Source organism: Chitinophaga pinensis DSM 2588, assembly GCF_000024005.1.
In the GTDB taxonomy this organism is placed as follows: Bacteria; Bacteroidota; Bacteroidia; order Chitinophagales; family Chitinophagaceae; genus Chitinophaga; species Chitinophaga pinensis.
This window is the reverse complement of the sequence record NC_013132.1, coordinates 4,900,994-5,016,336: the sequence shown is the minus strand read 5'-3', so window position 1 is coordinate 5,016,336 and position 115,343 is coordinate 4,900,994. Positions and strand designations below refer to the sequence as shown.

Annotated in this window: 88 protein-coding genes and 2 riboswitches (2 of these 90 running past the window's edge); of the genes, 37 read left to right on the top strand and 51 right to left on the bottom strand. The window is 46.5% G+C overall.

The window, feature by feature from the left end; genetic code table 11:
* Positions 1–1,210 carry the 3' portion of an ornithine--oxo-acid transaminase gene (gene rocD / locus CPIN_RS20020; RefSeq protein WP_012791664.1) on the top strand. It extends 23 nt beyond the left edge of the window, so 1,210 of the gene's 1,233 nt are visible here — the last part of the coding sequence; its start codon lies off the left edge, out of view; the stop codon is at positions 1,208–1,210.
* 6 nt (positions 1,211–1,216) lie between these two features.
* Positions 1,217–1,861 (top strand): VIT1/CCC1 transporter family protein, encoded by a 645-nt coding sequence (locus CPIN_RS20015; RefSeq protein ID WP_012791663.1) that lies wholly within the window; start codon positions 1,217–1,219, stop codon positions 1,859–1,861.
* Between the two features lie 243 nt (positions 1,862–2,104).
* Here the strand turns inward: CPIN_RS20015 and CPIN_RS20010 are convergent, their stop codons facing one another.
* The gene (locus CPIN_RS20010; protein WP_012791662.1) at positions 2,105–2,485 is read right to left on the bottom strand and encodes a hypothetical protein; all 381 of its coding nucleotides are present in this window, start codon (positions 2,483–2,485) and stop codon (positions 2,105–2,107) included.
* Between the two features lie 9 nt (positions 2,486–2,494).
* Positions 2,495–4,693: a S9 family peptidase gene (locus CPIN_RS20005; RefSeq protein WP_012791661.1), complete on the bottom strand. Its 2,199-nt coding sequence runs from the start codon at positions 4,691–4,693 to the stop codon at positions 2,495–2,497.
* A 248-nt stretch (positions 4,694–4,941) separates the two neighbouring features.
* Between CPIN_RS20005 and CPIN_RS20000 the strand changes: the two genes are divergently transcribed.
* Positions 4,942–5,184 carry a hypothetical protein gene (locus CPIN_RS20000; protein ID WP_012791660.1) on the top strand — a complete coding sequence of 81 codons (243 nt, stop codon included), beginning with the start codon at positions 4,942–4,944 and terminating at the stop codon, positions 5,182–5,184.
* Here the strand turns inward: CPIN_RS20000 and CPIN_RS19995 are convergent, their stop codons facing one another.
* From CPIN_RS19995 to CPIN_RS19985, 3 genes are all read right to left on the bottom strand, one after another.
* Complete coding sequence (locus tag CPIN_RS19995) at positions 5,185–6,093, bottom strand: YihY/virulence factor BrkB family protein (protein ID WP_012791659.1); 909 nt, start codon at positions 6,091–6,093, stop codon at positions 5,185–5,187. It lies immediately after the preceding gene.
* 70 nt (positions 6,094–6,163) lie between these two features.
* Positions 6,164–6,589 (bottom strand): hypothetical protein, encoded by a 426-nt coding sequence (locus CPIN_RS19990; RefSeq protein ID WP_012791658.1) that lies wholly within the window; start codon positions 6,587–6,589, stop codon positions 6,164–6,166.
* Between the two features lie 57 nt (positions 6,590–6,646).
* Positions 6,647–9,097, bottom strand: coding sequence for an AsmA family protein (locus tag CPIN_RS19985; protein ID WP_012791657.1), 2,451 nt, complete (start codon positions 9,095–9,097; stop codon positions 6,647–6,649).
* Between the two features lie 66 nt (positions 9,098–9,163).
* On the opposite strand from CPIN_RS19985, the gene CPIN_RS19980 reads away from it, so the two are divergent.
* On the top strand, positions 9,164–10,978 hold the full coding sequence (locus CPIN_RS19980; RefSeq protein WP_336469976.1) for a glycoside hydrolase family 15 protein: 1,815 nt from the start codon (positions 9,164–9,166) through the stop codon (positions 10,976–10,978).
* A 153-nt stretch (positions 10,979–11,131) separates the two neighbouring features.
* On the opposite strand, the gene CPIN_RS19975 is transcribed toward CPIN_RS19980, so the two are convergent.
* Positions 11,132–13,306, bottom strand: coding sequence for a bifunctional alpha,alpha-trehalose-phosphate synthase (UDP-forming)/trehalose-phosphatase (locus CPIN_RS19975; RefSeq protein ID WP_012791655.1), 2,175 nt, complete (start codon positions 13,304–13,306; stop codon positions 11,132–11,134).
* A gap of 597 nt (positions 13,307–13,903) precedes the next feature.
* Between CPIN_RS19975 and CPIN_RS19970 the strand changes: the two genes are divergently transcribed.
* On the top strand, positions 13,904–14,848 hold the full coding sequence (locus tag CPIN_RS19970; protein ID WP_012791654.1) for an aldo/keto reductase: 945 nt from the start codon (positions 13,904–13,906) through the stop codon (positions 14,846–14,848).
* Positions 14,849–15,513: 665 nt separating this feature from the next.
* Here CPIN_RS19970 and CPIN_RS19965 read toward each other — a convergent pair.
* On the bottom strand, positions 15,514–16,467 hold the full coding sequence (locus CPIN_RS19965; protein WP_012791652.1) for an NADP-dependent oxidoreductase: 954 nt from the start codon (positions 16,465–16,467) through the stop codon (positions 15,514–15,516).
* A gap of 22 nt (positions 16,468–16,489) precedes the next feature.
* The gene (locus CPIN_RS19960) at positions 16,490–17,776 is read right to left on the bottom strand and encodes a chloride channel protein (protein WP_044219237.1); all 1,287 of its coding nucleotides are present in this window, start codon (positions 17,774–17,776) and stop codon (positions 16,490–16,492) included.
* A 58-nt stretch (positions 17,777–17,834) separates the two neighbouring features.
* Positions 17,835–17,919: riboswitch (Fluoride riboswitch) on the bottom strand.
* Positions 17,920–18,078: 159 nt separating this feature from the next.
* Here CPIN_RS19960 and CPIN_RS19955 point away from each other — a divergent pair.
* Positions 18,079–18,951, top strand: a complete 873-nt coding sequence (locus tag CPIN_RS19955; RefSeq protein ID WP_012791650.1) for a phosphatase PAP2 family protein — start codon at positions 18,079–18,081, stop codon at positions 18,949–18,951.
* 571 nt (positions 18,952–19,522) lie between these two features.
* On the top strand, positions 19,523–19,711 hold the full coding sequence (locus CPIN_RS19950) for a hypothetical protein (RefSeq protein ID WP_044219233.1): 189 nt from the start codon (positions 19,523–19,525) through the stop codon (positions 19,709–19,711).
* On the opposite strand, the gene CPIN_RS19945 is transcribed toward CPIN_RS19950, so the two are convergent.
* The 5 genes from CPIN_RS19945 to CPIN_RS19925 form a co-directional block, all read right to left on the bottom strand.
* On the bottom strand, positions 19,708–19,902 hold the full coding sequence (locus CPIN_RS19945; protein ID WP_012791649.1) for a hypothetical protein: 195 nt from the start codon (positions 19,900–19,902) through the stop codon (positions 19,708–19,710). The genes CPIN_RS19950 and CPIN_RS19945 overlap by 4 nt on opposite strands.
* Positions 19,903–20,029: 127 nt before the next feature.
* Positions 20,030–21,118, bottom strand: a complete 1,089-nt coding sequence (locus tag CPIN_RS19940; RefSeq protein WP_012791648.1) for an efflux RND transporter periplasmic adaptor subunit — start codon at positions 21,116–21,118, stop codon at positions 20,030–20,032.
* Entirely contained in the window at positions 21,111–24,269 is a 3,159-nt protein-coding gene (locus CPIN_RS19935) for an efflux RND transporter permease subunit (RefSeq protein WP_012791647.1), read from the bottom strand. Before CPIN_RS19935 ends, CPIN_RS19940 begins: the two co-directional genes overlap by 8 nt.
* Before the next feature lie 18 nt (positions 24,270–24,287).
* Positions 24,288–25,709 carry a TolC family protein gene (locus CPIN_RS19930; RefSeq protein ID WP_187294666.1) on the bottom strand — a complete coding sequence of 474 codons (1,422 nt, stop codon included), beginning with the start codon at positions 25,707–25,709 and terminating at the stop codon, positions 24,288–24,290.
* 80 nt (positions 25,710–25,789) lie between these two features.
* Positions 25,790–26,155 carry a hypothetical protein gene (locus CPIN_RS19925; protein WP_012791645.1) on the bottom strand — a complete coding sequence of 122 codons (366 nt, stop codon included), beginning with the start codon at positions 26,153–26,155 and terminating at the stop codon, positions 25,790–25,792.
* 127 nt (positions 26,156–26,282) lie between these two features.
* Here CPIN_RS19925 and CPIN_RS19920 point away from each other — a divergent pair, with 127 nt between their 5' ends.
* Positions 26,283–26,978, top strand: coding sequence for a LytR/AlgR family response regulator transcription factor (locus CPIN_RS19920; protein ID WP_012791644.1), 696 nt, complete (start codon positions 26,283–26,285; stop codon positions 26,976–26,978).
* A 262-nt stretch (positions 26,979–27,240) separates the two neighbouring features.
* Here the strand turns inward: CPIN_RS19920 and CPIN_RS19915 are convergent, their stop codons facing one another.
* A complete protein-coding gene (locus tag CPIN_RS19915) occupies positions 27,241–29,472 on the bottom strand; it encodes a transferrin receptor-like dimerization domain-containing protein (RefSeq protein WP_012791643.1) in 2,232 nt (743 codons plus the stop codon).
* Positions 29,473–29,771: 299 nt separating this feature from the next.
* Between CPIN_RS19915 and CPIN_RS19910 the strand changes: the two genes are divergently transcribed.
* The 3 genes from CPIN_RS19910 to CPIN_RS19900 all read left to right on the top strand — a co-directional run bounded on the left by CPIN_RS19910 (position 29,772) and on the right by CPIN_RS19900 (position 32,746).
* Positions 29,772–30,008, top strand: coding sequence for a hypothetical protein (locus tag CPIN_RS19910; protein ID WP_012791641.1), 237 nt, complete (start codon positions 29,772–29,774; stop codon positions 30,006–30,008).
* Between the two features lie 202 nt (positions 30,009–30,210).
* Positions 30,211–32,421 carry a hybrid sensor histidine kinase/response regulator gene (locus tag CPIN_RS19905; RefSeq protein ID WP_012791640.1) on the top strand — a complete coding sequence of 737 codons (2,211 nt, stop codon included), beginning with the start codon at positions 30,211–30,213 and terminating at the stop codon, positions 32,419–32,421.
* A 142-nt stretch (positions 32,422–32,563) separates the two neighbouring features.
* Positions 32,564–32,746, top strand: coding sequence for a hypothetical protein (locus CPIN_RS19900; protein WP_012791639.1), 183 nt, complete (start codon positions 32,564–32,566; stop codon positions 32,744–32,746).
* A gap of 393 nt (positions 32,747–33,139) precedes the next feature.
* On the opposite strand, the gene CPIN_RS19895 is transcribed toward CPIN_RS19900, so the two are convergent.
* The 6 genes from CPIN_RS19895 to CPIN_RS19870 form a co-directional block, all read right to left on the bottom strand.
* Positions 33,140–33,619 carry a nucleoside deaminase gene (locus CPIN_RS19895; protein WP_012791638.1) on the bottom strand — a complete coding sequence of 160 codons (480 nt, stop codon included), beginning with the start codon at positions 33,617–33,619 and terminating at the stop codon, positions 33,140–33,142.
* Between the two features lie 200 nt (positions 33,620–33,819).
* Positions 33,820–34,149 (bottom strand): DMT family transporter, encoded by a 330-nt coding sequence (locus tag CPIN_RS19890; protein ID WP_012791637.1) that lies wholly within the window; start codon positions 34,147–34,149, stop codon positions 33,820–33,822.
* A 67-nt stretch (positions 34,150–34,216) separates the two neighbouring features.
* Positions 34,217–34,780, bottom strand: coding sequence for a Crp/Fnr family transcriptional regulator (locus tag CPIN_RS19885; protein WP_012791636.1), 564 nt, complete (start codon positions 34,778–34,780; stop codon positions 34,217–34,219).
* A 123-nt stretch (positions 34,781–34,903) separates the two neighbouring features.
* The gene (gene clpB, locus CPIN_RS19880; RefSeq protein WP_012791635.1) at positions 34,904–37,519 is read right to left on the bottom strand and encodes an ATP-dependent chaperone ClpB; all 2,616 of its coding nucleotides are present in this window, start codon (positions 37,517–37,519) and stop codon (positions 34,904–34,906) included.
* Between the two features lie 152 nt (positions 37,520–37,671).
* Complete coding sequence (locus CPIN_RS19875; RefSeq protein WP_012791634.1) at positions 37,672–39,600, bottom strand: DUF3857 domain-containing transglutaminase family protein; 1,929 nt, start codon at positions 39,598–39,600, stop codon at positions 37,672–37,674.
* A gap of 3 nt (positions 39,601–39,603) precedes the next feature.
* Positions 39,604–41,622: a DUF3858 domain-containing protein gene (locus CPIN_RS19870; RefSeq protein ID WP_012791633.1), complete on the bottom strand. Its 2,019-nt coding sequence runs from the start codon at positions 41,620–41,622 to the stop codon at positions 39,604–39,606.
* Positions 41,623–41,721: 99 nt separating this feature from the next.
* On the opposite strand from CPIN_RS19870, the gene queG reads away from it, so the two are divergent.
* Complete coding sequence (gene queG / locus CPIN_RS19865; RefSeq protein ID WP_012791632.1) at positions 41,722–42,648, top strand: tRNA epoxyqueuosine(34) reductase QueG; 927 nt, start codon at positions 41,722–41,724, stop codon at positions 42,646–42,648.
* 101 nt (positions 42,649–42,749) lie between these two features.
* Positions 42,750–43,292, top strand: coding sequence for an RBBP9/YdeN family alpha/beta hydrolase (locus CPIN_RS19860; RefSeq protein ID WP_012791631.1), 543 nt, complete (start codon positions 42,750–42,752; stop codon positions 43,290–43,292).
* A gap of 788 nt (positions 43,293–44,080) precedes the next feature.
* Here the strand turns inward: CPIN_RS19860 and araA are convergent.
* The 5 genes from araA to CPIN_RS19835 all read right to left on the bottom strand — a co-directional run bounded on the left by araA (position 44,081) and on the right by CPIN_RS19835 (position 49,805).
* Positions 44,081–45,586, bottom strand: a complete 1,506-nt coding sequence (araA, locus tag CPIN_RS19855; RefSeq protein ID WP_012791630.1) for an L-arabinose isomerase — start codon at positions 45,584–45,586, stop codon at positions 44,081–44,083.
* Positions 45,587–45,616: 30 nt separating this feature from the next.
* Positions 45,617–46,318 (bottom strand): L-ribulose-5-phosphate 4-epimerase, encoded by a 702-nt coding sequence (locus tag CPIN_RS19850; RefSeq protein WP_012791629.1) that lies wholly within the window; start codon positions 46,316–46,318, stop codon positions 45,617–45,619.
* Entirely contained in the window at positions 46,315–47,958 is a 1,644-nt protein-coding gene (locus CPIN_RS19845) for a ribulokinase (RefSeq protein WP_012791628.1), read from the bottom strand. Before CPIN_RS19845 ends, CPIN_RS19850 begins: the two co-directional genes overlap by 4 nt.
* 171 nt (positions 47,959–48,129) lie before the next feature.
* Entirely contained in the window at positions 48,130–48,834 is a 705-nt protein-coding gene (locus tag CPIN_RS19840; RefSeq protein WP_012791627.1) for an NUDIX hydrolase, read from the bottom strand.
* Positions 48,835–49,148: 314 nt separating this feature from the next.
* Positions 49,149–49,805 (bottom strand): HAD family hydrolase, encoded by a 657-nt coding sequence (locus CPIN_RS19835; protein WP_012791626.1) that lies wholly within the window; start codon positions 49,803–49,805, stop codon positions 49,149–49,151.
* 179 nt (positions 49,806–49,984) lie between these two features.
* On the opposite strand from CPIN_RS19835, the gene CPIN_RS19830 reads away from it, so the two are divergent.
* The gene (locus CPIN_RS19830; RefSeq protein ID WP_012791625.1) at positions 49,985–50,740 is read left to right on the top strand and encodes a hypothetical protein; all 756 of its coding nucleotides are present in this window, start codon (positions 49,985–49,987) and stop codon (positions 50,738–50,740) included.
* A gap of 223 nt (positions 50,741–50,963) precedes the next feature.
* On the opposite strand, the gene CPIN_RS39180 is transcribed toward CPIN_RS19830, so the two are convergent.
* The gene (locus tag CPIN_RS39180) at positions 50,964–51,455 is read right to left on the bottom strand and encodes a CPCC family cysteine-rich protein (RefSeq protein WP_012791624.1); all 492 of its coding nucleotides are present in this window, start codon (positions 51,453–51,455) and stop codon (positions 50,964–50,966) included.
* A 770-nt stretch (positions 51,456–52,225) separates the two neighbouring features.
* Between CPIN_RS39180 and CPIN_RS19820 the strand changes: the two genes are divergently transcribed.
* Positions 52,226–53,488: a dicarboxylate/amino acid:cation symporter gene (locus CPIN_RS19820; RefSeq protein WP_012791623.1), complete on the top strand. Its 1,263-nt coding sequence runs from the start codon at positions 52,226–52,228 to the stop codon at positions 53,486–53,488.
* Here the strand turns inward: CPIN_RS19820 and CPIN_RS36840 are convergent.
* The 4 genes from CPIN_RS36840 to CPIN_RS19800 all read right to left on the bottom strand — a co-directional run bounded on the left by CPIN_RS36840 (position 53,433) and on the right by CPIN_RS19800 (position 58,605).
* The gene (locus tag CPIN_RS36840; protein WP_012791622.1) at positions 53,433–54,734 is read right to left on the bottom strand and encodes a YdcF family protein; all 1,302 of its coding nucleotides are present in this window, start codon (positions 54,732–54,734) and stop codon (positions 53,433–53,435) included. The genes CPIN_RS19820 and CPIN_RS36840 overlap by 56 nt on opposite strands.
* 38 nt (positions 54,735–54,772) lie before the next feature.
* Entirely contained in the window at positions 54,773–56,092 is a 1,320-nt protein-coding gene (locus CPIN_RS19810; protein ID WP_044219221.1) for an amidohydrolase family protein, read from the bottom strand.
* A 47-nt stretch (positions 56,093–56,139) separates the two neighbouring features.
* Entirely contained in the window at positions 56,140–57,312 is a 1,173-nt protein-coding gene (locus tag CPIN_RS19805) for a trans-sulfuration enzyme family protein (protein WP_012791620.1), read from the bottom strand.
* 164 nt (positions 57,313–57,476) lie between these two features.
* A riboswitch (SAM riboswitch) is annotated at positions 57,477–57,587 on the bottom strand.
* A gap of 58 nt (positions 57,588–57,645) precedes the next feature.
* The gene (locus tag CPIN_RS19800) at positions 57,646–58,605 is read right to left on the bottom strand and encodes an NAD-dependent epimerase/dehydratase family protein (RefSeq protein ID WP_012791619.1); all 960 of its coding nucleotides are present in this window, start codon (positions 58,603–58,605) and stop codon (positions 57,646–57,648) included.
* Positions 58,606–58,703: 98 nt separating this feature from the next.
* Between CPIN_RS19800 and CPIN_RS19795 the strand changes: the two genes are divergently transcribed.
* The 4 genes from CPIN_RS19795 to CPIN_RS19780 all read left to right on the top strand — a co-directional run bounded on the left by CPIN_RS19795 (position 58,704) and on the right by CPIN_RS19780 (position 65,008).
* Positions 58,704–59,306: a TetR/AcrR family transcriptional regulator gene (locus tag CPIN_RS19795; protein ID WP_012791618.1), complete on the top strand. Its 603-nt coding sequence runs from the start codon at positions 58,704–58,706 to the stop codon at positions 59,304–59,306.
* A gap of 168 nt (positions 59,307–59,474) precedes the next feature.
* The gene (locus tag CPIN_RS19790; protein ID WP_044222029.1) at positions 59,475–60,827 is read left to right on the top strand and encodes a TolC family protein; all 1,353 of its coding nucleotides are present in this window, start codon (positions 59,475–59,477) and stop codon (positions 60,825–60,827) included.
* A 25-nt stretch (positions 60,828–60,852) separates the two neighbouring features.
* Complete coding sequence (locus CPIN_RS19785) at positions 60,853–61,923, top strand: efflux RND transporter periplasmic adaptor subunit (RefSeq protein WP_012791616.1); 1,071 nt, start codon at positions 60,853–60,855, stop codon at positions 61,921–61,923.
* A gap of 40 nt (positions 61,924–61,963) precedes the next feature.
* A complete protein-coding gene (locus CPIN_RS19780; RefSeq protein ID WP_012791615.1) occupies positions 61,964–65,008 on the top strand; it encodes an efflux RND transporter permease subunit in 3,045 nt (1,014 codons plus the stop codon).
* A gap of 318 nt (positions 65,009–65,326) precedes the next feature.
* Here CPIN_RS19780 and CPIN_RS19775 read toward each other — a convergent pair whose 3' ends face one another.
* The gene (locus tag CPIN_RS19775) at positions 65,327–66,115 is read right to left on the bottom strand and encodes an SGNH/GDSL hydrolase family protein (RefSeq protein WP_012791614.1); all 789 of its coding nucleotides are present in this window, start codon (positions 66,113–66,115) and stop codon (positions 65,327–65,329) included.
* Between the two features lie 836 nt (positions 66,116–66,951).
* Between CPIN_RS19775 and CPIN_RS19765 the strand changes: the two genes are divergently transcribed.
* Together CPIN_RS19765 and CPIN_RS19760 are read left to right on the top strand one after the other, a co-directional pair.
* On the top strand, positions 66,952–67,614 hold the full coding sequence (locus CPIN_RS19765; RefSeq protein ID WP_012791613.1) for a response regulator transcription factor: 663 nt from the start codon (positions 66,952–66,954) through the stop codon (positions 67,612–67,614).
* A 43-nt stretch (positions 67,615–67,657) separates the two neighbouring features.
* Positions 67,658–69,271 carry a Na+/H+ antiporter gene (locus CPIN_RS19760; protein WP_012791612.1) on the top strand — a complete coding sequence of 538 codons (1,614 nt, stop codon included), beginning with the start codon at positions 67,658–67,660 and terminating at the stop codon, positions 69,269–69,271.
* Positions 69,272–69,276: 5 nt separating this feature from the next.
* Here the strand turns inward: CPIN_RS19760 and CPIN_RS36835 are convergent, their stop codons facing one another.
* Positions 69,277–70,437, bottom strand: a complete 1,161-nt coding sequence (locus CPIN_RS36835) for a FecR family protein (RefSeq protein ID WP_012791611.1) — start codon at positions 70,435–70,437, stop codon at positions 69,277–69,279.
* Positions 70,438–70,830: 393 nt separating this feature from the next.
* The gene (locus CPIN_RS19750) at positions 70,831–73,116 is read right to left on the bottom strand and encodes a GH92 family glycosyl hydrolase (RefSeq protein ID WP_012791610.1); all 2,286 of its coding nucleotides are present in this window, start codon (positions 73,114–73,116) and stop codon (positions 70,831–70,833) included.
* 487 nt (positions 73,117–73,603) lie between these two features.
* On the opposite strand from CPIN_RS19750, the gene CPIN_RS36830 reads away from it, so the two are divergent.
* The 3 genes from CPIN_RS36830 to CPIN_RS19735 are packed head-to-tail and all read left to right on the top strand — an operon-like array spanning position 73,604 to position 77,727.
* Complete coding sequence (locus CPIN_RS36830; RefSeq protein WP_012791609.1) at positions 73,604–76,684, top strand: OmpA family protein; 3,081 nt, start codon at positions 73,604–73,606, stop codon at positions 76,682–76,684.
* A 2-nt stretch (positions 76,685–76,686) separates the two neighbouring features.
* A complete protein-coding gene (locus CPIN_RS19740) occupies positions 76,687–77,247 on the top strand; it encodes a T9SS type A sorting domain-containing protein (protein ID WP_012791608.1) in 561 nt (186 codons plus the stop codon).
* A 15-nt stretch (positions 77,248–77,262) separates the two neighbouring features.
* Positions 77,263–77,727 (top strand): VOC family protein, encoded by a 465-nt coding sequence (locus CPIN_RS19735; protein WP_071820379.1) that lies wholly within the window; start codon positions 77,263–77,265, stop codon positions 77,725–77,727.
* Here the strand turns inward: CPIN_RS19735 and CPIN_RS19730 are convergent.
* Positions 77,718–78,809 (bottom strand): mechanosensitive ion channel family protein, encoded by a 1,092-nt coding sequence (locus CPIN_RS19730; protein ID WP_012791606.1) that lies wholly within the window; start codon positions 78,807–78,809, stop codon positions 77,718–77,720. The genes CPIN_RS19735 and CPIN_RS19730 overlap by 10 nt on opposite strands.
* A gap of 112 nt (positions 78,810–78,921) precedes the next feature.
* Between CPIN_RS19730 and CPIN_RS19725 the strand changes: the two genes are divergently transcribed.
* The 5 genes from CPIN_RS19725 to CPIN_RS19705 all read left to right on the top strand — a co-directional run bounded on the left by CPIN_RS19725 (position 78,922) and on the right by CPIN_RS19705 (position 85,423).
* The gene (locus CPIN_RS19725) at positions 78,922–80,256 is read left to right on the top strand and encodes a DEAD/DEAH box helicase (protein WP_012791605.1); all 1,335 of its coding nucleotides are present in this window, start codon (positions 78,922–78,924) and stop codon (positions 80,254–80,256) included.
* Positions 80,257–80,471: 215 nt separating this feature from the next.
* Positions 80,472–80,960, top strand: a complete 489-nt coding sequence (locus CPIN_RS19720; RefSeq protein ID WP_012791604.1) for a response regulator — start codon at positions 80,472–80,474, stop codon at positions 80,958–80,960.
* Between the two features lie 112 nt (positions 80,961–81,072).
* Positions 81,073–82,245: a glycosyltransferase family 4 protein gene (locus CPIN_RS19715; protein WP_012791603.1), complete on the top strand. Its 1,173-nt coding sequence runs from the start codon at positions 81,073–81,075 to the stop codon at positions 82,243–82,245.
* Positions 82,246–83,684: 1,439 nt separating this feature from the next.
* Complete coding sequence (locus CPIN_RS19710; RefSeq protein WP_012791602.1) at positions 83,685–85,043, top strand: sigma-54-dependent transcriptional regulator; 1,359 nt, start codon at positions 83,685–83,687, stop codon at positions 85,041–85,043.
* A gap of 95 nt (positions 85,044–85,138) precedes the next feature.
* Positions 85,139–85,423, top strand: coding sequence for an Hpt domain-containing protein (locus tag CPIN_RS19705; protein ID WP_148230598.1), 285 nt, complete (start codon positions 85,139–85,141; stop codon positions 85,421–85,423).
* Between the two features lie 87 nt (positions 85,424–85,510).
* Here the strand turns inward: CPIN_RS19705 and CPIN_RS19700 are convergent, their stop codons facing one another.
* From CPIN_RS19700 to CPIN_RS19680, 5 genes are all read right to left on the bottom strand, one after another.
* Positions 85,511–85,966 (bottom strand): PA2169 family four-helix-bundle protein, encoded by a 456-nt coding sequence (locus tag CPIN_RS19700; protein WP_012791600.1) that lies wholly within the window; start codon positions 85,964–85,966, stop codon positions 85,511–85,513.
* A 159-nt stretch (positions 85,967–86,125) separates the two neighbouring features.
* A complete protein-coding gene (locus tag CPIN_RS19695) occupies positions 86,126–86,557 on the bottom strand; it encodes a nuclear transport factor 2 family protein (RefSeq protein WP_148230597.1) in 432 nt (143 codons plus the stop codon).
* A gap of 57 nt (positions 86,558–86,614) precedes the next feature.
* Positions 86,615–87,487, bottom strand: coding sequence for a class I SAM-dependent methyltransferase (locus CPIN_RS19690; RefSeq protein ID WP_012791598.1), 873 nt, complete (start codon positions 87,485–87,487; stop codon positions 86,615–86,617).
* 126 nt (positions 87,488–87,613) lie between these two features.
* Positions 87,614–87,880: a hypothetical protein gene (locus CPIN_RS19685; protein ID WP_012791597.1), complete on the bottom strand. Its 267-nt coding sequence runs from the start codon at positions 87,878–87,880 to the stop codon at positions 87,614–87,616.
* Positions 87,881–87,973: 93 nt separating this feature from the next.
* Positions 87,974–88,477, bottom strand: coding sequence for a DUF4251 domain-containing protein (locus CPIN_RS19680; protein WP_012791596.1), 504 nt, complete (start codon positions 88,475–88,477; stop codon positions 87,974–87,976).
* 152 nt (positions 88,478–88,629) lie between these two features.
* On the opposite strand from CPIN_RS19680, the gene CPIN_RS19675 reads away from it, so the two are divergent.
* Positions 88,630–89,976 carry a sensor histidine kinase gene (locus CPIN_RS19675; RefSeq protein WP_052306840.1) on the top strand — a complete coding sequence of 449 codons (1,347 nt, stop codon included), beginning with the start codon at positions 88,630–88,632 and terminating at the stop codon, positions 89,974–89,976.
* Positions 89,977–90,163: 187 nt separating this feature from the next.
* Here CPIN_RS19675 and CPIN_RS19670 read toward each other — a convergent pair whose 3' ends face one another.
* The 3 genes from CPIN_RS19670 to CPIN_RS36825 all read right to left on the bottom strand — a co-directional run bounded on the left by CPIN_RS19670 (position 90,164) and on the right by CPIN_RS36825 (position 96,584).
* Positions 90,164–91,588, bottom strand: coding sequence for a SusD/RagB family nutrient-binding outer membrane lipoprotein (locus CPIN_RS19670; RefSeq protein WP_012791594.1), 1,425 nt, complete (start codon positions 91,586–91,588; stop codon positions 90,164–90,166).
* An 11-nt stretch (positions 91,589–91,599) separates the two neighbouring features.
* Entirely contained in the window at positions 91,600–94,734 is a 3,135-nt protein-coding gene (locus CPIN_RS19665) for a SusC/RagA family TonB-linked outer membrane protein (protein ID WP_012791593.1), read from the bottom strand.
* Positions 94,735–95,084: 350 nt separating this feature from the next.
* Positions 95,085–96,584 carry an OmpA family protein gene (locus tag CPIN_RS36825; RefSeq protein ID WP_012791592.1) on the bottom strand — a complete coding sequence of 500 codons (1,500 nt, stop codon included), beginning with the start codon at positions 96,582–96,584 and terminating at the stop codon, positions 95,085–95,087.
* Between the two features lie 55 nt (positions 96,585–96,639).
* Here CPIN_RS36825 and CPIN_RS19655 point away from each other — a divergent pair, with 55 nt between their 5' ends.
* Positions 96,640–97,002, top strand: a complete 363-nt coding sequence (locus CPIN_RS19655) for a DUF1304 domain-containing protein (RefSeq protein ID WP_012791591.1) — start codon at positions 96,640–96,642, stop codon at positions 97,000–97,002.
* A 170-nt stretch (positions 97,003–97,172) separates the two neighbouring features.
* Here CPIN_RS19655 and CPIN_RS19650 read toward each other — a convergent pair whose 3' ends face one another.
* The 3 genes from CPIN_RS19650 to CPIN_RS19640 are packed head-to-tail and all read right to left on the bottom strand — an operon-like array spanning position 97,173 to position 99,808.
* The gene (locus CPIN_RS19650) at positions 97,173–98,414 is read right to left on the bottom strand and encodes a dicarboxylate/amino acid:cation symporter (RefSeq protein ID WP_012791590.1); all 1,242 of its coding nucleotides are present in this window, start codon (positions 98,412–98,414) and stop codon (positions 97,173–97,175) included.
* A 38-nt stretch (positions 98,415–98,452) separates the two neighbouring features.
* Positions 98,453–99,259 (bottom strand): SDR family oxidoreductase, encoded by an 807-nt coding sequence (locus CPIN_RS19645; RefSeq protein ID WP_012791589.1) that lies wholly within the window; start codon positions 99,257–99,259, stop codon positions 98,453–98,455.
* Between the two features lie 12 nt (positions 99,260–99,271).
* Positions 99,272–99,808, bottom strand: a complete 537-nt coding sequence (locus CPIN_RS19640; RefSeq protein WP_012791588.1) for a carboxymuconolactone decarboxylase family protein — start codon at positions 99,806–99,808, stop codon at positions 99,272–99,274.
* A 280-nt stretch (positions 99,809–100,088) separates the two neighbouring features.
* On the opposite strand from CPIN_RS19640, the gene CPIN_RS19635 reads away from it, so the two are divergent.
* Entirely contained in the window at positions 100,089–101,327 is a 1,239-nt protein-coding gene (locus tag CPIN_RS19635) for an IS4 family transposase (protein ID WP_012791321.1), read from the top strand.
* Positions 101,328–101,457: 130 nt separating this feature from the next.
* On the opposite strand, the gene CPIN_RS19630 is transcribed toward CPIN_RS19635, so the two are convergent.
* On the bottom strand, positions 101,458–103,110 hold the full coding sequence (locus tag CPIN_RS19630; protein ID WP_012791587.1) for a hypothetical protein: 1,653 nt from the start codon (positions 103,108–103,110) through the stop codon (positions 101,458–101,460).
* A 149-nt stretch (positions 103,111–103,259) separates the two neighbouring features.
* Here CPIN_RS19630 and CPIN_RS19625 point away from each other — a divergent pair, with 149 nt between their 5' ends.
* The 5 genes from CPIN_RS19625 (at position 103,260) to CPIN_RS19605 (ending at position 111,014) form a co-directional block, all read left to right on the top strand.
* Entirely contained in the window at positions 103,260–105,857 is a 2,598-nt protein-coding gene (locus CPIN_RS19625; protein WP_063715252.1) for a M1 family metallopeptidase, read from the top strand.
* 220 nt (positions 105,858–106,077) lie between these two features.
* Positions 106,078–107,838: an ATP-binding response regulator gene (locus CPIN_RS19620; protein WP_044219214.1), complete on the top strand. Its 1,761-nt coding sequence runs from the start codon at positions 106,078–106,080 to the stop codon at positions 107,836–107,838.
* Between the two features lie 179 nt (positions 107,839–108,017).
* On the top strand, positions 108,018–109,001 hold the full coding sequence (locus CPIN_RS19615) for a terpene synthase family protein (protein WP_012791584.1): 984 nt from the start codon (positions 108,018–108,020) through the stop codon (positions 108,999–109,001).
* A 509-nt stretch (positions 109,002–109,510) separates the two neighbouring features.
* Entirely contained in the window at positions 109,511–110,566 is a 1,056-nt protein-coding gene (locus CPIN_RS19610) for a ParM/StbA family protein (protein WP_012791583.1), read from the top strand.
* Between the two features lie 10 nt (positions 110,567–110,576).
* On the top strand, positions 110,577–111,014 hold the full coding sequence (locus tag CPIN_RS19605; RefSeq protein ID WP_052306838.1) for a bactofilin family protein: 438 nt from the start codon (positions 110,577–110,579) through the stop codon (positions 111,012–111,014).
* Positions 111,015–111,255: 241 nt separating this feature from the next.
* Here the strand turns inward: CPIN_RS19605 and CPIN_RS19600 are convergent, their stop codons facing one another.
* From CPIN_RS19600 to CPIN_RS19580, 5 genes are all read right to left on the bottom strand, one after another.
* Positions 111,256–112,341, bottom strand: a complete 1,086-nt coding sequence (locus CPIN_RS19600; RefSeq protein ID WP_012791581.1) for an NADH:flavin oxidoreductase/NADH oxidase — start codon at positions 112,339–112,341, stop codon at positions 111,256–111,258.
* Positions 112,342–112,517: 176 nt separating this feature from the next.
* Positions 112,518–112,721 carry a cold-shock protein gene (locus CPIN_RS19595; protein ID WP_012791580.1) on the bottom strand — a complete coding sequence of 68 codons (204 nt, stop codon included), beginning with the start codon at positions 112,719–112,721 and terminating at the stop codon, positions 112,518–112,520.
* Between the two features lie 138 nt (positions 112,722–112,859).
* The gene (locus tag CPIN_RS19590) at positions 112,860–114,011 is read right to left on the bottom strand and encodes a family 20 glycosylhydrolase (protein ID WP_083781210.1); all 1,152 of its coding nucleotides are present in this window, start codon (positions 114,009–114,011) and stop codon (positions 112,860–112,862) included.
* A gap of 108 nt (positions 114,012–114,119) precedes the next feature.
* Positions 114,120–115,028 carry a hypothetical protein gene (locus tag CPIN_RS19585; protein WP_012791578.1) on the bottom strand — a complete coding sequence of 303 codons (909 nt, stop codon included), beginning with the start codon at positions 115,026–115,028 and terminating at the stop codon, positions 114,120–114,122.
* Positions 115,029–115,042: 14 nt separating this feature from the next.
* A protein-coding gene (locus tag CPIN_RS19580; RefSeq protein WP_012791577.1) for a YncE family protein crosses the window boundary here: on the bottom strand, positions 115,043–115,343 show its 3' portion. It continues 851 nt past the right edge of the window; only the last 301 of its 1,152 coding nucleotides appear in the window; its start codon lies beyond the right edge, outside the window; its stop codon occupies positions 115,043–115,045.

The window sequence follows — 115,343 nt, the reverse complement described above, 5'->3', positions numbered from 1 at the left end:
TGAAAAGACCCAGCATTTTCTGGACCTGGAAGAACAATACGGGGCTCACAACTACCATCCATTGCCCGTAGTGCTGGATCGCGGGGAAGGTGTTTTTCTCTGGGACGTTGACGGTAAACGTTATTTCGATTTCCTGTCAGGTTATTCTGCGGTGAACCAGGGGCATTGTCACCCGACAATCATCCGCGCCTTAACCGAACAGGCACAGCGCCTGACATTGACCTCCCGTGCTTTTCACAATGACCTGCTCGGCGAATACGCTGCCTTTATCACCCGCTACTTCGGCTACGACAAAGTATTGCCGATGAACACCGGCGTAGAAGCTGTGGAAACAGCGCTTAAACTGGCCCGCCGCTGGGGCTATGTGGTAAAAGGTATTCCCGAAAACCAGGCTAAGATCATCGTATGCGCCAACAACTTCCATGGCCGTACCCTGAATGTTATTTCCTTTAGTACAGATCCTTCTTCCCGGACGAACTTCGGTCCGTTTATGCCGGGATATGAAGTGATTCCATATAATAACCTGGCGGCACTGGAAAGAGCCCTTCAGGACAACAACGTAGCCGGCTTCCTCGTAGAGCCGATACAGGGAGAAGCTGGTGTGATGGTACCCGATGACGGATACCTCTCCAAAGCCCGTCAGTACTGTGAAGACGCCAACGTATTGTTTATCGCCGACGAGATCCAGACCGGCCTTGCCCGTACGGGAAAGATGCTTTGCTGCGACCACGAAAACGTACGTCCGGACATCCTGATACTCGGAAAGGCACTCTCCGGAGGTATCTTACCGGTAGCCGCCGTACTGGCAGATGACGAGATCATGCTTACCATCAAACCGGGTGAACATGGCAGCACCTATGGTGGTAACCCGCTGGCCTGTAAAGTAGCCATCGTAGCACTGACTGTATTGAAAGAAGAGAAAATGACGGAAAATGCTGCCGCAATGGGCGAACTGCTCAGAAAGGAACTGGCCGCGCTCCAATCTCCTCATATCAGCACTATCCGTGGAAAGGGGCTGCTCAACGCCATCGTCATCAACCACGCTCATCCGGAAGCAGCCTGGGACCTTTGTCTGGCACTGAAAGAAAATGGTTTGCTGGCCAAACCCACCCATGGCGATAAAATCCGCTTCGCACCGCCATTGCTGATCACAGCAGCACAGGTGAAAGAAGCTGTCGCCATCATTGCTAAAAGTCTTGAAATATTATAGCCGCGCATGTCCAAAGAGCAGAAAGCCATCCGTAGCAGCGGTTGGAAAACAGACTTCCTGATAGGATTTCCTGAAGGATTGTTATTGCTGTTGTTTACCACCTTCCTCTCACAGGGATTACCAATAACAGTACAACTATTCTATACCATCAATACCTGCATATGGGTAGCGGGCAGCCTCCTGGTGATGATCACCGCCTTCCAGGCAAGCCGGGGCGATACGCAACATGACGAAAGCACACTCTCTCCGGAAGAAAGAGAAAAACTGGAAAAACTTAATATCAGTGAGCCTATCATCCGGAATATCGCAGATGAAATGCAAAAAGACGCCCAACAGTGGGAACAAACCCTGCGGGACGAACACGTCGAGGAACGTCATTTCAGTTTCGCGACAGCCCTTCGCAGCGGTCTCTTAACCGGCATCTTCTTCCTCATAGGCGGTCTGCTCCCCTTCATCTCCTATCTGCGGAACGAGAACTTCGCAATGGCAGCTTCCGGTAGTGTCATGATCACCTTCCTGGCCATGACAGTTTTCAGTTTTATCAAATCACGCCTGACCAGTCAGTCGCCCATCCCGATCATTCTGCGTAATCTGGCATATACAGGAGCGGTTTGGCTGGGGGCGTATGTGATGCTGACGATATTTAGATGAATTAGGAATTAGGAATTAAGAATTAAGAATTAGGAATTGTTGTCACTTGTGTTTCTGCGAATATAATTGACGGACGGTACTTAAAATCTTATAAATAAAGGCGTCCGTTACCAACGGACGCCTTTATTTATAAACGCTGAAATGTAACATTTCAATAGCGAAAACAATAAATACATATTATATCTCCTCTACGCTTCGCTGCATTCCAATTCTTAATTCTTAATTTTTAATTCTTAATTATTCTCACTTCTTCCCGTTACTAAATATCACACTCACAAACGCCACAATTGCTGCCAGTATAGAAAGATACAATCCTATCTCTCTTTCCGGACAAACTCCCATCTCACATCTGGAGAATAATATAAAGTTCCTGAACGTCCAGGCCACCAGGAATGCGGTAATGAAAAGATTGATACGGGCAAACCATTTACCACGTAATGCAAACAATACACCTGCCATCACGGCTACGGCTATATTCAATTTACCTGGTTCACCAAAACTTGAACCCACCGTATTCAGACCTGTGAAAGCCAGGTGTTTACTTTCAATCGTCAGCCATGGTAAAAATGCGCTGACGATGACTACGATGACTGAAACTAATCCTATTATATTTGCTCTGTTCATAATTCGTTATTATCTCGCTCCCGGAGGACAATGCTCTTTCAGGTAATTGGTATATAATGCAGAAAGGTGCTGGAAAGTACCTGCTCCTTCACTGATACTATGCGTACGGTTAGGATAAGACATAAACTGGAATTGCTTGCCATTACGGATCAGTTCATTCTGCAGCAACTCTGCATTCTGGAAATGTACGTTATCATCACCGGTACCGTGTATATAGAGCAAATTACCCACTAGTCCTTTGGTGTAGGTCACCGGAGAACCTTTTACATAGTCTTCGCGGTTTTCCTGTGGTAATCCCATATAACGCTCCTGGTAAATATTATCATAAGTAAACAAACTACCTACCGCTGCAACAGCAATACCTGTTTTGTAGATCTGCGGATAACGGAACAACAGGTTTAGCGTCATACCACCGCCACCACTCCAGCCCCATACCGCTACGCGGGAGGTGTCCAGGTAAGCGTGACGTTTAAAGAGCTCCGTTGCAGCCATCGCCTGATCCTGCATATTCACCTGCCCCACCTTACGGTAGATCGCTTTACGCCAGGCACGGCCTTTCGGTAAAGGTGTACCACGGTTATCCATAGAAATATAGATATAACCGTCCGCCGCCATATCGCCATTGTAGATGAAATTGCGTCCTGCGCCAAATTCGTCTTTAGCAGTAGCAGCTGCCGGTTCGCCGTATACATAGAATACCACCGGGTATTTCTTCGTAGAATCGAAATTAGCCGGACGGGCCATCCAGCCATCCATGGTCACACCATCAGCAGTAGTCACCTGGAAGAATTCCTGGCGGATTGCAAAACGGGAAGTCTGTAAGTCACGGATGATACGGCTGCTGGTCGCATCTTTATGCTCCGGCAGATATACCAGTTCTGAATGTGGCTGATAGTAGTGATTAGAGAAACTGTGCAGGGCATAGTCCGCAGTCGGAGAAATCTCATATTCATGCGTACCTGATTCGGCCAGCGGAGAAACTCTTTCCGGCTGACCTTTACCATCCAGGGACACTCTATACAGATACTGCTGGGTTGCATTGTCAGGAGACGCCAGCACATAAGCAAGGTTATGCGCTTCGTCGATACGCAGCAGGTTGATAATATCATATTGACCTGGTGTGATCAGGGTTTCTTTACCATTCATATCGATGCTGTAGAGGTGTCTCCAGCCATCTTTCTCACTGACCCATATGAAGGATTTACCGCCATTGGTCCAGTCCCATCCTGCCAGTTCATCATTCCAGCGGGAACGGATGTCTATCCAGGCAGAATCGCTTTCTTTATAGAGTTCTGTAGTTTTACCGGTAGTAGGATTCGCCGTATAAAGAATACTCTGGTTCTGTTTTCTGTTCAGCTGCTGCAATATCAGACCGGTACGGGCAGGATTCCACTCCATACGGGTAATATAATGCTGCTGCGCATCACCGGGAACCTGCAACCAGATCGTTTTGGCGGTTGTAATATCTACCACACCTACGCGGCAGGCAGACGGACTTTCACCTGCTTTAGGATATTCTACCGGAACGGTGTAGGAATACAGGGAATCGGTATTATCGATCATCAGGAAGTCCCTGATCTTACGGGCATCAATCTGCCAGTAAGCGATTGCACGGCTGTCCGGGCTCCAGCGGAAACCATCGCGACAGTCAAACTCCTCTTCATATGCCCAGTCAAAAGTACCGTTGATAAGACGACGGGTACCATCTTTTGTCAGTGCCTTGATTTTATGAGTAGCGAGTTCTTCTACATAGAGATTATGTTCGCTGACGTAAGCAACTTTCTGTCCATCGGGAGAAAATTTCGCAAACATTAGGGAAGAGGCGGGTAATCCTTTACCCAGTTGTACCAGTTTACCGCTGGCAATATCCAGCACCCAGTAGTCGCCACGGGTTTTATAGCGCCATACTTTCTGCGCTTTTGTATAAATCAGCCACTTTTTTTCATCCGGTGTATAGGAGAAATCTTCTATTTCAAGTACTGACTGCCCTTTGGGCGTCAGGAGGGCCGGAGCGATCTTCTGGGTAGACTGACCGTCTTTGGCGCTATACGCGGCAATACCGCCATTGTCTTCCGTCTGGTAAAAAGTCTTTCCGTCGCCGGACCATTTCACATGTTTCCATGGCTGTGCACTGGCACTACCTGCGACCATACAGACTAAAAAAGTGAGTACCCTGCTTCCAGGGCAGCTGAAATAACGTAAACGCATCTGGTAAATTTGAAACGGCAAGATAAATCATTGGCAGGAAAATGGCGCGTGCAGTTTGTGGAAAACTTATTGTGGAAAAGTTTTATACAAGTGAGATACAACAAGTTATTACTTAAATTAATATATTTATACCGTTAAATTGTGCATGAAAATTGCAGTATAAATTTCTGTGAATGTTCGCCGAATACGTATATTCTAATTTAATCAAACTTTATTTTCTTTAATATCCTCTGAAAAACAGCATCACCATGATCCAGGTAACGTATACCTACAAAAACCGTGAATTCCTTCAACTTGAAGACTCTTTTATGAATCAGCTGGTACAATTGGGCGTAAGACAAATGCACGCATTACTGGAACCTCTCTCCGACTCTCTTGTGAATGAAACTGGTAAGATCCGTATCAATCTTGATCAGCATCCGAAAATCGAACTGGAAGGTTTCAGCAATCCTGTGAAAGACCAGATAGAAATGGTTTTACGGGGAGAATAATCAGCGGGCTTCCACATCGGCCAGTTCATAGAACGTGGCATGACGCAGTGGCTGCATCGGACGATGTTTAAACTCGCTCCAGACTTTAGTAAATGCAGCGCCGTAATAGAAGATAATAGCACTATAGAAGATAAACAGCATCAACAGCACAGCGGAGGCTGAAGCCCCATACAGGATTCCGATATTACCCCCATACAGTAAACGGCGTAATACCAATTTACCGATACTAAAAAGTACTCCCGTGAGCAGCGCTCCCGAGAAAGCGACTTTCCATGTCGGCCGGGCATCCGGCAGATAACGGAACAGTACCGCAAACCAGCAGGTAACGATCAACAGGGAGACCAGCTGTGTAAATACCCCGCTGAATATAAAAGCAGCGCTGGGAAATAATTCATTGACATAATTACCCAGAAAGGCATGCGCACTTTCACCCAGGACGCTGGCCAGGAACAACAAACCGGCAGCACCGATAACGATCAGTGAGCGTAATCTTCCAAGCAGCGAATCCAGGAAACTTTCCCTGACAGCTATACGTATCATCCATACCTGGTTGAGGGAACTCCGGATCACTTTCAACAAAGTGGTTGCTACGAATAAGAGAAAGACGAATAATATAATGGCTATGGGCCAGGTTTGTGCCAGCCCGCGGAAACCTCTGAGCGTGATCACTACCTGTTGGGCGCTGTCCTTACCGACCAGTTCTCCCAAGCGCCCGATAAGCTGCCGGCCAATAGACCGGCGGTCGAAAAGCAAACCAAATACCTGCAATAAGATCAGCAGAATCGGTGGTAGCGCGAAACTGGCGAAAAAAGCAGTCGCTCCCGCCAGTCGCAACGGGTCATTATTTTGTAGTACCTGAAATGAAACACGCAGTGTGCGTATAATGCTCTTGAAATACTCTCTGGACATTAATTACGAAAACATGGTCCGCTCATTAAAGTATAAAAACCATGCCTTTTTAAAGTGAAAAGCTCTCAGACTAACGCCCGAGGATGAAAAAGTTTTGGGTCACCTTTACCCTGTCAGGGATGGTAACGCCATCAAAATGTATACTGTTAAACTGAAAACTGCTGTCCGTGAGATGGGTAATCTCACAAAGCGTCGTATCCAGTTTGAAAAAGGCGTGTGTCACCGCTTCATAAGGGCGGGTGCTGGAACTATTATCCCAAAGCATCACCGCATCTCCTTTCCCCTGCCCATTGATCTGAAAATCAATATAATCAGTACCAGGGCGATTTATGACGTCGAATCGCGTAAAAGCAGTATCCCCATTCTCAATGGTATATTCCTTATTAATAACCTGATGGATATACCACTTACCATCATAGCCAGGTTGGTTGACTGTTGTGTCGTCTTTCTTACAGGCGGCAATAAGCAACAATGCCGAAACCAGCAGTTTTTTCATAGAAGAATTGATTGTCAGGCGCTAAATTACTATAAAACGGCTGTTCAATTCAAAAAGTTACAATTCTGCCTCTTCCGGTTTGTCCTTTTTACTCCCTAATTTGATTTTTACCTTCCCATCTTCCCCGTCCATAGCATGTAAATGCAGGATAATCCCTTTTTTCCTCCGCAGCTTTTTTTCCTCCTTATCCAGGTCTTCATCCTTTTTCGGATTCCTCAAAGGTACCGTGATATACATGTCTGTTCCTTTGGTCATGGCATATACACCCGAAATGTCCATATAAAGGGCGCTGGAATTGATCTGCATGGGCGGCACAATGATCTTGTTTCCCTGGAGCGTCAGTGTATTTTTAACATTATCGAAAGTGATATTATCCAGGTTCCGGCGACGGAACACCAGGTTGCCGATATCTTCCAGCGGCTCAAAATGCACCAGTGCACCCTGTCGCAGGTCAAAGGACAATGTGCCGTACATAGATTGTGGCGACATTTTCCCGTTATCCAGGATATTACCGCTGATAGCAGCTGTAGCGGACAAAATCCCCCTGAGATTTTTCGAACTCAGCGACTGCATTCCAAAATTGTTAAAAGCATGAAACAGCTGATCCACATGTACGTTCCGGATGCCCGTATTGATCTTAAATCGGTTATTGATTCCGTCCTGCGTCATTACGCCGCTCATATTTATAGTGCCACCCGCATGGGTCAGGGAGACCTGTCGCAGATTCACATTACTCTCCTTCATGGAAAGATCAGCCTTTACCTGCTGGGCCATAAAATTCCCATAGCTGAGTTTATCCAGCTGCACGCTGATATTGATGATACAGGAGCTGAGCATTACATCCAGCTGACTGGCAATACGGCTGATCTTACGCCTGTTGGCCGCTACACTGGTACGTTTGCCCTGCCGGCGTTTGCCCAGGAAAGCCTTGAATTCATTCAGATCGATGCCTGTACTACGCACCTGCCAGTCCAGTTCCAGTTTCTCCGGCGCTGAAAAGTAAAGTATGGCGATATTCCGGACGCTTCCTTCCATCTGCAGACTACTCTTCTGCGTTTTGATGGTAATATTCTCCATAGAGAGGTCATTGCCATTAAAGAGCATCAGGGCATTACAGGCACTGAATTGCAGGTTCCTGGGTGTATATTCCATGGCCCCGTCTTTCAGCTGAACCTGTCCCTTCAGATAAGGAATAATGGTATCCCCGGCGGTGATTCCCCCCTTGTAATACAATCCTGCTTTAGCTGTACCACCTGTAAATTTAAATACCCCATCCTCTCCCTGGGCATCGTTCAGGTCCGTCAGCGGAAAATCCGCCTTAAAATAACCTGCCAGTGTAGGATGCCGCAGGTTTGTAATATCGATCGTATCAGCAGCTACCGGAATGCCATAGGTACGGGCTTTCAGTCCGTAGATACTGACCACAGAGTTCTCATCCGTATGTTCTCCCGGTTGCCATTCATTCGAAAAACGTCCTGTAAAGCTACATTCCTGTAATTCCATGCCCTTTGTCGTGACATGATTATTCTCGGTTTTCCAGGTCACATTCACCCCTGGCTGATCACCCGGTTGCATCCTGCCTTTTATCACACAGTCCGCATCCAGCGGATTGTCCAGGTTAATACTATCCAGTTTGGCGGTGATCTTTGGCGTCAGCATGGAGGTAGCCAGATGAAAAGGGATCTGTTCGGCAATAATGTGCACGGTAAAGGGACGCGGCTGATCGCCAAAGGAAAAAGAGGCGCCCGCGCTAATCTTCTGATCTGCTACATACAATACCTGTTGCGGGATTTCAAGCAGCTTCCGGCTCCTGTTATAGGTAATTTCCAGGTCTGTCTGTAAGGATTTATCTTTCAGAAAACTTCCCCTTTCGGTATTAAACGCCAGACTGGCCACCTGCAGGGCGGTGCGCATATTACACACCCAGCCGGAATCATGGTTACGGAGGTTCCCTCTGAGGTTCCGGATAGCAAAACTGAATAATTTATGTTTTTGTTGATTATCGATCACAAGGTTGACATTATTCAGCTGAAAACGGGTAATATCGGCAGCTATGCCTTTCCCACCTTCTGCCTTTACTTTTGTATTCTTTTTAAGCATACCGGTATTGCTGTAACCCGTGCTGTCAGTGAATAAATAGATGCTTCCTTCCTCCAGGGATATCTGTTTGATATCCAATTGTTTTTTAAGTAGCGAGAAAGTGTTTATTTTTACGAAGATACGTGCAACATCTACTAAGGGATGATGGTGTATATTCCACAGGCTATCCTTAACACTCACTCCTTCCAGCGCAACCGATACATTCGGAAAACTGCGTACCAGTGAAGGTTCCATGTCTTTTATCAACAGTTCTCCTCCATGTAGTCTGTCATTCAGCCGATCGCTGATCTGACGCAGAATCTGGGCTTTGTTATGCCGGATATGCCATGCTAGTCCGAGCCATAGCAATATGAGGAGGCCAATCAGGCTACCGGAAACAATCAGGGTTATACGAAGCCATTTCTGCATGTAGGGAATTTACGTGAAATCAAAAAAGAAGGTTTTTAGTTCTTAATTAACACAAAATGTGCCGTATTGGAATGGCTTTTGTGTCTTAATGAATCACTTATGGAAAGACATACGTATCAGACAGGCATTATTGGCAATTGTGCGTACCTCGCACATGTCAATCTAAACACGAACATAGACTGGCTTTGCTGGCCACGAATGGACAGCTCCTTTATCTTCGGCGGTATGCTGGATAAGAATAAGGGGGGAGAATTCTATATCCGCCCTTCGGGTGAGTATACGTCCAAGCAGTACTACCTGGAGAACACCAATGTACTGTGTACGGAAATCACCAGTGAGAGTGGAAAGTATCGTATTACGGACTTTGCTCCCCGTTTTCATCAGTATGAACGGTATTTCAAACCCCTCATGCTGATACGCAAGATAGAGCCACTGGAGGGCAATCCACGTGTGAAAGTGAAATGTAAACCCGTATGTGATTACGGCAGTGGTTTTCTGAAGGCCCAGCGGGGTAGCAATCACATTGAATTCCTGGGATGTGAGGAAACCTTACGCCTCACCACCAACATTCCCATCAGTTATCTTTTTGAAGAAGAATTTTTTGTCCTGAATGATGAAAAATACCTGCTGCTGACCTATGGCCATCCATTGGAGGCGCCATTGAATGCCACAGCAGAGCGGTTTCTCCGTGAAACTACCCTCTACTGGCGTACCTGGATCAAACATTCCAACATCGCCAATTTCTACCAGCCGGCCGTTATCCGTTCTGCCCTCACCCTGAAGATTCACCAGTATGAAGATACCGGCGCCATCATTGCCGCCAGTACGACCAGTTTGCCGGAATACCCGGGTAGCGGACGTACCTGGGATTATCGTTATTGCTGGTTGCGCGATACTTATTACGTTATTACCGCACTGAACCATATAGGGCATTTTGAGGAAATGGAGAAATATTTCAGTTATGTGGCTGATATCTCCTTCTCGGGTGACTACCGTTATCAGCCTTTATATGGCATTACAGGCAAAAAGAACCTTATAGAGCAGATATTGCCTCACCTGGATGGTTATGAGGGGAATCAGCCCGTACGCATCGGTAATCAGGCGTATGAGCATATACAGAACGACATCTACGGACAGGTACTGATTTCTATGCTGCCCCTGTATACGGACCATCGTTTCGTCTTTTCAGAAAGAAAAGATTCGGCGTGGTGGCTGGAATACCTGCTCAATAAGATCGAACACACAATTGATGAAAAAGATGCGGGCATATGGGAGTTCCGCAACTTCGCAAATATTCACTGTTACAGCAACCTGTTCCAGTGGGCCGGTTGTGCTGCAGCAGAGAAAATGGCGCGTACCATCGGGAATCAGCAACTGGTAGAAAAAGCCATTGCATTAAAAGACCGTGCGGCAGCACATATTGAAAGCTGTTACGACCCTGTCAGGAAAGTATATACCAATGCAGCCGGCAGTCAGCATCTCGATGCAAGTACTTTACAGCTGATCATGATGAACTATCTGGATCCGGCTTCAGAAAAAGCACGCGATCACCTGGCGGCACTGGAGAAAGAACTGAAAACGCCACAGGGATTATTCTATCGTTATCTGCACTCAGATGATTTCGGCAAACCGAAAGCTACCTTCCTCGTCTGCGCATTCTGGTATGTAGAGGCATTGGCCTGTGTAGGACGTATTGATGATGCAGTGCGTGAGTTTCAGAACCTGCTGCAATATTCCAATCACCTGCAGTTATTCAGTGAAGATGTGGTAGAAGAGAGTGGCAGCCAGTGGGGTAACTTCCCGCAGGCCTACAGTCATGTGGGACTGATGAATGCTGCGTACCGGATATCCATGAAACTGGATGTACCGATTTTTCTTTAACAGACCAGACATTTTTTGTTGAAGTAAGAGGGTGCTCATGATGAAGAAGGGCATCCTCCTTTTATACTAGCTAAATAGAACAATAAAAGTAAAAGGGCTCGCCTACGGCGAAGCCCTTTTTATGTTGCATTAGTAATCTGCGGAATGAATGGTTTATCCTGCCACCAGCGTTCTCAGAAACGCTCTTACTTCATGATGGTTTCTCAGATAATATCTTGCTGCCGACACCTGGCTTCCCACCTTTATTGTCACAGCATCACCGGATAGGGCTTTGAATATGTCTTCATCTGTATGATCGTCACCGATCGCCAGTGTGAATTCAAACTTTCTGTCCTGTAACCAGGTCAGCGTCGCTTTACCTTTATTGATCTCCACATTCTTTATTTCGATTACTTTATCACCCGGCAGTATCTGTAGTCCGATATCGTTGGTAAAATAGCGGAGGGTATTCATCAGTTCATTGGCACGTAATTCCCCCAGACCTGTTTCCACTTTGCGATAATGCCATACGAGCGAATAGCTTTTCTCTTCGATGAATGAACCTGGCGTGCGGTCCATATAAGTATCGAGAATAGGCATGATGTCCTGTTTCCAGTTAGCATTCAATCCGGGAATTTTCTGCCAGTCTTCGCCATATTTCTTGTGCCATGCACCATGTTCTGCAATCAGATCAAGCGGGAGTTGTCCCAGCCATTCTTCCAGCGTTTCATGTTTACGACCGCTGATCATTACAACATGATTGGCTTTATCGTGCGTAAGTGTTTTGAGCAGCTGATAAAGTTCCTGATCAGGAGAGGCCAGATCTATATTCGCCTGGAAGCCGACCAGCGTACCATCGTAGTCAAGGAAGATGACACGTTCCGGCGCTTTCTTATAGTGATTGCGTACCTGTGATTGCATATCCATACTCATACGGCGGGCCAGCATAGATTGCTGCAGTTGTTTTACTTCCTGCAAACGTGTCATAAACAGTTTTACCCAGTGAGAAATATTGAATTTCTGCACGACCTGCCGCATTGATTTCATACGACGTTCCTGTTCTTTCACCGGCATGTTAATCGCCTCATGTAAAGCCCTTGCAATAGCGCCGATATTATTCGGGTTTACAATCAATGCATCAATCAACTCTTTAGATGCACCCGCCATCTCACTCAGAATCAGCACACCATTATTATCTTTCCGGCTGGCTACATATTCTTTACTCACCAGGTTCATACCATCCCGCATCGGCGTTACGAGTCCGACGTCCGCGAAGTTATATAGCGCAGACAATACTTCTACCGGGAATGAGCGGTAGAAATAATTCACCGGGTGCCAGTTCATCGTACGGAAACGTGCATTGATACCACCGGCCAGCATGTCGATGGCCTCTTTTAATTCTTTGTATTGCGGAACAGTATCCCTGGAAGGAACAACGATCATATACAATACTACTTTCTCTGTGTATTCAGGATAGAGTTGGAGAAACAATTCGAATGCCTGTAAACGCTGGATGATACCTTTGCTATAATCGAGTCTGTCGATGGACAGCACCAGGTGTGTATTATGGAATGTTTCTTTCAGGTTTTCCAGTTGTCGCAATACTTCGGGATCAAAAGAAAGTTGTTCAAACTTTTCATTGTCGATACCCATAGGAAAGGTTTCAGCGATCACTGCCCTGTCATTCACTGTCACGACGTTAGCAGACGCGTTTACTGGCAGCAGACGGGTAACAGCGTTCAGGAAATGATGGCTGTCATCGAAAGTATGGAAGCCTAAGAGATCTGCGCCCAGCATACCTTCCAGCAATTCCACACGCCATGGTATCAGGCGGAAAAGTTCAAATGAAGGGAAAGGAATATGCTGAAAATAACCGATCGCCACATCAGGCACTTCTGCGCGGATCATGCCTGGTAATAATAGTAACTGGTAGTCATGGATCCAGATCACATCACCTGGTTCAGCGACTCTTAATATAGCGTCTCTGAATTTACTATTTACCTGATAATAGAAATCCCAATATACCTGTTCGTAGCGGGCATAAACGGACATATAGTGGAAAACAGGCCACAGTACCTCGTTTGAAAATCCCTCATAATAGTTGTTAATCTCCTCCTGTGTCAGGTACACAGGCATCAGATTCATCTCACCTAGTTGTTCAGTAATTTGTGGTTGTGCAGCCTCACTCACATCTATGCCCGGCCATCCTATCCAGATATTGTAGCCTTGCCTGTAAATGGAACCCAAGCCTGTAGCCAGACCACCTTCACTGGGATTCAACATATAGTCTCCATCCTTTTCAGTGATCTTTACCGGTAGTCTGTTAGATACAATAATGGTTTTACTCATAATACAGTTTTAAATCAAAAAATCTATGCTGATATCAATGCCAGTCCCGATATACGGAAAGCAGTTTACAAAAAGCGCACCTGAAAAATAGATACGGAAAGAAAGCAGTCTGATAAAATAGGTAACAATGACTGCGGGTGTTCGACGACAAATAGACGACAATAGCTGCCAATATACGGAAATTTATGGTATTCGTTTTGAAACAAACTCGTACATTGAAGTATGAATGAATAAAAAAGTATAAAAATTATCCATAACAACAATCAGCGTAAACATGCTGAAACACGCTATCAATAAAGGATCAGCGCCACAATAATAAAATCAGTAGCAGTGGTATAAAAAATAGGTATTGTGTAAAATAAAAAATTGGAAGAGGCTGTCTCATTGCAGCTGAATCAAAAAATATAACACGCAATACATACCATAAAATGAATCATGCACGCAAAAAAATAATGAAGATCTCTGTTGTATATAAAGATTGCGCTTACAAAAAATCACACAATAAAACAACAGCAATAATACGGTGAGCAATCACCCTCTAAACATACAAACAGTAACAAATTTTTACTCATTATAAAACCAAATCAAAGCAGCATAATGGAAAAAAGACAATTGGGAAAATCGGCATTACAGGTGGCACCTTTGGCTTTTGGCGGAAATGTTTTCGGCTGGACAGCAGATGAAGCTACTTCTTTCTCTTTACTAGATGCATTTATGGCGGGAGGCTTTAACCTGATCGACACGGCAGACTCCTATTCTCATTGGGCGCCTGGCAACAGCGGTGGAGAATCAGAAACGATTATTGGTAAATGGTTAAAGAAAAGCGGCAAACGTGATCAGGTGGTCATTGCCACTAAAGTAGGTGGCGGAAAAGTAAAAGACCTCTCTCCTGCCTATATAGAAAAAACGGTAGAAGAATCATTACGCAGATTGCAAACAGATTATATCGATCTGTATCAGTCGCACTATGACGATCTTAAAACACCCATCGACGAAACACTCGCTACCTACGACAAACTGGTGAAAGCGGGCAAAGTCCGCGTAATAGGCGCCTCCAACTTCAGTCCTGAAAGACTGTTACAATCACTGGAATCCAGCGAAACAAACGGCTTTCCCCGGTACGAATCCCTACAACCTGAATATAATCTCTACGACCGCCAGAAATTTGAGCGTGAATACCAGCCGATCACTCAGGGCTACAATCTTGGCGTTATCAGCTACTATTCCCTCGCCAGCGGTTTCCTGAGCGGCAAATACAGAACAAAGGAAGACGCCTCCAAAAGCACCCGTGGTGAAAAAGCCGTAGGCTACCTCGACGAACGCGGACAAAGCATTCTCGAAACCCTCGACGAAGTATCCGCAGACTTCAAAACCACACCCACCAGTGTCGCTATCGCCTGGCTTGTCCAACACCCCGGTATCACAGCTCCCATCGTCAGCGCCACCAGCACCCAACAACTGGAAGACCTCCTGAAGGCCACTCAGCTGGGACTAGACGCAGGCGCATTAGAAAAGCTCAACATCGCCAGCGACTATGAATAGCATTGAAGGCTTACAATACCGTATAATAGAGATGACAAGAATTGATGTGCATGAGGATATAGGATATAATAAGCAGAATAGAAGTAGCAGTGAAAGACCACGCTATCGTATGGCAAAGATGATGAAGATTAGATCATACGGTAAGCCCAATACGAATGACTATGATTCCGTGTAATACTTATAACACAAACAATAGGAATACATGGAATGATAAAAAAATCCAAGTGCACAAAAAAGCATAAAACACAACACAAAACACAATAAAGGCCAGCAGCTTCTCGCAACATTTCGTAAAGAGAAACCTGCTGGCCTTCGATATTTACAATATATCTTTCTCAATAACACCACTGCAAAAGGAGCAACAAAACACCTGCAATACCATTACGACGTCAGCATATTACCCAGGTAGTCAGTCGCCAACCGCGTTCAATGCCGAGGGAGACCGCTGGCCTTAGTTATTTGAAGTATGCTGAGCCTCTGAAACCAGGGGTTTAATCTACCCCAACTGTCAAAATCTCCAAATAAAAGCCCCATAGCAAGGAACTTCAAAGAACTACAGCCTGTGGTCCCTCTGCTTTGAACGCAGTAAGACCCACACAATTACCACAGCAGCTCAAAAAGCAAAAGAAGCTTTAGGGAACACCCCAGTTGAAGACTATTATACCTTATCCGCCAATTCTGATCACCGTCTTCCCCTTCCCCTTCAAATTCCTACTCTCCGTTATCGCCCCCGGCACATCCTGCATCCCAATCACCTCCCCAACCGGCACCACCAACGCACCATTATCCACCGCATCCGTCAACGCATCCAAACTCGCCGGTGTCCCCTGCGTCTCAAAATTCCCACCACTCAAACCCCTTGCCTTCAACACCTCCGCCGTCGACACAAACGCCGTCGTCAACGCCACTCCCTTAACCGCCACTAACTCCGTCAACCCTTTAAATACCGCCGCCGGACTAACCAGATCTATCAACCCATCCACGCCGGAAGGATATCTGCTGCTCACCTCTTTCTCTATCGATAATTTCTTATAGTTAATCGTCTCTTTCGCCCCCAGTTTCTTCATCCGCACCTCATCTTCCTCACTACTCACGGTAGCGATCACATAGATCCCCTGCATCGCGGCCAGTTGCACAATAAACGACCCTACGCCACCGGTAGCACCTACCAGCAACAATATCTGCTCATGTTTCAAGCCGGAACGCTCAATAATCTGTTGCGCGGTCATACCGGCCGTCGGCATAGCGGCAGCTTCTACCAGCGAGATAGAATTCGGCGCATGAGAAATGGCTGCTTTTTCCGGCACGGCGACATATTCCGCATAGGACCCTTCTCCTACAGGAGAATGGATAAACTGACCATAAATGTGATCACCAGGTTTGAAAAGCGTTACGCCATCCCCTACGGCTTCGACGGTCCCTGCGCCATCGACTCCCAGCACCAGCGGGAATTTATGCGGCATCTTCCCATCGAGAATACCATCGACCAGTTTCCAGTCAAAGGGATTCATACCAGCAGCGGCTACACGTACGAGGATAGTTCCTGGTTTTACCTCCGGGCGTGGCAGTTCCATTACTTCAGGAACGCCCTTAAATTGCTGAACGGCTACAGCCTTCATAAGCTAAAATTCAGTTGTGTGGTTAGTCAATATGATGGTTCTTTGGTACGGCTATACGTTGCGCACTGTAAATACCCGCATGACCGCTGAAATAATACGCGGTGAAACACGCTACAGCAAAATATAGCACATGAGTTGTGCCAAAAAGTTCGACCCCCATCAACGTACACGCTATGGGAGTATTGGTGGCTCCTGCAAATACGGCAATAAATCCGAGACCTGCAAACAAATCCACCGGTGCGCCCATTAAAACAGCGAGTGTATGACCTAAGGTGGCGCCGATAAAGAACAGTGGGGTAACTTCTCCACCTTTGAACCCCATACCGAGTGTGATGGCTGTCAGGAGTAATTTCCAGAGCCATCCCCAGGACGAGATCTCTTTTGTGGTAAAAGCGTTGACGATACTGACACCGTTGGGATCGGGTGTGGTAACCCCGAGTCCGATATAATCGCGGGTGCCCAGCAGGTAGCAGCCGCCGATAACGATCAGGCCACCGATAGCGGGGATCAGTAAGGGGATTTTAATCCATGCTTTCGCGTAGCTTTTGATATTTCGCATACAGGTGGCGAAGAGAAAGCTGGCAAGACCGAAAGCGATGCCACAGGCGATTACTTTGATCAGTAAGAGCAGGTCGAAATGAACGAAGTGAAAGGAGATATGATTGCTTTCAAAAAGTATCTGATAATGGGTATGATGGATGCCCCAGGCGGAACATACGATATCCGCGAATACGGCGGCGATCAGACAGGGGATCAGGGCATCGTAACGCATCAGACCGATAGCGAGTACTTCGAGGGCAAATACAGCCCCTGTGAGCGGTGTACCGAATACAGCGCCGAAACCGGCAGCGATACCCGTCATGAGGATGATCTTTACATCTGCGGCAGACAAACGGAACCAGCGACCCAGCATATGTGCCATACTACCGCCTATCTGCACGGCGGTACCTTCCCTTCCGGCGGATCCGCCAAATAAATGAGTGATAATGGTAGTCGCAATAACCAACGGCGCCATGCGGGCAGGTACGCCTCCGCCGGGTTCATGGATCTCGTCCATAATAAGGTTATTTCCTGCTTCTGATGTACCACCCAGCTTTTTATAAAGAAAGTGGATCAATATCCCCGCTATGGGCAATAGAAAAAGCAACCAGCCGTGCTGCCAGCGTAATAATGTTACTTCTTCCAGTAACCATAAGAATAAAGCCACGAGAGAACCTACAATGAGAGAGACAGGAACGATGATAATTGTCCAGCGGAGAAGCTGGTAAGCAATTGCCAGTTGTTCTACAGAATGTTTGATATATTTCATTAGCCTACAAATAAATACAAATTTATTATCTTCCCGATATGCGCAGAAAGATCCATGTTTATTTGTAGGCGCCATCAGACTTGCCGGAGATTGATCAGGGCGAAGACGGTTCTGTGCAGGAAGACACCATTTCCTGTAAAAGGTGATACTGATATAACACAAATATACCAGTTACATGTTAAAATTAGTGAAAATATAGTTAAAGAAGGGGGATTTTCAGATTCTCTACAGAATCTTTTGTGAAATTTGTAGTAATTTAAATAGTATTAACGGTAACATAAAGAATTCACCCAGCAACAAACATGAGATTGTTCTTACTGCTTAGCCTGCAACTGTCGACGTACTGTGTCTTTGCTACTGCTGACACAGCTATTGTGAATGTGAATGCGGATACGACTATCCATCACGCAAATGATGTGCCAACAACATCAGAAAAGGTCATGGAACCTGTTCCGGTTTTTAATACAAACCTGAACTATAAACGCAACATTCCCAATTATACGTCCAGACTTGCCGGCATCATCGTCCCAACCGCCATGATTACTTATGGCGCCGTGTCATTGACCAGCGGCGGCTTACGCTCCCTGGACCGCAGCACCAAGAATGAGATCATGGAAGATCATCCGACCTTCCGCACCAGCATCGATGATTATCTGAAATATGTGCCTGCAGCCGCCGTATATGCACTGAATATGGCTGGTATCAAGGGTAAACACAATTTCGCAGATCGTACCATCCTGTTGGGAATGTCGTCCGTTCTGGTGACTTCCTCTACTTTTTTCATCAAAAATGCTACAGGTCGCCTGCGTCCTGATGGTAGTACTTACAACTCTTTCCCTTCCGGCCACACTTCTGTCGCGTTCATGACAGCACAGTTCATGTGGGAGGAATACAAAGATGTTAGTCCCTGGTACGGTGTGGCAGGTTATGCTGTCGCCACTACTACGGGAGTACTGCGTATCTACAACAACCGTCACTGGTTAAGTGATGTTGTTGCCGGTGCAGGCCTCGGTATCCTCAGCACAAAAGCAGCTTACTGGGCTTATCCTAAGATCCAGCGCCTCTTTACGCCAAAGGACCGTGACCGCGAGCCAAATACCCGCGCGATCCTTATGCCGAACTACAACACACAATGGAAATCCGTAGGACTTTCCGCTGTGCTGCTGATGAAGTAAATTGTTTAAAATCAATGCAATAAAAACGGTGCCTGTTTGCAGGCACCGTTTTTTATTGCATTGATTTTAAACAATTAGGAATTAGGAATTAAGAATTAGGAATTGCATATAATCTGCTGAAGCGGAAGCACCTATCTTCTTCTTTATAATTCGTTGTTGCCTGCGGTGACCTATTGATTGATTTTAAACAATTAGGAATTAGGAATTAAGAATTAGCAATTGCATATAATCTGCTGAAGCGGAAGCACCTATCTTCTTCTTAATAATTCGTTGTTGCCTATGGTCACCTATTGAATAATATTGTCCATTTACAATTAACGCTTACCAATTCTACAACACCCCTTCACGATATTATTTTTACATTAATAACCACTCACTCACTATCATCTGAACCCGCCAGCCAATAAGTTTGCACCATTGAATAATCAGCCAGTATCGCCCTTAGCCGTCTATTCGTCTCCAATTCCTAATTCTTAATTCCTAATTGAACATACGGAATCACCTATCTTCTTCTTTATAATTCGTTGTTGCCTATGGTCACCTATTGAATAATATTGTCCATTTACAATGTATGAGCGGACATATTCACCTGTATGAGCACATACAGTACAATGGCGTGACCTACATCAGCAACGGGGCTGTCAGTGGCAACTGGTGGAAAGGAAAACGGTATCGTACAGACAATGGATATGGAATGGTCAATCTATATGAAGACGGTACCTTCGACAATGGATACATCCCTTACGGCTGGACTGTCTAAGCCTTTTTTCTTTGTTCGTCGGCCTTGTCCTTCGGATCGTATTCATTCTCATCATACCCTTCCAGCGTACTATTCTTGTCATCGTTGAACTCCTTCTTAGGAGCCGCTTTGGCCGCGCTGGTATCACCGGCGTTTTTGCGCTTTACCTCTTTGATCACGCGTCTTTGTGTTGTTGATTTCTTTAGCGTCATATAGATCGTTTTATAAAGAGGATACAAAAATGCTGCCGGAGGAGAATGTAAAAAATTAAGAATTAAAAATTAAGAATTAAGATTTGAAACCACTGCATCCCAATTCTTAATTTTTAATTCTTAATTCTTAATTGATTTTAATTCCTTCTTTTATCTCGTCGTTGGCATGAAGAATCACCTTTTCTCCCGGCAATAAACTCCCGAATACCTCCGTGGAATCGCTGTGGTGATTCCCCTCCTGCACATCTATCCAACGGGTCTGCCCTTCTCTCACAGCCACTACATATTTCTTCTCCGTAGAAGTGACAACCGCACTGGCCGGCACCACCATCGCCTGTACCGAACCCGTCACAGGAATGGAGATCTCCGCATACATACCTGGCTTCAGCAGATGCTGACTATTCACAACATCCACCTCTACCGCCTCTGAACGGTAGCGGTCGTTTAATGAGCCCGCCTGGCGACTGATATTACCGGCAAACGACTTACCCGGCAAAGCATTCACCTTAAAACTCACCTGTCTGCTGGCAGATAACTGTGCGCTATAGACCTCGGGTACCTGTACCACCAGACGCAGCCGGTCTTCCTGTTCCAGCATCAGCATCGGACCACCCTCCACACGGGTACCCGGGCCTACCAGTGCCCCCGGATGGACGTTTCTTTCTGTAATAACCCCATCAAACGGCGCTGTCACAGTCAGATAACTACGGGTCGCTTCCAATGCCCGGAAATTGGCCAGTTCGCTGTTCATAATAGCACTGTCGGCCTCCATACGCGCACTCGCTACTTCCACGTCATGCGCGGAAATGGTACCCGGCGTCTCACTCACCGCCAGGGTACGCTGAAAGTTGTCTTTTGAGGCTGCAAATACCGCTTTAGCCTGCAGGTATTTCGACTGTGCAGCGAAATACTGTTCGATGATCTCAGGCGCTTCCAGTGTAATAAGCACCTGTCCTTTATGCACCGCACTACCACGGTCGACCGTCACTGTCTTAACAAATCCGTTTACCCGCGGATAGATACTCACTTTCTGATAAGCTTCCAGCACAGCAGGCAATTGTATACTGGAGGATAAAGGTTCCTTTACCACAGCAACCAGTTCATACCTTTTCCCTTTGCTGTCTTTCGCAGCACTGGTTTTCTTTTTCGGTGTTCCGTGATGACAGGCGGTAAACAGCACGCCCGACAATGTTATAATGAAGACATATTTATACATGGATATTAGCAGTTTTAGGTTCATCGATCTTGTTTTCAGGCATCAGAGAAGGATCTTCATAAGATGCTTTACGCTGCACGGCAGCATATACCAGCGGTAATATCAGCAGGGCGGCTACAGTAGAAGCTATCAGTCCGCCGATCACAGCACGGCCCAGCGGAGCCGTCTGATCTCCTGATTCACCCATACCAGTCGCCATCGGAATCATGCCCGCTATCATCGCCAGACTGGTCATCAGAATAGGTCTCAAACGCAAGCCGGCACTCGCAATAGCCGCTTTATAGGCGTCTTTGTATTCTAAGCGGAGCTTCTCTGCGTTGGTCACAATAAGGATCGCATTTGCCACAGATACGCCCGTTGACATGATCATCCCCATGTAAGATTGCAGATTGAGCGTAGCCCCTGTAGCCAGTAACATCAGCAAGGCGCCGGCAATTACCGCAGGAACGGTGACCAATACCACAAAACTTACTTTGAAGGATTGATAGTTGGCGGCCAGCAACAGGAATATAACGACGATCGCCAGCAAAAGCCCGTTCTGTAAACTGCTAAGGGTATCGGTCAGCAGACTGGAACTACCCTTGAGCTCAACTTTTAGTCCTCTTGGCGGATCCCCCATTTCATGAATGGCTGCTTCCACCACTTTTGTAGCGGCGCCCAGGTCTTTGCCTTTAATATTGGCACTCACGGTTACAAAACGTCGGGTACCTGCCCGGTCAAATTCTCCCGGCATTTCGCTATTGGAGAAAGTGGCCACATCTCCCAGTACGGGTCTCGGCTGTCCTTTCACCAGTGGGATCTCCTTCAGATCGTTGATCGTTTGCATGATATATTCCGGTATCTGTACCTGTACCTGGTAGGTATAAGCTACCTTTTCATCCAGCCACTGATTTTTCTCCGTAAAACGGCTGGAAGAGGTGGAGGCAGTCACCGAACGGGCTACCTGGTACATATTCAGTCCCATCTGCGCCACCTTGAAACGGTCGATATTAATGTTAATCACCGGGTAATGCAGCGGCTGCGCGATCTGTACGTCTCTCAGGAAGTCCACTTCACCCAGTTTATCTACCAGTTGGTTGGCATATCCTTCAATCTGCCGCATGTCTTTTCCGGCTACCCTTACCTCAATAGGTGTTGCTGCCCCTTGCGCCATGATTTTTTCGGTCATGTCCACTGGTTCGAAACTCGCCCTCATTTCGGGCATATGGGCCTTTATAACGTCCCGTAATTGATCTTTCAGCTCGTCTATATCTACCTTGTAGTCCTCATTCAGATTTACCTGTAATACCGCCTCGTGGGTACCACTGTTAAAAATGTACAGGTTACTGGTACCATAGCTGCTGGGAATTAATCCCACATAACCCGAACTGATCGCCACATTCCCGTTGCTGGTACTGTCTATCAGCTGTAATACCTGGTGTACTTTCTCCTCCGTCCTTTCCAGACGGGTACCATCCGGTTGTTTTAAACGTAACTGGAACTGCCCCGTATTGACATGGGGCATAAGGTCTTTACCAATGGTCATAAATGCCAGTCCGGCTACACCAAAAGCGACGAGTATATACACGCCGATCACCAGGCGGGAACGTTTCCCCAGCCACTCTACCAGCGATACAAACCGTGTTTTAAAGCGTTCGAAACCGCCTTCCTGGGGATGATGATGCTGGGTAAATTTCCCTTCTTTCAGCCACCAGTTAGCCAGTACAGGCACCAGTGATTGCGCCGCGAAATAAGATGCGATCATCGCAAATCCAATAGACAAGGACAAAGGCAGGAACATCGCCTTGGGTACACCTGACATAATCAGCGAAGGCGCAAATACCGCCAGGATACACAATAAGATCAGCAACAACGGGAAGGCAATTTCCTCACTCGCTTCATAAATAGCCTGCCGTTTCGGCTTCCCCATTTCCAGGTGCTGATGGATATTCTCAATCGTCACTGTGGCCTGGTCGACCAGTACCCCGATGGCGAGTGCCAGTCCGCTGAGGGTCATCAGGTTAATGGTTTGTCCCGCTAATTGCAGCCCCAATACTGCTGCCAGGATCGCAATAGGAATGGTGATCACCACCACCAGGCAACTTCTAAGATCCTTCAGAAATAATAACACCATCAGACCGGTCAGCAGTGCGCCCAATAAACCTTCCGTCACAAGACTTTTCACCGCATTAATCACAAATACTGACTGGTCAAACTCGTAAGTCACCTGTACATCCTCCGGCAATAAACTCTGCATCTCAGGCAGTTTTGCCTTCAGCTGTTTGACCACATCCCAGGTAGAGGCATCCGCCGTTTTCACCACGGGGATATATACAGAACGCTTGCCGTTCACCAATGCATAGTCCACCGTCACGTCAGCTGCATCAGATACCCTGGCTACATCCTTGATAAAAACAGTGGAATTACCATTTGTCGTAATCGGAATTTCTCCGAAATCCTGCACTTCTTTTTCCAGTGAATTGATGGTCGTTACATACATCGTATTGTTGATACGGATGTTACCGGAAGGCGTCATGACGTTATTCTTCGCAATCGCTTCTACCACTTCATCCGCGTTCATGTTATAACTACGGAGGCGGTTAGGATCCACATTCACAATAACAGAACGGGAGTTAGCCCCGAACGGCGGTGGCGCAGACAGTCCGGGAACAGATCCGAACATGGGTCTGACACGGGTATTCGCCAGGTCATAGATATCTTTCAGTGAACGGTTCGGGCAACTGAACACCAATTGTCCTACCGGTAAGGAAGAAGCATCAAAACGTACCACCTGTGGCGGCAATGCGCCCGGAGGGAAGAATTTCATGGCCCTGTTCACCTGTAAAGCCACCTGCGCAGACGCTTCCGCCATGTTGGTACTTTCGTAAAACGAGAGCTTGATCATGGTCAGGCCCTGTATGTTCTTACTGCTGATATTTTTGATCCCGTTTACATACAGGAACTGATCCTGGAGACGGGTCGCAAAGAAACCTTCCATCTGCTGCGGCGACATACCGCCATAGGGTTCTATGACGTAGATCGTCGGCAGATTCAGCTTCGGGAAGATATCGATAGGAATATTAAAGACTGCCAGCAATGAAAAAAGAAACATGCCGAGGGTCAGTACCACTACGGACAAGGGCTTTTTCAGTGCACTGGTAACTAATGACATAATAATCGGTTTTTGATGTTATTGCATACGGGACTGCTCCAGTCGTTGTACCAGTTCCTGTATCGCATTCGCGGCAAATGCCTGCGTAAAAAGCGCCTGCCAGGCAGCATTACGTGTTTGTACGAGATCTGTTTCCGCCCTGTTCAAGAGATACAGGGCATTCGTCACCTCGATAATATTGGTCAATCCCCCCTTGTACAGTGCCATCTTTTGTAAAGCGGCAGCCCTGGCCGCATTCAGCTGGGCGGGCATCTCCTGTAGTTTATCCAGTGCAGTATGGATATTGAGTTTCGCCTGACGCAGACTATTATCCAGCACCAGCTGTGTGGTTTCCAGTTGCTCTGCGGCAGCACGGGTTTTTAAGGTTTGTTCCCGCATTTTATCTTTTGTATGACCGATATCCGCCAGATTGTAAGTCAGTGCCAGTCCTGTGAGATAGTTATATCGCTTGAAACCAAATCCTTCCAGCAGGTTCTTACCATAGATATCGTTGAATTCTCCGCTGGAACCACGCATCCATCCGGAGGCCAGCACAGAGATCTTTGGTAAAGCTGCCTTACGGATCACTTCACTATGTTTCTCCTGCTGCAACAGCAAACCATTGTAATACTGTAATACAGGATGTGAGGCGGCTACCGAAGAAGTATCAGCGGTACCAGCCAGCAATGACAGCAAACCGGAATTATACAGGGTATCCGGCCGTATGGCACTGGTATCCAGCCCTGTGAGCATACTCATATGCATACGCACACTGTTATAGCTGTTTTGTATATCGATGTAATTTAGTCTGGCTTTGGATAATTCAGCAGCGGCTACAGAACTGTCTACTCCTGGTTTCAGACCATGCAGCACAATGGCCGTAACGGCTCTCTGTACAGAACGGGTACGTTCTATATTGTCTTCCTGAATTTTCATGAGTGCCCGGTATTGAAGCATACCCAGGTAATCTCGTACAACAGCAACCGTCAGGTCATTCGCTGTAATATCAGCATCCAGACCGGCCACTTTCTGTTGTTGTATAGCTTCCTCCCGCCGGGTGCGGTAAGCGCCAAAATTGTAAACTTCCCATTGCACCTGTGCAAGTGCAATATTACCGCTCATCACATCACTGCGGTTTCCTTCACGGATACCGCCTGATGTAGAAGGGATTGTCCCCAAAGGAAAATAAGATCCGTAAATACCATTATCAGTGCCAACGGTTGCTTCTTCCACGAGTTTTACGGAAGGCCACCAGTTATGGCTGACGTCTGTCGTATGGGCGACGCCTGCCTTTGATAATGTCTGTTTCGCTTTTAAAGACGGATAATGTTGAAGGGTCAGCGCAATCGCCTTTTCTAAAGGCAGATGTTCCCCTTCCGTCTGTGCACGGACACGCGATGACAGGCCAGTCAGAAGACATAGCGATATCACCCACATCCCTGCAGCATGTTTAATACTCATAACTGACAGCATGTGTTAAACCGGCCGCAGGCATCTGCCTACAGCATTAATAAGAAAATGTTTAAAAAAAAGCAGAGAAATCAGGCTACAGGAGGCCCACGCCAGTCACTGAGGGTGACGGCAACGCTGATATACGATTCCTTATATCCTTTGTATTGTGGCTGGATATAAATCAGTATCGTCCTGATACGGATGCTGGATACGAACAGACATAACTCGTGGAAGTCATTCAGCGCCCTTGTACGGTGGTTGTATTTATGCGGACTACTGGTAATTGAATAACTGTCAGAGACGTAATCCTTATTGAAGGCAGCATGAACCGTATTGGCATTGGTCGGCCGTAAAACAGTATGTGAAGAGTAGGATGTAAAAGGACTCTCTCCTTGCAATGCAGGCAGCAGGAAGATACAGGAAATAAAAAGTAAAAGCCTTTTGAGCTGTTTCAAGTTGAGACCCATTTATACCCATGCAAGATATTTAAACAAATTTATAATACATAGCCTACTGTCATGTTTTAAGGGAATTATAATCTTGTGTCTGATTCCACGTTACCGGGTTCAGTATATTTGCGGTATGAACTGCCTTATTATAGACGACAACAAGCTGGCGCGTACCGCCATGAAACAATTAGTCAGCCATGTGGATCAGCTCCAGGTGGCCGGTGAATGTGCCAGTGCCATAGAGGCGTATAATATGTTGCAGAAAGAAAAGATAGACCTGCTCCTCCTGGATATAGAAATGCCGGGAATGAACGGCCTGGAACTAACGCGTAATATAGGGAAGAATGGTCCGGTGATCATCTTTACGACAGCAAAAAAAGACTACGCCGTGGAAGCATTCGAACTGCACGTAGCCGACTATCTCATTAAACCGGTCACACCTGCCCGTTTTATACAGGCCATCGAAAGAGCAAAGGAGTTACAGCAGGCCGGCACAAAAGAAGTACACGACACAGATAATGAGTTCATCTTTATCAGAGACAGCGGCATCTTAAAACGGGTTAAACTCGACGATATCCTGTACCTGGAAGCGATGGGCGATTATGTCAAACTACATACTGCGCAGAAATTTCATGCCGTACATTCTACCTTGAAAGCGATTGAAGAACGCCTGCCTGGCGCAAGATTTATGAGAGTACATCGCTCTTATATCGTAGCATTAGATAAGATCGATTCCATCGAAGACGGCGCGATTATCATTGCTAAAAATGCAGTGCCGGTGGCGGATGCTTACCGTGCAGCGCTGAATAGCAAACTGAATCTTTTATAAATTAAAAGACTTTCTTAAAAGGGGCTGACTAACATGTATATGCCTGCCTGGATATGGTCAATGTATAGTCAGACTATACTCATCTTACGTTAATGCTCCGTTATAAAGGCAGTACTAACGTACAATAAGTATAGTCTGACTATAGCAGGAAGAGGTGACTTTGCGTCCGCCTCCATTTGGGCAGTATCTTCACGCTACGTTGTAATAATCAGCCTGAAAATAACCTGACGGCCAATTACCACCAATTCCTAATTCGTAATTCCTAATTCCTAATTGAATTAAATGTCTTTTCCAGGTAGTCTGTCAGCCGGTTGATCGCTGTCGCTGCAATACCAATCTGTTCCTCCGCTTCTTTCCATCTACGCTGTTCAATCGCTTCGCGGATACCCGGCATTGTCTTCACACCATACCCCGTATAAAATCCCGGCGCATAAATCACGTGTTTATACCATGCCCTGTTAGGCAAACCTTGTTCATGCAATAACTGCTGCTCTGCCTGATAAAGGGCTTTATTCAGTACCTCCAGTTGCGCTGCCGGTAACTGTGGTTTCCTGGCATCCTGTAAATGCTGTGCCGTTTTATCAAGGGCTACCAGGGCATTCTGCAACTTCGAAAAATCTATATATGGCACTTCCGGTTTGGCGACAGGCGCCTTTAACGGCTTTGTTACATCTCCTGCCAGTTGATAGGCATTATTACTGATGATTTGATTTTCTACCGCTGTATTTTCCCGCATCTGTTCTGCCAGGGAGAGCAGGTCAGTGGTATAACCGTTGATCGTTTTAGAAAGGCTCCGGAAATCAAATGGCAGTACATCTGCATCAGCCAGTCTCAGGGCGGCATGTCCGGCCAGACGGGACAAGGCTACACCATATTCAAATCCCGGATCTTTAAAGCGGGAGTAATTCTCATAAGTGTCATAAATAGAATGGTATTCACCACCGGCGCCTTCTCCGCCAAAACCCACATTCAGGGATGGAATACCCAGGTGTTGAAGGAAAGAAGAATAATCAGACCCTGATCCCAATGCGCTGATCGTCATATCTTTCTTAGCCAGGATATCTTTCTTTGCTTTTGTTGAAGCAGCAGATACAAGGTCGGAAGCCTGTTTTCTTTCGAAAATGCTGACTTTCGTCTGCGGATCGGTAATACTTTTAGCAATCTCACCCATAAAAGGTTCCAGTGCATGTGAACCACCTACACCCAGGAATCCGCGGCTGTTACCATCAGAATTGATATAAGCGACTGCTTTCTGTTGTAATTCAGCGGCATGTGCTTCCACCCATTCAGTCGAACCCAGCAAACCCGGCTCTTCGCCATCCCAGGCAGCATACACAAGCGTTCTCTTCGGCTTATACCCGTTCTTTGCCAGTTCACCGATCGCCTTTGCTTCTTCCAGCAGGGAAGACAGTCCGCTAATCGGATCGGCTGCGCCATATACCCAGGCATCATGGTGATTACCCCTGATCACCCACTGGTCCGGAAACTGACTTCCTTTCATCGTAGCAATCACATTATACGCAGGCACCATTTTCCAGTCAAATTCCAGCTTCAGGTGCACTTTTGCCTTTCCGGGACCGATATGGTAAGTAAAGGGCAATGCGCCTCTCCAGGCATCAGGAGCGACTGGTCCTTCCAGAGCAGCCAGCAAAGGAGCAGCGTCATGATAGCTGATCGGCAATACCGGGATCTTCAACAGATTTGTAGCGGCAGACCTTTCCAGTCTCTGGGCATTTTCCGTCGCTCCTACGCCAGGCGTCAAAGGATCACCCGGATATATCACCATATCCATAATAGAGCCTCTTTGGACCCCGTATTCGCTTTTATAAGGACCCACAGGGTATACATCCCCCTGGTAATACCCGTCATCTTTCGGATCAGAATAGATCAGGGTGCCGATTGCGCCATGTTCCTGGGCAACCTTCGGTTTTATACCTCTCCAGGAACGGCCGTATTTCGCAATGACAATTTTCCCTTTTACATCGATGCCCAGTCTTTCCAGGTATTCATAGTCTTCCGGCAGACCATAATTCACAAAAACCAGTTCTCCTGTTACATCACCGTCTGCACTCCAGGCATTGTAGGTAGGCAGTTCATCCGGCTGACCGGTACTCGCGTCTTCCTTCAATGCCGGTTCCTTCAATACCGCTTTATAGCCTGCAGGATAGCTGGCTTCCAGTACCCTGGTCTTCGGTGTAGGAAACAGCACCTGGTAAGTTTCCAGGTGGGCATCCCAGCCATAACTTTTAAATTGTTGCAGGATATTCTCAGCGACCCATTTATCCCGGGGCATACCGAGATAATGTTGTTTGGCAGACAGCGTCCTGATATTATTGCCGATGGCGGCAGCGCTCAGTCCTTTGTCGAAACGGGCTTCCAGGTCCTGTTGCTGTTGCGCATGTTCACTGCTGAAACCACTCAGCTTTTGTTGTGCATAGGAGCTTTGTAGTAACAAAAATAAGGCAATACTGCTGGCAGTTGTCTTCAGATTCATTGTAAAAAGAGGATTTTTTGGTCGAGATAAGCGGTGGCGAACAAATATAACGTATCCCGCCGACAGTTCGTCCTTTTCCACCGATGACTCGTGCCTGTTAACCCAAATGCGCCCCGACACAGCTTTGCGGCGTCTTATCTTTGAGTCAGCAAATCAAACAAAAGCAATCGTGCTGAAAACAACAACAGAAAAGGACAACAAAAACAAAAGCACAATAAAAACAGTACGGTTGCTGATGCAAACATGCTAAAAAGGACTACTAATTATAAACTAGTTAATCACAAACAAAACATTCAGTCATGAAAAAGTTAGGAATACTGATGGCAGCCGCCATGATCTTCACTGGTACCGCAACCTTTGCTGCTACTCCGGTTCATACTGCAAAAGCTAAAGCTGCAACTGCACACGCTACAGTAAAACCTGCAGCAACTAAAGCTACAACTGTTAACGCTAAACAGGAACCTTCCAAACCAGCGGCTGCGCCTCATGCAAAAAAAGCGCATAAGAAACATCATGCTAAGAAAGCCGCTAAATAAGGGGGCTGTCGACAAATAGGATTTTGGTTCAAAATTTTCGAATGGCGGATGACGAATGCAACAATATTCGTGATTCGTCATTCGCATTGTGAGAAAATCATTATCCCTGCTCACTGTACAAGGATGCCAGCCAGATACCTTCTCCCCGAAAGAGAAATACACTGTACAAATTCGTAATTTTAACAAAACACCGCAGCGCACTATGCAGCCGAAGCTGATTAAATACTACCTGCTGGGCCTGTTCGTAATAGGCCTTGTACTGTTTATAGTGCTGCAATTCAACTCAGCTCAGAACATCCGTAAGCTCATTTCCGGCAATGAAAAACTGCTGGATGAACTGAACGTAAAGAATGAGCTACAGAAACTACAGACCAATATAGCCAAAACCGATAGTAAAGTACGGGGTACCGTTATCTCACAGGACACCCTCAATATCACAGGTATTGAAGCGGAAGTCGCCGTCATCAAAGCAGATCTCGGCGAAATCAATAAACTCGTCCTGAATGACAGTACCGAAAAACTCCTCACCCAGCTAAACTACCTCGTAGACGAGAAAAATAATTTCAATGTAGCCGTACTGGATAGTTTTTATCTGAAAGGGAAATGGTCCGCAGAAAGGATGATCAACGCCCAGAAAGGGAAACGCCTCGGCGAAGCCATCAACGTGATATTACATGCCCTGGATAGTACCCGGCAGACAGAAGTGAACCATACAACACACCTTATTGACACCAGCGGACAAAAAGCATTAAACTGGGGCACTATTATGCTCTTTTTTGCCTGTTTATCCAGTCTGCTGTCATTTCTCTATATCACCAGCCGTATTTACAAGCAGGAACAGCTGATAGAAGCACTCGACCATTCGCGGCAGCAGGAAAAGAAGCTCACCGTGGTCAAAGACCAGTTCCTCGCCAATATGAGCCACGAGATCAGGACGCCCATGAACGCCGTATTAGGCTTCACCCATCTGCTGCAACAGCAACCCCTGAATGAAAAATCCAGGGAATATGTGGCCTCCATCCAACATGCAGGCGAAAACCTGCTGGATATCATCAACGATATACTCGACATCTCTAAAATAGAATCAGGTATGATGCGCCTGGAGCCGGTATCATTTAGTCTCAGGGGAATGATGCACTCCCTTCAGCTGATGTTCCAGCCAAAAGCGCAGGAAAAATTACTGGACCTGAGCGTCCATATAGACGCAGGCGTACCCGACATCCTTTATGGAGACGTAATGCGCCTGACCCAGGTGCTTGTTAACCTGGTCAACAACGCGATTAAATTCACCCCACAGGGACAGGTGACAGTCAGGGTTTCACCGGTCGGCGGGAATGAATCCGGCATACGTTTACTGTTCACCATAGCAGATACCGGTATTGGTATCTCTCCCAACAAACTGTCTACTATATTTGACCGCTTCAACCAGGCAGAGGCAGATATCACCCGTAAATACGGGGGTACCGGTTTAGGACTGACCATCGTAAAACAACTTGTAGAACTACAACACGGTACGATCAGCGTGGAAAGCGAATTGGGAAAAGGCAGCACCTTCCTGGTACAACTCCCCTATACACAGGGTGAACTGCTGGCCGAAGGGACTGAACTTTCAGGGTACTCTCAGGAGCATTTTACCTTGCCGCAACAACCCGATATACGCTTGCTGGTAGCGGAGGACAACCGCATGAACCAGAACCTGTTGCGGCATCTGTTGGGTAACAGGCAACTGCATTATCAGCTGGTCGCTAACGGACAAGAAGCTGTCAATGCCCTCTCAAAACAACATTTCGACCTGATCCTGATGGATCTGCAGATGCCTGAAATGGACGGTTACACGGCCACCAGGAAGATCCGGGAAGAACTACACTCCAATATTCCGATCGTCGCCATGACCGCACACGCCATGGCCGGAGAAAGAGAGAAATGCCTGCAGACTGGCATGAATGAATACCTGGCGAAACCGATACGGGAAGAAGAACTCTACCGGATGATACAGGTCTTTACCGGCAAAAGCAGTACGCCGGAGCATTATGTACACCCCCATCCGCATAATGGTTATGCATACAACGGGGAATCTTCCCTTGTACAACTGGAATATCTGCAACAGCTATCCCGTGGAGATAAAGCGTTTGAACAGAATATGCTGACACAGTTCGTCACACAGCTACCAGAGGATCTTTCGATGCTCAAAAAGGCGATCGATGAGGAAGCTGCTACAGATATACGTCGCACCGCACATACGCTGAAAACCACTATTTCCTTTATCGGACTGGAAGCCCATCTGTATCCGATACTGGAATCATTTGAACACCTGGAAGTTAACTATGACAAAGCCCTGGTATCCGACCAGTTCAATACCCTGAAACGCCTGTGTGTACAGGCTTTACAGGAGACGCTGCAATTGCTTTTTTAGGCCCGCCTCCCGATTGAGGCTTTTCAACGACACTTAGCCCCTTTTCACCGAAACCACCCGATACGCGCTCATTCCAGCAGTACCTTTACTTCAGTAATTGAAAACAATTCATCTCTCAAACACATTTTTAAAACTTACGATCATGAACATTAAAAAAGGTCTTATTGTAGCAGCGGTATTTATGAGTGTTAGCGCTGTCACTTTCGCACAGACGCCAGCTGCGAAACCTGCTAAGAAAGAAAAAGCTAAAACCGAGAAACCAGCTGCAGACACAACTGCTAAAATGCACAAAGCACATCACGCTGCGCCTAAAAAAGCTGCCTAATTCATTTCAATTAGGAATTAGGAATTAAGAATTAGGAATTGCTTAGCCTTACGTTTAAATAGAAAGCCTCTCTACACAAGTAGGGCTGACAATCTCTGATTTTTTATTCTAAATATTTTACTATGAAGCGGCCGCCCGGTATAACCGAGCGGCCGCTTCATCATTACCTGATCACAAAAAAATAAGAATTGCGATAATCTCTCTGATTATCAATTTTCTGTTTCATAATAAGGCAAAATTCCTAATTCCTAATTCCTAATTCCTAATTCCTAATTCCTAATTCTTAATTCTTAATTCTTAATTCTTAATTCCTAATTCACATAGCTCTCCCCTGAAAGCTCTTTCTCCATATAAAGGCTAACCAATTCTTAATTCCTAATTGCTAATTCCTAATTAATACAGCGTCCTGTCTCCTTTAATCTGCCAATCCCTGAATACCGCAGCAGCGGATGCAGACGGAAACGCTATAAACGGGATCTTCTTATCTGAGTGTGGTACCTGAATTTCCCGGTAGATAAATGAGTCATCAAAATCAATGGCTGCGGCATCGTCCTTTGTATTGGCGAAATACACACGTTGGGGTCTGGCCCAGTAAATAGCCCCCAGGCACATCGGGCAGGGTTCACAGGAGGTAAATATCTCACAATCGTGTAGCTGGAAGGTATTCAGATTGGCACAGGCATCCCTGATCGCTACGACTTCCGCATGCGCCGTAGGGTCATTGAATGACAATACCTGGTTCCAGCCACGTCCTACGATCTCTTCTCCCCGTACAACGATAGCGCCGAAAGGACCGCCGTCCCCTTTTTCCATCCCCTCGCGGGAAAGGTCCACCGCCATCTGCATAAACCGTTTTTCTCTTTCTCCGATCATAAATGTTGCTTTGTACCAAAAATACAGAAAAATGACGCGCCGTGAGTACAGACCTAACACCAGCTTTGTGATAGCGATCCTTCAGCCAGAAACCCGAAGGTGATTAGTAAAGGTTCTATAAAAAGGAAACCTGATGGAGCGGCGCATTTTGTTCCAAAATGTTCCTCCATCAGGTCTGCTATGATAAAGACAAGTGTTATTTAGTGCGGTGAAACCACTTTTAAGCCGATAATAGAGCCGATCAGCGTCGTAATGAACAATACACGCAGAAAGGTAGCCGGCTCCTTAAATACAAGGATACCTACCAATACGGTACCTACCGCGCCAATACCCGTCCATACGGCATAAGCGGTACCCAGGGGCAAGGTCTGCGTGGCCTTCATCAGCATATACATGCTCAATGTCAGACAGGCCGCAAAACAGGCATACCAGAAATATACCGTATTACCTGTCGCCTCTTTTGCTTTCCCTAAGCTAAAAGTAAATCCTACTTCGAATAGTCCGCCGATTATCAGAATGATCCAGTTCATAGTCATTTTTATTTCGGGGCAAAATTAGACCCTGAATAGACGCCTGGACTTTACAAATGTTAAATAATTAGCTTTTTCCGGCCCTGATACGGCTTAGACTTACTGCCGATATACCAAGATAAGAGGCGATATGCCCAAGCGGCACCCGCTGAAGTAAAGCCGGGTTTTCCTCCATAAATTCCTTATACCGTTCACTGGCACTACCGATCTGTAATTTGATCAGTCTGTTCTCTGTTTTGATGATCTCTTTTTCTGCAAATTTCCTTCCCCAGTTGGCAATATTGATATCCTGCCGGTATAAGCCCTGGAGTTTCGCCGCCTCCATCTGAAACAATTTACAGTCTTCCAGCAACTCTATATGCTCATAGCCGGGTTTCTGTTCAACATAACTTCTCATGGACACCACGGCATCCCCTTCCTGTCCGAACCAGAAAGTAACGTTCCGGTCACGCTTCTCTGAAAATGCACGGGCAATCCCCTGTTTGATAAAATACACCTGATCCTCGATCCGTCCGGCCCTTAACAACAAATGTCCTTTGGGATGACTTTTTTGTTCAGCAATACTTTCTAACTGCGCCAAAGATTGAGGCGGCAGCGGATAGATATTACACAGTATTTGTTGAATCGTCATTAAATACAATTGGTTATAAAGATAGGAAAGATCGCTATGATCCGAATTGCATAAAAAAACCCGGATAAAGAATTACCCGGGTATTCGTAACTGTATATCGTCGTATTTGAATAGAAAATTTTGTTATGCGCCTATTGTGTGATTGTTCCTGATGACTACTACTCCGTCAAACACGTCAATCAGCACCGGCTTAGTCTTATCGATATCCCCTGCAAGTATCTTTTTACTCAGCAGATTGATGATCTCTTTCTGTATCAACCTTTTCAGTGGTCTTGCGCCGAATTGAGGGTCATAACCCTGAACGGCCAGGTAGTCGAGCGCATAGTCAGAGAATTCCAATATCATGCCATTTTGCGCTACCAGGTCCTTTAACTGTTGTAACTGAATGTTAATTATTCCCTTAATTTCTTCGCGAAGCAATGGCTGGAACATAATCACCTCGTCCACACGGTTCAGGAACTCCGGACGGATAGTCTGTTTCAGTAAGTTCATTACCTCTGCTTTGGTAGCATCTACTACGTCCTCACGGTTGCTCTCGTCAATCCTTTCGAAATTCTCCTGGATAATCTGGCTACCCATGTTGCTGGTCATGATGATAATGGTGTTTTTAAAGTTCACCACACGACCCTTATTATCTGTCAGACGACCATCATCTAATACCTGTAACAAAATGTTAAAAGTATCCGGATGCGCCTTTTCTATTTCATCCAGCAGCACGACAGAATAAGGTTTACGTCTTACGGCTTCTGTCAGCTGTCCGCCTTCATCATATCCCACATATCCCGGAGGGGCACCTACCAGACGGCTCACGGCGTGTTTCTCCTGGTATTCGCTCATGTCGATGCGCGTCATCATGGAGTCGTCGTCAAACAGGTACTCTGCCAGGGCTTTTGCCAGTTCGGTTTTACCGACGCCGGTGGTACCCAGGAAGATAAACGAACCTATCGGACGTTTAGGATCCTGTAATCCTGCCCTGCTTCTGCGGATCGCATCAGATACAGCGACGATCGCTTCTTCCTGACCAACCACACGTTTGTGCAATTCTTCTTCCAGGTTGAGCAGTTTGTCTCTTTCACTCTGCAACATCCTCGATACCGGAATACCTGTCGCTTTGGCAACGTTTTCCGCAATATCTTCTGCGTCTACCTCTTCTTTCAACAAACGCTTATGGTCTGTCGACATTTCATTCAGCTCCGCTGTATATTTTGCAATCAGTTCTTCCTGTTCTTTTACCTTACCATAACGGATCTCGGCTACACGGCCGTATTCCCCGTTACGTTCTGCCTGTTCTGCTTCCAGCTTCAGATTTTCAATATCGCCTTTAGCAGCCTGCAGTTTATCTACGATCTCTTTTTCCTCCTGCCATTTTGCTTTGAAAGTGCTGCGCTGTTCTCCCAGACGGGCAATCTCCCCGTTCAGCTCACGCAGCTTGTCTTCATCATTCTCACGTTTGATCGCTTCTCTTTCAATTTCCAGTTGTCTGATACGACGTTCCAGTTCGTCCAGTTCCTCCGGCATGGAGTTCATCTCCAGGCGGAGTTTGGCTGCACTTTCATCAATCAGGTCAATCGCTTTATCCGGCAGGAAACGATCCGTAATATAGCGGTGCGATAATTCAACCGCCGCAATGATCGCTTCGTCTTTGATCAGCACATGGTGATGGCTTTCGTAACGCTCTTTCAGACCACGGAGGATAGATATGGCATCTTCCACGTTTGGCTCGTCTACCATCACTTTCTGGAAACGGCGTTCCAGGGCTTTATCTTTCTCAAAATATTTCTGGTATTCTGTCAGTGTGGTGGCGCCGATGGCACGTAATTCACCACGGGCCAGGGCCGGTTTCAGAATGTTGGCAGCGTCCATCGCGCCTTCCATAGCGCCAGCGCCTACAAGGGTATGAATCTCGTCTATAAAGAGCACCAGTTCCCCGTTGCTTTCCGTCACCTCTTTAATCACTGATTTCAGTCTTTCTTCGAATTCCCCTCTGTATTTAGCGCCAGCCATCAATGCACCCATATCAAGGGCATAAATGATCTTGGAACGCAGGTTCTCAGGCACGTCTCCGTTGATGATACGATGCGCCAACCCTTCCACGATCGCTGTCTTACCTACACCAGGTTCTCCGACCAGGATAGGGTTATTTTTGGAACGGCGGGAAAGGATATGCAGGGTCCTGCGGATCTCTTCATCACGACCGATGACAGGATCCAGTTTACCGGCACGTGCCAGTTCATTCAGGTTCTTTGCATACTTCTGAAGGGAATTATATTGGGTATCAGCAGTTTGAGAATTGACGGTACTACCCTTACGCAGATCTTTGATAGCAGCCTTCAGACCTTTTTCTGTCAAACCTGCATCTTTCAGCAATTTGGCAGTGTCGTCACTGCCACCCAGTATACCTAGTAACAGGTGTTCGACACTCACAAATTCGTCTTTAAACTCCTTGATGCTGGAGCCAGCTCTGAGCATGGCGTTATTCGCATCGCGGCCTAATACCTGCCCGGCTTCCCCGCCGGAAATACGGGGGTATTTCTTTATTTGATCTTCCAGTCTGGAAGACAGGAAGTTGACATTTATATTGTTCTTTTTAAGTAAATAGTCGATAGCACTGTCCTGGTCTTCCAGCAGGGCCTTCAGCAAGTGCCCTGTCTCAATGGCCTGTTGTTGTCCATTGAAGGCCAGTTGCTGCGCTTGTTGCAGTATTTCCTGCGATTTAATAGTGAAGTTGTTCAGATTCATATACAGTTTTGTTTTCTCCTTTTTCGTCTTTCTAAACGACGTATAGAGAACAACAAAACATAGTCCAAGGTTAACAGTTGGGGCATTTTGTCAGAAATACCGGTGCCGGACTGCTGTTTTTACAGCTTTTCCGGCACCGGACTGCAATTATTTCACTTTTTGACGAGAACGATCCTGCTCCTGTCTGCTTTATACATACTATTATAGAACTTTGCCAGCTCCCCATAGGAACTGGCAGGGTAAGTACCTCCTTTATGATCAATAGAACGGATATAAGTGATCACATTCCCTTCGATACTCACTTTTGAAGAATAAACCCCGAAAGGACTCTCTAAGGTCATTGGCTGAGGCATCGCTTCAGGTGTATAACCCTCCGGAATAGTGATCTTTACGGTATCGATATCACGATAGGAATGACTCAGGTAGATGTCTGCCCTGCGTACGGAATCAACAGATAATCGCTTTGAAGTCTTGTTCATCAGGTTAGGCTCGATGAACATGCGTTTACCCGTGATCGTAGCATAGTTACGGGCAGTAATTTCGATCCGCTCGTCAATATATGGCAACACAGACTTAGTTTCCTTCCAGTCATAACTTTTCACCTCGTAACTGGGGAAAAAGCCCACTTGTTTCAGCGCCTCCATCAGTTTCTCTTTGGTAAGGCTGTTCAGTGCTGAATGCAGGTCATCCGTCTGTAATGCGCTATAACGGCTATTAGCCCTGACACTCATTTCGCCGGATTCCTCCACTTTAGCGACGATATTACGTGTCTGTACATTCTGCTCCATAGAATAGACAGGTGTACGTACCAGTTTCCCCCCGTTTTCGTCTACGATCAGCACAGACCTGTTACCGGTAAATTCTCCCATATAGCCCAGAGGCACTGTACTGCTGGTGCATTCCAGCCATGTCGTATCTTTTGTATCGGGTACGCATACGATTACGTGATTGAAACTGGGCGAAGGAAAATCTGCCAGTGTTACATCATTCCTGTCTTCCCCGGCATATACCAGCACACAGGAGGCTTTAACACCCGCTTCCTTCAGCATTGCACACATATAATTGGAAAGTGCCTTACAGTCGCCATACCCTTTGGAGGCCACATAAGCAGCATCGAAAGTCTGCCAGCCGCCTATACCCAATTGTACACTGATATAACGGGTATGCTGTTGCAGATATTCATAGAGCTTCGAGATCTTTTGCTCGCGGGCTAGACCATCCGTCAGCTGATGTACGGTCTGCTTTATATTATCCGGCAGTACGTCTCTTCCCTGATTCAGTATATAGGAGAATTTCCCGAATTCTTCCCAGGTATTCATCGTCCCCTTATACTGTGCCATTTCAAATGACGCCGGAGCCAGCAGCACCGATATAGAACGGGTGCTCCAATGTGGCGCATAAGGTTCTTCCGGAACAGCACAAAGGTTCTTCGCCTCCCAGGTATAAGTACGGTCGGATCCGTCATTTCCCAATAAGGGTTCGCCTTTATAATTGAGCGCCTTATAGCGGAGTAAATAGTCCTTTGGCGTAATCACGGTCAGTTTACTCTGCTCTACCGCAATGGATTCGTCGTCCTGCGGACGCCATTTTGGAAGGTAATAGCTATGATTATACCTGATTTCCACCTCATACTCCACGGTGTGCGGATACAGGTTGTGATAAAAGACGTGGCGTTTAATACGGTCATCCGTCATCAGATCACCGCCAGTGCCGCTCAGATCCTGTATATCGCTCTGTTTAAGCTTTTTGATGGGTAATCCCAGTCCGTCGTATAAGGTGCCTTTAATAGAACGGATTTCCGTCAATTTATCATAGCCACCGGCGAAATAGGCAAACTTCTCCCCTTCCGCATCCAGCACCGTAACAATATAGTGCATGGTCATACGCACATCCCGGGGATCATTGACCTTTACGGTCACCTCTTCCAGACGCGTTACCGCGTGTGCATTCTTCTTCAGAGAATCTGGAATCAGCATGGCCGGATAAATCGGGTCTCCGGCAAAAGCCGGGCCTATGGACAATAATACGCATACACAGTAACAAACTGCGGATGCGTATTTTTTGGTTAAAAACGAAAACATTGATTAGCTTTTTCTTTTCAGTACAATTTGTTCTGATTGTTTCTTAACAATCATATCATAGAATCTGCGCAGTTCTACATATTCCTCCGGAGCAAATACAGCTCTGCTCAATTTGATGCGGGAACGGAACTGGATATTGTTTTCACTCGCCTGGATCAGGTACTGGAAAACACCGTCTGTCTCGTTCAGTTTCACTACGGAGGATTTTGGCAGCTCTTCTACTTCATAACCTTCCGGTATTGCCAGATTCAGCGTATAGGTTTCATCTATCACATGCGACATTTCTACCGGGTAGAAACGCGTTTCAGACAGGAAAGGGTTCTTCAGTGTCGCTTCTTTAAACAGCGGATTGATATACAACATGCCTGATTCGTCAGGCTTCATTTCGAAGTCATATTTTACTTTTAAAGGCACCTCATTATCATTCATATCTTCTACTTCAACACCACTGATAGTAGTTTCAGCGCCAAAGTCTTTCTCATGCCCTTTGAAATAAGTATCCTTCCCTTTATCTTTTATACCCGCACGCATAGAGCAGGATTCAAAATAGGTAGGTATCTGCTGGTAACTGCCTTTCAGGGAACCACCTTCGCCTCCCATGACCATGACATAAGTGGTTTTCTGCTCTACCAGGTCATCCGGGTTCAGATAAACAGGCATCGGGGTGGTACCTTCCAGCAACAGACGGGCATGTCCATTATAACAGGAAGAACTCAGACGACCGAATCCGAGGTATGACAGGGAAGCATCCAGGAAATACGAAAGCGTATCAACCGTCAGTGTTGCCACCGTGTAGTTAAAGCGCGCAGCAAGCGGATACATTTCATTGGTCACACCATGATCACGGGTACTGAGAATCATCGGATCCGCCTTCAGTTTAGCACGACGCAACATCGCAACCAGCAACAGGTTAATATCCGTCTCATTGCCATTGTGGGAAGTGAAGACTGTTTTCAGCGGTTTACTCAGGTACAGACCATCATGATCCGTACAGGTAAAGTTGGTCCGTACATAATTGTAAATACGGCGGGCTTTGGCGGTATCTTCTTTCACACCAGCCACCAGACCGTCTACCACGTCGCCGAGGTAACCGTTGTTCTTACCCAGGTCTGCGCCGAAATCTTCATCTTTATACAGTTCCTCTGAAAACTTATCCCAGGAAGCCATCATCGGCTTAACAGGGCTGTTGGGGAACTTTAAAGCGGCGATCTGGAATTCGATCTTGGTAATGTGATTGGAAAGTGAGGTGGTGTAACCTTCTTCTTTCAGCGCCGGTACGTTTTCTGCAGACCAGACGTTTTTAACCGTATTCGCCGCCAGACTGAAATGCTCTGCAGCAGCAGTCGGACTGGACTCATAACTAAGGTTAAAAGTCTTTCTGTCAATGTCTGCCTTGTGTTTCAGTAATCCGTTCACGTCCTGTTTCAGGAAAACGAAGTCATAAAACTCTGGAATCTCTACGGTGTATTCACTTAACAGCACCGGATACTCATCCTGGAAACTCCAGCTTTTCAGACTGTACTTCCATGGCGAGTTAACGGTGTAGGAATACTCGATAATAGTACCTTCTTTCACGTCGGGAATGGTAAACTTTTTAACGTTTACGGACTTGCCGACTTTGTCATTAAAGATACTTTTGCTGTCCATTTTGGTTTCTACAACCTTGCCGTCTACCAGGTTGTAGGCAACGGCTTTTACGTTCTGTAATTTTTCCTCTGCTGAGCCGACATGATAAAGCCCCACCCGGACGGTGGCTTCATCATAGGCATTCTTATCAATGATTTTAATACGCTTGTACTGCTTAAAAATCATATGGAGGTCATCTCTGTCAGCTTCATATTCTGATGATCCGACATCAGCAATAATCACCGCATGGGCTGAAGTATCTTTCTCGAACGATGTGGGTTTAAAATCTTCTGGTGAGATCTTTCCGAATTTAACTTTCGATTGTGAGAATGCTGTACAAGAGATAAGGCAACCTACTATAAGGTGCAGGGGGAATACAATAGATCTGCTACGCATATAAGGATATAAGGATTATTTGAAAGTGAAGGTATGTAAAATTGATATTCCAACACTTGCTATAGCATACTTTTATTTTTATGTAACTTGCAGCCACTCATGGACCTAAGGGGAAAATATACGGATTTTATTAAGAAGCATGCTGCCGACCTCGGTTTCGATCATTGCGGCATTGCACAGGCAATGCAGCTGGATGACGATGCCCGTCGCCTGGAAAAGTGGCTGCATAAGGGAATGCATGGATCCATGCATTATATGGAAAACAATTTCGATAAACGGGTGGATCCCCGCAAACTCGTCGATAATGCAAAATCCGTCATTACCCTGCTCCTGAATTACTACCCCCGGGAGCAACAGCGCACGGATACCCCCAAGATCTCCAAATACGCCTATGGACATGACTATCATGAAGTTATCAAAGCCAAACTGAACACCCTGCTGGCAAGAATGCAGGAAGAATTCGGGGCTGTCAGCGGACGGGGCTTTGTGGACTCCGCCCCTGTACTGGAAAGAAGCTGGGCGCAACGCAGCGGATTGGGATGGCTGGGCAAAAACGGGAATCTGATCCATAAACAGGCCGGTTCCTTCTTCTTTATCGCCACCCTCATTACCGACCTGGAACTCCTGTATGACGGACCCGTAGGTGATTTCTGCGGATCCTGTACCCGTTGTCTCGACGCCTGTCCTACTGGTGCTCTCGTCGAACCAGGAGTAGTAGACGGCAGCCGTTGTATTTCCTATTTTACCATAGAACTGAAAGAATTACTGATCCCTGACAACATGCAGGGACAGTTTGATAACTGGATGTTTGGCTGTGATGCCTGCCAGGACGTATGCCCCTGGAACCGTTTTTCCAAACCCAATAAGACGGTAGAATTTACGCCCATTCCCGAAATCCTCAATTTTTCGACCAAAGACTGGGAAGAACTCACCGAAGAAGAATTCAAACGCATATTCCGCCGCTCTCCCATGAAGCGGTCCAAGTATGCCGGTATACGCAGAAATTTGCGTTTCGTTAACGGTTGAGCTACTTGTATTTTTATTCCTTTTTTGTACATTGTTGAACGCTGTGCCAATTATACCATCATCTGTCTTGCTAAAGGAAGTATTTTAAAAAAGGGTTATTTATGGAAGTTAACGTACTAACTGCACCAGGTTTACATGGTTCAGGGCCATTGCATTGGCAAACAATCTGGGAACACAACCCCGGATACAAACGTATCGATCAGCAAAATTGGGACACACCAGAAATGACAGAGTGGATAAAGACAATCGAGGAAGCCGTAGCAGCAGCCGGTCCGGACGTTGTCATTGCCGCCCATAGCCTGGGATGTATCGCACTCGCCCACTGGGCGCAACACACAAAACTCAGCATTAAAGGCGCCTTACTGGTAGCCCCGGCTGACGCAGAAAGACCAGGATTCCCTGAAGAAGCACATGGCTTCTCCCCCATCCCGATGTCTGCATTACCCTTCAAAAGTATTGTGGTTTCAAGTACCAACGACCAGTATGCCACCCTGGAACGCGCCAGGTCTTTCGCCAATGCCTGGGGAAGCCGGTTTGTCAATGCCGGCGAAAAAGGACACATCAACGCCGACTCCAACCTGGGAGACTGGCCCGCCGGACAAACATTATTAACGGAGCTGGTAAGAAACTGGCAAACACTGTAAAGAATTAGGAATTAAGAATTAAGAATTAGGAATTAAGAATTAATAAACAGGACAGAATTAATAAACAAGCATCAGCAAAAAAGAATCAGTAAAAAAGAATCAACAAACAGGCATCAACAAACAAACATTGGCAAACAAGCACCAAACATTAAGAATTAACAAACAAAAATTAGTAACCAAAATCTAAGCATTAAAAATGAACACCTACAAGATCAATTACAAGATCAATTAAACAGCTCATTAATATTTAGACGCCCTTACCAATCCACCTGACGTTATCAGCGGAGAGGTTGAGGTGGAGACAAAGGGCCTTAGCCCTTTGAGAGCCCGCCCCGCTTGATAGGCTTAATCCCCCATCCCAACGCCCAACACGCCCCTCACCGCCCAATAGCCCTTCTCGCAAAAAGGGCGTCAGCCCGGCGTCCCCACCTCAACCCGCAGCAGCATAATCTCCCCTATCACCACCCAATACCACACCTCAAAAAACCGCATCAAACCCGCGTCCCCACCTCAACCCGCAGCAGCATAATCTCCCCTATCACCACCCAATACCACACCTCAAAAACCGCATCAAACCCGCGTCTCACCTCAACCCGCAGCAGCATAACCTCCCCATCACCACCCAATACCACACCTCAAAAACCGCATCAAACCCGCATCTCACTACCCAATAATACGTATCAAAAAACCGCATCAACTCGTCCAAAATAAAAAGCCGATCCGTACGAAACGGACCGGCGATTGATATTCCACGTCATCATTGGCTTATTCAGCCTATCGATCTTTAATTACTTAAATCCTTTCATCAGATAAAACGCATCATTCCACCGCAACTCATTCCGGAACTGATACAAATCCGTTTGCTGACCGATCTTCACATACTCAATACCCGCCATGTCAGCAAAATCCTGCATATGCGCAGCCCCGAGATTCTGGCTGTAACAAGTATGATGCGCACCACCCGCCTGGATCCACGCGGCACACCCCGTACGCATATCCGGATACGGCTTCCACAACACCCTCGCCACGGGCAATTTCGGCAGCTCATGCAATGGTGCAACAGCCTCCACTTCATTCACCAGCAATCTAAACCGGTTACCCATATCAATCACTGACGCATTAATCGCCGGTCCGCTGGCTACATTAAACACCAATCTTACCGGATCCGCTTTACCACCAATACCCAATGGATGTATCTCACAGGACGCCTTACCGCTCGCTATAGAAGAACAGATCTCTAACATATGCGCACCCAGCACCAGTCTGTTATCCGGATCAAAATGATATGTATAGTCTTCCATGAAGGAGTTACCACCCGGCAAACCACTTCCCATTACCTTCATGGCTCTCACTAATGCAGCGGTCTTCCAGTCGCCCTCTCCGCCGAAACCATAACCATCTGCCATCAGACGTTGCACAGCAATACCCGGCAATTGTTCCATACCATGCAGGTCTTCGAAGGTATCAGTAAAGCCTTTGAATCTGCCTTCTTCCAGGAATGCACGCAGACCTAACTCGATACGTGCGGCTTCCAGCAGGGAGGCATGTTGTGCGCCGTTCTTCTGTAAAGCGGCTGACAACGTATAGGTATCCTGGTATTCCTGCACCAGTTTACCGATAGCCGCGTCGCTGATGCCATTAATGTATTTCACGACATCACCGATACCGTAACCATTAACGGAATAACCGAACTGCAGTTCTGCTTCTACTTTATCCCCTTCGGTAACAGCTACCTGTCTCATATTATCGCCTATACGGGCAAAACGTGCACCCTGCCAGTCAAACCAACCGGCAGCTGCGCGCAGCCATACGCCGATTTCTGCAACGACGTCCGGATCCTGCCAGTGGCCTGCCACTACTTTACGATCCATACGCATTCTTGACATCATAAAACCAAACTCACGGTCACCATGTGCGGACTGGTTCAGGTTCATGAAGTCCATATCTATATCACCCCATGGGATGTCGCGGTTAAATTGGGTATGCAGGTGCAGCAATGGACGTTGTAATACTTTCAGTCCGCCGATCCACATTTTGGCTGGAGAAAAAGTATGCATCCATGCGATGACGCCGATACAATCAGGCGCTGTATTCGCTTCCTGACAGATACGATAAATTTCGTCAGGCGTCTTTACGACTGGTTTAAAGACGATGCGTACCGGTATATTGGCTTCATTGCTCAGGGACTGCGCGATCTTTTCAGCATGCGCCGCTACCTGCTTTAAAGTTTCTTCTCCGTAAAGATGCTGGCTGCCTGTGATAAACCAGGCTTCAAATTGCTTCAACTGTATCATGCTGTTGGAATTTATAGGTGATGACCTGCGCTATTGTCCATAATAAGCATCGGGCCCGTGTTTGCGTTCAAAATGTTTTTTAATCAGCGCCTCTTTCAGCTTCGGACATTCCGGACGGATACTCTCCGTAAGAAATGCCATACGTGCTACTTCTTCCAGCACAGCGGCATTATAGACCGCTTTATCAGCTGTTTTACCCCAGGTAAAAGGAGCGTGATTACCGACAAGTAACATCTCTACATCCTTGTGGGAAAGACCTCTTTCCTGCAGGCATTGCATGATCTGAAAACCGGTTTGGTATTCATAATTCCCCTTGATCATGTCATCACTCATAGGCGCTGCACAGGGTACGTCTGCGGTAAGGTGATCAGCGTGCGTAGTACCATAAACAGGGATATCGCGCTGTGCCTGTGCCCAGGCAGTTGCATACGTGGAATGCGTATGTACGATACCGCCGATATCATCCCAGTGCTTGTATAATACCGCATGAGTTTGGGTATCCGAGGAGGGGCGGCTGTTACCTTCAACGGTGTTACCGTCAAAGTCAACGATCACCATCTGATCCGGCGACAGCTGCACATAAGGCACGCCGCTGGGTTTTATGGCAAATACGCCGGCAGCACGGTCAACTACGCTTACATTTCCGAATGTAAAGAGTACCAGTCCCAGTGCAGGCAATTGCATATTGGCTTCGTAAGCCTGCTCTTTTATGCCCTGATATTGTTTGCTCATACGTATAGTTTTTCGGTGATAGCGCCCAGTTCCTGGAATTTGCGGTAACGGGCGGCGTAATAAGCCACATTCTCCTGGCGGGGCTGCCAGGTCGTTTCAAATCCGGAAGTCATTGCCTGCTGTGCCTGATCAATATCAGGATATACACCTGCTGCTACTGCTGCAAACATAGCCGCGCCCAGTGCACATGCATTCTCACTATTGACAATGCGGATAGGACGGTTCATGACATCTGCCAGTACCTGCATGGCATAACCTGATTTCTTGGCTACGCCACCCAGGGCGATCACTTCTTTGATCGCGATACCTTCTTTCTCGAAACGCGCTGCGATGCTTTGCGCCCCGAAAGCGGTGGCTTCTACCAGTGCTTTGAACACCTGTACAGCGTCTATACCAAGGTGTAAACCTGTAATGGTGCTTTTCAGCGTGTGATTAGCGTCTGGCGTACGACGACCATTAAACCAGTCCAGTGCCAGCGGATCATTCTCTTTCAATGGCAATTGCTGCGCCTGTGCCGAGAGGTAGCCTAACAACCGGCCCTCTACTGCGGCCAGTTTGTCCTGCTCATCCGGTAAGAGGGCATACATCGGTCCCATGATCAGTTTACGCAGCCAGGCAAATACATCGCCGTAAGCGGATTGACCCGCTTCCAATCCGAGCATACCCGGTATTACCGAACCATCTACCTGTCCGCAGATACCTTTTACAAACAGATGCCCAGCTTCCTCCATAGGCGCTACCAGGATATCGCAGGTGCTGGTACCGATGACTTTACAGAGGGAGTAAGACTGGATACCACCGCCTACGGCGCCCATGTGTGCGTCAAATGCACCGGTGCCGATGATTACATCTGTTGGCAGACCCAATTTCTCCGCCCATGCCGCACTGATAGTGCCGGCAGGTACGGTCGCTTCAACGGTATCGGTATATGTCTGGTCGTATTTTGTGAGTGCGGGATTCAGTTTTTCAAGAAACGTACGCGGAGGTAAGCCCCCCCAGGAGGCGTGCCACATCGCTTTATGACCCGCTGCGCAACGACTGCGTAACAGGGTGCTGAGGCTTTTATTGCCGGTGAGTACAGCCGGGATCCAGTCGCAATGCTCTACCCAGGAAGCTGCCTTTTCACGTACGGCATCATCAGTTGTAATAACGTGCAATATCTTGGCCCAATACCACTCGCTGCTGTAAATACCGCCACTGTACTGGGTATAATCCATCCCATTGCTATGCGCGATGTCATTAATCAGGGCTGCTTCCTTATTGGCAGTATGATCTTTCCAGAGGACGAACATGGCATTTGGATTCTCTTCAAATCCGGGTACCAAAGCCAGCGGCGTACCGGTTTCATCTACCGGACCCGGCGTAGAACCGGTCGTGTCTACGGCGATCCCTTTCACCAGGGCCGCCGTACCCGGAGGACATTGCTGCAATGCTTCACGGATACTATGCTCCAGCCCTTCCAGGTAATCCAGCGGGTGCTGCCTGTATTGTTGCGTAGCCGGGTCACAGTATAATCCTTTCTGCCAGCGAGGGTAGTAATGCACTGCACTGCCGGCTTCCTGTCCTGTCTGAGTATTTACTACGAGAGAGCGCACTGAATCGGTACCGAAGTCGACACCTATTACAAATGAATTTTCCATAACGTACAATCCTGACATGCCTCCCACCTATAGCAGGAAACAGCCGCTTAATTTAAAAATGAATAATTGTTCGTATATACTTTATTGTCAAAAAGACAATTATAAAAAAAGGCAAAAAAACGCTGATATGATTATCACTGTATCAACAGTGACCATCATATCAGTGATGGCCTATTTCAAATTTCCCGGATCGGAAACAAAATTGAGGAAGGCGTGGAATTTGGCGCTGTATTTTCTTTTATCCAGCTTATAATAGAATGCTCCCCTTTTGGAAGTAGCCCTCTCTTTTTCTTTTTGTTTGACAAGCAAGCCGGTAGATAAAACCTTCCTGCTGAAATTACGCTTGTCAAAGCCGGCATCATATACTGCTTCAAACAGTATCTGTAACTGCGGAATTGTGAATCTGGTCGGTAACAGCTCAAACAACAGCGGGTGGATCGCCGCTTTGTAACGTAACCTGGCCTGAGCCTCTTCAACCATATCGGCGTGATCAAAGATCAGTTTAGGGGCATCTTTGAGCGGGAACCACTCTGCCTTATACTCATCAGTGATCTGCTGTTTGTATTGATTGATGTCGATCAGGGCGAAATAGGCTACTGAAAGCGTTCTTTCCATCGGGTCCCTGCCGGGATGACCGAAAGAGCCAAGCTGCTCCATGTAAACCCCGTCCAGTCCTGTCAGCTTAGTCAGCGTACGCGCCGCTGCCTGCTCCAGATCTTCATCAGGCTGAACGAAACCTCCCATCAGGCTCCATTTCCCTTTCTCCGGCTCAAAGCCGCGTTTGATCAGCAAAAGCTTTAGATCCTGTCCGTCAAAACCGAAAATAATACAGTCTACAGCTACCAGCATCCGGGTTTGCCGGGAATAACGTGTCATACTTTGCAGGAATTTAATTCCGCTAATATAAAACAGAGTGTTGATATTGCCAGCATTTAAAACTGCAGACCGCTTATTTAGCACAATATAGAAATATAAATGTCAATTTTACAATTAATTTTTATCAAAGATCAGAATAGCCTGCAACGCTGCAGGAACCCCACACCACAAACGCCGTTAGCCGGCTTGGGAAACCAACTAACCAGGACTTACTATCTTTTCCGATAGGAGCCGGCTCGCAATAAAAATGGCCCTGGCTATCGCCAGGACCATCAACTATTTATCGCTGCGCTAAGGCAGATAGACAACCAGGATTATCTGAACAAACCACTGGTGCTAAGTGTCGTGTAATCAGGCACAAACGTGAGTATGTTGTCAAAGCCAATAAACTCCTCAGCAGTATGCATAGTCGTCAGTACCACCGCTTTCATACCCGCATTTGCAGCTGCCTCTACTCCTTTTGGCGCATCCTCAAATACAATACAGTTCGCAGGATCAACGCCCAGTTCCTCCGCCGCCTTTAGGAAAACCTCAGGATTCGGTTTACTCGTAGCAACATCATTCGCAGTAATGATACTTTTAAAATAGTGGCGGATCTGTAGGTTGTCCAGCGCAAAATCCACGTTAAACGGAATAGCCGCCGTACCGATACCCATCAGGATACCCTCTTTCTCAGCTGCTTCCAGGAAAGTGTCCAGTCCCGGAATCAAACGAAGGTGCGGCAGATACGCCTGCTGGTACTTCCGCTCCTTTTCCATGGATAATGCATCCATCTCTGCCTCCGTAAAACGGTTCTTCCCGAAAATACGGATCAGCAACTCCTGATTCTTACCATACATCTCCCTCTTCACCGCCTCCCGGGTCATACCTGCCCCCAGGTCATCATTCAGAATATTAAACCAGCCCTCTAAATGATATGCCATATCATCGATCATCGTGCCGTTCATGTCGAAAATAAATGCCTTTTTCATATGCCTGTTTTACGATTTGCAGGCCCAAAGCTAGTAAATTAAGGGAAGAGTCCATAAAGAGAAGCCGCTTGCGCTGGTTTTCCACATCCGCCACTGCAATTAGTGGATAATATCCCAGCCATCCAGCGCCGCCCGCCGCCGGATTATGATTAAATTCAGTATGCACAAAATCAACATCGATGGCAAAACAACAATCCATTATCACCTTTACCGGTAAACTCGGTCCGCAGATCGGCTATGAGCGCAACGGTAAATATTTCCTCCGTGGCGCACCGCAAATAGTACGTCAGACGATCGCTACCCGCAAAGCAGCCAAACGCTTTGGCATAGCCAGCAGAAAAAGCCGGCTTATCCGCAATGCCTGCTATCATGAACTGGACGTACGCTGCGACAGCAGCCATGTAAATCGACTCAATAGCTTACTGATTGCTGCTAACGGCGATAACGCTGCTATTAATGGTTTCCGCTTTAACCAGCAGATCGGCATAGATCGTTTCCTCCCAGTAAAACCCACGCTTTCCGGGAATGATGAACTGTATATTCCCGCACAGGAAATACCCCCATACGGACGCTTTAGCGCCCTGGAAATAAAAGCCATCGCCGTTCGGATTGATTTTGATACACGCCGTGTAACTGGCACTGATACCGTCGTTACAACCATATACCCAGGGAAACCTTTCGAAGGATTGACCATTCCCCTGTTCGTTGCCGGAGAAGGAACGCTGATCCTGACCTTACAAGTGAGAGGAATGCGCCAGGATGGTCCGTCCCGTGATCAACGATATGTTGCCGCAGATGTCATTGCCGTGATACCTCCTGAAGCGATAAAACGCTTTAAAGTACACACGCATATCCAACGAGCAACAACACATCTGTACAACACACCTCTTCCGGTACATACATACCGCTATCCTGCTATCACACAGTTAGAATAAACACGCAGCTACCATCCTGTTATCTTTGTTGCCTATTTTTCTACCCGCTATTTCGAACATACATCTATTTTACCCGCTGCTACGTCCTTCAGCAGCCGCCCCTTCATGCTCCGATCATTCTCGTCGACAACATCAAAGCTTACATGACAGCTCCCCCGCATCACCATAGCAATACCGGATCAAGTCCACCTCTTCGCCCGGGCAACTAGCCATATAGTACCTGTTATTCAGGTAGCTTCGGCACAACAAGCGCCGTCTGTAAGTCCTTTCTCACCTCCTGCCACTCCAGCCAGATATGATCCTGCGCGGACTCTTCTCCCGTCATCCGTCCCTCAATATCCATTCTCCGCAGCTGATAAAAAGCAATGGTCTCTAACACACGTGCAGTGTTTAAGTCTATTTCGCCATTGATCATATCAGCATTACTTTCCAGTATTCGCCCGATATTAATCCTGTTTTCTATAAGTGATAGTCCCTGATTAGGGCCGGATAGCTGAAGTTCTTCAAATAACCCGCTTAGTATGCTGTCAGCATGATCATCCTGTCCATCATCTTCCCAAAAGCAGATAATGCAGATCTCGAACTCTCCCCGGTCAGTCAGTGAAGGAAAACCACAGCCGGGACAGGTACACAATTGAATCTCGTTCGCCTGAAGATAAGTATCGTAAGTCGTCCTCCTCTCTTTGAATGCTGCTAATATTTCGTCATCGGTCATAAGGGCTAAAATTATCTCTTTCCGGGGAAAGCAGCAATTATCAATACATCTTTGGCAAACTAACCAAGGACTCTCCCGCTGCGCAAATACATATAACACAGTTATCGCGGACTGAGCAAATCAGGAAGCAGATATACAGGAAAATGGACTTTTGTGGCAGCGCATACAGGAACAACGCAGACAGACAACCGGAAAGATGGCTCACTAAATATTCGTCAGGGAAAATGTAAAAGAAGAAGGTCGAATGAATTCGACCTTCGCCGATCTAGTTCACGTTATTGAATCGGCCGCATGCGGCAAAAATTACCTGGGAAATTTGCATGCAGCTCGCAGAAACCTTTGTTAATAAAACACGCGTTTTTACATCGCCCGACACACACATCCATTCAACTCAAATGTGAAAACAATCCTGATAAACACAACCAGCCTGTCAGTATGTATGGAACAATAAAATCAGAAGAGAATATCTGGCGGATAAGTCTTCTATAACAGTGGAATAACCGGGCACCCTATTCTTACAAAATCAATCGCTACTTAACGCAAGTTAATGATAAATGTCAATCTAACAATTATATTTTTTATTACATAAAACTCCAAAAATCGATGGCGACCTACTGAATAAAAAGCAAAGCCTCCCTGACCTTAAGAGCCCTCTCGCCAAACCGCCTGCCAACAGGTACATACTTGCATCAGTCAAGCTATTACGCCTGATTGCCGCCCAAACTACTTCCCTGGTTATTAAATGGACTTTTCGATATATTTGACGCCATATGCGGAACATTCTCAAAAATTACAGCAGTCTGCTGACCCTACTCGGCGGTATCATCGCCGGCAGTATCCTCGGACTGATCTTCGGGCAACGGGTGGAAGTGATCAAACCAATCGGTGATATCTTCCTCAACCTGCTCTTTACAGCGGTCATTCCGCTGGTTTTCTTCGCTATTTCTTCTGCGATTGCCAATATAGACCCCGGACAAAAACTAGGCAAGGTCATCTCCGTCATGACCTTCGTTTTCCTTGGTACCGTGCTGGTATCGGCATTCCTCACCATCGTAGCCGTCTGGATCTTCCCACTGAAAGCAGTAGCGCCAGGGACCTTCGTACCCGACGAAAACACGCATCCTGCTGGTTTTGGTGAACAGATCGTAAAACTGCTCACAACCGGGGAATTCTTCGAACTACTGTCCCGGAAAAACATGCTGCCTTTTATTATTTTCTCCGCGCTGACAGGCTTTGCAGCCCTGAAAGCGGGTGAAGCTGGTAAGGCATTCCGCAATTTCCTGCACTCCGGCAACGAAGTCATGAAATCCTTCCTGGACATTATCATGGTACTCGGTCCTGTCGGTCTGGGGGCCTACTTCGCTTACCAGGTAGGTACGCTCGGTCCACAGCTCTTTGGCACCTATGCCAGCTCCATGGCGGTCTACTACGGATTCGGCCTCTTTTATTTCATCGTACTTTTCAGCGTATACGCTTTCCTGGCCGGCGGCTTCGCAGGCGTGAAGATCTACTGGAAAAACAACCTCATTCCTACTTTTACAGCCCTGGGATCCTGTAGCAGCATCGCCACCATCCCGGCCAATCTGACGGCCGCTCAACGCATGGGGATTCCGGAACACATTGGAAACGTGGTAGTGCCACTGGGCGGTTCCTTGCACAAGGACGGCTCCAGTATCTCTTCTATCATTAAAATCGGTGTGGTATTCGCGATGTTTGGCCGTCCGCTGACCGGTGTAGATACCGTACTGCTGGCATTAGGGGTCACTGTGATCGTAAGTATTGTGGAAGGGGGTATTCCAAACGGTGGTTATATCGGGGAACTGCTCGTGATGTCTGTTTATGGGTTTCCGATAGAAGCCCTGCCGGCAGTGATGGTCATCGGTACCCTGGTCGATCCCCTGGCTACCATTCTGAACGCCACCGGAGATACAGTAGCCGCCATGATGGTAACCAGGGTGATGAAGGGTCGGAACTGGCTTAGGGATCGAGCGGATCTTCAGGATCCTGCTGCCATGCCCGCAGGTCAGGCATGATCACATTTTCCGTAGGGCTCTTCCTCTCCAGTCCTTCGTATGGCAGATAGCCTATTTCATTCATAAAACGGATGGCCATCTTTTCAATTGCCAGTGACTGAAACGAATCAGACACGATCAGCATCGGCTTTGCTGCCGGCATATTGAAAAGATAGGCTAGTCTTACAGCATTGCGGATGTTGGTCGTCGTATGTCTCGCATGTGGCTCAATGATCACCGCACTGTCAGGAATACCCAACTTGCTCACCATATACTTTTTCATCTCTACTGCTTCGCAGAAGGGCGTCTTATAAGGATGCACATGTCCGCCGGAAACAATAATGAAAGGCGCTACACCTTTATTGTACATATCAGCTGCCAATCCGCAACGGTACATACCCATCGTATCCATGGTCTTACCCGGCTTACCCGGACCGCTACCCGGCACCATGATAGACGTATACTTATAAGCATTCCAGTTGATCCTTCTTGATTTGGCAAAAGGAGCCGCATTCGCGCCTTTATATAAAGGCTCATAACGGATAGCCTCGTCTCTGCCATTGATTTCCAGCGCTTCCAGAGATCCCATCAGCGGCTGTTTGAAAAAAGTACTACCCGCGCCGACAGCCAGTACCTGCTGTGTCGCCGTTTTTACTTTCTGTACAAAAGCGGCATCATTCGGACGGAAGGAAATGGAATCTATCTTAGGATAACGCGGCGCAACGCCTTGCAGATACACCCTGAAAATATGGTTCATACCCGCAGCAACATCTTCCCACGCTTTTCTGATAAAAGTAGTATCCGCATCGTTATTGTACAGCGGATAACGGGATTCTATCTTCAGCCGCTCGACTATCTGCGCCATATCATTGTCTGTCACCGTCAGCCGCTTAAATTCATCCGCCACTGCGCTGACCTCTTCCGGTGTCCAGGCAATTGCCTGTCCCATACACACGCCATCTCCGCAGGAAGCATAAGCGGCAGCCAGGCGTTCCTGTCTGTCCTTTGCAATTGCGTTGAACGCAGCATCTTTTACCACCACATTATGCGCGGCGCCATTTCTTTCAAGCACATATAACAGGTAGAACGATTTGCGCATCTGTAATTGCTGTGCGGAGGAATAAGCAGGTCCTACGGCCTTCGCAACGACTGCTGTTTTGGCCTTCGGTTTCGCTTTTACAGTCTTTTTCTTTTTGTGCTGACCATATCCTGTTAACGCCGTTACGGACAATAACAGGCATAAGCCAATGTTGAATGCTGATCTCATGTTGTTTCCCCAGGCGTGTTGGCGACGCCTTATTTTGATTATTGTATCTGTTTTCCGTTTTTCCAGATGGAACTGATATTTGTGGTGGCCCTGATATCAAGTTGTGGATCGGCATCAAGTACCATAAAGTCTGCTTTTTTGCCTGGTTGCAGGGTACCGGTTTCTGCATCGATACCCAATAAAGCGGCGCCCCCGTGAGTGGCATAACTGATCACCTTTAAAACAGGAATACCTGATTCAGCCATCAGCTGCAGCTCACGGTGTTCAGAGAATCCCTGCGCCCTTACCGGCTGTGCACCGGAATCTGTCCCCATAGCGATTTTCACGCCTGCGCTATCCATTTTCTGAAAGTTCCTTTTAGCAATGGCAAACGCCTGTATCTTACGGGCTTTGTCCTTGTCCTCATTTTGCTTTTTACGATAGTCGTCGCTGTTCAGCATATCCCATACGCCTGGCTCCAGCGAGCGCATAAAAAACGGATCTGTAAACCATCCGGGGCTAATGAGGCCATAGGACAGGCCGAAATCTTCTATACAAAGCGTGGGGATATAATAGACATTCTTCTGCTTCATCGCCTTGATCAGCGCATCGTCGACTTCCTGATCACGGATACTGTGCGCTAATACATCAACACCGGCATCTACCAGCTGATGTGCATCTTCCAGGTAATAAACGTGAGCGGCTACTTTGATATTGTGGGTATGTGCCTCTGCAATGATGGCACGGTATATTTCAGGCAGGAGCTTCGGACTGCCATCCACCCAGATCTTTACAAAATCAGGCTTCAGGGTTGCCAGATGACGCATTTCCTCCAGCGCCTGATCTGCATTTACGGGACGCAATATGCTGGGTCCAAATGCCACCGGCGGCGTGCCCCGGGGAGCGCCGAATCCAAAACCAGCTGTATAAAAGGAAGCCCCGCTCATCATGCCTGCACGGGAAGCGTCACGCATGAAAAAGCCGGTAGGCTGATCCGTACCCAGACTCAATACAGTACCCACACCATAACTCAGGTATTGGTTCAGCTGACGGGTTACATTATCGGGCGTAAAGTTTTGAGCGGAGATGTCGGTGCCTTTCAGCAGACCAAGATGACTGTGCGCATCTACCATCAGCGGCATGATCGTTTTACCGCTGCCGTTGATCTCTTCCGCGCCTTTTGTGGGATAATTGGTGCCGGCAGGTAATATGGCCGCGATAGTATCGTCTTTTATCAGCAGACTGACATGGGAACGGGCGGCTCCCCCGCTCCCGTCAATCAAGGTAACATCTTTAATTATTACGGCAGTGTTGTCCTGTGCATTAATATGGAAACATACAGCGGAAAGGCAAACACCTAGAAACATCGGTTTTAACATAGTTAACAATTTGCAGTTTGAGCATTCCAGAACTGCAAACTACGAAACTATAAACTTAAAACAGACCCGGTCGCCTGCTGAATTTTATGAAAGGCAAGATCAAGGTCTGAAAGGAGATCGGCCGGCTCCTCCAGTCCGACGGACAAACGGATCAGACTATCCGCTACCCCGGCGGCTCTACGGGTCTCATCAGGGATAGATTTATGGGTCATACCCGCAGGATGACATAACAAACTTTTAATACCTCCAAGGCTCTCCGCCAGCTTGAAATACTGTGTGCTGGTCACAAATGCCAGTGCCGCTGCCTGGGTATCATCTTTCAGGGTAAACGAAACAATACCGCCAAAGCCCTTGGATTGGCGCTTCGCAATTTCATGTCCGGGATGTGTTTTCAGACCCGGATAGAATACCTTATCTACCAGCGGATGCGCCGCCAGATACTCTGCAATAACCTGCGCATTACTGCAATGCTGTCTTACACGCAGATGCAGTGTCTCTATCCCACGAATCAACAGAAAACTGTCAAAAGGAGAAAGGATCGCGCCACAGGCATTCTGATAAAACTTAATCTCCGCGCCCAGTTCAGGTGTCCTTGTTACAACTACACCGGCAATCAGATCACTGTGTCCGCCAAGGTATTTGGTTGCACTATGAATAACAATGTCTGCACCCAGATTCAAGGGCTGTTGTAATACCGGTGAAGCAAAGGTATTGTCCACGCAGAACAGGCATTTATTTGCAGCTGCAATCTTCGCGATAGCAGCGATGTCAGATATCTTTAAAGTCGGATTGGTCGGGGTTTCCAGCCATATCAGTTTTGTCTTTGGCGTGATCGCATTGAATACCGCCTGCACATCAGAAGTATCTACATAAGTCACCTTAATGCCGAACTTCTGATACACCTTATTGAATAACCGGAATGCGCCTCCATAAATGTCATCCACGGCCACAATTTCATCTCCGTATTGCAACAGTTTCAGAATGGCGTCAATAGCCGCCAGACCGCTTGAAAACGCAATCCCGGTAGCGCCGTCTTCCAGCTGAGCTACAATCTTTTCAAGGGTTTCACGGGTTGGATTGTTCGTACGGGCATAATCATAACCTTTGTTGACGCCGGGTGCCTCCTGCACAAAGGTGGATGTCTGGTAAATAGGTACTGCGATAGCGCCGGTCTGAGGATCTACGGGAATGGAATGGATCAGTTGTGTGATTGTGCTCATCTCTTGTGTTTTTGAGTTTGATGAAAATTGTTGATTAAACAGGTCCTCGGCAGGAACTTATCAGAGATGACAGATAGAAAACAGGAAGGTCTTAAAATAAAAAAACTCACCTGGTAGCCAGGTGAGTTGAATATATTTTGATTAAAATATCGATCAAACCTACTGACTTATCTTTCCCGCTATGCGGGCTGGATGTAGCACCTTTCCGGTTTGGTGGTTCCGGATGGTTGCTAAGGCTTCACAGGGCCATTTCCCTCTGCCTTTCTTGATAAGAATCTTAAAGAACTGATGCAAAGATATAGATGGATATCTTATATCTCCAAATTTATTTTTCTAAGCTTTGGTCTTTTTTACAATTGCCGCTATACCATCTTCGTAAGAAGTAGGCGTGAAATTAAAATGCTTTTCAAACTTCGTACTATCGAAAATGTAAGGATGTGTTGTCTGATACATCATCTCATGCAACTCCGCAATCGTAGTATTGAAAAAGCCTGCCAGCTTGATCATAAAGGTACCCAGCTTCATATACTTCGGCTTCGTATGTAATGCTGCTGCAACCATTTCCACATATTCCTTCCCGTTAGGTGCAGGGTTCTTCGTCGGCAGATGCCATACCTGGTTATACGTCGAAGGATCTGACGCCAGCAGATACAACGCCTTACCTGCATCAGGTGTATACGTGTAACTATGTGTTACATGATCATTCCCCAGCCAGTTCGCTGTCTGACCTTTCGCCAGCTTATCTATCACCATCATATTGAGAATACCGGTAGTATCTGCACCCGGTCCATAGAAATCTGCCGCCCTGGCAATCGTTGCCGTCAGCCTTCCTTCTTTTACCCTATCCATGATCTTCCCCGCAATCAATGCCCTCACCTCCCCTTTTTTACTACGCGGATTGAAAGGCGTGTCCTCCGTCATCTTTCCATCTACCAATCCATACATATATACATTGTCAAAAAAGATCAGTGGAATGCCCCCCTCACTACACGCATGGATCACATTCTGGATGATCTTCGGCCAGGCCTCCTGCCATAGTTTATGGTTATAGGTAAGACCCACCACTAAAAAAACGACAGAAGAACCACTGATAGCTCTCCGGGTCTGTAACGGATCTGTTATATCAGCCGCCATCACACTTGCTCCGTCTACCGCCTGTACCTTTCGGCTCACCAGGCGTACCTGCTTCCCATTTTCTAACAATACGGATGTTAACTCCTTCGCGATAATTCCACCGGCTCCTAAAATTGTATAAATCCCTGATTCTGATACGTTTGATGCTGTGCTGCTCATAAAGGCGTCTTTGTTTTATAAGATAGTGACGTAAAACTATTGAAAATATTTTATTTTCTAAACAGTGTTTAGTAAGTTTGCATCGTAAAGATATTAACATGGGTATTAGTGATCGTAAGGAAAGGGAAAAGCAGGAGATGCGTAAACTGATCATCGGCACCGCGATGGACATGTTCATCCATGATGGATATGAAAAGACCTCTATCAGGAACATAGCTGAAAAGATAGAATATAGCCCTGCCACCATTTACCTCTATTATAAAGACAAGGACGAACTGTTGTACGAAGTACAGGGAGAAGCCTTTGGAGAATTATACAAAGCCTTCGAAAAAGAAGCCACCTCCACCGATCCGTTGGAAAAGCTGGAACAATTGCTCCACTCCTACGTAAAATTCGGCTTTGAACATCCGGACCTCTATGACCTGATGTTTATACTCCGCTCACCCATGAAAGCAGTCAGCGAAGACTGGCCCAATTGTGATGAGTCATTTGACTTCCTCTTAAAGACAGTAACACCTTGTATGCATCAGCTACGCTTCACCGATCCCGGCGTGGCATCACTGTCCATCTGGGCATTAGGACACGGACTCATTTCCCTCTTCGTCAGACAACGCATCAAAGTAATGCAACTGACTGAAGAAGAACAACGGGCATTGATCACCAGTACCGTAGACGAATACCTCCGACTCATCAGGAAATAAGACGATAGCGTCATTTTTTTTGACGCTATCCGCTTTTCATACAATATTCCCGCGTCTCAATCGTCATACTACCTGACGCGTCGAAATCATTCACATTTTCAACTGACACCCGTGGTGTCTTTTTTTATCCTTTATTACTAAACAGTGTTCATTATGTCAACTGCCATCATGAAAAGAAAAACGTTCATAATACTAATGGCTATTATGTGGACGTCCGCGCAGCAAGGATCTGCGCAGAGCAAGGTGCTGGATGACTATATTCAGAGCGCTTTTGCACAGAATCAGGGGCTGAAACAGCAGCATTTCCAGCTGGATAAATCACTTTACGCATTACAGGAGGCCAAAAGCCTGTTCTACCCACAGGTAGGACTCACCGGCAACTATACAAAAGCAGGCGGCGGCCGTACCATTGATATTCCGATTGGCGACCTGCTCAACCCGGCTTATAGCGCCCTGAACCAGCTAACCAACTCCTCCAAATTCCCACAGCTGGAAAATCAGTCCATACTACTCAACCCGGACAACTTTTATGACGTACACCTTCGCACGACCCTCCCGCTGGTCAATACCGAAATATGGTACGCACAAAAGATCCGCCGCGAAAATATCAGTCTCCAGCAGGCAGGTGTAAACGTCTATAAACGCCGGCTCGTCAGAGACATTAAAACAGCTTACTATCAATACTACCAGGCCGGGAAAGCAGTGGACATCTACAATACCGCACGCTCACAGGTGCAGGAGAATATCCGGGTGAACACCAGCTTCCTGACCAATGGTGTAACCAATAGCACCGCCCTTACCCGCGCCAAAGCAGAATTGCAGCGTATTGAAGCCTCCATCACAGAAGCAGAAAACAAAAAACGGAACGCCGGAGCCTACTTTAACTTCCTGCTGAACAGAGACCTGAAATCAGGCATCATACTCGACAGTACCATCTTCCTGTCGCAGGAAATCTCCTCCGCACCCACCGGTACCTCCAATGTCAGGGAAGAATTACAACAACTCTCCCGGCAACAAAAAATAGCAGACCTTACCTATCGCCAGTCAAAGTCTTATCTCGTACCGAAACTCAGCACCTTCCTGGATCTCGGTTCACAGGACTTCAACTTCAAAGTAAACAGTCAGTCCAGGTATTACATGTGGGGCGTAAACCTGCAATGGGACCTCTTTGCTGCCGGACAACGCAAATACAAAGCACAACAGGCAGCGATCGATGTAAGCAACATCCAGGCGGCTTACAATGAAGCCAGTCTCTCCTTCCAGCTGGAACAACAGACGGCAGAAAACAATTACCACACCGCTGTAGCCAATTTTAACAGCGCACACGAACAATTACAACTCTCCGAAAAATATTACAATGACCAGTCCAAGGTCTATAAAGCAGGACAGCTGCTCTATATAGAATTGCTGGATGCCCAGAACCAGCTGACCAACGCGCGTCTGCAACTTTCCGTGGCCTTCGCAGCAGTACAAACAGCGCTCGCAGATATCGAACGCGCACAAGCTTCCTATAAACTTTAAAACATCCTCCTTAAAAATATTCAACATGAAAAATATGCTCACCTTCTCACTGCTGGCCTCTTTTTCCTGCCTGGTAATATCCTGCGGAGCGCCCAGTGCTGCTGAAAATAAAAACGATAATAAATCCGCCGATATCCCGGTAAAACTGCTGCCGCTCAATGGCCAGCTGAATGCACATCCCGCCATCTCCGTATCCGGACAGTTTACCACAGATGACGAAGTACTGCTCTCTTTCAAAACCGGCGGTATCATCCAACGCATCCTGGTAAAAGAAGGCGACGCCGTAAAACAAGGCCAGGTACTCGCTGTCCTGAATCCGGTAGAGATCAACGCACAGGTGCAACAGGCACAACTGGGCTTCGAAAAAGCACAACGTGACTACAAACGTGTAGATAATTTATACAAGGATAGTGTAGCCACACTGGAACAGCTACAAAACGCCAAAACCGCGCTGGATATAGCCGGTGAACAGGTTAAAACAGCACAGTTCAATCGTACGCACTCACAGATCACCGCTACCGCCAGCGGTTACGTACTCCGTAAACTCGCCAGCGAAGGACAACTCGTACAACCAGGTACTCCCGTACTGGAAACCAACGGCGCACAATCCGGCAACTGGCTCCTGCGTGTAAACGTAAGCAACAAAGAATGGGCAGCCATCAGTATGCAGGACAGAGCCAATGTAGAAGTAGAAGCTGTTCCCGGCAAAACCTTTCAGGGCAGCGTATCCCGTAAATCTGAAGGTATACAGCCACAGAGCGGTTCCTTTACTGCAGATATCAAACTGACGGGAGAAAAACCTTCCGCAATCGCATTCGGCATGTTCGGTAAAGCAGTCATCACTCCTGTAACCGTAACCGCCACCTCCGCCAATGGTCCATGGGCCATTCCTTATGACGCCTTACTGGAAGGCGACGGTAACAAAGGATTTGTCTTCATCACAAACGATAATAAAACCGTGCATAGAGTACCCGTAACCATCTCGGGCATGGAAGCAGATAAAGTAATTATCAGCGATGGCCTTCAGCAAGCAGCTGCACTCATCATTTCCGGTAGCGCTTACCTCACCGAAGGCAGCTCCATCAACGTTAAATAATGCAGCTCCCGAACACGCACTCCTTTAAACTCACCGAATCATGAAAATTTCTTCATACGCGGTAAAGAACTACCAGTTTACACTGGTCATCTTTATCATGATTATTGTATTAGGTCTGACGACCATCCTATCCATGCCCCGCTCAGAGGATCCGGAGGTAAAATCTCCCATATTCAGCGTAGTGGTGGTATACCCTGGTACCAGTCCGAAAGACATGGAAGACCTGGTGGTAGACCCGCTGGAAAAAGAACTCTCCTCCCAGGAAAACATCAAACGTGTACGTACCAATATCGGCGACGGTCTGGCCGTTATCCGCGTAGAATATAAATACAACAGTAACGTAGACGATAAATACCAGGAAGTACTGCGCGTCGTAAATGGTAAACGCGGTGAACTACCCGATAATATCAATATCGACGTACAACGTTTACAACCCAGTGATGTAAACATCATGCAGATCGCCCTCGTATCGGAAACTGCTCCCAAAGACAAAATCCAGTACTACGCCGAAAAACTGCAGGACGACCTGGAGAATATAAAAGCGCTGAAGAACGTAGAGATCCACGGTATTCCCAACAGACAGGTAAAAATAGAACTGAACCTGGAAAAGATCGCCCAACTCGGATTGCCGGTTAATAAAGTGATCTCCAGCATCCAGAATGAAATGGCCAACATCCCCGGCGGTAGCGTAGACGCCGGCAACCGTAGCTATAACATCAAAAGCAGTGGCAGTTATCAGCAACTGGAAGAAATCAAAAACACCGTTGTATTCAACAGCAAGGGAAAGAACATCTTCCTGAGAGACGTTTCCAATATCTATTACGGCTTCGCCGATGAACAATACGAAACAAGATTGAACGGCCGCCGTTGTGCCTTCGTAGTAGCTGCACAGAAAGAAGGCGAAAATATCACGCAGACGAAGAAATTATACGCACCCGTACTGACCGCTTTCAAGAAAACCCTTCCTTCCAATATCGATATGATACAGCATTTCGATCAGGCAGATGCGGTAAACAGACGTCTCGGCGGACTCGGAAAAGACTTCATCATTGCAATCCTCCTGGTAGCGATTACATTGCTCCCACTGGGTTTCCGTCCTGCATTGATTGTGATGATCTCTATTCCCCTGTCCCTCGCTATCGGTGTGGTATTACTGAACGTATTCGGGTATAACCTGAATCAGTTGAGTATCGTCGGACTGGTAGTAGCCCTCGGTTTGCTTGTGGATGATAGTATCGTAGTCGTGGAAAACATCGAACGCTGGATACTCGAAGGGCATACAAAAATGGAAGCTACCTTAAAAGCTACCAAACAGATCGGACAGGCCGTAGTCGGTTGTACAGCCGCACTCATGATTGCCTTTATGCCACTGGTATTCCTCCCGGAAGGCGCTGGTGACTTTATACGTGGTTTACCCATGGCCGTTATCCTGAGCGTATTTGCCTCTATGCTCGTATCACTCACCATCATTCCGTTCCTGTCCAGCAAATTGCTGTCAGAACACACCGGTCACCCGGATGGTAACATCTTCATGCGTACGCTGAAGAAACTCATCCACGGCAGTTACTCCCGCTTACTGGATAAAGCTCTGAACAGACCCGTGATCACTATTGTCGTGACCGTACTGATCTTTGGCGCATCCATGTTTATCTTCCAGATTGTAGGTTTCAGCCTCTTCCCGGCTTCAGAAAAACCACAGTTCCTGATCAACATCACCACACCGCCGCAATCCAGTCTCGAATACACAAAAAGTATCGCCAGACAGGTAGAACAGGAACTGAAGAATGAAAAAGCGATTCAATACTTCGCCTCTAACGTAGGTAAAGGTAACCCACGTGTTTACTATAACGTCATACAGGAACACGAACGTACCGACTACGCACAGATCTTCGTACAGCTGGACGAACACACCGCACCTGATAAAAAGCTGAAACTGATCGACAGACTGCGTAAACGCTGGACGCCATATCCCGGTGCAAAAGTAGAAGTGATCAACTTCGAACAGGGACCACCGGCGCCGGCACCTGTAGAAGTACGTTTGTTCGGAGACAACCTGGATACCCTCCGCAGTCTGGCCGCCCAGGTAGAGATCATGCTGCAGAAAGTGCCAGGCGCTATCTATGTAAACAATCCGGTAAAACTGCTGAAAACAGATATACGTGTAGATATCGATAAAGAGAAAGCGCAATTACTGGGCATTCCAAGTGTGAATATTGACCGTACGGTACGTCTGGCAGTTGCAGGACTTAACCTCGGTCATTATGCCGACAAGAACGATAATGATTACGACGTCCTGCTGACACGTAATAAAGATGGCCGCCCGACCATGGAAGTCTTCAACAACCTCTATGTAAACAACCAGGATGACAAACCTTATCCGTTGTCACAGGTAGCAGGTCTGAAAATGGAGGCGTCCCCCCTGCATATCAATCATCAGGAAAAAAGACGCGTGGTATCTGTGACCGCTTCTTTACAGGAAGGTTTCCTGGCAGACCGTGTTATCAGTAGCACCATCGAAAAGATGAACTCCATCCACCTGCCAGCTGGTTACAGCTATGAAATGGGTGGCGAGGTAGAAGCCCGTCAGGATTCATTCGGCGGTTTCCTCAGCATCATTATAGTGACCATTTTCCTCTTCGTAGCGGTACTGGTACTGGAGTTTAAAACTTTCAAAAGTACCCTGATCGTATTATCTGTTATTCCGCTGGGTGTAGTAGGCGCGGCCGTTGCTTTATGGGTAACCGGCAATTCCCTGTCATTCGTAGCAATTATTGGTATGATTGCCCTTGCGGGAATTGAGGTAAAGAATACAATCCTCCTGGTAGACTTTACAAACCAGTTGAGAGAAGAAGGTAAATCGCTGGAAGACGCAATCAGAGAAGCGGGTGAGATCCGCTTCCTCCCGATTGTGCTCACATCCCTGACCGCCATCGGTGGTCTGATGCCGATAGCAGTCTCCACCAATCCATTGATAGCTCCTTTGGCCATTGTATTGATCGGAGGACTGATCAGTTCTACCCTCCTGTCGAGGATTGTGACACCGGTGGTATACAAACTTATGCCACCTAAAACAGCTAACCAATAAGCCTAGATTAAGAATTAAGAATTAAGAATTAGGAGTTAAGAGGTAAGAGTTAAGAGCAAAGAACCGATAACTGGTAATAGGAGTCAGAAATTATGAACCATTAGTTAGGAATTAAATACAATAGACAAGAACAGTGTTGCAATTAACAATGACAGCTGGACTACATACCAGCCAAAACGAAAAAGGCGTCCGCTATCAGCGAGACGCCTTTCGTTTATAAGTTGGAATCAATCAATAAAATATGTCAGCAAACTGTCTCCCTTTCCCATCATCACAAATCTTCGCTGCATTCAATTCTTAATTCTTAATTCCTAATTCCTAATTTTTCTTCACCATCTCCACCCAGGCGGCCGCCATCAGGCCCGCTCCGGGAATAGCCGGATGTACGCCATCCCCTGTCCAGTAGGAACCCGGCGCATGTTGCTGCGCTTTATCGAAGATCGTCTGGTAAGGCAGAAACACAGCTCCAAACTGGTTAGCGATCTCTTTCGCGGCAACACGATATTCATTAAACGTAGGGAACCATTTATCATCAACCGCTTTCACACCATTTACGGCAAACGGCTCACCAATGATCAGCTGTACTTCCGGCAGTGCCTGTTTGGTACGATCCAGCAGTTTGATGAAGTCTTCGCGGTACGTCTTTACGGTACCGCTATAGTTACCGGTCAGCGTATGCCAGTAATCGTTTACACCGATAAGAATGCTGAGAACGTCCGGCTTCAGTTGCAGACAATCAGCGTCCCATCTTTCTGCCAGCTGGTACACCTTATTACCGCTGATACCCTTGTTATAAATTTTCAGGTTTTTATCAGGGAATTCAGTCAGCAGAGTCGCTGCCGCCAGATAGGCATAGCCATTACCCAGTGCACCCTGGTCATTAGGATCCATTTTATCGCGTTTACGTCCTGCATCTGTAATGGAGTCTCCCTGGAAGAGGATAACGGCGTCTTTTTTCAATGTCAGTTTTTTGGCACGGGCCGGGCTTTCACTTTCGTTGGAATTGACAGCTGCTGACACGATCTGAGGAAGGCTCAGGGCAGCCAGGCTACCCAGTGAAACGTTCCGGATAAAACTCCTCCGGTTGGAATTCTGTTGTTGTTCCATGGAATTATGATAGTTAAGTATGGATTTAGTGGCTGGTTATACCACGCTAATGGCGAAACCTGTAGGGATTAAAGCTAATAAATATTAATAATAAAAATAAATATGCCGCTCAGGAATGAGCGGCAATTTAGTTATCTATCCTATGAAAACCTGTGTTTAAAAAATCTTCGCATTCGTCTGGTATACATTCTCATAATCAGCATACGCAGGTTGCGAAACCATTTGTGGCTTTATTATGGATATGGATATGGCAGAATTATAATTAGGTGAGATATCTCGATTAATCATATAAAATTTAGCGCACATTGATATTAAATTCTACTTCAAACTCTCCTCATGCTAAATGATTTATGTAATTCTTACGTAAAGATGTACAATTGTTGCGGTCGATTTCGTAAATTTCGGCACCTGATATAGAAAATGAGTAAGGACACACATGTTTCTAGGTGAAAACACTTATTTTCAGAAAGTGCAGCGGACCAGGCTATTAAGGCCCCAATATTTAACGCATATTTACGTGCAGCCCGCTGTTTCCGGCTGTTAATGCCCACCATTCCTTGAAAAACCATGTTTAAAACGTTACCCTGTCTGGCCGGTATTACATTGCTACGGGCTCGACGGGAAGTGAATTGTTCACCGATCATTAAAACGACTTGTTTGATCATAAAAACTTTATAGGGACCTATAACTATGTGGATAGATTTTTTTGCCCCTGCCAATTTTAGCAGCAGTTATGCGTTAAATGGAAAAACTACGTGCGAATATTCGGCAAACTGTAATCATAAGGGACACACGACTAACGGGGACGAACAAACTGCCTCAAATTAAGATAGCCAATGAAAGAGTCAAATTATAGAATACTGGTTATTGAAGAAGATGCTGCTTTAATAAGAAAGATTCAACAGTTATTAACCCTGCATCACTATGACGTACATACGTCCAGCACTGCTGAAGAAGGTATTTACATCTGCCGCCAGTACCAGCCCGACATTGTTGTGTGTGGCGTAAAACTGCGTGGTAGCAGCGGATTTCACTTCCTGATGGAACTACGGAATGATACCTCCCTGCAACATATTCCTTTTATCTTTATCAGCGGTAAAGAAGGAAAAGAAGATATGCGCATGGGCATGAACCTGGGCGCGGACGACTTCCTGTCCAGACCATTCAAAAGCAAAGAATTGCTGATGAGTATCAAGTCAAGGCTTACACGCTTTACCATTTTTAATGTACAGCAAAGGGATAAACACACTACCATTATTTCTGTGCCCGCTATACCACAGGAAGCCCATCACAAACTCAGCAAAACAGAATTCAGGGTCATGCAGATGATCGCTGAAGGCATGAGCACAAAAGAAATCGCACAATCGCTTAACATCAGTATCAAAACCGTCGAAAATCACAGACACAACATTTCGAAAAAATTAAACCTGACAGGTCATAATTCGCTGATCAAATATGCCATAAAAAACCTCACACAGCAATACAAAATATTGTCTTAAGTTTGGCTCTGGGAAAGCGTTTCCCCTTATAAGCCAGGTATATATGATTTACGAAAATCTGTTGTTGATTTTATCGCTTTTGTTTGTCGTTTTCATGCTGATGATGCTCGGCCAGCGACTCAAAGTGTCCTATCCGATTTTTTTAGTGCTCGGAGGGTTGGTGATCGGATTCCTTCCAGGAGTGCCACGCATTAAAATGGAACCCGAATTAGTGTTCCTTTTATTCCTGCCGCCGCTTCTATTTGAAGCGGCCTGGTATACGTCATGGCACAACTTCTGGAAATGGAAACGGCCTATTTCGCTGCTGGCATTCGGACTGGTACTGTTCACTTCGTGTATCGTTGCCTATGTATCCAACGCCATGATACCTGGCTTTACACTGGGCCTGGGTTTCCTCCTGGGTGGAATTATTTCTCCTCCGGATGCGGTCGCAGCCACTGCCGTCCTGAAGAATATCAAACTGCCTAAACGGGCATTATATATACTGGAAGGAGAAAGTCTGGTAAACGATGCATCGAGCCTGATCGTATTCCGGTTCGCTTTACTCTCTATCGTGTCCGGTACCTTTTCCATACACCAGGCAGCCACAGATTTCTTCCTGGTAACGATCATGGGTATCCTCACCGGACTGGCCATCGGACATGTATTTTACGCTATTCTCCGCTGGTTTCCGACCACGCCAAGCATATCAACGGCCATGACCTTTATGGCGCCTTATTTTATGTATATCGGCGCAGAAGCCTTCCATTTCTCCGGTGTAATGGCCGTGGTAAGCGGCGGATTATTCCTCTCCTTCCGCTCTCATGAGATATTTAACTACAACACCCGTATGCAGGCAGTCAGCGTCTGGAAAACGGTCGCGTTTGTGTTAAATGGAATTGTTTTCATCCTGATCGGACTGGAATTGCCGGAAATTGTGGAAGGACTCGGAGACTATTCCCTCGGTGAGGCGATCCACTATGGGGTGATCATTAGTGTATTGGCCATCTTGATTCGTATCCTCTGGATGTATCCCGCTACCTACATCCCCCGTATGCTTTTCAAATCTATCCGTACGAAGGAAAACCACCCCGGCTGGAGAGCGCCTTTAGTCATCGCACTGGCCGGTATGCGGGGCGTAGTTTCGCTGGCTTCTGCCCTGTCCATTCCCCTGGCACTGGACAATGGCACTAACTTTCCCCATCGTAACCTGATCCTGTTCATCACCTTCGTGGTCATCTTCGTCACACTGGTCATCCAGGGGCTGTTCCTGCCGCTGATCACCCGCTTACTGAAGGTGAAGGAGATTGACAATATAGTGCCGGAAGTAGAGCAAGAAACAGGCATCAGACTGCAACTCATGAAAGTCGCCCACAAGCAGCTACAAGACGCTTATCAGAAAGATATCGAAGAAAATGAGCTGATAGCTAACCTGCAACAGCAGTTACAAAGCGGCATTTCGCTCTCTGCTACCAAACTGGCGTCACTGGAATGTGATGATACCGAACTACAGGAAATAGAACGTTTCCATGGGGTTAAAAAACACCTGATTGCCTTACAGCGAAAGGAATTATTCAGGTTAAAAAAAGAGCACCTCTATGATGATGAGGTGCTCCGTAAACAAGAGGCATTATTAGATCTTGAAGAAGCGGAAATAAACGGCAGAAGCAATCACTAAAGCCCTTATTTCAGGTGTAATACACCATTCGCATCATAAGTATGATGGATGTCGCCGATCAGTTCCAGGGTTTCCAGGAAATAATCGAGACGTTGCAGTTTCTCTAATCCACCGGTAAATTTCTTACTGGCCAGTTCCTTATTGTCAAATACTACCTGGACGCCATACCAACGTTCAATGACGCTGGCAATTTCTGACAGGGAAGTATTATGAAATACATACACGCCTTTCATCCAGGCCAGCACTTCACTGTCGTCAAAATCAGTCACTTTATAGCCCTTTTCGCTGCTATAAACGGCTTCCTGACCAGGCTTCAGCTGTACTTCTTTGCCTTCAGCCCTGCTGATTACGGCACCGCTGACCAGTGAAGTACGGGTCAGACCATCACTATAGGCATTGACATTGAAACTGGTACCCAGTACCTGAATATCCGTATTCTCTGTATGTACGACAAATGGTTTAGCATCATTTTTAGTAACCTGGAAATACGCTTCCCCATCCAGGTAGACCTCACGTTTGTCTCCTGTAAAATTGAATGGAAAACGTAAACGGGAAGTAGCATTCAGCCATACCTCCGTGCCATCTGAAAGCACCAGTTTATAGTCCATTTTAGGCGGAACTGTCAGCGTATTATAGCCACTACCCATACCCGTACCGCTGGTATACTGTAATTTCTTGGCCCCGGCACTCAGCTGCACATCTCCGGCCTTGATATCCTGTCCTGCCTGATTATAAGGTAGGGCAATAGTCTCTCCTCCGGCCAGCTGCAACTGCAAACCGCCCTTGGGCGCAGCGGGCTTAGTGACAGGCGCCGGACCAGCCGCCTCAAATGGCTGCTGGCGAGTATTCTTCCATATCAGACTGATACCCGTCATGGCGACGGTTACAACAGCCGCCGCAAACAGCCACTTTCTGATACTGCGTATATTCGTGTTCTTTACGGATAATTCTTCCCTGACAGCACTCCAGGCATTCGATACATCGATCTGCTGCCAGAATTTTTCCTCACCGGGCAGCGAGAAACTATGCTTCAGGGCCCTCCACATTAATTCGACGTCTTCGTGGCCGCTGATTAATGCTGTTACATACTGATCGTCTGATTCATTGATTGTACCGTTGCGCTTTTGCAATAACAACTGGTATATGTGTTCATGATTTTCACTCATCTTTCTTACTGTTCAATGATTGGTAGATGGCTCCGCACGTGGAATATACAAACTACAGGTCTTGCAATCTATTGCATGAAGCTACGCACATCTGTTCATTTAAACTGTTAATTACCGGTTAATGCATTTGCTAACAAATTGTTATGGCATATAATAGAAAAATAAAAGTAAACGATTGATTAAGAAAGAGATCGGTTATTCCTACCGCCGTTAATTCAACACCCTGATCCTGATCCCCAATTTTCCGATAAAGCCCCGGCACAAATGTTCCCGCTCCGCGGCCCTGCAAATCTCCGCTGCATTCCAATTCTTAATTCTTAATTCTTAATTCCTAATTTCCCAAAAAAAGCCGGCTGTAAATCACAGCCGGCTTCGTATCATATCAATGTATGATTAGTATTTTGAATCGGGACGGTTAGCCACCGCTTTACCGAAATCATAATTAGGCTTGTTACCCATGGTGATCTTCAGGTTACCTCCTTTCTGGATATCCGCGTGACGGATATAGCTGTTTTTGTATGGCTTGCCATTCAGCGTAATCTGCTGGATGTAAATGTTCTCAGCGCTGTTGTTGACGGTTTCAACGTTGAAAGTTTTACCACCTTGTACTTTCAGACTGGCTTTTTCAAACAGCGGACTACCAAACACATAAATCCCTTTTGCAGGATTTACAGGATAGAAGCCTAGAGAAGACAGTACATACCAGGAAGACATCGCGCCTACGTCCTCGTTACCAGCCAGCCCTTCCGGAGTGGTAGTATAGAAGTCTCTCATCACCTGTCTTACCTTCTCGGATGTTTTCCACTGGTTACCAGCATAAGCATACATGTAAGTTACGTGATGGCTTGGCTCATTACCATGTGCATACATACCAATCAGACCGGAAATATCATTAGATGCTTCTGCACCCATGTCGCCGCTTGCCACAAACAGACTGTCCAGTTTTTTGGTGAAAGCATCATCACCACCCATCAGGCTGATCAGACCTTCCACATCCTGTGGTACCAGCCAGGTGTACTGCCAGCCATTACCTTCAGTGAAGTCACCTTTCTCATGGATGGAATGGAACGGATCGTACGGCGTTTTGAAGCTACCGTCATCCATTCTTGGACGCACAAACTTGATAGTGCTGTCGAAGTAGTTTTTATAATAACCTGCACGTTTGGAAAAATATTCGAAATCAGCAGCGCGGCCCAGCTTTTTAGCTACAGCAGCAATACACCAGTCGTCAATCGCATATTCCATCGCTTTGGATACAGATTCGTATTCTTTATCAGCAGGAATGTATCCTTTTGCCTTGATATCCTTCATGCCCAGATCATCTCTGGTAGCAGAAGCCTTCATGGCGTCAAACGCTTCATTGATATTAAAGCCTTTGTAACCTTTCAGGTAAGCGTCAGCAATAACCGGTACCGCATGATAACCCACCATACAGTTCGTTTCGCTACCTACCAGTGGCCAGATAGGCAGTTTACCCTGCTGTTTGTAGATCGTCAGCATAGAGTTTACAAAACTGCTCACTCTCTCTGGCTGTGTCAGGGTATACAGTGGCGCACATGAGCGGTAGATATCCCACAGGGAGAAAACAGTGTAGTTGTCAAAACCCGGATTAGGATATGCTTTTTTATCAGTACCCCGGTAAGAACGGTCATGGTCATTGAACAGTGCCGGACCAATCATTGTATGATACATGGCTGTATAGAAAATGCTTCTGTTGGCAGTATCTTTTGTTTGCAGCTGGATCTTGGACAATTCCTTGTTCCATTTGCCGGTAGCTGTTTTCACCGTACCTGCAAAATCCCAGGAAGGGATCTCACTGTTGATGTTAGCCAGCGCATTCTCGCTGCTTACAGGAGAAATACCTACTTTCAGCATTGCTTCTGCAGGCGCTTTGTCAAAATTGATAACACCTTTGATGGTCTTACCTTTTCCTTCAGTACCAGAGAGTTGTTTGTCACCGTCAAATACTACAAAGTCCTTTACAGGTACATTGCTCTTAATCGCAAACCACAGGCGCTGATCTTCCGCCCATCCTTTGGAATAACGGTAACCTACCAGGGTATACTCGTCCTTCTTCTGGATGAAGGTTTCTACAGGCGCATCCCAGCCGATACCTTCTTTCAGGTCGATGATAATGTGACCTTCCTGGCCTGCCGGGAATGTATATTTATGGAAACCAACCCTTTCAGAAGCAGTCAGTTCCACTTTGATATTGTAGTCTTCCAGCTGCACCGCGTAATAACCAGGTTTAGCTGTTTCATGCGCGTGTGTATAGTGGGATCCGTAACCGCTGGTCGGATTCTCCTGTGAACCGTGGTTGGTCCTGATCTTACCGGTATAGGGCATAATCAGCACATCGCCCAGGTCGCCGATACCGGTACCACTCAGGTGCATCTGCGGGAAACCAATCACCACACTGTCAGAATAATGATAACCAGAACACCAGTCCCAACCCTTTACAATGTTGGTAGGTCCCACCTGTACTGCACCAAAAGGTACGCTCGCGCCCAGGAACACGTGACCATGTCCACCGGTACCGATGTATGGATTTACGTATTCTGATGGCTTAAACTCCTTTCCTGAAGTAAAAGTTGGTTTTTTGTCTTGTCCGTTTACCTGCATGCCGGCCAGTAGAAGTGAGGCAGCCAGCACAGGGTAATGCTTAAGTCCCAATTGCATATCTCTAAATTCCTTTAAGGGGAGCAATATACGGAGCGGAATGCATAAAAGGAACACCGGTGAAAATAGTATTGCTTCATGTTAACAATTTACCAACATATCACGACGGGCAACTTTGTGCACCGGGTATTTTTGTCAGCACTCCTGTCTTTGCGTCAGTTTTTTCAGAAATACCACTTTTGGGTGAATAGTACCCCCCTCTGACCAGATCCCTCCCTTTCATTCCATTTTCTGGAATTGATAATCAGTCGGCTACTAGGGGTTACCTCCTATTTTTCTCATATCATATAACACAAAAGTGAGGGGTATACCCCTATTTAAATAACATAATTTCCATAGATAACCATGCTACGTCTGTGTGATTCGTGTAAACAATACATTAAAATAAGAATAAATAGAAATTAAGTCATATCTTTACTTAATATAATATAAGATATAATATAATATTATATACTTATTGCCTTATTACTGTTATAACTCGTATGAGATGAAAGCAATTTTACTCATTTTACTTGTCCCCATTTTTGTTTGTTCGAGCTTCATCGCAAGAGCACAATCTGGTCTGACAGGCTTCAACTACCAGGCTCTCGCCAGAACTTCCAATCAGGGCGAACCCTTAAAACTGCAAGCTATCCAGGTCAGATTCAGTGTCCTTAGCGGAAGCCCTGACGGACCTGCAATTTATGTGGAGAAACAGACCGCTGTGACCAACTCACAGGGTTTGTTCAACCTGATTATTGGTCAGGGTACTGTAGAAACCGGCTCCTTCGCGACGATTCCCTGGAGTGCGGCTAACCAGTATCTGAAAGTCGAACTGGACAAAAATGGTAACAACGACTTTGTTCCCATCGGATCAATGCCTTTTATGGCCGTTCCGTATGCATTGTATGCTGTAAACGGCGGCACTGGCGGCGGCGGTGGTCCAACTGTCAACGTAGTATGGCTCGGTACATTGAGCTCCGCTCCTGTAGCTCCGGCAGCTGGTAATGCGTATTATAACAGTACAGACAAAAAATCTTACATCTACGATACCAACCTCCAGCCACAGATCATGTCGCAGGACGGTACCAATGGCACTGACGGCCTTCCTGGTCCTGCGCTCTCCTGGTTAGGTTCCTTCACAGCTGAACCGACTCCAAGCGGCGCTAATCAGGCATATTACAATATGACCGATAAAAAAGCCTACATCTACGACGGTTCTGCATGGCAGATCTTCGCAGAAAGTGGCGTAGATGGTACAAATGGCGTAGGTACGGGCGTAAGCTGGTTAGGTTCCCTGGCCGCAGCTCCTGCTACTCCGACGATCAACCAGGCTTATTACAATACAATAGATAAGAAATCCTACATCTACGACAGCACCAGCACCTGGCAGCTCCTTGCACAGGATGGTGCAGACGGTGTTGCAGGTGTGACCGGTAAAGATGGTATCTCCATCTCCTGGCAGGGTACACTGGCGACAGCGCCAGCTACGCCTTCCCTTAACATGGCTTACTATAACAGCGCCGATAAGAAAGCATATATATATGATAGCCTCGGTACCTGGCAGGTACTCGCACAGGATGGTACAATCGGTAAAGATGGCGCCTCTATCAGCTGGCAGGGTTCAATGGCGGCAGCGCCGGCCAGCCCTTCCCTCAACTGGGCTTATTATAACAGCACCGACAGAACAGCTTATATATATGACAGCACCGGTACATGGAAAGTACTGGCTGAAGGTGGTACAGGCTGGAATCTTTCTCACCTGGAGTTCAAAGCAGATGGCTCTATCGGACTTGCCACCACTGCTGATACAGATACGTTAAAATCCGCCAACAGGGCATGGCTGATCAGAGGTAACTCAGATAGCAACCCTGCACTCGATTTTATCGGTACTACAGACGATAATCCTTTCATCATTAAGGCAGGTGGTACAGGTCCGCAGTTTGAAAAAATGCGCATCTTCCCTGATAAACCACAGATCATTGTAAATGGTACAGACGATGCGGGTACCTCTCTCGGTAAAGGTGTATTCACTGTATTCTCCGGAGACCACTCTACCGGCATTGTAAATGACGAACCTATCTATACAAACGCGATCATCGGTTACGCCAATAGCGGTACCGGCGCCGGTGTAGCGGGTTACAACGCCAGTAACGGTTACGGAGTAAAAGGTTTCACACAGGTAGGTTCGGGTATATATGGTTCCGGTACCACACGTTTCAATGAAGGGGTAAGGGGCTATAACTCTTCTACCAGTGGTGGTTTGGGTGTGATCGGTATGACCAACTCCCCTTATAAAGCCACTAATACCTTCCGTTCCGGCGGTGTGTTAGGTATGTCTACACACGGTACTGGTGTGGGTGTAGTAGGTGCGGGTAACAATGTTGACTACCAGACTATTACCAACACCCCTGAAATTGGCGGCGGTGTGATGGGAATTGGTACACGCGTTGGTACAATCGGTTTTGGTAGCACTGCTGCCTCTGGTGTAGGTGTAATGGGTGTCGGTAATAACCAGGTAACCGTAATTCCAGCGCACGGTGGTGCTGGTGTAGTAGGTGTTGCCGGTGGTACAGGCGCCAGCCAATATGCGGGGGTAGGTGTGATTGGTTTTGCAAAAGGTCTCGCTACAGATGTTGAACGTTGGGGTGGTGTATTCGAATTCGGTACCTCCGCTTCAGTTGTGCATACTTATACTTACCTCGCAGGTGCTAATTCAAGCGGCATGTACGGTATGATCTCCAACGGTACAAAATCTACAGTGGTGAAAGACCAGGCTGGCGAAAACCGCCTCCTGTTCTGTACAGAAGCTCCAGAAGTATTGTTCCAGGACTTCGGTACCGGCGAACTGCAAAACGGTGCCGCACACATCGACCTCGAAGATCTGCTCGCAAAAGTAATCCGCGTCGATGCAAAACACCCGATGAAAGTATTTATCCAGCTGGAAGGCGAATGTAATGGTGTATATGTCACCAACAAATCCGCTAAAGGCTTCGACGTAAAAGAGTTACAGGGCGGTAAAGCAAATGTGCCTTTCACCTGGCAGATCGTTGCTTCCCGTGCTGATGAAGTACTGGCTGACGGTACCGTACTGCCTTACTCCGACAGACGTTTCCCTGTAGGTCCTGGTCCTTTACCAATGACCGACTTGACTCCATCTGCTGATTCAGCTGCTGCTGCCACTCCGGCAAAACCAGCTATGAAAACAGTAGAACTGAAAAAGAACGAAAAAGAAGTAGTAAATAAAGCATTCTCCAATCTTCAGTTTGCAAGTGCAAAAGCTGAAATCGCAGTTTCTTCCCTGCCTTCCCTCGACAAAATGGCTGCTTTACTGCAGGCACATCGTGAATGGCAGCTGCTGCTGAGCGGCCACACGGACAACGAAGGCACGGAAACATTTAACCAGACTTTATCAGAAAAAAGAAGTGAAGCAGTAAGACAATACCTCGTTACCAAAGGTGTTGATGCTGAAAGAATTACCACCAAAGGCTATGGTCAGTCCAAACCACTTACTACTAACAGTAGCGAAGCTGGCAGAGGAAAGAACAGAAGAGTTGAGATGGAAATCTTCACTGCCGAAAAACCTTGATAATGAAAACAATCAGTAAAATAATTACAGCAAGTGCTGTGGGTGTGTCATTCCTTTTTTCAGGAATGGCACACGCGCAGTCAGCGCTGATCCCCAAGATCGAACGTCAGGTCACTGCCAGCGGAGGAAAAGCCGTACTGGTAGGATTAACTGACATGGACAACAAGTTATTCGAATACGAAATTGACTGTACAATCGGCGATATCATGGTGAAACAGCTCAGCTATCCGGACTATGCCGTCGTACAACAAGGATATCAGCAAGGTCCGTTGGTGCTGCCAAAGCTGAATGCAGATGAAATGCTGGTGTACCCCAACCCTACTGATAAAGAGATCACCATTAAGTATAACCTGGACCCGGGAGTCAAAAGAGTGGACGTGCGCGTCATCAACCTCTATGGCCGTATGGTCTTCTCAGAAGCTAATACACCGCTGGCCAGCTACGGTACCATGTATGAGTACAAACTGGATGTACAGGATTATGTACCAGGCGTTTACCTGGTAACGATCATCTTCGACACAGGTATCAAGGTGACAAGAAAGTTCATAAAATTCGATCAGTAGTGAGTATATTGGAGAATGAAACAACGGATTCCACACTGGCTTATGCTGGCGGCTGTTATGATCTTCTCCAATATGCCCGCTTCCGCACAACAACGAAAAAGCGCCATGTTAAATCACATCGCGCTTTATGTAGTTGATCTTCAGAAAAGTACTGCATTTTACAGGGACATCGTTCAGATAGATACCATCCCTGAGCCCTTCCATGATGGACGACATACATGGTTCAAAGTGGCTGAACACAGTCATCTGCACATTATTTCAGGAGCAAAGGAAATCGTCCCCCACGATAAAAACTCACACCTCTGCTTCAGCGTCTCCTCCGTCGAAGAATTTATGGCCCGCTTACGTCAGCACCACATCCCTTTCCAAAGCTGGCAAGGTGAAGCGGATAAGCCAACCCTCCGGGTCGATGGTATCAAACAGATCTATTTCACCGACCCGGATGGCTATTGGGTAGAGATCAATGACGATCATCCCTGAGCCAGTAATTTCTGCTCATTTTCTTCCAGTAAAGCACGCGTTTTCGGCAGACAGTAAGCATGATTGGCCTGTATAAAGGACAACATGTTTTCCCGCAGAAAACAGCGCAAATCGAATGCTTTGCCCGAACTGTTCGCACTCACCAGCATTCTGACTTCCACAGAACGGTCGGTAATGTTGGTGACCTGCATCACCTGCACCCGCTTATCCCATAACGGGTGATCTTTTAAGATCCGCTCAAACTCCGCACGGAGTATATCAATAGGCGCTGTATAGTCCAGGTACAGGAAAGCCGTCCCCAATATCGCCGACCCCGTACGTGTCCAGTTCTGAAAAGGCTTTTCTATAAAATAGTTGATCGGTAAAATCAGTTTACGCTGATCCCAGATACCCAGTACCACATAAGTCAGGGTGATCTCTTCTACCCGCCCCCACTCTCCTTCCACTACCAGTACATCGTCAATACGGATCGGCTGCGTAAAAGCCAGCTGCATCCCCGCCAGGAAATTAGACAGGGAACGTTGCGCCGCAAAACCCACAATAATACCACCGACGCCCACACCGGTCAGAAGTCCCGCGCCAATCTTCCGCAGACTGTCAAAACTCAGCAACACCGCACACAAAGTCAGCACCAGGATCATACTAATAGTCAGTTTACGTACAAACTGCAACTGCGTACGCATCTTCCGCTCCCGCAGATTATCCTCTTTTTTCAGGTCATAGGCGTGCATCACATAATCCTCAAATACCTTTACCAGTCCGGTCAGGATCAATCCAAAGGAAACAATCAGCGAGATCTCCACAATACGACTCAATACATCCATGGGCTTTTTTGCCAGTTCCATAAACGGCAATACCATGTCCAACACCAGCACCGGCAAAAAATAATTGATCGGTTTTCCCAGTCTTTTCAGGATAGACCTGATCAGGGAATAATCCGTTGCATTCTTACCGGCCGTCAGTTTCAGGATGAGCGCCAGCAGGTATTTAAAAAGAAAACCCGTAATCAGTGCGGCACAGCCAAGCAAAATGTTCCATACAATCGGCGGTAAATGAAGATCTTTCTGTAAATTCTCCAGCATCTCGGTTAATTATTGGTTCCCGCATTTCCCGCAAAGAACATACCGTATGTGCTCTGATTACAATTACGTATCTTTAGCGTATATATTTGTGAATTAAAACCATATAAGCACTTTGTATTTTGATGAATTTGACCTGGACGACAGGGTCCTGGATGGAATAGATGCGATGGGATATACGACGGCGACGCCAGTCCAGGAAAAAGTTATCCCCCCGATTATAGCAGGTAAGGACATTCTGGCCTGTGCCCAGACCGGCACCGGTAAAACAGCCGCTTTTCTGCTGCCTATACTGCACCGCTTAATCACTGAGCCCCATGATGCACGTAAAATCAACTCACTGATTATAGTACCGACCCGTGAACTGGCAGTCCAGATTGCCCAGACACTGGAGGGTATGTCTTATTTTACCTCCGTCAGCTCTATCGCCGTATACGGTGGCAGCAACGGCGCCCTGTTTGCCGCCGAGAAAAAGGCACTGACCTCCGGCGTGGATATCGTGATCTGCACCCCCGGTCGTATGATCGCCCACCTGAACATGGGCTACGTAAAGCTGGACGCAGTAAAATACCTCGTGCTGGATGAAGCAGACCGTATGCTGGACATGGGTTTCAGCGATGATATCATCAGGATCACGTCTACCCTGCCAAAGGAAAGACAAAACCTGCTGTTCTCCGCTACCATGCCCGATAAGATCCGCAAACTGGCCCTGAAGATCCTCCATCAGCCGGAAGAGATCAATATCGCCATTTCCAAACCGCCTGAAAAGATCGTACAGGAAGCTTTTGTCGTATTTGAAGAACAAAAGACCGGCTTGATCAAACAGCTCCTGGCACGCAAGGAATTCGGCTGTATTATTATCTTCTGCTCCCGTAAGCAGAACGTAAAACAGCTGACCTACGAGCTTAAAAAGGCCCGTTTCTCCGTAGAAGAGATCCACTCTGACCTGGAACAGGATAAGCGCGAGCAGGTGCTCATGGATTTCAAAAACAAGAAACTGAAAATGCTGGTGGCTACCGATATCCTGAGCCGCGGTATAGATATAGAAGATATTGACCTGGTTATTAATTATGACGTGCCAAATGACGCAGAGGATTATATCCACCGTATCGGCCGTACCGCCAGGGCGGCGACCGATGGTACCGCATATACCATTATCAGCGAAAAGGAACAGCGCAAATTTGCCCGTATTGAAGAAGTACTGGGTAAACCGGTGACCAAAGCCGAAGTACCGGCTGCATTAGGTCCGGTGCCGGAATACTCCCCTAAACCATTCCGCTCAGGTGGCGGCAAACGTCCGCAAGGTAAAAAACGCCCGGGGGGCGGGGGCGGCGGTAACCGTAATCATAGCAAACCAGGGGGAAACCAGGGTCCGCGTCCACAAGGAGGGCACCCACAGCACCATAAAAGCAAAAATAACAGCGGCGGCAAACCTGCCACCCAACCATAAATAACTGGTCCATACGACCTCTTCCAAACGTCCCGGCATCCCCCGGGGCGTTTTTTTATGCCCTTTCCATTCCATTTTTCCATTTTTTGGAATTTTTTCCTGAAAGTAGACGTTTCTCAGGGTATACCAAAACATGAAACCCGCCACCATGGCTAATTGGCAACGTTCCCGGAAACTGGCATTTAAATGGTTTCTATTATACCAAACGACAGCAAATGGCTAACAAGTTCGAAAGCAAGATATACGTAGTAGATGACGATCCGTTCTGCCTCGCCACTTACGATAAACACCTGAGAGCGCAAGGTTACGAACACGTACACTGCTTCCTATCAGGCGCCGACTTCCTCGCCGAACTGAACGGTCAGCCGGATGTAGTCCTCCTGGATCACGACCTGGGCGACATGACCGGACTGGAAGTTTTGAAAGAAATCAAACGCTTTAACACCAACATATTTGTCATCTTCGCCAGCTCACGTCAGCAACCGGAGATCCCTACTGAATCATTAAAGAATGGCGCGTTTGACTACATTATTAAGGACGAAAGTGTGCTGGAACATATCACAGGAACGCTGAACAAACTGTTTATCGTTTCGGATTATCTGAAAAAGAAAAAGATCAATAACAGATTCTTTCTCTTCTTCGGACTGGTCCTCGCCTCCTGTTCACTATTCAGTTATTTATATGAAGTATTGAGATCTTCATAACCTACACCGACCGCCTGCGGGCACCACAGCAAAGAGCCTGTTTACACCGACAACTGTTAAGAAGCGTTCTGTTTATCCCTATACCTAGATTACATATTTCAATGCATCCTTTATGAAAAAGATTATCGCAATACACCTTCATAACGACAGACACGGTAACACCATGGTGTTCCGTCAGTCACTGGAAACATTAACAGAGAAAGGTCTGGATGTACATCTTATCACGAATCGTACCGGTGATACGCCTGGATTCCTGTCCGGTATTCCAGGTGTACAATACCACTACATAAATTATTTAGAACGGGGGAACAAATGGCGTGTATTCTTCAGTTTCCTGCTGGCTCAGATGGTTATTTTCAGGAAAGTCTGGGGGCTGCTAGAGCCGGAAGCAAAAGTGTACATCAATACACTACTGCCTTTCGGTGCAGCATGGGCTGGCAGGCTGAAGAAAACGCCGATTACCTATCACATTCACGAAACGGCTATCGCTTTTCCAACACTGCGCTCGTTCCTGCTGAATACGGCCAGACGCACGGCCACACAGGTAGTTTTTGGCTCCCGTTATCTACAGGCAAAATTCAGTTTCCCGAAAGCGGAAAAACATATCGTACACAGCTGTCTGCCACAGTCTTTCGTACAGGAAGCCGTATTGCACGCCAATCATGGCTCCCGGAAGACCGTACTGATGATCGCACCGCTGGAGAAGGAAAGCGGGTTACCAGAACTACTCGAACTGGCGAACCAGATGTCTTCCACAAAATTTGAACTCGTTATTGACGCAAGTCAGAAAGAAATTGACGCTTATTTCCATAACTATTTTATCCCTGACAATCTGATGGTCTATGGCACACAGCTGAATCTGCATCCTTTTTACCAGCGGGCAGCTGTGGTCCTGAACCTCTCTAACACAGAGCACTACCAGGATACTTTCGACTTCAACATCCTGCAGGCAATGAGTTACGGACGCCCGGTGATCGTACCGCTTGCCGGAGGCGCGAACGAACTGGTTGCACACGGATGGAACGGCTATCGCATCAGCGGCAATTACATCGATAAAGTGCGCAAACACGTAGAACAGCTGCTGAGCAACAAACCGCTGTACGCCGACATGAGCTGTGCCGCACAACTGGTTGCCTTTCAGTTCAAACCTGAATTCTTTAAGCAGCAGGTAGAAGACCTCTTTGCAGACGGCACTTACTTTACGCCGCGTAAAAAGGAACAACTCGCAGAAGTACTGCTCTACCCTGCCGCACTACAGGAATACATCAATAATGCAAGAAACTAGCTAACGATATTACTTAGGGGGAATATGACGACAATCCATGGTTTTTTTTGAGGGTTTATTTGAGGTTTTTCAAGGGTTTATTTGAGGTTTTTCAAGGGTTTTTTTGAGGTTTTTTTAGATGTTTTGTGTTAAGTATGTGAACATTTCATCCTGGCCCCGGTGTACCGGAAAACGTGAAGCAGAGGGGCCAGGCAATGAGCAGGAACAGTGGAGGAATGTGTGCCATCCGGGCCCTGGTGAAAACGAAGAGATGGAGAAAGGCAGGGTCAGGAGATGATACCAGAAAGATCTTTAGTTATTGAAAATATTGTGTTGAGTATGTGGACTTTCATCCCGGCCCCGGTGCAGATGCTGTCAGTGAAAACAGACGGGGCCAGGAGATGACGGTTAGAACAGACAAAGTTATTATTTGAGGGGTTATTCCTATGTCAACTTAGAGTGTACCATCCCGGCCCTGGTGAAAATGAAAAAGTGTAGCAAGCAGGGCCAGGAGATGATACTGAAACAGATCTTTAGTTGTTGAAAAATATTGTGTTGAATATGTGAACGTTCATCCCGGCCCCGGTGCAGTTGCTGTCAGTGAGATCAGAAAGGGGCCTGGAGATGAAACTGGAAAAGAGAAAAGATATCATATAAGGATGTGGTGTGACTCCTATGACAGTTTAGAGTAGTCATCCCGGCCCTGGTGAAAATGAAAAAGTGCAGCAGACAGGGTCCGGAGATGATAGTCAAAAAGAGAATAAGGACAACGTGATAAATATTTGGTTAACGAATGCCGCTTAAGAGTGTCGTCATCCCGGCCCTGGTGAAAGTGAAAAAGTGAAGAAAGACAGGGCCAGGCGATGAGGCAAAACAAAAGAGATTTTTAGTACTTAAAAATATTGTGTTGAGTATGTGAACGTTCATCCCGGCCCCGGTGCAGTTGCTGTCAGTGAGATCAGACGGGGCCTGGAGATGATAACAGGAGTAAACATAACGTATGAATATGTGGTTGACCAATGCCGATTAAGAATGTCGTCATCCCGGCCCTGGTGAAATGGAAAAGGAGCAGCAAGCAGGGCCAGGCGATGAGACCTTAAAAAAAGATCTTTAACATTTAAAATATTTGTATTGAGTATGTAGACTTTCATCCCGGCCCCGGTGCAGTTGCTGTCAGTGGGAATAGAGGGGCCAGGCGATGACAGTAAAAGAAATTAATGTGGATGCTACCATTACCAGCTTGAGAGTGCTTGATCATGGCCCCGATGCAGTTTGATTTTGTGAAGGCAAAGGGGCCTCTTTTTTAGTAAGGAAAATATAGAACAGTGAACAAGAAATAATTTTTGCTTGCCTATTTCATAATAACCCAAAGGTCTTCTGCACTACACTTTTAAAAAAGTGTGGTAAGGGAGACCTTTTGATGATTGAAAATTTTCCTAAATTAACGGAAAATTCCATGAATGCTCGATTTCAAGATTTTTATTGTTGAGGATGATAAGTGGTACGGAGGATTATTGCATCATTACCTTAGTCAGAACCCCGACTACGAAGTAACCCTGATTGGATCAGGCAAGGAATGCCTGGCGCAATTGCACCGGAAACCGGATCTCGTGACCATTGATTTCGGATTACCCGATATGAATGGAGAGGAATTGTACAAAAAGATCAAACAGGCGCAACCTAATCTGCCTGTGATCATTATCAGCGCACAAGAAAAGATTACTACTGCGGTAGACCTGCTCAAAATGGGTGCTGAAGACTATCTCGTCAAAGATGATAATACCCAGCAACTGCTGTGGAAAGCTATCATCCGCCTGCGCGAAAATACTTCCCTGAAAAACGAGATATCCGAACTGAAAGCGGAACTGAAAACGAAATATGATTATTCCCGTTCCATTATCGGAAACAGTCCCGCCCTGCAGACCGTCTTCAAAATGATCGATAAAGCAGCTGGCTCCCTGATCAATGTATCCGTTTCCGGAGAAACCGGTACGGGTAAAGAACTGGTCGCCCGCGCGGTACATTATAATTCCGCCAGAAGCGGTCATGCTTTCGTTCCGGTGAATATGGCGGCCATCCCAAGGGAACTCGTCGAAAGCGAACTGTTTGGCTACGAAAAAGGCGCTTTCACCGGCGCACAGAATAAAAAGATCGGGCGCTTCGAAGAAGCCAACGGCGGTACCCTCTTCCTCGATGAAATCGGGGAAATGGACCTCAATATCCAGAGCAAGCTCTTACGCGTACTCCAGGAAAAAGAACTCACCCGCCTTGGAGGTACCTCCAAAGTAAAACTGGACTTCCGCCTGGTAGTCGCTACGCATAAAAACCTCGCAGAAGAAGTGAAAAAAGGAAACTTCCGCGAAGACCTGTACTATCGTATCGTCGGTCTCCCGGTCACCCTTCCTCCCCTTCGCGAACGCAAAGAAGATATCCTGCTGCTCACACAGCATTTCCTGACCGCTTACTGCAAAGAAAATAAGGTCGCAGAGATCAAAGTCTCTCCTGCCGCCAGGGATAAGCTGGTAAGCTATGCCTATCCTGGTAATATCCGCGAACTGAAATCAGTCGTGGAACTCGCTGCAGTAATGTCTGAAAACAACTGCATTGAACCGGAAGACATTACCTTCCTCTCAGGTAATAATCACGATGTGGATACCGTATTGAATACCGAACTGACATTACGCGAATACACAAGACTGATCATCCGTAACTATCTTAAAAGATATGACGATAACGTACTGCTGGTAGCCGAAAAACTGGATATCGGTAAGTCCACCATTTATAAAATGTTACAGACAGGCGAAATAGAGGGCGCCTGAAGATTCTATCAACTATGATGCAACCGGAACACCAACTCTATTCTTATTCATACCTGTACAGAATAACCAGTACAAGTCCCTCCTTCATTCACAAAATGATAGGATTATTTGTTTCTTCCCTGGATGAATATGTATCCGAACTGGAACTCCTGCTGCAAAGCAAAAATCTCCAGGAACTTAAAAAAGTACTGCATAAAATGAAACCCAGTATGATGAACCTGGAGATAAAAGGAGCCGGCGAAATACTGAGCAAGGTCAGCGAGTCCGGTACATGGACAACCACCACCAGTGATAATATCCGTCAGTTAAGAGACACCCTGAAGGAAATTAAACCTTTGATGGAACAAGACCTCCATGAATTAAGCAAAGAAGTATCCTGAGAAACCTCAGGTGTCCAGATAGGAAAAGGCATATACTTGTCCGCAGACAGGTATATGCCTTTAAAATTTTTCAACCCGCTTATAGTCCTATTTATTAGCGTCGCGTAAAGCCTTGATCTGGTCGTGAGAACTTCTCAGTGTACGCTGCTGTTCTACGATCATTTCACGCACGTAAGCCGGCAATTCTTCATCTTCCAGTGCACTTCTGTAAGCACGCTGTGCCGCATCTTCCCCTGCTTCACAATTAGATAATACAGTGTGACGGTCATGACCGGTGAATACCGCTTTCACATCCATCCATGCGCGATAGATCTTACCACTTGTAGTAGTACCACTCTCCATATCGCCGCCCAATGAGTTCACCTCTGTACCTAATGCAAGACGGATCTCATGACTTTCGCTGATCATAGAAGAAAACAACGCTTTCAGATCGGAGTCTTCTTCCTTCAGCTCTTTCAGTGCTTTTTCATAACCTTCGATACGGTCATTGTTAATCTGGATCAGATCATTCAGTACTTCGATAGTTTCAATTGTAGCTTGCATAAAATAAGTTTTTGGTTAACAGATAAGGCTGTTCCGCCTCGTTGTTTCCAATAAACAGTTACAAAACTATGCCACAACTATTTCTCTTATGGACGAATGATGTACAACGTAGAACCTGGTGTAAGGTTATCTCCACTATGTGTAAAATAGCGGACGGCCTCAGGCAGGAACTTTAACTGCTTGTCTGGCAAGTAGTTTCCATTGCCCACCATCTTTGCCCCACACCAGTAAAATATACAGCTTCACATGCCCTGCTACGCCCCCGTCATTCGTGTCGGCACTAAATGTATGACGCACGATAGCGGTATTGCCGGTGATCACAATTTTCTGTTCACTCAGATCGATCGTTACGAAATCAGATTTACCATTGACAATATTGCTGACGAAAGTAGTTTTGTCTTCTATCTTACCACTGGAATGTCCGTAAGACAATTTTTCATCAGATACTTTTTCAAGTGTCGCCTTATCTGCATCTACCATGGCTTTCCTTAGCAGTTCTACCTGTGCTGCGACCACTTTTTCTTCTTTGGATTGTGCGAATGCGATGCCTGACAGCATACAACACACCAGTAGCATAGAATAAATTTTCATACGGGAGTAGTTATTCAATAAAAATATAGAATTGACATTTAAATTCTTAGTGTGACACTATCTTTTTAGGGCAAAAGCCACCCTGTAAAACTCATATCCTTTTTCTGTGCGCTCCGGAAGATAGCGATTCCGGTATTCTACAGCACTGTAATCTTCCAGCAGTTCCATACCAAAATCATCCAGGTAACGCCTTACCAGGATGGGTTCCAGCCCAAAAGTCCAGTTCTCCTCTATCTGCCGGAGATCATGTAATAATTTTTCTCCTCCGAAAAATGCAGCCGGATATCTTAACACTTTTTCATCAACATAAGTGAAAATAATATAACTGCCGGCAGCGAATGATCCCATAAAAGCAAAAGTGGATGCCACGGCCTCATGCGACAAATAATTACTGACGCCTTCCCATATAAATACCGTGGGCCGGGAAAGATCTATCTGTTCCGCAGCGGCCAGTTGCTCCAGCTTTTGTTCATTAAAATCGATCTCCAGATAACGCACATGATCCGGCATATGTCCCAGGCTCTTCAGGATTCGTTCCCTTTTGGCTCTCGCAGTGGCAGGATGATCGATTTCTATAACAGGTAGCGCACGCAGAAAGCCCAGACGTAAAGCACGGGTATCATAACCGGCGCCCAGAATGACAACCTGTTTCGCGCCATCGCGGACTGCCTGTTGCAGTAATTCGTCAATATAGCGCGTGCGCGCCACACCAGATGATAATGCACCGGGAATTCTTTTACGGATAATCCGATAAACCAGATTACGGATAAATGGTACGACAGATAACTGGGTGATGATCTTAAAGCGGGCTGTTAAAAAAGAAAAAGCATAAGGATCGGTAAACAGTCTTTTTCCGGACGGGCGGTTAGTCTCCAACGCCCGGAACAACGCCATATACTGGGCCGTACGACTGGCAGTGTCTGTCTTCATAACGAACGGGAAATGGGTTTATCTAAAGATAATAAAAAGACGCATAAAAAAAACTGCGGCAGATACTGTCTCTAACAATATCTGCCGCAGCTGACAAAACGCGTATCCTTTCGAAGGTACTATACGTTAACTTAAAGAGTACTCATTGCTCTTGGAAAATTCGGCGAAAGCCTCCTGTGTCCACTGTTGGTAATCATTCAGATTGATTCCCAGTTTTTCATCACGGTGCACTTCACTGACCTCACGACTATCCCAATAGCCCCTGGCTAAAGATATTACATTAGCAGTTGTATCCTGCACATTTACACCGTAATCTTCAGGATAGCTCCTGTAATTACCCATTGCGAGTTCCTGGATTTCATGCTTAACGCCTTCTCTGTTATTCTTGGACATAGTTCTAATTTTTGGTTCGATAGGTATAAAACAAGAACTGTTCCCATATGCCAGAATCTACCGGCGTTAAGATAACTTTAACGTATTCTTTAGTTATCTTTTACTTTTCCTTTCGGTGATATAACCCGTGAAAGAAATAGGCTGTCTGTTATTACTGATCACCTGTAAAGAAGCAAAACCATTGTCGGATATAGTGAGCGAAAGCAGGCGTGCATCCTGCGTATCCTGTGGTTTGATCGTGATATCCCAGCCACCTTTTTTCCTTACTTCTTCCTTGTATTCAAATTTTGTAGAGGTAAACTGTATACCTCCTTTCGTCGGATCCATCGGCGCCGTATAGGCGCGACCGAAGTAGGGCAGATAACTGATAACACTATCAGGTGTGATCTTTACATCATAATCCGATGTTATCTGTCTGTTGGGCGACGGATTCGTTGGCTGAACCGTCTGTACTTTGAATACATAATTACGCGTGCTCACCATTTTTTCCACCGCCTGCTGTTTCTCACTCTTTTTATCCTGTGCCTGTAAATTACTGATAAACAATCCCACGACCAGTAATAACACTGTTATCACCTTACTTTGAACACTTTTCATAAAAACTGATTTTCTATATAACGTGCGAAAGTCATTCCACATTTTGTCCACCTATATCCGTTATAACATGTATGTGTTATAAATATTCGCATTTAAACGTAGACCTTTGCATAACTTATCGATTATCAGCATATACTAATAAAAACCAGCATTTGCACAAAATTGCACGTAATCTAGCCAACATTTGGGAAGAACTGGTAGGGGACCCTGCGTCGTTCTCACTGGAGAACCGTGCCTTCAACTCAATCAGTGTGGTAACCATGACATTACTGACGGTATTACTGCCGTTCAACATGTGGCTCGGTCTTACCTTCGTATGGGTCATCGTAGCGACCCTGCTGGTGTTACAGGTCTTTTTCTTTTACCTCTCCCGTTATAAAAAGGTCTACCATGTCAGCATGCTGGCCTACGCGATTGTCAGCTACATAACACTGACAGCCACCTTTTACCTGAATTCCGGTAGCCATGGCCCTGCCCTGCTGCTGTTTTTCCTGACTTTCAACCTGCTGATCGCTTTCAGTCCGCGAAGCCGTCACTGGATATGGGCCTGCCTGCACCTGCTGCTGCCGGTCATCCTCCTGACAAAAGAATATATTAATCCAGCCTGGATCAAAGATAGTTACACCAGTGCTGAGTACAGATACGTGGATATCCTGTCCAGTTACCTGATCACGCTAACCTGCATATATCTCATTACCAATTATTTAAGAAATAATTACGAAAGAGAAAAGCGCAATGCCGAAGAACGGGCAGATAAAATTGATAGCCAGAATATCAAACTGGAACAATCCAACCAGAAAAAGGATAAGCTGTTCTCAATTATCGCGCATGACCTGCAAAGTCCGCTGAACTCCATCATTACCACCCTGCACCTGATCGCAGAATACGACCTGGAAGAAGAGGAAAAAAAGATGTTAGGGGATGAATTGCTGACCCTGACTAAAAATACGTCCAGTCTGCTGACGAATCTTCTCACCTGGTCGAAATTGCAGATGGATGGAAAAGGTGTCAGACTATCCGCAGAAAATGTCCATGAAGCAGTAGAAAGAGTGCTGACCATTCAACGCCTGCTGGCTGAAAAAAAAGCCGTCAGCATCACCTCCCGCGTAGACCCGGATGTCTATATTACCGCGGATCATAACATGCTGGAACTGATTATCAGAAACCTGGTGAATAATGCGATTAAATTCACCCCTTCCGGTGGACAAATCGCCATTGACATCCGTCTCATTGAGGAATACTGCCACCTGATGATCTCTGATAATGGCATCGGTATAGATCCCAGCCATCACGATGAAATATTCTCCCTGAAAACACAATCTACCTTCGGTACCAACAACGAAAAAGGTATCGGCCTCGGATTAGTACTTTGTAAAGAATTACTCGCACTACAGAATGGCGAATTATGGTTTGAAAGTATGCCCGGCGAAGGCACCACCTTTTTTGCCAGCTTCCCGCTTAGCCAGATGAAGGTTACCGGCAGTACACTATCAGCGTAAATAATTGTTTATCAAAACCTTGTAAAACAACTTCATCGAAACTCCTTTCCGGTGAAGACATGTTCTTTTGCCTGGCATTAGTTTGAGTATAGTTATTGTTCGTTAATGCTTCGTTCATGAACGGAGCATTAACGAACAATAACTATACTCAAAGCCCTATTTAACTAATTGTCAACTATATTCATATTTACTTGTCCCACCATAAGTGGTCCGCCAATGAACCTACCGGCGGCACATTTTCCGGATTCCGGCTGGTCTCGGAAGTAGGATATCCTACCCGGCGGATGAAGGTATTTAACAAAGCCCCCTGCGGTAACTGGAAATTCTTGTACTTATAGTCATAACGACGGGCATCTGTCCAGGTTTCCGGTTGCAGGAACGTCGCTACGTATTTCTCCTTAAAAAGCAGGTCTTTGGTAAACGCCGCCTGCCCCACTGCTACCACCGGGTTGCTTACGTAAGCCTGTTTCGCCGCAGGCGCTACCCCTAACTTATCCATATGTGCGGCAATACCGTCCAGGTATGCCTGGTAAGATCCTGCCTTATTTGCCACAAAAGAAGCCTCAGATTCGATAAACTTCATCTCGGCATAGGTCAGCATCAAAAGAGGTGCTCCGCCCCGGGAATAGAACCCGTTTACCGATAAGGCGCTTTGTGCGTTATCCGTTCCGGAACCAGTACGTCCGACGCCGTTCACCGTCCCCCTGTAATCGCCAAAGCGGGTAGTATCCGTTATAAGCGGTAAACGGGGATCAAATACACCATAAGTTGTCCCATTCAGCGCATTTACAAAAGTGGCGCTTAGCCAGCCATCCAGGGTCCCGCTGGCATTATTTTTTGCCACGCTGTTCCAGGGACTCAGGCTCTCAAAACGGGTGATCTGGGCATCATCGGCATTACTGTCATAAGCCAGTTCCAGCGCTGCCAGTACAGCCGCCGCATCATAATCCGGCAGTTTACTCTTCCGGTTCAGCAGTCTTGCTTTCAGTGCATAACCTGTCTTTATCCAGGCGGCCTTATTACCACCATGTACCAGGTCATTTACCGGGTCTAATGCCACCAGCGGGTCCGGGGTATTCAAAGCAGCTACTCCCTGATAGATCAGGGACAGGCAACTGTCATAAATCACCTTTGCGCCATCATATTCCGGCCGCAGGTTTTCTCCTTCTGACCAGGCTTCCCTGTAAGGCGCATCTCCATACATATCGATCACCATACTCATATTCAGCGCCTCAAGGATGTCCGCTACTCCCAAATGCTCATAAGCTTTCTGCGCCAGGGCCAGTTGCTTCATCTGACGGATATCCGTCACATTCAGATAGATAGCTTGCCAGTTGGCACTCCTGTCCACATCGTCGTATATGTCGGAGCCACTGCCGGTATTCGGAGATGCCAGCTGCTGTACGTAATAAGAAGTGATATAACCAGTGGAATACACATTAATGGCTGACTGGTACGTAGTCGCCACCAGCAGACCATTAATCGGTGGTCGCTGTGTCAGATTAGGATCGGTCTGGTTAATATCCAGGTAGCCTTTTTTACAGGCAGGCAGCGCACAGAAAAGTCCTGCCGCCAGTGCCAGTGTATATATTTTGAGCAATGTACGTTTCATGAAAGACAGATTTAGAATTGAAGATTAAGGCTGAACAGGAAACTGCGGGTAGCCGGATAAGTAAATCCGGAGAATGCATCTGACGCATTACTGCCCGAAGGTGAAGAACTGGTCTCCGGATCAAAACCGCTGTACTTCGTATGGAGCCAGAGATTATTACCCGTGAAGGATACCGTCGCTCCACTGATTGTCTTTGTCGGCGTCAGCCACTTTGCCGGCAATGTATAGGACAATGACAGGGAACGCAGTCTGACCCAGGAAGCATCTTCAATAAAGTTTTCACTCGCGCCACGATAATAGTTTCTGTAAAAACCAGCGCCGTAGTCTACCCCATCCGGACCTTTTGCCTGTCCCAGGTACACCGCTTTGGTATTCGCCGTACCATCCGCCAGTACACCATTGAACACCATGGTCTGATCCCTGTTTTCTGTCTGTTTTGATTCTCCGAATGCAGCCAGGAAATTAGACAGCTGATTATACTTGTAATTGCCATGACGCACGTCCAGCAATAACGACAATGACAGCTGTTTATAGCGGAAAGTCTGTGTGGTGCTACCAATCCATTTAGGCAGTGTACTTCCCAGGTAACGCTGATTAGAAGCATCATCGAGCACAGGGAAACCATTCGCGCCTATCAGCAAAGGCAGATCCGTGCGCAGTGTCTTTTTATCGTCTGGTTCATTGCCATAATAACGCTTGTAAGTCCTACCATACAGCGCACCATATGACTGTCCGGGAACAAGTTTGGTGGTCACCGTAGAACTCAGATAACCATATTGAGAAGACAACACGATCTCACTCAGTTGCAGCTCTTCATTCAGTTTCTTTACCTTGTTGCTGTTGGTAGAAAAGTTCACCCGGAAATCCCAGCTGAAGTCTTTTGTACGCACCGGCACTACAGACAAAGTAAGCTCCAGTCCTTTGTTACTGATCTCTCCTGCATTGACATATGCCTTGTCAAAACCTGTCGTGGTAGATACGTCTACCGGTACCAGCAGGTCTTTACTTTGTTGCTGATAAACGACCGCTTCCAGACCCAATCTACCTTCCAGAAATCTCAGTTCCGTACCGAGCTCTGTTGTCTGTGTAAACTCCGGTCGCAGGTTAGGATTACCCAATGTCCTGTTCTGGTAGAAAGGCACGCTGGAACCGATGGTTGTACCCGCCTTAAAACCATTGGTAATGGAGTACGCATCTCCATCCTTACCGATCTTCGCCCAGGAAGCTTTGAACTTACCATATGTCCACCAGTCTGGTAGTTTGAACTGATCACTGAAGATGTAACTCAGGCTGACAGAGGGATAGAAATAACTGCGGTTATTGATGGATAAAGTAGACGTCAGGTCAGTTCTGCCGGTCAGTTCGAGGAACAGGTAGTTATTCAGTCCGAGCGTCAGATCAGCGAAATAACCATAGTTCCTGTAATCGTAGATATAGGATTCTGCTCTTACGCGTTTAGCATTATTCAACAGAAAAAGATCCGGTACCACCAGCGTATCCCCCATCACACTATTCCTTCTCAGCCGCTGATCCCGGAGGTCATGCCCGATCTTCAGGTCAATAGAATATTTCTCTTTAAATGTACGTGTGACATTTGCCATTATGGTGGATGTGAGGGTACGGCTCCGGAGATTATATTCATTTATAAAACCGTATTCATTGTCATCGAGGTTAGGCGCTTCTCCTACCAATCCCAGCGGACCAGGCGCCTGATGTACCCTGCCATCTGTATAGAAATCATTACCGATACGATAGGAAAAATTCAGCCAGGAAGCAGGTTTATACATGATGAATGTACTGGCGATCGTACGGTTCACATTGTCTCTGAACTTGTTGGTTGACAGCGTATAGATCGGGTTGTTCGTACCACTGCTGTAAGTCTGTTGCGTACCATCCGGCTTTACATAATCTTTCATATCCCAACGCGGAGACCAGTAGATAATCTGCTCCCCGAAACGGTCAGCATTCACCCTGTTACCACCGGAATTGATATAATTCAGCGATACGCCTGCACTAAACTTTTCACTGATCTTAAACTGACCATTGATCCTCGCATTATAGCTGGTAAAGGTGCTGAAAGGGATTACGCCATCCTGGTCCAGGTAAGACATGGAACCCAGCAGTTGCGCCTTGTCGGTACCACCACTGACATTCACCGTATGACGAGTTTGCGTACCTGTTTTAAAAGCCTGTTTATAGTTATTATACAGCTGATCAGGATGCGTATCATCCAGTTTCTTTGCTTCTTCTACGGTCGGACCAAAGGTAGGCCAGAAGCTGGCCGGATCATATTCGCCCAGGTATCCCTGCGAAAATTTCGACTGTACCTCCGGCGTCTTATTCACTTTATCAAAACCATACATACCGTTATAGGTCACCTGGAGTTTGCCCGCCTTACCTGACTTCGTCGTGATGACGATCGCGCCGTTAGCCGCACGGATACCGTACAAAGCCGTTGCTGCGCCACCTCTCAGTACAGAGACGCTTTCAATATCGTCGGGGTTAATATCGGCAGCACGGTTGCTCATACCACGGGTTTCTGCCCCACCGGTCGTATACGTATTATTATCAATTTCCACCCCGTCTACGATAAACAAAGGCTGGTTATTTCTATCGCCCGAAATGGAATTAATACCTCTGATAATAATGCGGGAACCCTGACCAGGACCACCGCCTGAACTGGATATCTGCACACCTGCTACTTTGCCCTGCAGCGCATTCACTACGTTGGGTTGATGGTTAACGTTAAGGTCTTTGTTGTCTACCTGTTGAATGGTATAACCCAAAGCGCGTTTTTCCTTTTTAACGCCAAATGCGGTGACTACCACTTCATGCAGATCTTTCTGAGAAGACTGCATGGTCACATTAAGGATGTCCCCTGAACCTGCGGGCAACTGTTGCGTAGCATATCCTACATAGGAAAAAATGAGTGTTGCATTCTCACTGGTGAGGGTAATGGAGTAATCACCAGTTGCGCCTGTAAATACATGATTCTGGGAGCCTTTCTCTACTATGACCACACGCTCCAATGGCTGCTGCGTATCACCGGCAACGACCTGGCCGCGAAGGGTTTTGCCTTTCTGGGCAAAGGAAGTAGAGCAAACCGCCAATAGCATGATCAGCGCCAGCCCTGTAGAAACTTTCATAAGCTGTTAAGTTTAGAGTAAGTGATGTGAAAAAGCATGAAACTTCCTGGCTATACCTCAGTACGCCATGATTTTGGTTTGATTGTTCAATAAAGTGATCCCCGGAGTCTGTTATACGACTGTCAAGTGTGTCATCGACATAAGCAATTTCCTGTTATCAGATGTTTGAGTTTTCCCTGGTTAAACAAATACAGTTTACTTCCTGAACAGACAAAATATAAAAACAAACATTCTTTTGCAAGGTTTTCACATATCAAATTAATTCTAATGCAGAATATTTCAATACCAGAAACACAATTGCCCGAAACTCTTAATTCTTAATTCCTAATTCCTAATTCGCGCGCAGCGCGTCAATCCGGACTGTAGAATATAATAATCTCTACCCTGCGGTTTCTTCTTCTTCCTGCTGCAGATTGGTTATCGGCTACCGGCTGACTTTCACCTACACCGGTAATCAGGCGGATATCATTTCCAAGACCATGTTCCTGCATATAACCGGCCACCGCATTGGCCCTTTTCATGGAAAGCGAATTGTTGTAAGCGGAGGTACCCGCATTGTCTGTATGTCCGTTTACCTGCAACTGTATGCTGCCATCACGGGGTATTCTTTTGATCAGGCTATCGAGTGAGCTATACAGGTTTTTATTTAATTCGCTGCTATTGAATTTAAAGAGAATATCCGGAATAACCAACGTATCCGGCTGATGTACTACGGGCCGGGGGCGCATGGTATCTTTAGCCAGTGGCGGGCGACAAATAATCATTTCCACCCGGTTGTTTTCTCCGGCCGTATTCCCTGCCGTATCATAACGGGGCTTTGTTTTACCGGCTCCCTGTACTTCAAAATCATCAAAGCTATAGCCCTCGTTATACACCAGGTAATTGGCGACTGCCTTGGCCTTATCCGCAGATATGATCCTGTTATATTCTTCAGAAGCCTTTTGCCATGCATACCCTATCAGCTGAATACGGGCACGGTTGCCCTTGTAGCGGTTCAGCGCCTCGTCTATCTGCTGTTTATATCGGTCATTCAGACTATTCTTATCTACAGTAAAAAGGTCGTCTTTCAGGATGATCGTATCACATCCGGAAGTACCATCCAGGCGATGAATCAGATCACCGGAAGCAATGAGTTTTTCCGGAATCGTATGCCGGTGATGCTCTGTATATAACAGGGCAATGGTACTATCGGCATCCGGACAAAACGGCGGTCCCCCCTCCGGCGTTACACTGATACTATCGATCAGTAATTGCGCATTACTATAGCCGCCACCGGCGCCCTCCTTCCGTTGTGGCGCCCGGAAGTTACCAATCAGCAGATGGGTCGCATTATTTGTCGCCACATAGGTCTTCTCCAGCATATACCAGGGATGATTCAGGCGGAATAGCTTCTTCTGAACATCATTTTCACTGAGTTCAAGACTAGCGGGTGCTTTCAGGCAACTACCACTCTGGGTGAATACAAATGCCGTATCAAAGCGGATACCCGCCCGTAAAGGGTAGTTATCCGTATTCATGTAAATACGGATTTTATAGGTACGACCTTTCTCCAGCGGACAAAGCAGCCGGGTCTGTATATACACTCTTAAATCGGGATTTTCTTTGCCTTCCTGGAGGAGATTGACATAGTGCTGTCCCTGCAAGGCTGCGCCATTACATAGGTATTTCATCCTCGCGACTTCCGGCGCAACCGAAAGCCAGGCGGATGGAGCACAGGGAGCTGTATATTCCGTACAGATATTTACATCTTCGAAGGAAGCGTTTGGCACCAGGTTCTGGGCTATCAGCCCCAATGTACAGTAACAGCATAGTAGTATCGTTAAGATACTTTTTCTAACACAGGCCGGCATGCACGTGGAATTATATATCTTAGTCCATCGAAAACCTACAGTAAAAATACTACTTATGTTGATCTTAATTAAATTTCTCATAGGCTTTTGTGCGCTGGAGCACCTATACATCCTATGGCTGGAAATGTTCGCCTGGACCACAAAGGCGCCTAAAGTCTTCAAACAACTGCCTGCACATCTCTTTGAACCTACCAAAACACTCGCTGGCAATCAGGGACTGTATAACGGCTTTCTCGCTGCAGGACTGATCTGGTCATTCTTTATTCAGGATGGCGAATGGTCCATGCATGTCGCTACTTTCTTCCTCAGCTGCATCGCCGTAGCAGGTATTTATGGCGCACTGACAGCAGGCAAACGTATATTTTTCGTACAGGCACTGCCAGCGCTGGTGACTTTATTGCTGATAGTGCTGAGATAGCAATTTCAATTAGGAATTAGGAATTAGGAATTAAGAATTAGGAATGGCAGCAAATGAGCCTTCATAGACATGAATATTCCGCTTATCATAAATGTAAAGAGGCGCTATAATGAGTGAAGCGCCTCTTTACATTGGAAGTCCAAGAATTCCTAATTCCTAATTGTTAATTCCTAATTTCTTCTCATCCTTTCCAGCTTCGCCGGATTGCCCGTCACCAACCTGTTAATCATCAACCCAGCCACCGTATCTCCCGTGGCATTCAACAGCGTCGCAACAGGATCCAGCAATGTACCGATGATCATAATCGCCGGCAACACCGAAGGGGGCAACTGATAAGCAGATACGATCAGTAATTGTCCGACATACCCGCCATTCGGGATACCTCCTTCAATAATACTCACCAATACAGCAATCAGCATAGCCAGCAGGATGGTGTCAATTCCTTCGATAGAACGACCCGCTAACGCCAGTGCGACGGCTACTTTGATAACAGCGGCGATAGCCGATCCTTCTTTGTGCAGGGAAGCGCCTAAAGGGATCACCATATCTGCTACGGGAGCAGGTAATCCCATCTCTTTTGCTGCTTTCAGATTAGCAGGAATGGTGGCCACACTACTACAGGTACCCAGGGCAGTAGCAGATGGCAGCAGGTTGTTACGCCAGTAGCGTTGCACGGCAGACCATCCCCCGGATAATAATGCATATGCGGTAAAAACGATCAGGTAGTAAAATACGGAGATAATATGCCCGGTAGCCAGTGATTGCGCGTAGTTCCCAAATAACTGCGGCCCCGTGATGGCTACCTGGCAGGCGAAATATACGCCCAATCCCAGGGGAGATAACAACATGATCAGTCCCAGCAATTGCTTCATGACCTCATTGCCGGAATGCAGTAAACGCCTGAAGGATTCTCCGCTAAGAGCAGCTTTCCTGGCGGCAATACCGGTCAGCAGGGAGAAGATGATCAATGCCAGCATGTTCTTTCTGGACAACAATTCATAGAACTCTCCCACGGATACCAGTTTCACCAGCTGCTCCCCCAGCGGTTCCGTCTTTTCTACTGTTGTAGCAATACTTTCCAGGTGTTGCGTCACCGGAAACAGATGCACGCCTATCACCGCAATAATCGCTGCCAGCAATACGGTGATGATAAAGACAGTGATCGTGGCAGATACCAGCCGGGCAGTGACGCCTGTACTATCTAATATGGCTACGGCAGATGAAATAGCAAAGAAAACCATGGGGACTACTGCGGTAAATAACAGGTTCAGGAAGATATCGCCTATCGGCTTTAATACCAGTACCTGCTCCTGTAACAGCCATCCTGCCAGGCTACCCGCAATAATACCCGATAATAAGAAAATAATGTCCCGGTAATGCCGGAAAAAGGGATGGCCGGTAGAAGGGCTCATACATGCGATTTGTGGTGATAAAAACGGGGATACAGGGCTTATCGGGTGAGTAGTCCGGCGTCCAGTACAAAAGAAGCGCCTGTCACATAACGGGCTTTATCCGAAGCAAGAAATACGACCATATGGGCCACGTCTTCCGCTTCCACCCAGGGTACATTGATCAGGTTTCCGGCAGATCGTTCGGCTATTTCCTGTGGCGTTGCACCTTCTAATGCGGCCAGTCCGTCGTTCATAGGGGTATTGACACCTGTAGGATGTATGGCGACAGACCGGATATTATAGGGCGCGAGTTCGATGGCCCAGGACTTTGTTAATCCCGTCAGTCCCCATTTAGAAGCCGCATAATGACTCAGCCGGTTCATGCCTCGTAATCCCGCAATAGAGGAATTGTTGATAATCACCCCGCCACCCTGCGCGATCATCACCGGAATAACGTGCCTGCCGGCAATCCAGGCGCCTTTCAGGTTGATATCGATCATGGCATCCCATTCTTCTTCCGGCATTTCATGCGTTACGCCATAAGCGCAGATCCCTGCATTGTTAAACAGGATATCGATGCGACCAAAGGCCTCCGCAGCAGCTGTTACAGCTTGTTTTACAGCCGCATTATCCCGCACATCACCGGTAAAGGTCAGGCATTGTACGCCCAGCGCTTCGCAGGCTGTTTTCAGGGAATCCAATTCAGATGTGGAACCCAGCGTATAACCCGGATAATCCATCTGACGGGCAATATCAAAAGCGGCGATATGTACGCCTTCTTCCGCCAGTGCAAGGGCGGCAGCGCGGCCCTGTCCATGTGCAGCACCGGTAATAAAAGCGGTTTTGTTTTTCAGATCCTGTGTCATAAATGGGTATGATTATTTTTGGGTTAGGGGTAGATAATTATACAGATACTCGTCAATATCAGTTTCCACTACATTATTGAAAATATTGGTAGCGATCATTTGTCCGGCGAAAGCAATCAGTTCCACCACTTCCTGTGTGGTATACACGGCACTGATCCTGGCAAATAACGCATCTTCCACCCTGCCCTGCTGTTGCGCAATTGCGCTACCGAAATCCATGAGCAATTGCTCCTGTTCGTCGAAAACGATCGCAGCAGGATCTTCGCCATTGTCGATAATGATTTTACGGAAAAAGGTGGTACAAAGCGGGCAGTTACTTCCCACAGAAACGGTGTAGGCGAACAGATAAGCGGAGCGCAGACCGAGGAAACGCTTGATACTGTCATATAAGCGGTACCATTCCATATATACTTCAAAAGCAGTCTGGGAATGCCCCAGCGTGGCTTTCATATTTGTAATACGTGCGTTCCAGGTAGTAGTATGCAGCGTATAGGCTGATTGTAAGGAAACAGGGGTTGCTTGCGGGGAAAGTGGGTTAATGCGTGCCATAAGATTTGTAGGTTATTCACTGAAAATACGAAAATAACCTACAAGTTTAGTAGAGAAATTAGGAATTATCAATTAGGAATTAAGAATTGGTTAGCCCTGTAACGATTGAAGTCTTCATCACCCATGAAACACCCTTCTCCAGGAAATTCCTAATTCTTAATTCCTAATTCTTAATTCCTAATTCTATAGTGTCCGGTAAAAATATGGGATTAAGTCATAAAAAAAGGAGGCCGAGGCCTCCTTTTTCAGTAAGTTTAAGTTACCACACTAGAACTTACTTATGAGCAAAAGTAAATTTTTTTCCGGACAGCCGATTTTTAATCAACTACTTTCTTTTATACCAACCACGTTGATAGATAAAGTCTGTAGAGAGACAAACGCAGATTACTATTATAAGCATTTTAAGGCTTTTGACCATTTGGTAACAATGCTATTTAGTAGTTTTCATCAGTGTACTTCATTACGAGAGCTTCATACAGGATTGTTAGCCAACCAGCATCGGCTTCACCATTTGGGCATTAAACATACCCCGCGTCGAAGCACTATTTCCGATGCTAACAGGACGCGTCCGGTGGCGTTTTTTGAAAAGCTCTATCATCGTCTATATAACCATCATTATCAAGCGTTTTCCCCGGACAGCCGAAAGAGAAAATCGTTGGTTGACCGGTTATTCATAGTGGACTCGACGACGGTCAGCCTATTTTCTAATGTAATGAAGGGGGCAGGTGTAATTAGAATGGACGGCAGAAAGAAGGGAGGAATAAAGGCGCACGTATTGATGACGGCCAAAACAGAACTACCAAGCTTTACTATTCTGACGGAAGCTGCCAAAAATGATAGAATCATTATGCCACAGTTAGAGCTCTTGCCAGGTTCTATAATAGCCATGGATAGAGCTTATGTGAACTATAAACTCATGAAGGAATGGACTGAAAAAGAGATCACGTGGGTAACTCGTGTAACCAAGAGTATGAAAATAAAATTATTGACACGAAACAGATTAAAAATACTCCATAAAAGAAAAGGTATCTTAAAAGATTGGGTTATTCAACTAGGTAACCCTCTAACAGAGGAGAAAAGTCCTGTACAGACGGCGCGTGTAATCAGCATTTACGATAGAAATACAAAAAAGAAAATACATCTGTTAACAAACAATTTTACTTATACGCCGACAACGATCAGGAAATTGTATCAAAAGCGATGGGCAATCGAAATGCTTTTTAAAAGAATTAAGCAGAACTCTCAATTAAACAATTTTTTAGGTGAAAACAAGAATGCTATAAGTATACAGCTCTGGTGCACGCTAATAAAGGATTTACTGACAAAGATCGTAAAAGACAAGCTGACAGAGAAAGGGAGTAAAAAATGGTCTTTTAGTAACCTAACTGGCTTTCTAAGGTTACATCTTTACACTTATATCCACCTAATGAATTTTCTGGCAGAACCCGAGTATGCACTTTTACAGCATAATAAGGGGCCAGATCAGATAAACCTGCAATTGAAATTATTCTCCTTTTAAAAAAAGAGGGGGGGCTTGCTTTTATAATAGCAGTAAGCCCCTCCCATCTATATTGAGTTTGAAAGGAATAAAGGGGTAATCCCAATTTTAACCGGACACTATAGATTCCTAATTCCTAATTCCTAATTTATTAAAATTTCACCCACGCTACACAAGCACTCTTATTCTCTCCTTTCCGGGTGATCATCAACGTTGCATAAGTGCCTTTCTTTTGATCGAAATCTGATGCACCAAGCATACAATAGTATCCTTTGAAAGTCTCAGGTGTACCAAACAGGAAAAGTCTTTCCTGACCAGTTGGCGTACATCTGTAACATACGGTATTTGCTTCTGCCAGATAGCGCATCGGCTTCTTATCGGTAAAGGTACCACCCTGGTCCAGGTAAGCGAGATAATCGTTGAAGATGATGTAAGTTGCTTTGGCGGTTGGCAGGTAATCATATGACAGGTAAGGCGTAGTATTCAGCACCTGGATACGGTTGCGGAAGATCCACTGACCTTTCTTTCTGCGCTGAAAATAAAGCGGCTCATAAGTACCGTTTGCTACCTGCATTTTAACCAGTCCGTAGCCTGATTGTTCGCGGCCACGCGCGTCCAGTTCGGTCACCCCGATATCATTCAGGTTAGTATGCATTTTATTCCAGGAATTGCTGCCGGCAGAAGCAAAAACAGACATAGATTCCATCAGTACTGTACTGCTGCCGTCTGCATGTGCGATCAGGGCCTGTGGCTGTCCGTTGTAAGGACTGGTATACTTCATTTTCTCCTGTGCAAAAGCAGTGATCTTATCACTGTGCAGCGCAGTATAACTGTTCAGGGCCAGTGTGCCGCCGTCCAGGTAGTTGATGTAAGCGGCAGGTACGGGTGCTTTCGCGGTCTGGTTGTTGGTAGTCGTGATCAGGGCCTGTAAAGTGTTGGTCCCTGATACGTACTGCAGACTGGCATGAAGATCTGTGAAGTTAGTCGTATAAGGCAGCAGCGTATGACTGAAGCTGTTATCGCCTTTCCCCCATACTGACAGGGCTACGAGCGCACTGGTATCTTTGCTGCTTTTACGGGTATTGTTCAGGGCAGCAGTAGCCAGGTATATTTTATCGCTACCACTTACCAGCATATCCAGGTAAGCAAGGTAAGGATAGTCATTTTCAGCAACAGTGAAATAACGCTGTCTGATCAGCTGATGATCAGGGCCGTAATGAGAGATCTGTACTCTTTCAGCCGGAGATTCCTTCCGTTGTAATTCGCCACCGGCAAAAGCGGCTACGGCGTAATAGCCGGTAGCGGCATCAACAGATACATGAAAATCGTGTGAAGCGAAGTTCTCCTGTACGGCTACATCCCTATGCAATACGGTGGGCAGTTCACCCAGTTTATCTTCTTTTACCAGTTTGCCGTTGCTGCCGTCCAGTACAAGACGATACAGATTCGGCTTATACTTTACCAGCTGTTGCAGGAAGATCACCACCTGGTCATTGATAACGAAAAGGCCGTCAATTTCCGTGTCATTCAAACCGGAAGCATCCCACAGCTGACCTTTTACCGCTTCTGTCGCCAGCGGAGCGCGCTGTGCGTCGTACAGACTGGCTACAATCCCCTGTTTCTTGTCAAAATGCAGGTAACAGGTATTCCCGTTGGGTAATAGCAGGATTTTATCAAAACCTTCTCCGGGTTCCGGAAATGTGGCGCTAAGCTGTACAGAAGGGGCTTGTGCGGGCGTCTGTGCGTATGTCTGACTGGCAAATAGCAGGAAAAACAGGCCCATGCCCGTCCGTAAGTATTTCATAGGTTAAAGTATCGTTCTAGCCGTAAAGATATAATAATTTTTAAATGTGTGTCGGACTCCCACCCAAAATGAAACCCTTTATCCTTTTTTCGGCTTTGTGCTTAAAGCGCTTTTGTTATATTTATGGCTATTTCCAAATTGAAACGCTAATGACAATCAACAAAATCCTGCTTTGTTCAGGCGTCCTGCTGGCTTCCCTCGGGAACGTCGCTGTGGGACAGACCGCTACTTCGAAGTACGATCAGCATGAAGTTTTCGGCCCCCTGTTTTACCCTGCCAACGGTAACGAGTATCGCAGTGCATCCGGCGCCCCTGGCCATAAATACTGGCAGAACCGGGCGGACTATACGATCAATGTTGTACTGGACACTGCCAGTCACCGCATAGATGGTTCCGTTGCCATCACCTACAAAAACAGCAGCCCGGACAAGTTACCTTTCGTATGGCTGCAGATGGACCAGAATATTTATAAGGAAGATTCCAGAGGAGCTGCTACCAGCGTTGTTACAGGTGGCCGTTTTGCCAACCGTAGTTATACAGAAGGTTACAAAATCAAGTCTGTAAGCGTTGCTATCGGCGGAAAGAAAACCGAAGTAAAATACACTGTTACCGACACACGTATGCAGGTGATCCTGCCGGAAGCCCTGAAAGCAGAGGGCGGCGTGGCGAAAATATACGTGGACTACGCGTACGAAGTGCCACAGTACGGTACTGACCGTACCGGCCGTCTGAAAACGAAATACGGCTGGGTATATGAGATCGCGCAGTGGTACCCGCGTATGGAAGTGTACGACGACGTACTGGGCTGGAACTCTATCCCTTATCAGGGTGCTGCGGAGTTCTACCTGGAGTATGGCGACTTCGATTATACCGTGACAGCGCCTGCCGGTATGGTGGTAGCTGGATCCGGTGCACTCGTTAACGAAGCGCAGGTACTGACCGCAAAACAACAGGCACAGCTGGCGAAGGCGCGTAACAGCGACCAGACCGTAATGATCAAGGATAGCGCAGAAGTAGCTGCTGCAAAACCAGGTACAGGTATGCAGTCCTGGCATTTCCAGTGCAAAAATGCACGCGACGTGTCCTGGGCGGCTTCTACCGCGTTCATCTGGGATGCTGCCCGCATTAACCTGCCAAGCGGCAAGAAATGCCTGGCGCAGTCCGTATACCCTGTAGAAAGTATCCAGACCAGCAATGGCTGGCAGCGTTCTACCGAGTACGTAAAAGGCTCCATTGAGTTCTATTCGAAACAATGGTTTGAATACACCTATCCGGTAGCGACTAACGTAGCAGGTATCGTAGGTGGTATGGAATATCCCGGTATCGTATTCTGTTCCTACAGGAGCACCGGCGGCGGCTTATGGGGTGTAACCGATCACGAATTCGGTCACAACTGGTTCCCGATGATCGTTGGTTCAAACGAAAGAAAATATGCCTGGATGGATGAAGGTTTCAACACGTTCATCAATGATGGTTCCAGCAAAGCATTCAATAACGGTGAATACTATCAGAAGCAGCAGGGACAATCTATGGGCCGTGCGATGAGCGGAGATCCGATCATGAGTACTCCGGACGTAATCCAGAGCAGCTACCTGGGTATCGCAGCTTACTACAAACCTTCAATGGGTCTGATGATCCTGCGTGATTATATCCTGGGTAAAGAGCGCTTCGAATATGCCTTCCGTACCTACATCGATCGTTGGGCATTCAAACATCCGACACCATGGGATTTCTTCCGCACGATGGAAAACGTGGCAGGTGAAGACCTGAGCTGGTTCTGGAGAGGTTGGTACCTGAATTCCTGGAAATTGGACCAGGCAGTGAAAGATGTAAAATACGTGAGCAACGATCCTTCTAAAGGAGCACTGATCACGGTGGAAAACCTGGAGCAGATGGCATTACCGGTTATCCTGGCCATCACTGACAGCAAAGGTAAAACGGACACCGTAAAACTGCCGGCAGAAGTATGGCAACGTGGCGGTACCTGGACCTTCAAATTTGAGTCAGATTCCAAACTGACCAAAGTAGTGATCGATCCGGATAAGGCATTCCCTGACGTTGATCCATCCAATAACGTATGGAGCGGCTCCAGCAAGAAAGCGCCAGCCGGTCTGACTGCCAATGAAGTACTGAAAAAATACTTACAGGCGATCGGCGGTACTGATAAAATCCAGGCGATTAAAGACCAGACCATCTCTGCTACCGGATCCGTACAGGGTACCGATATCAAGATGACCAAGAAGATCAAATCACCTAACAAATACCTGCTGGACGTATTCATCCCGATGATGAACGTACACGCCAGCAAACTAATTATCAACGGCGACAGCATTACCGCTATCCAGATGGGTACTCCGGTACCTTTGGATGCAGCAGCAAAAGAACGCGTAAAAGCAAACATGGTGCTGATTCCTGAACTGGACTACCTGAAAGGTGGCGTTGATATGCAACTGTCTCCTGAAATCGTTACCGACGATAATGGTAAAGACAACTACCTGGTAACTGTAAAAGAAGATGAAACAACCCGGACTGAACTGTACTACGATGTAGCAACCGGATTGCTTTCAAAAAAGATCAGTTACAATGGCGACCAGATCACCGGTGCTATTGAAACCAGCGAGTATAAAGAAGTAGGTGGCGTGAAATTCCCATTCCTGCTGAAAAATACCATTAGCGGACAACAAGTTGATTTCAAGGTAGACGATATTAAAGTGAACAGCGGTCTCACAGATGCTGATTTTAAATAACGTATAGAGAAAAGATAATTTGTTGTAGGAGAAGCCCTCCTGTCGATATGTTCCAATATCGGCAGGGGGGCTTCCCTTTTGTTCTTTTTTGGGAGTAAATGTCTATATTGTGGCTGAATCAGCAGACATAACTAATCAGGACAACTTTCTATATCTCGAACCTATAACAACACTAACAACCCCGGAAGCAATTCCTTTAAACCCAACGCGAATGATAACAATGGGGATATTTAGAGCGATTACCCTGACCGGTGCAGACAACATTGAACTGAATGAAAGGAGCCGAATCATCAAAGTAAACATACTCGCCTGTGTTACAGGTGTTATGGCTTTTTTCTTTGGGACATTATTCTATATCATCTCGGGTAAACTCAGCATCTTTCTTGGCACATTAGTGGAAGGAAGCGCGTGTTTCTATGTCATATATCTCAACAAACAACGGAAGTATGATATCTCTGCTTTCTATTTGCAGATGATACATAATGCAGCTACCCTGTATTTCGGCTGTATACTTGCAAACGTTGTGGAAGCCAGTCTGCTGGCCATATTCCTCATTGGCACCTCTCTCCTCATTGTAAAAGATAAATTATTCCGTACCACCTGTATCGTGGTAGCGCTCATTACATTGGTATTGCTGGAAGTGAACCGTTTTTCCGGTATCATTCCTCCTTACGATTTCAATCCACTCACCCATGTCGTGATCCATTATTCCGCTATTATGGTCATTGTATCGCTGAATATTCTCATCATCATGTTTTATGTCAAACACAATGATGCCTTATTGAAAGCGCAGCAGCAACATGCGGAAAACCTGGAACAGCAGGTACAAAACAGGACCGGCGAACTGGAAAAAGCCAATCATTATAAAAGTATTTTCCTCCGCGAAACCAATCATGAGATCCGCGTACCACTTAATGCCATCCACTCTATCAGTCAGCTGTTATTAATGGATGCAGAACGGAATAATGACACTGCCTATATCAAACATGCAGAACATCTTTGTGCGGCCAGTCACCAGGCACTGGACGTCATCAACAATGTACTGGAACTCTCGCGGATAGAAGCTGGTAAATTACATGAAGTACACAACGAAGCATTTGCCATCAGGGATCTGCTGGAGAATATCGTAGGTACCGGACAATACATCGCTAAAACAAAAGGCGTGCGTATTGTACTGGATTACAACAGACGACAACTGCCCTCCCACCTGGTGAGTGACAAAATCAAGCTGACACAGATCATCAATAATCTGCTGTTTAATGCGGTGAAATTTACCGCGAATAACAGCACCGTTACCTTGTCTGCCAACGTAGAGAACGATCAATGCCGCATTAGTGTAAGAGACCAGGGAGCAGGCATCAGCAGTGAGAAAATAGCCCCCATCTTTGACCCTTTTATTACCGAATGGAACAGCTTTTCCGGCGGTACAGGTTTGGGCCTTCATATTGCGCAGCACCTGGCTACCTTACTGGGCGGAATGATATCTGTGGAAAGCGTAGTCGGAATAGGAACCATTTTCAGTTTTAACTTCCCGCTGCAGGCCTGTGCCATGCCGGTACAGACAGCACTGGAAGAAACGCGCGCAGATGAATCGCTTTATGCGGGGGTAAAAGTAATGATCATTGAAGATGATGATATGAGCCGTATCTATCTGACGAAATACCTGAGCCGCTTAGGCTGCGAAGTAGCATCTTCCGGTACAGGTATGGAAAGCCTGGAATTGCTACAGCATTTTATTCCTGACATCATTCTTGCCGACAGGCATCTGCCTGATATGGATGCAGAGGAAATCCTCACTTATGTAAGAAGCGCAGCGCTGTTACAGCGTGTACCGGTGATCGTCATTTCCGGTGATGTATTCGAAGAAGACAAAGTCGCCACGCTGGAAGCCGGCGCCACTGCTTACCTGATCAAACCCATTGACTTTAAGCTGCTGAATATCACGTTGAGCAAATACCTGAACAGCCCTGCGCTGTTATAATCGTCATTACCGTACTTATTGTCCTTTTTGTTCCATTGTTGCCTGTTTTCATCCCCCGATAACAGCATAAACACTTATTCTCCATATTCTCTGCCGGTTTACCTGCGGAGATGTCGCATCATCGCATTACATTTTTGTCTGAATTAGTTTTTTCTCCTCTCATTTTAAAATCCATTTTTATGCGACAAATTACTGTCCCAACTCTCCATTGCCCGTTTGAGGCGAAGATCAGTCCATTTGTGAATGAGATTGACCAACACACCTCCTCCTGGCTGCATGAATTCAATCTGCTGCAAACAGAAGAAGCGTATGACCGGTTCCGCAGGTACAAATTTGCCTGGATGACCGCCCGTACTTACCCGGATGCTGACCTGGCCTTCCTGTGCACAGCCAACGACCTTAACACCTGGCTGTTTGTACTGGACGATCTGCTGGATCATGTAAAGCCGGAAACAGCGAGTTACCGCGAACAGGCGTATCTGCAACAGGTCATTTCGGATTTTGTCAGCGTACTTCGTTACGACCGCGACATTGACAGAGTTACCAATCCTGTGCTGGCAGCCCTGAGCGACTTCTGGAACAAGATGCGCCAGCTGAGCACCGCCTCATGGCAATGCCAGTTTACGCTCAGTCTGAAGGCCACCTTCGAAGCCGCCGTATGGGAAGCAGAGAATGCAAAACAGCGTAAACATCCGTCTGTTTTCCAGTACATGCAAATGCGTCCCTTCTTTAGCGGGGCCAACCTGGGTACCGACATGCTGGAAGTAGCCGCAGGTACCTCTCTGCCTGTGTTTGTGTTACAGAATGAACAGTTTCAGAAACTGGTGGACCTGGCCCGCAGAGCCGTATGCTGGGCGAATGACCTCTTTTCTTTGTCCAAAGAACTGGCACATGGAGATGAACACAATCTAGTGATGGTGATCGGGCATGAACAGCAGATCAGCCTGGATGAAGCTATTGCACAGACGGCTGCTATTCACAACCGCGAGATTGCACAGTTCAACGAACTGAGATCCCAGCTGCCCTCATTCGGTATGCACATCGATCTGGCCATTCAGCGGCACCTGGACGCTTTAGGCACCATGGTACGTGGATTTATGGACTGGTCTATTTATGACACAGCACGGTATGAGTTTAATTATTCCCGAAACGGGAATAATTAAAAATTAGGAATTAGGAATTAAGAATTAAGAATTAAGGCGACCATAGTTAGCGGACTGACGCTTAGATGAATTTGGAAAAGTGATATAGAGAGGCAATAAGCAGGAATCTATATGATATTTCGGCTACTGACTTCTATAAGGCTTTATGATGACGCATGGGTTTGGCTGCAAGTAAGGACCTGAATCGACTTAATTCTTAATTCTTAATTCTTAATTCTTAATTCTTAATTCTTAATTCTTAATTCTTAATTCCTAATTCCCAATTCACAGGTTTGCATGACAATTTATTAATACACAAATTACTTGATAATCAATATCTTTAAAGAAGAACTCATTTTGTGTTTGGTAATGTTTAATATTATTTTATATATTTAAATGCAGTTGTAGTGCGGGAGTTACTCAAAACCCTTCCCGATTGAATCTCTTTATACCCTGTTTGCTTTGTGACCGAGCCGAATTATTGAAAACTCAAATCGAAATTTTAATCATACATATATAATCCTGCGATCATGAAAGTATCACCTATCAGCTTTCCGAGTGTTTTCGAAACTGCGTATGGTAACACGGAGAATTCCTCAAAAGACCTACTGAATGGCTTAAAGATCAAAAAAGACGAAAACTGGTATATTGCCGGAAACCTGGCAAGACGCGGGGGTATCAATCCCGGACGTGTCACGAATGCTGCTCCGCAGGAGGATGATTATGAAATCCTCTTCAAAGCTGCCATGGTCAACGTACTGGATAAGGTACAACAGCCTTTGTCCCTGACTATGGGCTTCCCTTTTTCCTCCTACAACATTTATAAAGGCGCAGCAGAGCAGTTCCTCAACAAAAGGCACTTCCTGATAGAATATGATACGCATACTTTCAACAACAAGGGTTCAATCAAAAAAGGGATGCTGGACATCGAGCGCTTTGAAGTGATCCCCGAGATCGTAGGAGGTATTATCGGTCTGAAAAAGACTGTCAATGATCCAAAAACAGAGAACTTTATCGCTGTCAGCTTTGGCTTTGGCACCATCGAAGGTGGCATGGCAACTGCGGATGGTCTTATACACCGTACCTGCTTCAGTTCCCACGGTATCAAATATGCCATCAACAACCTGGCCCGCGAACTGAATAAACAGTACTACCTGGATATGAAAAATGAGCATCAGCTGGATGATGCCTTCATGAAAGGGTCTATCTTTACCAACAGGAAACGCCTTGACCTCAAGGATATCCGTAAAGCGCTGCTGACCCAGTATTACAAGGAAGTAGTGTCTCCGTTGATGAGGAATTACTTTACCGATCAGGACTTTGAAAATTGCAGCAAGATCTACCTGATGGGTGGCGGTGCACATTACCGCGAACTGGCGGACGCTTTCCTGGAAGAATTCAAAGACTTCATTCCGGTAGAAGTAGCGCCAAACCCTGAAAATCTTGTCAGTATCGGTTATTTATACAACTCTTTAAGAATTTCAGACGATAAGCATCAGCGTAGCGTAGGACTTGATCTGGGCAATGCCTCTTCGATCATTTCCGTATTTGAAGAAGAAACTTTATCTCCTGGACCAAATCTGTGATGTGCTTCCCTTGAAAGACTTAATTAAGAAGGCCTTCGGAAAGGACATGTTCCTGATCCCAGGCCAGGTGTCCGTACAGGGCGCTATTGAATCTACCATCCCCGGACGTATCGATGGTAATGTGAGAGGTGATGTGCGTACGGAAGGTACACTCGTGATCGGTAAAACCGCCACTATCCGCGGTAATATCTATGCCACCGATCTCGAAGCTTTCGGAAAAGTATACGGGGATGTTTTTGTAAGTAATAAAGCTGTTATCAGCAACAAAGCATATATCAGAGGTGATGTGACAGCGCTGATCTTGGAAGTTGAACAGGATGCCGTGATAGAAGGCGCTATCCGTAAACACCCTACTGAGGCGGATGATGTGATCCCGCCACCGGCGGAAGAAGATGAAGTGAAACCTGCGCCGGAAGAGGATGAAGAGAAGGCAAGCAGCTGGTTTTAATCAATTAGGAATTAACAATTAGGAATTAGGAATTAGGAATTAAAATGCAGCGGAGATCGGTGAGAATGACATTTACATCATTTCAATACCTCATCTTGGCCATTCAATAACTGGTTTTATAACGAAGATGGCGTCTACCGTAAAGTAGACGCCATCTGTATTTTCAGCCTTCCGGCTTACAATCTTCAGAGAATTATTCAATTAGTACCCCTTTCACACATGAATTCCTAATTCGTAATTCCTAATTCCTAATTAATCTGGGTTTCGCTCTCTCATACTGCACCGGCCACACATGCGATTCATCCTTCAAAGCATGTGCCGCATGTATCGGAAAATAGGGATCACGTAAAGACTCGCGCGCTATCAGCACCAGGTCTGCCTTTCCTTCTGCGACAATTGACTCTGCTTCTTCCGGCGTTGTGATCAGTCCTACAGCGCCGGTCATAATACCTGTCTCCTTTCGGATATGCTCCGCAAACGGCGTCTGGTATAATGGTCCCAGAACGATTTTCTGTGCAGGTGTAAGACCGCCGGAAGAGGTATCTATCAGGTCTACGCCCCGGTCTTTCAGAAGAAGGGCTAATGTGGTTGATTCTTCCAGGTTCCAGCCACCATCTGCCCAGTCGGTAGCGGACAACCTGACAAATAAAGGATATTCCGCCGGCCATACTTCGCGTACTGCCGCTACGATCTCCAGCAGGAAACGAACCCTGTTGGTAAAATCGCCCCCATATTCATCGGTACGCTGGTTACTGAGCGGCGACAGAAACTGATGAATCAGGTAACCATGTGCGCCGTGCAACTCCACAACTTTAAATCCTGCCGCCAGGGCACGGGAAGCAGCCGTTTTAAAGTCCTGTATAACGTTTTTGATACCTTCTTGGCTAAGCGCAATCGGAAGTCCATATTTGTCAGAAAACGGGATTGCGCTGGGTGCGTAGATTTCTTTCCAGCCACCGTCTTCCGGAGCGACCAGGTGAATGCCTTTCCAGGGCACTTCCGTGCTCGATTTTCGGCCTGCGTGGGCCAGTTGGATACCTGGTACGGTTCCCTGTCCGGAAATGAAATCTGTGATCCGTTTCAGCCCTGCGATATGCGCATCGTCCCAGATACCCAGATCGCTGGGTGAGATCCTGCCTTCCGCACTCACTGCTACTGCCTCTGTAATGATCAGACCGGCCCCGCCTACCGCACGACTGCCCAGGTGTACCAGATGCCAGTCATTACTAAATCCGTTCTCGGCACTGTATTCACACATAGGTGAAATTGTGATCCTGTTCCTGAATGTGATGTTTCTTATCTGTAAGGGTGAGAATAATACTGCCATCGGTCTGCTGTTTAAATTACGTTTCGGGTCAAAAGGTAAGCAAATCAGGGCAATTGAATTCCTTCGATGTATCGGAAAAGACGGATAACGAGGATTTTGGCATACAATGGCGTAATAAAAACAAAAACCCCCAGACAATGCCTGGGGGTTTTGCTAATTGTATAGAAAAAGCAAGCTTAGTCGATACGTCTAACGTTAACGGCGTTCATACCTTTACGGCCTTCCTGCAGTTCAAACTCTACTCTGTCGTCAGCCTGGATCTCGTGAATAAGACCATTAACGTGAACAAAAGTTTCTTTATCAGATTCCTCGTGAATGATGAAGCCGAATCCTTTTGTCTCGTTGAAGAACTTTACAGTTCCCTGGAATTTTGTTGTCATTTGTGAAAATTGTAAAAATTTGTAAAGACTAAAGGTAATCATAAAAACCACCCTTTCCAAATAAAAGTCTTTAATTCTCAATATTTCCCATAAGCTCCAGACCGCCGGCAGACAGGTATTTGTTACCGTCAACTAAAATCATAAAGTAGCTTTAGCGATGTCGTCATATAATTGCCTGAAGCAACGACTTTGGGTATGAAGCGTATCCACAGGCTTTCCTGGCTGTTCGGCTCTTGGCGCCTTCCGGCCGTAGTATTCATCCATGAAATCTTCCGCTCCTGACCATATTGTCTGCATCATTCCCTGATAACGATCTTTCATAATTGGTGTAGAGGTTGACCTGAAATCAAGCATATCTTTCAGTTGAATAGATGCAAACTCCGGTTTTCTCCATGGACAGGTGATTACTTTCAGCCCTTTCATCGCGAAATAAACAGGTGTCTTGTCAGGACGATCGTAATGCCAGTCGCAGATCGTTACGTCCTTAGGGATCATGTCAATCGCACGGTAAGTATTATTCAGACTTCCTTCCCACATACCGATACCGGTCGTCTTACCATCAATCAGACGATCTCCCCAGATCCAGAGGCTTCTCCCCTTTTCTGCCAGGTGATTGCGTAACAGGGTTACTTCGCCTGCAAACAGTTCTGCCTTATCTCTGCCACCGCAACGGGGACATTTGGATTCTCCGATGTAAAACACCTCGTCCAGTCCGGCGTGATACGCTTTGCTCTCAAATACGTCGCAGAGTTCATCCATCAGCTTAAACACAACGGCATGTACATCCGGGTGCAGCGGACAGTAACTTTTACAATACAGTCCGTCTGCATTTGGCCATTCGTACTTTTCCGGCATTTTCACCCAGGGTGTTTCGTCAAACTGCGGGTATTTCACCAGCAGGTTGTTGGTGTGGCTTGCCCAGGACTGATGCCCCAGGAGGTTTAGCTGCGGAATCAGACTGATACCGTTCTGACGGCATACCTGTACCAGCTTCTTGATATCAGCTTTTGACAATGCGGCCGAATCACGCAGTTCCGGATAACTTTCATACTGATAATTGTACTCTATGCGTAGCACCAATGTGTTTACCTTACGCGGCGCCAGTTCCTCTTTGATGAATTTGATAAAGGCATCAAGGGCTGGTTTACGCGGTGCGCCAATACAGAATCCTCTTACAGGTAAAATACTGTCGGGTACAGGTGCGTTACTAAGGGTCGTCTGCCGGGATGATGATGACCTGAAGGCAGTCAACGCTGCTCCTAACAGGCAAAGCAGGAGCACATTTCTCATAAATGTGGCTTTAAGCATGGAATAAATCGTTTAAGACGTGAACTAGATAAGAAAGGGCCATCCACTGTAGCGGATAGCCCCTGAAAAGTAATAAAAATATGCTGTAAATTATTTCATATTGAGATCAGCGGCGCCGGAGATCTCCGTAGAGACTTCTCCCATGATGTTAGAACCCACACTATTCTGCCCTGTATAGACTTTTACGAAGTCGATCGCTTTTAGGGTAACCGGCGTACCATTTTTATCAATGGCCCAGGAGAGGTCAAAGGAGTTGTATTGATTTTTCTGATACGAATCCATCATCTCCGTGTCATCCGTGCTGTAGTTATCAGCATATCCCCAGCCCATCGCCCAGTTAATATAAATACCGTCATGTTCTCCGAATGTCGGAATCAGCAAAGTGCCTTCAAAAGTGAGGGAATCCTGATTCGCCGCAAAAGCGGGGTAATAAGAATGGTCGTGGAACTCATTGATTTCTACAGCCCCTGTCTTGCCCCTGTTGTCTATCCAGCTCACACGGCTAACACCTCTCGGATTATAATAAGTGATCTTATAGTTGCGGATCGTTGCCGGCGTTACATATCCGGATCCCGCCAGTTCATACCAGTTATCGTCCGGCAAACCATTTTCATTCTCATCCTGACTCACCATCACCACCCCCGGTTCTGACCAGGGCCTCGGTTCAGGAACCGGATTACCATAAATAGCCAGATCAGCGCCAGTCTGATTCAGGATCGAGTGATCAAATCCGAATACAATATAGCCACCATAAGCACCCAGTGATATCAGCCCGCTTCTGGTGCCGACAATACTGTTCGCCCCTTCCGGCGTTCCCGCCGACTCTCCGATAAATTGCCCCGGCGCAGGAGAGTATTCAAATACCTTGCTGATAAAACGGCCGCTGTTGGGTGTTACAGGCCTGATCTTGGGTCCTTCATCACCTCCGCCGCTGTCCTTTTTACAGGAAAAACAGATGACAGCAAATACAGCAGGAAATAATAGTTCTTTCAGTCGCATAATAATGGGTTAAGTTATCTCGGTATGAATGCAAAATGTGCAGGGATATTACCCGCTGTTACGCTCCATCGCTTTCTGCCCGCTTTGCTAAAACAATAGAGCGTGCCTGGCAACAGATAGTTTTTCGCATCTGTCACATAAATATCGCCGTTTTCCGGATCAATCGCGATGCCATAGGGCGTCTTGATCTCCTTATCTACCCCATCGGTAATAAAGTTATCCGTTACCTTGGTTTCATTTTTAACATTGATAATAGCGTAACTCACCGTATTCTTATTCGTAATATAACTCCATTCCGCACTGTAGACATAAGCC

What these genes read in the sequence shown, in the direction of transcription:
- CPIN_RS20015 (WP_012791663.1), top strand. Translation starts at nt 1,217, where the DNA reads ATGTCCAAAGAGCAGAAAGCCATCCGTAGCAGCGGTTGGAAAACAGAC.
- CPIN_RS20010 (WP_012791662.1), bottom strand. Translation starts at nt 2,485, where the DNA reads ATGAACAGAGCAAATATAATAGGATTAGTTTCAGTCATCGTAGTCATC.
- CPIN_RS20005 (WP_012791661.1), bottom strand. Translation starts at nt 4,693, where the DNA reads ATGCGTTTACGTTATTTCAGCTGCCCTGGAAGCAGGGTACTCACTTTT.
- CPIN_RS20000 (WP_012791660.1), top strand. Translation starts at nt 4,942, where the DNA reads ATGATCCAGGTAACGTATACCTACAAAAACCGTGAATTCCTTCAACTT.
- CPIN_RS19995 (WP_012791659.1), bottom strand. Translation starts at nt 6,093, where the DNA reads ATGTCCAGAGAGTATTTCAAGAGCATTATACGCACACTGCGTGTTTCA.
- CPIN_RS19990 (WP_012791658.1), bottom strand. Translation starts at nt 6,589, where the DNA reads ATGAAAAAACTGCTGGTTTCGGCATTGTTGCTTATTGCCGCCTGTAAG.
- CPIN_RS19985 (WP_012791657.1), bottom strand. Translation starts at nt 9,097, where the DNA reads ATGCAGAAATGGCTTCGTATAACCCTGATTGTTTCCGGTAGCCTGATT.
- CPIN_RS19975 (WP_012791655.1), bottom strand. Translation starts at nt 13,306, where the DNA reads ATGAGTAAAACCATTATTGTATCTAACAGACTACCGGTAAAGATCACT.
- CPIN_RS19970 (WP_012791654.1), top strand. Translation starts at nt 13,904, where the DNA reads ATGGAAAAAAGACAATTGGGAAAATCGGCATTACAGGTGGCACCTTTG.
- CPIN_RS19965 (WP_012791652.1), bottom strand. Translation starts at nt 16,467, where the DNA reads ATGAAGGCTGTAGCCGTTCAGCAATTTAAGGGCGTTCCTGAAGTAATG.
- CPIN_RS19960 (WP_044219237.1), bottom strand. Translation starts at nt 17,776, where the DNA reads ATGAAATATATCAAACATTCTGTAGAACAACTGGCAATTGCTTACCAG.
- CPIN_RS19955 (WP_012791650.1), top strand. Translation starts at nt 18,079, where the DNA reads ATGAGATTGTTCTTACTGCTTAGCCTGCAACTGTCGACGTACTGTGTC.
- CPIN_RS19950 (WP_044219233.1), top strand. Translation starts at nt 19,523, where the DNA reads ATGAGCGGACATATTCACCTGTATGAGCACATACAGTACAATGGCGTG.
- CPIN_RS19945 (WP_012791649.1), bottom strand. Translation starts at nt 19,902, where the DNA reads ATGACGCTAAAGAAATCAACAACACAAAGACGCGTGATCAAAGAGGTA.
- CPIN_RS19940 (WP_012791648.1), bottom strand. Translation starts at nt 21,118, where the DNA reads ATGTATAAATATGTCTTCATTATAACATTGTCGGGCGTGCTGTTTACC.
- CPIN_RS19935 (WP_012791647.1), bottom strand. Translation starts at nt 24,269, where the DNA reads ATGTCATTAGTTACCAGTGCACTGAAAAAGCCCTTGTCCGTAGTGGTA.
- CPIN_RS19930 (WP_187294666.1), bottom strand. Translation starts at nt 25,709, where the DNA reads ATGAGTATTAAACATGCTGCAGGGATGTGGGTGATATCGCTATGTCTT.
- CPIN_RS19920 (WP_012791644.1), top strand. Translation starts at nt 26,283, where the DNA reads ATGAACTGCCTTATTATAGACGACAACAAGCTGGCGCGTACCGCCATG.
- CPIN_RS19915 (WP_012791643.1), bottom strand. Translation starts at nt 29,472, where the DNA reads ATGAATCTGAAGACAACTGCCAGCAGTATTGCCTTATTTTTGTTACTA.
- CPIN_RS19910 (WP_012791641.1), top strand. Translation starts at nt 29,772, where the DNA reads ATGAAAAAGTTAGGAATACTGATGGCAGCCGCCATGATCTTCACTGGT.
- CPIN_RS19905 (WP_012791640.1), top strand. Translation starts at nt 30,211, where the DNA reads ATGCAGCCGAAGCTGATTAAATACTACCTGCTGGGCCTGTTCGTAATA.
- CPIN_RS19900 (WP_012791639.1), top strand. Translation starts at nt 32,564, where the DNA reads ATGAACATTAAAAAAGGTCTTATTGTAGCAGCGGTATTTATGAGTGTT.
- CPIN_RS19895 (WP_012791638.1), bottom strand. Translation starts at nt 33,619, where the DNA reads ATGATCGGAGAAAGAGAAAAACGGTTTATGCAGATGGCGGTGGACCTT.
- CPIN_RS19890 (WP_012791637.1), bottom strand. Translation starts at nt 34,149, where the DNA reads ATGAACTGGATCATTCTGATAATCGGCGGACTATTCGAAGTAGGATTT.
- CPIN_RS19885 (WP_012791636.1), bottom strand. Translation starts at nt 34,780, where the DNA reads ATGACGATTCAACAAATACTGTGTAATATCTATCCGCTGCCGCCTCAA.
- clpB (WP_012791635.1), bottom strand. Translation starts at nt 37,519, where the DNA reads ATGAATCTGAACAACTTCACTATTAAATCGCAGGAAATACTGCAACAA.
- CPIN_RS19875 (WP_012791634.1), bottom strand. Translation starts at nt 39,600, where the DNA reads ATGTTTTCGTTTTTAACCAAAAAATACGCATCCGCAGTTTGTTACTGT.
- CPIN_RS19870 (WP_012791633.1), bottom strand. Translation starts at nt 41,622, where the DNA reads ATGCGTAGCAGATCTATTGTATTCCCCCTGCACCTTATAGTAGGTTGC.
- queG (WP_012791632.1), top strand. Translation starts at nt 41,722, where the DNA reads ATGGACCTAAGGGGAAAATATACGGATTTTATTAAGAAGCATGCTGCC.
- CPIN_RS19860 (WP_012791631.1), top strand. Translation starts at nt 42,750, where the DNA reads ATGGAAGTTAACGTACTAACTGCACCAGGTTTACATGGTTCAGGGCCA.
- araA (WP_012791630.1), bottom strand. Translation starts at nt 45,586, where the DNA reads ATGATACAGTTGAAGCAATTTGAAGCCTGGTTTATCACAGGCAGCCAG.
- CPIN_RS19850 (WP_012791629.1), bottom strand. Translation starts at nt 46,318, where the DNA reads ATGAGCAAACAATATCAGGGCATAAAAGAGCAGGCTTACGAAGCCAAT.
- CPIN_RS19845 (WP_012791628.1), bottom strand. Translation starts at nt 47,958, where the DNA reads ATGGAAAATTCATTTGTAATAGGTGTCGACTTCGGTACCGATTCAGTG.
- CPIN_RS19840 (WP_012791627.1), bottom strand. Translation starts at nt 48,834, where the DNA reads ATGACACGTTATTCCCGGCAAACCCGGATGCTGGTAGCTGTAGACTGT.
- CPIN_RS19835 (WP_012791626.1), bottom strand. Translation starts at nt 49,805, where the DNA reads ATGAAAAAGGCATTTATTTTCGACATGAACGGCACGATGATCGATGAT.
- CPIN_RS19830 (WP_012791625.1), top strand. Translation starts at nt 49,985, where the DNA reads ATGGCAAAACAACAATCCATTATCACCTTTACCGGTAAACTCGGTCCG.
- CPIN_RS39180 (WP_012791624.1), bottom strand. Translation starts at nt 51,455, where the DNA reads ATGACCGATGACGAAATATTAGCAGCATTCAAAGAGAGGAGGACGACT.
- CPIN_RS19820 (WP_012791623.1), top strand. Translation starts at nt 52,226, where the DNA reads ATGCGGAACATTCTCAAAAATTACAGCAGTCTGCTGACCCTACTCGGC.
- CPIN_RS36840 (WP_012791622.1), bottom strand. Translation starts at nt 54,734, where the DNA reads ATGAGATCAGCATTCAACATTGGCTTATGCCTGTTATTGTCCGTAACG.
- CPIN_RS19810 (WP_044219221.1), bottom strand. Translation starts at nt 56,092, where the DNA reads ATGTTAAAACCGATGTTTCTAGGTGTTTGCCTTTCCGCTGTATGTTTC.
- CPIN_RS19805 (WP_012791620.1), bottom strand. Translation starts at nt 57,312, where the DNA reads ATGAGCACAATCACACAACTGATCCATTCCATTCCCGTAGATCCTCAG.
- CPIN_RS19800 (WP_012791619.1), bottom strand. Translation starts at nt 58,605, where the DNA reads ATGAGCAGCACAGCATCAAACGTATCAGAATCAGGGATTTATACAATT.
- CPIN_RS19795 (WP_012791618.1), top strand. Translation starts at nt 58,704, where the DNA reads ATGGGTATTAGTGATCGTAAGGAAAGGGAAAAGCAGGAGATGCGTAAA.
- CPIN_RS19790 (WP_044222029.1), top strand. Translation starts at nt 59,475, where the DNA reads ATGAAAAGAAAAACGTTCATAATACTAATGGCTATTATGTGGACGTCC.
- CPIN_RS19785 (WP_012791616.1), top strand. Translation starts at nt 60,853, where the DNA reads ATGAAAAATATGCTCACCTTCTCACTGCTGGCCTCTTTTTCCTGCCTG.
- CPIN_RS19780 (WP_012791615.1), top strand. Translation starts at nt 61,964, where the DNA reads ATGAAAATTTCTTCATACGCGGTAAAGAACTACCAGTTTACACTGGTC.
- CPIN_RS19775 (WP_012791614.1), bottom strand. Translation starts at nt 66,115, where the DNA reads ATGGAACAACAACAGAATTCCAACCGGAGGAGTTTTATCCGGAACGTT.
- CPIN_RS19765 (WP_012791613.1), top strand. Translation starts at nt 66,952, where the DNA reads ATGAAAGAGTCAAATTATAGAATACTGGTTATTGAAGAAGATGCTGCT.
- CPIN_RS19760 (WP_012791612.1), top strand. Translation starts at nt 67,658, where the DNA reads ATGATTTACGAAAATCTGTTGTTGATTTTATCGCTTTTGTTTGTCGTT.
- CPIN_RS36835 (WP_012791611.1), bottom strand. Translation starts at nt 70,437, where the DNA reads ATGAGTGAAAATCATGAACACATATACCAGTTGTTATTGCAAAAGCGC.
- CPIN_RS19750 (WP_012791610.1), bottom strand. Translation starts at nt 73,116, where the DNA reads ATGCAATTGGGACTTAAGCATTACCCTGTGCTGGCTGCCTCACTTCTA.
- CPIN_RS36830 (WP_012791609.1), top strand. Translation starts at nt 73,604, where the DNA reads ATGAAAGCAATTTTACTCATTTTACTTGTCCCCATTTTTGTTTGTTCG.
- CPIN_RS19740 (WP_012791608.1), top strand. Translation starts at nt 76,687, where the DNA reads ATGAAAACAATCAGTAAAATAATTACAGCAAGTGCTGTGGGTGTGTCA.
- CPIN_RS19735 (WP_071820379.1), top strand. Translation starts at nt 77,263, where the DNA reads ATGAAACAACGGATTCCACACTGGCTTATGCTGGCGGCTGTTATGATC.
- CPIN_RS19730 (WP_012791606.1), bottom strand. Translation starts at nt 78,809, where the DNA reads ATGCTGGAGAATTTACAGAAAGATCTTCATTTACCGCCGATTGTATGG.
- CPIN_RS19720 (WP_012791604.1), top strand. Translation starts at nt 80,472, where the DNA reads ATGGCTAACAAGTTCGAAAGCAAGATATACGTAGTAGATGACGATCCG.
- CPIN_RS19715 (WP_012791603.1), top strand. Translation starts at nt 81,073, where the DNA reads ATGAAAAAGATTATCGCAATACACCTTCATAACGACAGACACGGTAAC.
- CPIN_RS19710 (WP_012791602.1), top strand. Translation starts at nt 83,685, where the DNA reads ATGCTCGATTTCAAGATTTTTATTGTTGAGGATGATAAGTGGTACGGA.
- CPIN_RS19705 (WP_148230598.1), top strand. Translation starts at nt 85,139, where the DNA reads ATGATAGGATTATTTGTTTCTTCCCTGGATGAATATGTATCCGAACTG.
- CPIN_RS19700 (WP_012791600.1), bottom strand. Translation starts at nt 85,966, where the DNA reads ATGCAAGCTACAATTGAAACTATCGAAGTACTGAATGATCTGATCCAG.
- CPIN_RS19695 (WP_148230597.1), bottom strand. Translation starts at nt 86,557, where the DNA reads ATGAAAATTTATTCTATGCTACTGGTGTGTTGTATGCTGTCAGGCATC.
- CPIN_RS19690 (WP_012791598.1), bottom strand. Translation starts at nt 87,487, where the DNA reads ATGAAGACAGACACTGCCAGTCGTACGGCCCAGTATATGGCGTTGTTC.
- CPIN_RS19685 (WP_012791597.1), bottom strand. Translation starts at nt 87,880, where the DNA reads ATGTCCAAGAATAACAGAGAAGGCGTTAAGCATGAAATCCAGGAACTC.
- CPIN_RS19680 (WP_012791596.1), bottom strand. Translation starts at nt 88,477, where the DNA reads ATGAAAAGTGTTCAAAGTAAGGTGATAACAGTGTTATTACTGGTCGTG.
- CPIN_RS19670 (WP_012791594.1), bottom strand. Translation starts at nt 91,588, where the DNA reads ATGAAACGTACATTGCTCAAAATATATACACTGGCACTGGCGGCAGGA.
- CPIN_RS19665 (WP_012791593.1), bottom strand. Translation starts at nt 94,734, where the DNA reads ATGAAAGTTTCTACAGGGCTGGCGCTGATCATGCTATTGGCGGTTTGC.
- CPIN_RS36825 (WP_012791592.1), bottom strand. Translation starts at nt 96,584, where the DNA reads ATGCCGGCCTGTGTTAGAAAAAGTATCTTAACGATACTACTATGCTGT.
- CPIN_RS19655 (WP_012791591.1), top strand. Translation starts at nt 96,640, where the DNA reads ATGTTGATCTTAATTAAATTTCTCATAGGCTTTTGTGCGCTGGAGCAC.
- CPIN_RS19650 (WP_012791590.1), bottom strand. Translation starts at nt 98,414, where the DNA reads ATGAGCCCTTCTACCGGCCATCCCTTTTTCCGGCATTACCGGGACATT.
- CPIN_RS19645 (WP_012791589.1), bottom strand. Translation starts at nt 99,259, where the DNA reads ATGACACAGGATCTGAAAAACAAAACCGCTTTTATTACCGGTGCTGCA.
- CPIN_RS19640 (WP_012791588.1), bottom strand. Translation starts at nt 99,808, where the DNA reads ATGGCACGCATTAACCCACTTTCCCCGCAAGCAACCCCTGTTTCCTTA.
- CPIN_RS19635 (WP_012791321.1), top strand. Translation starts at nt 100,089, where the DNA reads ATGAGCAAAAGTAAATTTTTTTCCGGACAGCCGATTTTTAATCAACTA.
- CPIN_RS19630 (WP_012791587.1), bottom strand. Translation starts at nt 103,110, where the DNA reads ATGAAATACTTACGGACGGGCATGGGCCTGTTTTTCCTGCTATTTGCC.
- CPIN_RS19625 (WP_063715252.1), top strand. Translation starts at nt 103,260, where the DNA reads ATGACAATCAACAAAATCCTGCTTTGTTCAGGCGTCCTGCTGGCTTCC.
- CPIN_RS19620 (WP_044219214.1), top strand. Translation starts at nt 106,078, where the DNA reads ATGGGGATATTTAGAGCGATTACCCTGACCGGTGCAGACAACATTGAA.
- CPIN_RS19615 (WP_012791584.1), top strand. Translation starts at nt 108,018, where the DNA reads ATGCGACAAATTACTGTCCCAACTCTCCATTGCCCGTTTGAGGCGAAG.
- CPIN_RS19610 (WP_012791583.1), top strand. Translation starts at nt 109,511, where the DNA reads ATGAAAGTATCACCTATCAGCTTTCCGAGTGTTTTCGAAACTGCGTAT.
- CPIN_RS19600 (WP_012791581.1), bottom strand. Translation starts at nt 112,341, where the DNA reads ATGGCAGTATTATTCTCACCCTTACAGATAAGAAACATCACATTCAGG.
- CPIN_RS19595 (WP_012791580.1), bottom strand. Translation starts at nt 112,721, where the DNA reads ATGACAACAAAATTCCAGGGAACTGTAAAGTTCTTCAACGAGACAAAA.
- CPIN_RS19590 (WP_083781210.1), bottom strand. Translation starts at nt 114,011, where the DNA reads ATGAGAAATGTGCTCCTGCTTTGCCTGTTAGGAGCAGCGTTGACTGCC.
- CPIN_RS19585 (WP_012791578.1), bottom strand. Translation starts at nt 115,028, where the DNA reads ATGCGACTGAAAGAACTATTATTTCCTGCTGTATTTGCTGTCATCTGT.